Source organism: Streptomyces sp. NPDC001549 (assembly GCF_042894025.1).
In the GTDB taxonomy this organism is placed as follows: Bacteria; Actinomycetota; Actinomycetes; order Streptomycetales; family Streptomycetaceae; genus Streptomyces; species Streptomyces kutzneri.
This window is the reverse complement of sequence record NZ_JBIAVJ010000020.1, coordinates 55392-170734: the sequence shown is the minus strand read 5'-3', so window position 1 is coordinate 170734 and position 115343 is coordinate 55392. Positions and strand designations below refer to the sequence as shown.

The following is a 115343-nucleotide window of genomic DNA, read 5'->3' as shown; positions in this document are numbered from 1 at the left end:
AGAGGGTGTAGCGGCCTTCGGACATGATCTGCAGGCGGGTGTTGGCGGCGGTGACGACTTCTTCGAGGCGGGCTGCCAGGACGTAGGCCTCCAGCTGCATGCGCACCCGGGCGCTGGGTGAGTTGCCGGTGACGAGTTCGGCCAGGTGGCGGGTGGTGAGGTGCGCCTGCTCGAGCGGTTGCAGGCGCTGGATGGCGGCGGCGAGGTCGGCGGTAAGGGCGGTGAGGGCCTGGCTGCGGGTGTGGGCTGCGCTGGCGGCGGAAACGGCCTTGGCATGCTGGTCATCCGCGGCGGCCCTTGCAGCCGTGGCGGCGTCAAGGCCGGCGGAAGGCTGTGCGGCGGCCTGCTGCAGTGCCGGGTTGTCCAGGACTGCGGTGTGCGCGGCACATGCCTCGCGCCACTGAGTGATCTCTTCTTCTATTGCGCACAGGTCTTCGTCGCTGAGCAGGGCCTGCTGGGCGAGTTCCAGGGTGTCGAAGCCCTGGTCCTTGGCGGCGAGGGTGGCCTGGTCGGTGCGGTGCGTGAGGGTCTGGACGACGGCGGCGAGGGTGCGGGAGGCCTCGGCGGTCTCCTTGAGGCGGTCGGCGGTGCGGGTGAGGTCGTCGGCGTGGGCGGCGACCGTGGGATAGGTGCCGCGGGCTGCGGTGAGCTTGGCCGTCAGCTCGGTGTGCTGCTGGGTGAGGGTGTCGTAGTGGGCGTTGCGGGCGGACAGGCCGGCCGTGGCGGTGCTGTGTTGCTGGGTCTGGGCCGTGTGCTCGCCGTCGAGTGCGAGGAGTTCTTCTTGGACGGTGCCCTGGTCTGCAGCGTGGTCCAGGGCGTCGGTCAACTCCGTGGTGAGCGTGGTGTGCTGGGTCTGGAGGTCGGTCAGGGGGGTGTCGCCGGCTTCACCGGCGGCGGTGGCAGCCTGTTCGCGGAGCCCGTGCAGCACGGCCGCGGCGGCTTTCTGGGTGGTCTTGGCCTGCTCGTGGAGGGCTTCCGCGTCCTGCTCGTCCTGGCGTGTGGGCTGCCCGTCCTGGGCAGCGGCGGGCGCCGGGTGGTTACAGGATCCGCAGACCGGGCAGGGCGTGCCGTCGGTGAGGGTGGCGGCGAGTTCGGCGGCCATGCCTTCGGTGCGCCGGCGGCGGATGGTCAGGTAGTTCTGGCCGGTCTGGCTGGTGACCGCTTCTGCATCGGCCAGCTGCTGTTCGGCCTTGGTGGCCTTGGCGCGATGGGTGTCGCGGCGCCTGGCGGCTTCGAGGCGGGTTTTGAGGCCGGCGAGGGCGGTCTGGTGGCGGCGGCTCTGTTCTTCGGCCTGGCGGGCGGCTTCTCGCCGGGCTTCGAGGGTGCCGCGCCGGGCGGGCTCGGCTTCGAGCCAGTCCTGGGCTGTGCGTTGCTGGGTGGCGAAGTCCTGCCGGTCGGCGTCGGTGCGCTCCAGCTCGGTGGTCAGCCGGCGGACGGTGTCTTCTTCGGGGGTGAGGGCGGTCAGGACGGCAGCTTCGGCGCGAAGACGATGCTCGGCGGTTTCCAGCCGGCTGGCGTCAAGGTGCTTGTGTTCGGGCAACAGGCGCTCGCGGGCGCTGCGTTCAACGCTCTGGGCACGGGTGTGGTCGTCTGCGGCGGTGTCCGCGGCGTGCAGCAGCGGTGCTGCCTGTTGGGCGCGGCGGGCCTGGTCGCGGCGCTGGATGAGTGTGTCCTGGTGCGGTGTCTGTTCCTGGAGCAGGTCGAGTCGCTGCCGGGCGCTGGTGTAGGTGGTTTGCTGCTGGTGGAGTTCGCGGGCCGCGGCTTCGAAGGTCTGCTGTCTGACCAGGTTCTCCTTGGCCGTTGTGGCTGCTTGGAGTGTCCTGGCGTGGTCGGTGTGGCTGACGCGGAGGAGATCCTGGGCCCAGGCGCGGGCGGGCTCGGTGAGCGTGTTCGGGTCGTCGGGGGCGGGCGCCGTGTACTCGGTTTCCAGGTCGGGTCCGGCGGCCTGGTGGATACGTTCGGCTAGGCGCAGCACGTCGGCGCGGGCGGCGTTTCGGTTCTTCTCGGTGGTGCGGCTGTGGTCGTTCAGCCAGCGCTCGATGAAGGAGAAGCGACCGGTGCGGAAGAGCTTGCCGAGGAGTTCTCGTCGGCCGTGGGCGTCGGCGTGGAGGAATTTGGTGAATTCGTTCTGCGGCAGCAGGACGACCTGGCAGAACTGCTCCCGGCTCATGCCCAGCAGGTCAGTGACCTCGACGGCTGCCTCTTGGTGGGACTTACTGGAAGGTTCCCAGCGGCCCTGGCCGTCGGCGTCGACGGCCCATTCGCTGAGCCGGGTTTCTGCTTTCTGGGAGGTCTCGCCTTCACCGGATCGCTTGGGGCGCATCTGGGCAGGGATCCGGTCGATGCGCAGGCGGCGTCCTGCAAGAGTGGCCTCGAGGGTGACTTCGGTCAGGAGGCCGGCGGGAGCGTGGTGGCTGCGCAGCAGCAGGTCGCGGTCGCCCGGTGGTTTGCCGTAGAGAGCGAAACAGATGGCCGCGAAGATGGTGCTCTTGCCCGCTCCGGTGTCGCCGTGCAGGAGGAACAGGCCGTCGGTGGAAAGTGCGTCGAAGTCGATGGTGTGGGTGCTGGCGAAGGATCCGAATGCCTGCAGGCGCAGGGTGTGCAAGCGCATGTCAGACGGTTTCCTTCTGCTGCTCGTTCAGGCGGGAGGCTTCGACGGCCTGCTGCAGCAGAGCATGTTCGTCCGGTGTGGGGTCGGTTCCGCGCATGCTGCTGATGAAATCGCTGGCGATGTCGAGGTCGCCGCGGCCCCGGATGCGCTGACTGTAAGTGGGGGTGTTCGTGGCCTGGGAGGGGATGAAGGCGGGCTTGTGCTTGAGGCTGGCGGTGTGGGGGAAGCGGCGGCGCAGGCGGGCCATGGCCTCGAAGGGCAGGGCCGTGTCGGTGAGGGTGACCTCGAGCCAGGCATCCTTCAGCGGCTCGTGGTCGGGATTGGTCAGGAGGTCTTCCATGAAGCCGGACACACGTTCCAGGCGGAGAGGCACAGGGCAGGGCTGGCGGGTGAGGGCGGGAACGGCATTGGGGGTGAGGTCGACCAGGGTGGTCGACTTGGTGTGGCGGGCTTCGGAGAAGGAGTAGGCCAGCGGGGAGCCGCTGTAGTGGATGCGGTCGGTGACGCGCTGGGGGCCGTGGAGGTGGCCCAGGGCCACGTAGTCGATCCCGTCGAAGACGTCGGCGCCTACGTGGGCGACACCGCCCACGGCGATTTCGCGTTCGCTGGTGGACTCTTCGCTCTGATCGCGTTCCTCGGGCTGTCCGGTGCCGGAGGTGACGAAGGCGTGCGCGAGGACCACTGACCGGGTACCGGGCAACTGGTGGTTGGTGAGGTCGGCGTGGATGCGGTCCAGGGCTGCGGTCAGTACTGCGCGGTGGGAGACGGCTTCGGCTTCCAGGCGGTCGCGGACCATTGACGGCTCGAGGTAGGGGATGCCGTACACGGCGACGGGGCCGTCGGCGTCTTCGAGGACGACCGGGATGTCGCAGGTGTCCGGGTCGGTCCGCAAGTGGATCCCGGCACGGGCGAGAAGGCCGGATCCGACGCCGAGGCGGTGCGCGGAGTCGTGGTTTCCGCTGATCATGATGATCGGCACATCGAGGTCGGCGAGTTGGTGCAGAGCGCGGTTGAACAGGCGCACGGCATCCAGGCTGGGAATGGCTCTGTCGTAGATGTCGCCTGCCACAAGGATCGCGTCGACGTCCTCCGCCTGGGCGGTGTCGACCAGGTGGTCGAGGAAGGCACCCTGGGCGGGGATCAGGTCTTCTGTGTGGAACCGGCGGCCCAGGTGCCAGTCCGAAGTGTGCAGAAACCGCATGAGCGCAGACAGTAACCACAGGGAGAGCGGTTACGGGCAGTTTTCCTGATAAACGGGCGTCGTGACGGAAACCGTGACTCGACGCACGGTTCTTCCTGGTTTCCGGAGGCTGTCCGAGCCAGCTGATGTTCAGGACCGTCAAGCGCCGCAGGGGCCGATTCACCCAGTAGGTGAGGGAGAGCCAGCGGAAGCCGACATCGTCAGTTCCCTCCCTGCCGGGAGAGGGTCCGGGCGACGGCCTGGATGTCCTGGTCGCCCTCGATGTGGCAGGCAGCCTTCCTCGGCACCATCTCTCGCGCTCGACCAAGCCAGTCAGACGGCACAATACGAGGTTCTGGGTGCTTGAGATCCCTCCGACACAGCTCAACGCTTCCACCGCCGCGGCGCACACGCCCATGAACCCGGCGGACAGCCTCCTCGCGGTCCCTGGGTCAGAATGTGAGCTCGGCGGCCTCCGCGACCGCCGCGGTCAGCCGTGCCGCCGCCGCCGGACCGGACGCGGTCCTGTTGGCGAGGACAGCGGCTGGTGTGGTCCGAGGTCTGTCGACCGACCGGGGCTCCCGGATCCGGGCGATGACCTGTTCGAATACCGGTGCGTCGTCGGCCTGCCCAGGCGTGATGGCGAATGCGAGCGGCTGGCAGCGGCCGTCGGCCGCGCGATGGATTTTGGTTGTCGGACCGCCGCGGGACCGTCCGAGGGCGTGGTCGGTCGGCTCGCCGGCCGGGGCCCTTTTTGACGGGCCCCGGCAGCGTGCCGATGTGCTCTCACGATCGTGGAATCGACCGCGACGACCCAGTCCAGGTCGCCTTCGGCGTCGGCCTGGGCGAGGAGGGCCGCGAACACCTTCGCCCAGGTGCCGTCGACGGCCCGGACCCGCAGCCGGTTGTGGGCGCCCTTCCACGAGCCGAACTGCTCAGGGAGGTCCGTACACGGCGTGCCGGTGCGGTACTTGAACGCGATCACGTGGATCACCTGCCGGTGATCCCGCCGCCGCCCACCCCGCCGAGGTGCCCGGTCCGGCAGCAACGGCTCGATGCGTGCCCACTGGGCATCAGTCAACGACACACATCAGCCGGCGATCCGATGATCCTCACCATTCACCCGAGTGACTGCTCATGTACCAGGGAATCGATCTGCCGCGCGAGGTCATTCAGCCGCGGCGTGGCATACACGGTCTTGATCGGCAGGCGCAGCCCCAGCTCGGCGCGGACCTGGGCGACCAGCCTGATGGCCAACAGCGAATGGCCGCCGAGCTTGAAGAAGTTATCGTCCGAGCTGATGTGCGGGACGCCCAGAACCTGTGACCAGACTCGCGCGATGAGTTCTTCCATGGGCCCGTCCAGCCGAGTGCTGTCCGGTCGAGTGACTGCAGGATCGGGCAACGGCAGTGCGCCTCGGTCGAGCTTGCCGTTGGCGGTGACGGGGAACGTGCTCACCTGTATGAGGGTCGTCGGCACCATGTATGCCGGAAGCCGTTCCTCCAGATGAGCGCGGAGTGCCGTCTCGTCGACCGCGTTGCCCGCACGGTAGTAGGCGACGAGCCCGGCTCCGCCGGGGAGGTCGTCCCGGTACGTCACGGCGACTCCGTTCAGCCCCGGATGACGGGCCATGACCGATTCGATCTCGTTGAGCTCGATCCGGTGACCGCGAAGTTTGACCTGGCCGTCGGCCCGCCCGAGGTATTCCAACCGGCCGTCGGGCAGGCTCCGGCAACGGTCGCCGGTCCGGTACATCCGCTGCCCGGGCGCCTTCACGTCGGCGACGAACCGGTCCGCCGTGAGGTCGGGGCGTCCGCGATACCCCCGGCCCACCCTTGGGCCCGTCAGGTAGAGCTCCCCCTCCGCACCACCGACGACGGGGCGCAGCCGGTCGTCCAGCAGCCGCGCCCGCAGACCGGGCAGGACGGTTCCTATGTGCGGTCCGTGGGCGGACGTGATCCACCCCGCAGTCGCATCCACCGTGCATTCCGTCGGTCCGTAGAGGTTGACCGCGCGCAGCCGCCCTTCATCGACGAGCGCGGTGATACGACTCCACAGCGCGGGATCGATGGCCTCACCGCCGACCAGCAACGTGAGAGCGGGGTCCTTCCCCCCGGCCTCGCCCGGCGCGGGCGGCCCGAGAATCTCCAGGAGCGGACCGAGATGGGAGGGCGTGATGTCCAGGTCGGTGAGGGCGGTCTTCTCGATCAGCCGAGCGAGGAGAGCGGGGTCCGCGCGGGTCTCGTCGTCAATCAGAACCAGCGTGTCGCCCCGGCACAGACGGACCCACTGCTGGACCGACGCGTCGAAGGAGGGCGAGGCGTTCCAGCCGACCCGGCCCAGGCCCGGACGGGCGATCCCCCACTGCTCCAGTTCGGCCAGCAGTGCGGAGATCGAGCCGCGGGTCACCTCGACACCCTTGGGGCGGCCGGTGGAACCCGAGGTGTAGATGACGTACGCGAGATTCTCCGCCCGGACCGGCACCGGCCGGTAAGGGTCGTCCCCGCGGCTGTCTTCGTCCGGTACGGCTGTCAGCGCGGTGAACGGCACCTGGCGACCGCCGCCGGTCGGCGGTGAGCCGCAGTCGGATGCGACGATCACCAGATCCGCCGCGGCGTCCTCCACGAGATCGCGTTGCCGGTCGGCCGGCAGCCTCGGGTCGACCGGCATGTACGCGGCGCCAGCGGTCAGCGTGCCGATGAGGGCGATGACCAACTCGACGCCCCGCGGCAGATTCAGCGCCACCAGGCTCTCCGCCCCCACGCCGCGATCGGCCAGCCGCGTGGCCACCCGGGCCGCTGCTGCACGCAGAGCCCCGAAGGTCAGGCTCGTGTCGCCGGCCGTCACAGCGGTCCGGTCGGCGGGTACTTCGCTCAGCCGGTCCAGCAGATCCTGCGGTGGTACCGCGGCAGGTGCGGTGTGGTTTCCGTGCACGGCACGTTCCTCCGGTCAGTCGTCGAGAGCCGTCGTCGACGGCTCGGTCACGGGGTGGCAATCCTCGAGCCTGACCGGATCGCCCATGGCCACCACGATCCGGCGGTCGCCGCGGAATGCCTCCCGGCCATGGGCGCACAGGATGTTGTCCACGAGGAGGAGGTCGCCCGGCTGCCATTCCTCCCGGACCGTCACCTCGTCGTACACGGCGGTGAGCGACTCGACGTCCTCCCGGCTCAGGCGGGAGGAATTCCCGAGGAAGGTGTCGAAGGGCAGGCCGTCCTCGCCGTATGTCTCCACGAGGACGTCACGGACCTCCGCGTCCAGCGCCCACTGGCTCCAGAAGGCGAAGTGGTTGAACCACACCTTCTCGCCGGTGACCGGGTGGGAGACGATCGCGGAGCGGCGCTGCTGTGTGCGCAACGAGCCATCGGGCAGCCATTCGTGACCGATCATGTGGGCCTTGCAGTATGCCTCCACCGCCGCCGGGTCCTCGGTGGAGAACGTCTGCTGCCATGGCAGACCGGCAAGTTCCGAGTAGTTGCGCACCAGCAGCCAGCCGGTGGCCTCGAAACCGGCCCGCAGGTGCTCCGGTATCCGGCGCAGCGCCTCGCGCATGTCGCCCACGGTCGTGGCTCCGCCCTCCTCGGGGGCGGTGATGCAGCCGAAAAGAAGGGTGCCGGGGAAGTCCAGTGTGTAGCTGTTTTCGTTGTGCAGCCGGATCGGTTGCATGGCGGGGAGATCGGTGGAGGAGAAGACGCCCTCGCCGAGTTCGGTGCGGGGGGTGGCTTTCTCCTTGTAACCCGCCGACCGGGGTATCAGCACATCGCGCAGGCGCGCGAAGCCTGCGGTGTCGCGGAAACCCAGGCCGCGCAGCATGAGGGCCCCCGACCGCAGCAACTCCTGCCTGATCTGCGTCCGGTGCGCCGCCAGCCAGTCCGCTGCCGCGGTGATGTCACGGCAGGGGGCCGTGCGGACGAGGGGTGTTTTCCCCGGCGCCCGGCGGACGTCGAGGCCGGTGGGCGAGATTCTGATGCGTCCTGGCATCGGACTACCTCCTGAAAATGGGCCGGTCGGGTTCACTCGTGCAGGACAGGCGCCCCGTCGATCACTGCCTGGACGATCGCGATGAACGCATCTGACTGCTGCTGAAAGTAGAAGTGGCCGCCCGGGAGGAATTCCGTCGAGGCGGGCCCGTCGGTCACCTCGGACCACCGCGCGAGTGCCTCGGCCGGCACGATCGGGTCGTCCGCGCCGCCGATGGCGAGGATGGGGCAGTGCAGTCGTGCCGTCTCGTCGGAGAACCGGTACCGGTCGTCAATGGCGAAGTCGGCGCGGATCGCGGGGAGGATGATCTCGCGGAGCTCAGGCTCGTTCAGGATGGCGTGATCGGTTCCCCCACGGGCTTCGATCGCGGCGACCAGTTCGTCGTCCGTGAGTTTCTCCGCGTGCACGGGACTGGGGTTCGGCAGGAACGGTGACCGGCAAGCGGAGGCGATCAGGGCACGCGGAGGCCGTCCCTGCCGGGTGAGTGCCCGGGCGATCTCAAAGGCAACGAGAGAACCCATGCTGTGGCCCAGGATCACCAGATCGTCGGTGTCGTCCGGAAGACAGTGCAGCACCGGCTCGGCCAGCTCGCCGATATCACGCGGCAGGGACTCGCTGAACCGGGCACCGCGTCCCGGGTACTGGCCGATCAGCAGCCGGACGTCGTCGGACAGCGGCTCCCGCCACTGCGCGTAGTTGTGAGCGTTGCCGCCCGCGTGCGGGAGCACCAGGAGCGAGCGGCGGTGGCCGACGACACCGTCGTCCACCGTCCAGACCACGTCGTCGGGGACGAGCGGGGCGCGGTCGTCACGGATGGTCACGGCGTACTCCTCGTGAGGCTCTGTGGACGCTGATCCGTCCAGTGCCGGGTGACGTACGCAAGGCAGGACTCCCTGCTGCTCGGCGGGTGAACGACGTTCCAGCCCGCCGGTACTGCGGCGAAGGCGGGCCACAGGGAATGCTGGTTCTCGGCGTTCACGAGCACTGCGAAGGTGCCGTCCGGGTCATCGAAGGGGCTACTCGACATGGGTCTCTCCAGGGGCTGTCGGGGCCGGGGCGCAGAGGGGCGGAACCGTCGTCCCGCTCAGCTATCGGACGGGGACGAGCCTGAGACGCCCGTCGCTGCTGGGAGTCGTCGCCGTGGAGTCCCGTTCGACGAGGAATTTCGGGCGCATGGGATGTGCGGGAGCATTGGCGACCGCGTTGTACGTGATCAGAAGCAGGGCGCGGCGGTCAGCCGAGAGGTTGTTGGACGAGGAGTGGACGATGCTGGGATGGAACGCGTGGAGCGATCCCGCTCGCCCCGTGATCAGGACCTTCCCGTGCTCGCGGGCGAGCGATTCCGCCCTGGATCCGGTCACCGTGTAGGTAAGGTCGGCCGACACGTGCTGCATCCAGCCGTTCCTGTCGTCCTTGTCCGCCATCGCGGGCAGATCGAGCAGTCCCAGGGTGTGCGATCCGGGGATGACGACAAGGGGCCCGTTGTCCTCGTGCACATCATCCAGGGATACGGCGATGTTGACGGCGTCGGGCCGCGGCATGCCGTCTTCCTCGCTCCAGAAGGCGAAGTCCTGGTGCCACGGCCACGCGGCACCCTCGTGAGCCTGCTTCAGGTTCACCTTGAACTGGTACACGTAGACCGGGCCGCCCAGCAGAGCCTCCGCCAGTGACACCAGTTGCGGATGCCGCACGAGCGCCGCGCAGACGTCGTCGAAGGCATGGCATCCGTGGACGGCGCGGACCGTCTCTCCGTCCTTCTCGTACACGACTTCCGGTCGGCGCCGGCTGCAGATGGAGTCGATGCGCTCGCGGAGCAGACCGATCGTGTCGTCGTCGAAACGGTGGGGTATCTTGCACCAGCCCTCCCGGTCGTAGTCGGATTTCAGATCAGAGACGGCAGGTTCGACTGCAAAAGCCATGAGTGTGCACTCCGTTTGATTCGCTGTTTGGTTCGTGCGTTTCAGCAGGACTTCAGGACTGCGCCGTGGACGACCGGGCGAGAGCGAGGCGGTCGACCTTTCCGCTGGGCGTGCGCGGGAACTCGTCCTCCACCGGCAGGTACACGGACGGGAGCATGTAGTCGGGGAGGCTTTCGGCGAGCACCCGGCGCACCTCCGAGGAGCCGGGACCCGGTGACGTGCTGGGCCGGTAGTAAGCGGCCAGCCGGGTGTCCCCGATGCCCACCGCCTGCACGACGATTGCGGCGTCGGCCACACCGGGGACGGATCGCAACCGGGCCTCCACCTCGCCGAGTTCGACCCGGTACCCCCGGATCTTGACCATGCCGTCCTTGCGCCCGAAGAACTCGATGCTCCCATCAGGAAGGAACCTGGCGACGTCACCCGTTCGGTACAACGTGCCGGTCCGGCCCGGAAGGGGATGCGGGACGAACTTCTCGGCGGTCAGATCGGGGCGTCGCCAGTAGCCGTGGGACACCGGAGGGCCGGAGACGCACAGCTCGCCCGGCACTCCCGCCGGCTGTGGCCGCAGACGGTCGTCGAGGATGTAGACCTGAGCGCCGTTGATGGGAAATCCCACCGTGGGCATGAGTGGCCAGGAGGCGGGATCACCGTCCAGACGCAGGGAACTGACACTGTGCGTCTCCGTCGGACCGTATTGGTTGAACAGCGTGCCACCGTCGAGCCGAGCGAAGAACTCTCGAATCGCGGGGGTGACGTGCAGCTGTTCGCCTGCGGTGATGCACTCCTTCAGGGCGGGTGTCGGCAAGTCCATCGCGGTGGCGTAGGTGGCGATGCTCTGCAGGGCCACGAACGGCAGGAAGATCCGCATCACCTGTTGTTCGGCGATGACCGACAGCAGGGCGTCGTAGTCCGTACGGTCCTCCGCGTCGATGATGACGAGTGTGCCGCCGGTCGACCAGGTGCTGAAGAACTCCAGGTAGGAGGCGTCGAAACTGAGCGCCGAGAACTGCAGAGTGCGGTCGCCCGGGCCGGCCGCCGAGTCCCGGCATTGCCAGTCCACCAGGCCGGCCACCGCGCCGTGCGGCATGGCGACCCCCTTGGGAATGCCGGTGGAGCCGGACGTGTACATGAGATAGGCCAGATCGTCAGGTCCCACAGCGGGTGGTTCCGCCTGCTGTCGGGCAGCCTCTGGGGAGCCCTGCCAGTCCTGCGGCTGGAGAACCCGTCTCGGGCACTGCGCAGCGGTCCTGGAGGGACGGCTGGGTGAGCAGCGTGTGCAGAGCGCTGTCCTGGATCATGTAGGCGAGCCGGTCCGGCGGATAGGCCGGATCCAGCGGCACGTACGGCGCCCCTGACTTCAGCACCGCGAGGACGGCCACGACCATGTCGAGGGAGCGTTCCATCAGGATGCCCACGGCCTGACCGCGGCTGCCGGTCCCGGCGAGGGAGCGGGCAAGGGCGTCCGACGCGGCTCCCAGCTCCTCGTACGTCAGTTGCCGGTCGCGCCAGACGGCGGCCGGAGCCTGCGGCGTCCTGCGACGCTGCGTCTCGAACGCCTCGTGGACGAGGGCGGGAGGTCGCGGGGCGGCGGGAGCCTGAGCCCAGGCGTCGGTCACCAGGGCCAGTTCGTCGGCGGGCAGCATGTCGAGTTCGTCGAGCGGCAGGTCCGGATCCGCCATCGCCGACTCCAGCAGGCGGCAGTACCGGTGCGCGATACGCCGGGCGGTGTCGGGCTCGTACAGGTCCGTGGCGTAGTCGAGGAACCCCCGGAAGCCGTCGGTGTCGGCCGCGAGGTCGAAGCACAGATCGAACTTGGTGGTGCCCGGGTGCACATGAAGACGCTCGGTTGTGACGCCGGGCAGGTCCAGTCCCTCGTCATGGCTGTCGTTGACGGTCACGACCACCTGGAACACGGGGAACCTGCTGCGATCCTCCCCGGTGACGGTCCGCCTCACCAGCTCCGAGAACGGCACGTCCCGGTACCGCATCAGCTCCAGTACCTCATTGCGGGCCGTCGTCACCAGGTCGCGGAAGGGAATGTCGGCGGCCATTCTCACGCGCAGGGGCAACAAGTCGCTGAGGCAACCCACCAGCCCGTCCAGGTCCGCACCGCCGCGCCGCGAGACGGGGGTCCCCAGGACCACGTCGTCGACGCTGCCGTGCCGGTGCACCAGTGCGGTGGCGACGGCGGCGAGGACGGTGAAGGGTGTGGCGCGTGTGGCTCGGGCGAATGCCCGTACCGCCTCGGCCACCTGCGTGGGAACCCGGAACGGGATCCGGCCGCCCCCGTGACCGAGTTCCACCGGGCGAGGACGGTCGGGCCGGACGGTCGAGCTCTCCGGCAGGTCTCGCAGGCGATCGCACCAGTGGCGCAACGCGTCCTCGTCCACGGCGTGTGTCTGCTGCCGGGCCGCGTAGGGGCCGAGTTGCGGCGCCGGCGGCAGAAGGTCCTGCGCGCTTTCGATTCCCCCCGCGCGATGGGCGCGGTAGAAGTGGCTGAACTCCTTGTCCAGGAGGGCGAGGGACCAGTCGTCCATGACGAGGTGGTGGATCAGGAGGGAGACGGCCCACTCCTGCGGTCCGGCCTGCACCAGAGTGGCGCGTATGGGCCCTCGGGTGAGATCCAGCGTTCCGGTCGCCAACTCCCTGAGTTCTTCATCCAGTCCGCCTGGCGGACAGACCACCCGTTCCATGCGGCTGCGTGCCTCGGCGTCGACGATCTGGCGAAGGCCCTCGGGCTCTATGACGAACCGGGTGCGTAACGCCTCATGCCGTGCGACCAGTTGGTCGATGGCCCACTCCACGGCGTCCGGGTCGACGTCACCGCACAGCCGATGCGCCCAGAGCACCGTGTACCTTGAGCGGCCTTCGGTGAAGGCGTCGTTGAGCCAGATTGCCTCCTGTTCACGGGTCACCGGGTATGCCCTCGGGCGCCCGCCCCGCGCGGTGCGGGAGGCGTCTTCGATGTGGCTGGTCACGATCTACTCTCCCTTCGTGCGTTCGGCGGTCGCGGTCGCTGTCGGCCGCGCCGGGCGCGGTCCGGGACGGACAAGGAGGTTCAGAGCTGTGCGGTCGAGCTTTCCGTTCGGGGTGAGAGGGAAGCCGTCGACCACCCGGACCGATGCCGGGAGGAGGTAGTCGGGCAGGAGCCCGGCCAACTGTTCCCTGAGCGCCAGTGGATCGCTCTCCGTTCCTCCGGCGGCGGGCGGGGTGCCGGGGACGCGGGTGTAGAACAGGGCGGTACCGGTGACGGAGCCGTCGGCGGCGGTGATCCCGACGGCCGTGCTGCTGCGGACCCCGGCGACCGACGAGGCGAGGGCTTCGATCTCGGCCGCCTCCACCCGGTGTCCGCGGACCTTCAGCTGCCGGTCGGTGCGGCCATGGAAGTGCAGTGTCCCCGTCTCGTCCAGGTGACCGAGATCGCCGGTGCGATAGGCCCGCACCTGCCGGCTCTCGAGTTCGACGGTGACGAAGCTGCGAGCGGTCAACTCCGGCTCGCCCAGGTATCCGAGCGCGAGCCCTTGCCCCGCGAGGTGTATCTCGCCGGTACGGCCAGGCGGGCACACCTCCCCCTCCGGTCCGACCACGGCCACCGTGGTGAAGGGCACGGGGGTGCCCAGGGGAATACCGGCCTCACGGTCGCAGTCCTGGATGCGCACGGGGTGCGACGTGGCGTGCATGCAGCTTTCCGCAGGGCCGTAGCCATTGGTGAGACCCACGTCGGGGTGACGGCTGAGGAAGGTGCGCACATGGTGCGGGGAGAGGCGTTCGCCTCCCACGAACACCTGTCTCAGGCCGGTGAAGCAGGTCGGGTCCTCGTCGACGAAGAGGTGGAACAGGGTGGTGGTCAGGCGCAGGGTCGTCACGCCGTCCTGGATCAGGCGGCGCAGCGTCCCGGGCAGCAGGTGGTCCCCGTCCACGAGCACGGAGGTGCCGCCGGTCGTCAGCTGGCCGAACAGCTCGTACGCGTACATGTCCCACCACGGCGGCGCCGCCTGGGGCATGACGTGACCAGCGCCGAAGCCGGGAGGGGGGACTTCGCGGAACATCCGGGTCATCGCCCGGTGCGCGAGCACCACACCCTTCGGTACACCGGTCGTCCCCGAGGTGAAGATCACCGCGGCGGGAGCGTCAGCCGTCACCTCGGCGGCGGGTCCGGCGGCCCGAGGCCGGTCTTCGGCCGCCCGGCGCAGATCTCCGAGGCCCACGCTCAGCAGCGGGGCCCGAAGCCCGGCCGGAGAGCCGTCCGCCACGACGAGCGGGTGCCGGTCGCCGAGCAGGTCGAACACGGCCTCCAGCCGCCGGGCGGGCCACCGGGGGTCGACGCCGGCGTACGCCGCGCCCCGTTTGAGGAGCGCGAGTTGGAGGGCGACCAGCTCAGGCGAGCGCGGCAGCAGCAGCGGCACGATGTGCCCCGGTCCCACTCCTCGGTCGGCGAGTGCGGCGGCGTAGGTGTCCGCGGCCCTGTCCAAGGTTCGGTAGGCGATGTGCTCGCCCCGATGGATCAGTGCCGTCGCCGTGGGCCGGACCAGAGCCTGGTGACCCACTGCGGCATGGAGCAGCTCCATAGGATGGGTCGGCTCAGTCATGAGCGGCCTCCTGCCGCGACGACAACCAGGCGACCAGGTCGCGCAGTACGTGGTGTTCAAACACGTCCACCGGCTGCGCAGAGAGGCCGGTCTCCCGTTCGAGACGGATGCACAAGCGCATGGCCTGCAGCGACGTCCCCCCGAAGTCGTAGAAGCTGTCGTCGGGCCCCACCCGGTCGACGTCGAGCACGTCAGCCATCAGCCTGGCCACGGTCGACGCCCCCTCGGTACCGGCCCCGAGGGTCATCGGCCCGCCTGTTCGGCTATGGCCGCGGCCAGTTCCGCCACCGACTTGTGTCGAATGATCAGACGCATCGGCAGTTTGCTCCCCGTTTCCCGGCCGAGTACGACCATGACCTGGACGGCGGTGAGGGAGTTCCCGCCGGGCAGGGAGAAGAAGCGGTCGTCGTCGGTGAAGTCTGTGTGCTGGAGAACCTCTTCCCAGATCTTCCTGATCAGCGGCCGCAACTCGGCGGCCGTGAGGTGATGTGTGTCCTGAGTCTCAGTCATGTGCTGTCGACGTCCTTCGCTTGTCGTTGTCTATGCGGAAGCCAGAGCGCGATCTGGCAACCTGCCGCTGCGCTGATGGAAGAACCACGCCTGTCCGACGCACAGCAAGACGTTGGCGCACGCCAGGGCGGTCCAGAGCCCGGACAGCCCGCCCGCGGCGGCGACCGGGACCGCCACCAGGGCGAGCGCCCCGTAGCACACGGCGAAGACGGCGAGGCTCGGCACCGTGTCCTTGATGGCGATCAACCCGAACCCGAGTACCGCCTGCAGTGCGTCGGTCATGACCACGACGAGGATCAGCGGGATCATCCCGATGACCAGGTCGCGGGGCTTCGGGTCATGGGTGAAGAGCGAGACGGCCGAGGAACGGAACAGGAGGACGATGAGGCCCAGCGTGATCACGGTGATCAGCGCGACCTTCAGCGAGGCAGTCACGCCCCGCCGCACCCCGCCGACGTCGCGTGTCTTCAGGTACGGGGACATCAGTGGGATCGTCGCCTGCCCGATCGCGATGGCGGCGGTGAACATGACGTTCACCAGGGAGACGGAGATGCTGTGCGCGGCCGCGGTGCTGCTGCTCACCCGGGCGGCGGCGAAGGCGAGCACGCCGAGGACGGCGAACTTGATCAGTACGGTCGCGGCGAGCGGCAGCCCGACCGCGGCCAGGGCCAGCAACGCGCGGGCGTGTGGCCGCCCGAGTCCCAGCCGTCTGCCGGCCAGAATCGTCGAGCGTCGCAGAGCGAGGTGCGCGATCGTGGCGCTGATCGTACTGGAGCACAGCATCGCGATCCCGGCGCCCGGCGCCCCCAGACCGTTCCAAGACCCGGCACCGCCCACCAGGACGAGCGAGAGCACGACGGCCGTCGCCGTACCGGTCAGGCCCGCGCGCATCACCAGCCGCGACCGGCCCAGACCGACCAGGGTGGATGTGGCCGAGTTCCCGATGGCGGCCACCAGCACGCTGCAGGCGAGAAGCGCCGGCAGAACCCCGAGCTGTGCAAGGGTGGTGTCGGGAACGCCGGACGCCCGGCCGATGAGTGGTACCGCCGCCACTGCCAGGGCGCCGAGCAGTCCCGTGGCGATGCCCAGCCACATACCGTCGCGTACAACGGGCAGGAGAGCGTCCGGGTCGTCGTCCTTGGCCGCGACGAAGGGCATCACTCCGCGCATGGCGCCGGCGACCGTCGCCGTTGCCGGCGAGTAGACCGCCAGGGTGACGCCGAGAGCGGCGAGCGAAGCCGTGTCGTGCCGGCCGAGCACGGCGGTGTCGACCAGCGCACCGGCCGACGAGGCGATCATGGTCACATAGAGCGGCAGGGCTGCCAGCGCGATGGTCTTGACTGGGTTCTGCAGGGTCTGTTGCGGCATACCGCGGTGTTCCGTTCTCTCCGTCATCCTCGTGCCGTCCTTGCCGAGGACGGTTTCTCGGCAGCTGCATCGACGTCGTGGGCCAGTTGCGCAGCGAATGTCAGAGGGTGTTCGAAAGGATAGAAATGACCGGCCGGCCAGGACCTGAATGTCACAGACCTCTCGGAGTACATACTCCAGGGCAGAATGACGTCCCGCCCCGCCAGGGTGTCGAATTCCCCGAAATAGGCGGCGATCGGTGTACGGCTCACTTTCTCGACGCCCCGGTCGTAGCGGCTCATCATAGTGAGGTCCATCCGGAGAATGTCAACCAGATACTTCATCAATTCTGGCTCTTCGAAAGCCTCCTGCGGCGTCCCGCCGGCCTCACGGAGAAATTCTCTGAGTTGCTCGTCCGATGTCGGACCGTGAAATCTCCCGGAGCGGCCGGCAAGGTGCGGGGCGGGACTCGCGGAGACGGCGAGCAGGGTCGGCGGCCGGCCTCTCAGCTCCAGTTCCCGCGTGAGTTCGTAGGCGACCAGGGCACCCATGCTGTGCCCGAGCACGGCATAGGGGCCTGGACCTTCGCCAAGCACGACGGGCAGCAGTCGGGACGCGGCCTCCTCGACGGTGGCGCACGGCTGCTGTCCCGCCGTGGCGCCCCGTCCGGGCAGTTCGGCGGCCAGTATTCGCCAGTCCTCGGGAAAAGCAGACACCAGGGGAAGATAGCCGGTGGCGGAACCGCCTGCGTGCGGCATGACGAAAAGCGTGAAGCTCTCCTTACGCGATCCGCGTGGCTCGGATCCGGAAATTCTGGTCAGGTTTCTCAGCCTGGGCATTGCCAAGATTGTTTCCCATCCGCACACCGGGTAGGGTGGACGATCGCAGGTTCGTGGCAGGTGAATACATCTCTCGACCGACGGAGGTCGTCTTGAGCAGAATCGCTTTTCTCTTTCCGGGGCAGGGGTCCCAGATGTCGGGAATGGGGCTGGATTTGACCGAGAGGTATCCGGACGTAGTTCGCCCGTACTTCGAAACCGCCGACGAGGTTCTGGGAATAGGCCTGAGCAGTCTCTGCTTCGAGGGCGACGCGGAAGCGCTCCGGGAGACCTCGGTGACCCAGCCGGCCGTCTATGTGGCGAGCCTGGCAGCCGCGGCCGTGCTCCGTGAGAAGGGGATCCGGCCCGCCGTGGTCGCCGGGCACAGCCTGGGCGAGTACACCGCCCTGGTCTGCGCCGGCGTCCTCGACTGGGTCGACGGCCTGAAACTGGTCCGCAAGCGCGGCCAGTTGATGGCGGAGGTCAACCGCCGAACCCCCGGCCGGATGGCCGCTGTCATCGGCCTTCCGGCGCCGCAGGTGAACGACATCTGTGTGGAGGTCTCGCGAGCGCTCGGCGTGGTCGTCGAGGTCGCCAACCACAACTCGGCCCGCCAGAGCGTCGTTTCCGGCGTCGACAGGGGGATCGACGAGGTCTCCCGGCTTGCCCTGCAGGCGGGCGCCGGCCACGTCGCCGATCTCAAGGTCGGTGCCCCCTTCCACTGCTCCCTGATGGATGACATCGCCGCCGAGTTCGGCCTCAGCCTCGAATCGGTGGCCTTCGCCACCCCCGCCGTCCCCGTGGTGGCCAACGTCACCGCCGGCTACGTGCACTCGGGGGCGGAGGCACGCGAACTTCTGCGCCGACAGCTCGCCGCGCCGGTGCGGTGGCAGGAGACCCTGCAGCTGCTGGCCGGGGAAGAGGTCGAGGGCTTCGTCGAGGTGGGCCCCGGACGTACCCTGACCAACCTCAGCCGTGCCGAGCACCCGAACCTGCCGGCCATGACGGCGGGCACTGTCCGGAACATCGAGCAGGCGGTGGAGAAGCTGGGCTCCGTGGCCGTATGAGGAACGGGCGGCGGGCGGCGGCCCCGGCTGCGCCCGCCGCGTCGCCGGGGCACGGTACACATGCCCCGGGAGAAGACGGAAGGTAAAGGTCATGCCGGCACCCCGGTCGGGTCGAGCGCGCCGACGTACTCACCGGGCTCGAAGGCGAGCGCGTACAGGGCCTGCCGGTACAGAGCGAGCAGTCGTGCCTCGCCCGGGCCGCCGCCGTGCCGGAACACCACGCGGAACGCCTGCGGGTTGTCGACCACCGTCAGATGGAGCCGCCGACCGGGAGCCATCAGGTCGGGGCCCACATCGAGCAGCGGCTTCGTACCGAGCAGGACGGGTTCGTCGTCGTCACGGGCGTAGTTGAACACCTCGGGCAGATCCAGGAATCCGACGAGCCCGGGACGCGTCGCGGCCAGATCGGCGTACGGCACCCCGCTGACCGCCAGCACCTGGTCGACAACCTGCCGCGCACCCTCCAGCACCTGCCCCAAGGTCTGCTCCGCGGGCAGCAGCAGGGGCACGGGCACGACGTTGGCGAAGGCGCCGACCGTCTTCTCGAACCGCTGGTGGAAGCGCCCGTCGAGCGGAACCGCCGGACACGCGGACCTGGTGCCCCGCGACCACGACAGCGCCAGCGCGAACGCCGTCAGATGCAGCGTGAACGGCGTCGTACGCTGCTGCGCACAGCGGGTCCGCACCGCCTGCTGGAGCGCCGGGTCCGGCTGCCACTCCGCCCGGTGCTGTTCCACCACCCCGACCGCTGTCGTCTCCTGCCTGGCGGGCAGGGGGGCCAGCAGACGCTGCCACAGCTCCGCCGCACTCGACGCCCGTTGCTTGCCCGGAAGCCGGTTGCGCCAGGTGAGGTAACGCAGGAAGCCGTCGTCCGGTGCTCGGGCGCCGGTCGGCATGGAATAGGCCTCGCCCAGGGCACGGCACAGGTGATCGAGACCGCGGCCGTCGAGGGCCAGCAGATGGACGGTGACCGCGAGCAGGGTACGGCTGTCCGGCAGGTCCAGCGTGGACACCCGGACCAACGGCTCCGAGCGAGGATCGATCGCCGTCTGCTGTCCCTGTTCGTACAGCCAGGCCGCCGCGTCGGCCGGAGTGACCTGCGGGGGCAGTGCGTAGCGGGTCACGGTCGCGGCATCAGGCGCGTCCGCTGCGGCGAGCGCGGTGTCGCTCGCCCCCACGACCCTCGTTCGCAGCGCGGGCTGACACTCCAGCACAGCCGCCACGGCGGCCGTCAGCCGTGCGGCATCGAGCTGTTGCCCTGTGTCGTAGACGGCCGTCTTCTGCCGGTCGGCCCCGGGACGGTCGGCGAGCGCGACGAGACCGGGAGGCAGCGGGATCTCTGCGTCGGCTGCGGGGACCTCCTCGTCCGGATACGAGGCGCCGAGCACCTGCCGGCTCGACACCAGCCGAGCGACGCGCTCGGCGGTACCGCATTGGTAGAAGTCCGTGATGGACAGCCGGACGCCGAAGGCCTCACGAACCGCGTGAATCAGCCGGGTGGCCAGCAGCGAATGTCCACCGGCATCGAGGAAGTCGTCCTGCGCGTCCAGCCCGGGCGCCTCCAGGATCCGGCGGAAGGCGTCCAGAACCCCGGTCAGGATCTCGTCGTGCTCGGACGGCTCGCCGGCGGCGCGGGCCACCGGCGGCTGCGCGCCCGGGGCCGGCAGCCGGGCCGGGTCCACTTTGCCGTTCGCGTTCACCGGCAACTGCTCGACCAGCGTGAACGTCGACGGCACCAGGGCAGCCGGGAGTGCCTCGCGCAGCCGGCCGCGGATCCTGCCGACCACGTCCCCGGACCCTGGCGCGGGAACGAGATAGGCGGCGATGTGCTGATCACCCTCGGTCCCGCGTACCACCAGAGCCACATCCGCCAGCCCGGGGTCCTCCCGCATGACGACTTCGATCTCACCGATCTCCACACGGACACCACGGATCTTGACCTGTTGGTCGGCCCGCCCGAGGAACGCGATGTCCCCCGAGTGCAGTAGTTGCGTCCGGTCCCCACTGCGGTAGGCACGCCGCCCTCCGGGGAGACGGACGAACCGCTCGTCGGTCAGCGTCTGGTCGCCCAGGTAACCCGTCGCCACACAGGGGCCCGAGATGACCAGCTCGCCGACGCTGCCCCAGGGCACGGTCCGGCGTGCGCGGGCCCCGACGATGTCCAGGGTGACGTTCTGCAGCGGCTTTCCGATCGGTGCATACCGGGGCCACTCGCGCGGGGGGACGGGAAAGACGAACGATGTCACGACGTGGGTCTCGGCAGGTCCGTAGTTGTTGATCAGCCGGCAGTCCGGGAGCCGTTCGAAGAAGCCCAGCATGGCTTCGCTGAGACGCAGTTGCTCACCCGTGACAGCGATCTCCCGCAGCGAACTGAAGGCGGCGGGGTCCTGCTCGAAACGTGCGGCCAGCGCCTGCATCAGCGACACCGGAACGATGGCCTTCTCCACCCGATGGCTGAGCACGAACTGGGCGAGCGCATCGTGATCGTGTTTGGTCTCCTCGTCCACGACATGCAGCGAACCGCCGGCGCACAGGGCGGCGAACATCTCGTGGAAAGCGGCGTCGAAACCGAAGGACGCGAACTGCAACCAACGGCGTGCCACCGTGTGGCGCTCGGTCTCCCAGTGGATCAGATTGGTCAGTGCCCGGTGCGGGAAGTGGATCCCCTTGGGCTTCCCCGTGGTACCGCTCGTGTACGTCACGTACGCGCCGCATTCCGGATCGACCCCGTCACCCACGGCCGCTCCGTCCCGCACCGGCAGGTCGGACAAGTCCGGCAGGAGCATGAGCGGCTGCCCGAGCTCCCGCACGAAGACCGCATCCCGCTCGTCGTTGCACAGCGTCAGTACGGGCCTGCAGTGCTCGGCGATGGCGGACAGACGCTGCCGGGGATGGGACAGGTCGTAGGCGACCGCCGTACCGCCTGCGCGCAGCACCCCGAGCAACGCCACGGCCAGCCGCACGCCACGCGGCATGGCCAGGCCCACCCGGGCCCCCGCGCTCACGCCCTGCGAGGCAAGGAGGTCGGCCAGGCCGCCGGACAGGCGCGCCAGTTCCCCGTACGTGAGCGTGTCATGTCCGTCGCTCACCGCCACGTGGTGCGGGTGGCGTGCGGCCTGTTCCGCGAAGACGGCGTGCACGGGAAGGTCGGGCACGTCGACGACCGGCCCGGCCAGCGCGGCCGTCGTACGCTCCACCGCGCCGGCGGGGGCCACGGCGCAGGTGTCCACGGCCGTGTCAGGGGTCTGACACAGCTGGTCGAGGAGGAATCCGAACGACTCCTGCCAGCCGGCCACCGTCGCCCGGGTGAAACGCTCGGTGTCGTGGACGAGACGACCGCCGATCGCTCCCTGGTCGTCGGTCCACCAGTCCAGCGACAGCTCGTAAGGGCTGGTCGCGCGGTCGAAGGGCAGCGGCCGCAGCTGCAGTCCGGCCGGCGGAGCCGGAGCCATGCTGCCGGGGGCGAGCATGTTGAACAGCACCCGGAAGACGGCAGAGTCGTTGCGTTCGTCCTTGTGCGTGCGTTCCAGTTCCCGGGCAAGGACTTCGAACGGCAGGTCTTGATGGTCCATGGCCCGAGCCACCCGCCGTGCCGTGTCCCGCAGCAGGGAGCGGAAGGTCTGATCGTCGGCGATCCTGAACCGGATGGGCAGCGTGTTCACGAAGTTGCCGATCAGGTCGTGCGTCTCGATGCGGTGCCGGCCCGAGATGGGGCAGCCGATCACCAGGTCCTGCTGGTCGCAGATCCTGGACAGCAGCACGGCGAAGGTGCTGAGAACGACCACGAAGGGCGTCGTCGACTCGGCCGCGGCGAGTTCGCGGACCCTGTCGGCGGTCGCCGACGGCAGAGTGAAGACCGACTTCGCCCCTTGGTATCCCCGTTGAGGTCGGCGCGGGCGGTCGCCGGGCAGCTCCAGCGGTGCCGGGAGGCTCGCCATCTCCTGTCGCCAGAAGGAGAGCTGACGGTCCGCTTCGGCCGACTTCAGCCAGCGCGCCTCAGCCTTGGCGTGTGCCACGGCAAGCCCGTGGATCTCCGGCAGGAACGGCTCCTCGCCGCCGGTCCGACGATTGTAGAAGGCGTAGAGGTCGCTCAGCAGGATGCCCGTTGATGTGGCGTCCGCGACCAGGTGATGGAGGACGAAGACGAGCACGTGCCGCTCGGGGCCGGTACGCAGCAGCTGGGCGACGAACAGCGGGGCGCGGTCCGTGGCGATGGTGCTGTCGAGAAGCCCCGCGACAGCCGCCCGCAGAGCCGTCTCGTCCTTGACGTCCACGAGGGGCAGCTCCACCGACACCTCCGGCACGACCACCTGCACCGGACGGCCGGCGGACCTGCGGAACGCCGTGCGCAACGTCTCGTGCCGCGCGACGAGATCCCGTACCGCCTCTCGCATCGCGTCGACGTCCAGCCGCCCGCGCAGATCCGCCAGGACCGGCACGTTGAATGCCTCGGCGGCACCTTGGATCTCGCCCAGGAAGAGGAAGCCCTCCTGCAGCGAGGTGGCGGGTACGTCCCCGTCGTCGGCCTCGGCGGTCTGCGACAGCGGCTGCTGGTCATCCTCGCCCGATATGGAGTCCGCGGCGATCCGGGCCAGTCCGCCGGGGGTCGGGGCCTCCATGAAGGATCCAAGCGGCACGGCGCACTTCCAGCGGGCCCGGGCGAGGGCCACGACCCGCGTCGCGAGGAACGAGTCGCCGCCCAGCGAGAACAGGTCGTCGTCCAGCGACACGCCGGTCGTGCCGAGCGCCTCGGCGAAGATCTCCAGTGCGGTCCGCTCCAGGGCGGCGGCCGCGACGTCGCCCTGCGGCTCGTGCTCCGACGGCCGGACGGTCATGCCGGAGCGACCGGCCTGCACCCAGTAGCGCCGTCGGTCGAAGGGATACCGGGGCAACTCGACGAACCTTCCCGGCCCCGCGACTCGCGCCAGCCGCGCCCTGTCCCGGACGAGTCCCGCCACCCACGCCAGCCCCAGGCACGCCGACAGAGCCTCGTGGCCGACGCCGGCCTCCTTGGGAGGGGTGACGGTGACCGCCTCGGGGAACAGGGCAAGGGCATCCGACAGGTCCGGCCGGTTGGGGATCGGCAGGACGTCGATCACCGCCGGTACCCGAGGGGGCAGCGTCCGCCGTCCCGGCGCCGGGGCTTTGGTACCGGCCACCACCGCGGGGCCGGGTACGCGTCCGGCCGCGCAGACCTCGCTGCCGTCGGTCGTGTACCACGGGATCTCGGCGGGGTGGAGGGTCACGTCGGCGAGGGCCCGGGGGGCTTCGGCACCGTCCGCCAGGCGCCGAAGCACGCCGGGCACGTCTGCGGCGGCGACCACCCCGCATAGTACGGCGGCCGCGATCCGGTGTCCTTCGTCGGCCACGACCGCACCGGGGCGTATCCCGTGCTCGGCCCACACGGCCGCGATCCCCAGGTCCGCCAGCACGGCCAGGGCAGCGGGCGCCGTTTCCCGCGCGCGGGCGTGGGGTTGCCCGCTCAGCCGTTCCACCGCATCGCGGAAGGCCGGCTGCTGTGCGAGCAGCGAGTCGATCGTCTCGGCGGGGAGATGCCCCTGAGTCAGTACGAACGCCGGATTCCGGTCGTAGAGCGCGGCATCGACGGCCTGGACGTCCAGCACCACCGGCTCGTCGTCCCCGCGCCACAACAGCGCCCGCCGCAGCGGGTGGAGGCTACGGCGGCTCGCGAGCGCGGCGGCGACGTCGCGCGCCTCGCCGGCGCCGCATGTGCGGACGCGCGCGAGTAACTGGTCCTGCAGGAGAGTCAAGGAGGCAGCGGACTTCGCCGAAAAGGGCAATGCCTGCGCGACCGCGTGGATCTCATCCTGTCGCGGCGCTGCGGGCGGGGTGGGCGCCTCTTCCACGAGCAGGTGCACGTTGGTGCCGCCGACGCCGAAGGAGCTGACTCCCGCGAGCAGCGGCTCGGGCCCGGCCCAGGGCCGCAGTGTGGTGTTGACCCTGAACGGTGACGTGTCGAAGTCGATGTGCGGGTTGGGCCGTTCACAGCCGAGTGATGGCGGAAGAGTCCGGTGCTGCAGAGCCAGCACCGTCTTGATCAGGCCTGCGATCCCTGACGCCGCATCGAGATGCCCGATGTTCGACTTCACCGAGCCGATCGCGCAGTAGCCGACCCCGTCCGAGGTCTGCCGGAAGGCCTGGGTGAGCGCACTGACCTCGATGGGGTCACCGAGCGGGGTACCGGTGCCATGGGCCTCCACATAGGAGACACGGTCGGCGGTGACACCCGCCAGCTGGTGCACCTCGGCGATCAGTTCCGCCTGTCGCTGCGGGCTCGGCGCGGTGTATCCGCTCTTGTGGGCTCCGTCGTTGTTGATGGCGCTGGCCCGGATGACCGCGAGGATTCTGTCGCCATCCTCCAGGGCGTCCTCCAGCCGGCGCAGCACCACGAGGCCCACGCCGTTGGAGAAGACCGTCCCCCGTGCGTCGGCCGAGAAGGGACGGCAGCAGGCGTCGGGCGAGGAGATCCCGCCCTCCGTATAGCTGTAGCCGATGTCATTGGGGTTGATGGCGGCACCACCGGCGAGGACCGCGTCCGCCTCGTAGTCCAGAAGGGCGCGGCAGGCGTGGTGCACGGCCGCCAGGCTCGACGAGCAGGCGCAGTCCACCGCGAGGGCCGGCCCGGTGAGACCGAGCCGGTATGCGACCTGGGTCGCGGTGTAGCCGCGGTCGTTGCCCATCAGGACCCGATGAAAGCCGAGCGGCTCGACCACCTCGGGGTGCGGCAGGAGATTCTCCAGCAGGTAGTCCGAGATGTTGACGCCGAGGTACACCCCGATCCGGCCGGGTGGAGCGGCCGGGTCCAGGCCCGCGTCCTCCAGCGCGTGCACCGCGGTCTCCAGCAGAAAACGCTGCTGGGGGTCGGTGACCGTGGCTTCCGCCGGAGTCATGCCGAAGTAGTCCGCGTCGAAGAGCGACGGATCGGCGAAGCGCTTGCGTACGGCGATGTGCGAGCCGTTCTCGGATCGTTCGAGCCTGCCCGCCCGCTGCAACTCGTCCCGGGGGACCACCTCACGGGGATCGACGCCGTCCCGCAGGATGTTCCAGAACTCCTCGGCCGAGTCGGCGCCGGGGAAGCGACAAGCCAGCCCGGTCACAGCGATGGCCTGCATGTCGTCGTCGAACCCGTGTCCGGCATCGCTCATGGTGCAAATCCCATCCGGTGAAGAAGAAGGTGAAGTCACGTCGCCTTGCGTGCGAGAACCGGTGTCAGTCCCCGGAGCCGGCTTCGGGTCGTCCGAGGGCGTCCGCCCGGCGCCGCCGCGCCATCTGCTGCATCCTCTGCCGCCGGGTGGTGGCACCGGTCTGTCCGGCGTTGCCTTCATGGGGACCCGTCTGCTCCTGACCCGCTCGCGTCGAGGCGGTCGTGCCGTCGATGTGCGCCGCGTACGCGCGGACGCTCGGGCAGCGGAAGAAGTCCACGATCTGGGCTTGCGGGTGGACAAGCCGGCGCACCTCGGAGAGCAGCCGCGGGACCAGCACGGATGAGCCGCCGACCTGGAAGAAGTCGTCCGCAGGACCGACCCCGTCGTCTCCGAGGACCGAGCGCCACACCGCGAGGAGCCGCCTCTCCAGATCGTGCGCAGGTTCCGCCGACGCCTTGGTGGACCGCTGCAGCGGCACCCGCGGCAGCGCCTTGCGGTCCGTCTTGCCGCTGCTGGTTGTCGGCAGGGCCGTCCGGGCCACGAACACCGAAGGCACCATGGGGCCGGGCAGCCTCTCATCGAGGGTGGCACGCAGCCGTGTCTCGTCGAGTGCCGTGCCTGCGGCGGGCACGTAATGGGCCACCAACGCTTGTCGCTCGCCCTCCTGCTGAAGGACGACGGCGCACTGGGCCACACCCGCGACCGAGTTCACGGCCTGCTCGATGTCCTCCAACTCGATCCGGTAGCCGTGCAGTTTCACCTGGTTGTCCATACGTCCGACCAGTTCGAGCGTCCCGTCCGGGCGCAGCCGGGCCATGTCCCCCGTCCGGTAGACGGGGCCTTCGGTGGCCGGCGCGGGACACGAAGGAAACCGCCGAGCGGTGAGCTCCTGGTTGCCCACATACCCGTGGGCGACTCCCGCGCCACCGATGACCAGTTCGCCGTACATGCCGACAGGCATCGGGTTGAGCTGCTCGTCAGCGATGTGCACGGACGTGTTGGCCAGCGGGCGGCCGACGAGCACCTCGTCGGGGTCTGCGGGCACCTCCCAGCAGGTGGACCATACGGTGGTTTCCGTGGGCCCGTACATGTTGAGCACCTGGGGGATGCCCAGCGCCTTGAGCCGACGCGCCAGCGTGAGGTCGAGGGCCTCGCCACCCACCATGAGTGTGGTCAGGGCGCCCAGGGCCTCCTCGGCCCGGGGCAGGCCGAGGACGGTGCGCAGCAGCGTCGGGGTCGCCTGCAGGGCGGTGACCCCCGAGTCCAGGATGAGTTCGGGGATCGAGGCGGGCGTATCGCCCGAGGTGTGCGGTGCCGCCTGCCGCAACGTCTCCAAGTTCTCCGCCATGACCACGGGGATGCCCCGGGCCAGGGTCCACAGCAGCTCCACCACCGCGATGTCGAAGGTGGCGGCGGTGACGGAGAGCCACACGGTGCCGTCGGCCGGCCGGACCGCCTCGTCCAGCGCGACGAAGAGGTTGGCAAGGTTCGAGTGAGTGATCTCCACACCCTTGGGCTTTCCGGTGGAGCCCGAGGTGAAGATGGTGTAGGCGGACTCGCAGGCCACCGAAGGCGCCGTACCATCGGGTGTGGCGAGCAACTCCTTTGCGTCCAGACGCAGGCTCCGGCCGGCAAGGTGGCGCTCCCGGTAGGTGTCGTCGACGACGAGTGCCACGCAGTCCGCCGTCCCGATCATGCTCTCCAAACGGCTGTCGGGCGCGGTGCCGTCCAGCGGCACGTAGACGAGCCCCGCCGACATGATGCCCAGGAGCGTCATCACCAGCTCCGGTGAGCGGGTCATCAGTACCCCGACCCGCTGCCCGGGCCGCAGACCCCGGGCATGCAGACCGGCCGCCATGGCCCGCGCCCCTCGGGCCACGGTGGCCCGGGTGGTCGAGGTGCCTCGGAACCGGAGAGCGGGCAGCTCCGGCTCCTGGTCGAGGCGGGCCAGGATCTCCTCGTGTACCGGACCGCACGGGACGGGCCGTGCGGTCGCGGCGTTCCATCGCGCGATGCGCGCGGCGCTGTCGTCGTCCATCAGCCCCAGGTCGGCCAGCGGACCGTCCGGAGCCTCGCACATGCGTTCCACCAGCCGCCGATAGGCGGTGACGAGCCGGACGGCGTCGTCCTCGTCGATCTGAGCGGTGCCGTAGGTCAGCAGCCCGCGCAGCTCGCCGTCGACCTCGCGCAGCCGGAACATCAGCTCGTACTGGGCGGAGTAGGTGGGCACGGGATACGGCGCGGACTCCACGCCGGGCAGCTCGAACTCGCTCTCGGGGAAAGTCTGGAAGAGGAAGACCGTCTGGAACACCGGGGCATGGGCGCTGCTGCGCTGTGGTGCCGCGGCCTGCACCACCTGGTCGAAGGGCAGCTCCTGGTGGGCGAACGCCTCGTAGGCTGTCTTCCGGGTCGTGGCCAGGAAGTCCCGCACACTTTGTGTCCCGCTGACGCGGGTCCGCAGGCTGATCGAGTTGAAGAACAGCCCGGGAGTGTTCTCCAGCCCGGGGTGGGGTCGCTGTGCCAGCGGGCTGCCCACCACGATGTCGTCCGTACGCGCCATACGGGACAGCAGCAAGGAGTACGCGGCGACGAGCGCGGTGTACAAGGTCGAGCCTGTCTCGGCGCACAGCGCCTGCACCTTGGTAAGGAAGGCCGCGTCGTAACCGAATTCGAGTCCGGCGGCCCGGTAGCTGGGGACTGCCTCACGCCGCCTGCCCGGGACGAGGCCGACGGGGGCGGGAAGGTCGGCGAGCGTCCGGCGCCAGTACTGCCGCTGCCGCTCGGCGTGCTCGCCGGCCAGCCATCCCTCTTCCCAGGAGGCGTAGTCGGCGTACTGGACGGAGGGATCGTCGAGGCGCGGCGTCCGCCCTTCCACCCTCGCGCGGTACAGCTCCGCGAGCTCGCGTCGGAGGATGTCGGTGGACCAACCGTCGGAGACCACATGATGCTGTGTGACCAGGAAGATCCATGTCCGGGGGCCGGTGCGGACCAGGTCGAAGCGGCTCAGCGGGGCCTTCGACAGGTCGAACCGGGTGGACACGATGGAACGCACCAGGTCCTCGACGTCCTGCGCGTCGGCCTCGTGCTCCAGGAAGGCCGTCGGGCACTCCGGCACGATCGTCTGCTGCAGCCCGCTGTCGCTCTCGGTCAGCGCGGTGCGCAGGATCTCGTGGCGCCGGACGAGGTCGTCGACCGCTGCGTGCAGTGCCGTGACGTCCAGGTCGCCCCGCCATTTCACGGCGAAGTACATGTTGTAGAGCGGCAGGTCGCTGGCGAGCTGTTCGCTGAGCCAGAGCTGCTGCTGGGCACGGGAGGCAGGCAGACGGCCGCCCCGGTCGGCTCGCACCAGGTCCAGGGAGCGGCCCGCCTCTGCGTCCCGGCCACGCTGAAGGAAGCGGATGATGTCTTCCTTGTTCTCCCGGATGGCCTGTTTGAGCTCGTCGGTCAGAGCGTGCGCGGGCCCGGTGACCGACAGCTTGCCGTCCCGGGCACGGATACGGACACCTATCCCGGCCAGCCGTGTGAGGAGTTCCGTCGTCGTCGCGGTCTTCACAGCTCGAACGTCCCCATCGTCTCCGTGTCGTCGGCAGCCGAAAGCTCGGTGTACAGGCGGGCTGAGACAAGCCGTTCCTCGACCAGTCCGGCCATCCCGGCCGGAGTCTCGGCGTCGAGAAGATCCCCCAGGGGCACCCGGACGGCAAACCGCTCCCGCAGCCGGGCAATGATCTGGGCGGCTACCAGCGAGTGCCCTCCCAGGGCGAAGAAGCTCGCGTCCGGGGTCACGTCGTGCACACCCAGTACGGCCTCCCAGATGGCCGTGACCTCGGCCAGTACGTCGGCGTCGTCCGCGGCGAGCGCCGCCGAGGCGACGGCGACGGGCGCGGACTGCTGCCGCACCGGATCGACCACCTCGGGGACAGCCCAGTGCCTCACGGGCTCGAACGGATAGCCGGGCAGTACGGTGGTACGTGCCGCCGGGTCCCGGACGGCGTCCCAGACGAGGTCCGCTCCACGCTCCCAGCAGTGCCCGAGTAGGGCCAGCCAACTGTCCCGGTCGGCAAGCGCCCGCAACACGTCAGGACGGTCCTCGCGGCTCTCCGCGGCGGCGCCGGCCTCCTGCCCGCCTTCCATCACCACCACGTGTGCGACCTCCAGGAAGTCTTCGACGGACGGAACCGAGCCGGCCGGGAACGTCTTTTCCGTGGTCACACACCGCACGGCCGTGCTCAGTGGCGCACGCCGTGCGGCTGCCAGTTCCTTTTCCATCGAAGTCAGTTCCCGGTCGCAGACGCTCAGGTCTCCGCCGTTCAGGACGATGTCCCGCACGCGCTCCAGGCGCACCGCGCACTGCAGGGCCACGTCCCTGTCCAGCGCGCCCGCGGCGGCCGCGGCCGGGAAGATCCCGGATCCCACGGCGACGAGCACGTCCGGCACCACCCCGAGTCCGGTCAGGGTGGTCAACGCGGCGTGGACGAGGAGAAAGGCCCGTTCGCCACCGGAGGAGTTCTCCGGCGCGCCCTCCGGCAGGGGCAGCAGGCCCGGCAGCGAAGGCGCGGCGTTGGCCTTGCCGGTGAGGTCGACGGTCAGCTGGATCCGGCCCTGGGGGACGGGGGCCGTGTCATCCTTGAGCCTCGCCTGGAGCTCCGCGGGTGAGGAGGCGACGTAGGCCCGCCGCAGTTCCCGCGGGGCGCGACCCGCCTGAAGGGTGTGGGCGACATCCGGCCAGGTGCCCGCTGTCAGCCCGGCCAGCACGTCCGCGAGCCGCTCCCGCAGCCGCTGGAAGGCGGCCGGTGTGTGGGCCGAGAGGGGGAAGAGGTACGGCTGCGTCGCCTCGGCACGCGGGTCCGCCGCGGGAGCCGGTGTGTACTGACCCAGTACGACGTGCGCGTTGGTGCCTCCCACGCTCAGCGCGGTCACCGCGGCGCGACGTGGATGGGAGGCGTCCGACCAGGGCCGCCGCTCCCCGTTCACGTACAAGCCGCTTGCGGCGAGGTCGACGGCCGGGTTGAGCCACGTGTGACCGACCGTCGCCGGAATGACGCCCTCCCGGACGGCGAGGATCGCCTTGATGAGGCCTGCCATGCCGGCCGCGCTGTCGAGGTGTCCCACAGAGGACTTGACGGCGCCCACCGCGCAGGGGGCGGTCACGCCGAGCTGTCCGCGGGCCTCCACAAGCGCTGCCAGCTCGATGGGGTCGCCGAGCGGGGTGCCGGTGCCGTGCGCCTCGACGTAGCCGATCGTGCCCGGATCCACCTGCGCTTCACGGAGCGCGGCCAGGATGACGTCCCGCTGGCCGCGCACACTCGGGGCAGCGAAGCTCTGGCGGTCCGCGCCGTCGTTGTTCAGGGCGGTGCCGTGGATGACCGCGTGGATGACGTCCCCGTCCCGGACCGCGTCGTCCAGCCGTCGCAGGACGACGATACCGACGCCGCTGCCGGGTACCGTCCCGTCAGCCGTGCGGTCGAAGGGACGCAGCGCCCCTCCGGGGGACATCACACCGCCGTCGTGCGCCACATAGCCGTGCTCATGGGGAAGCTGCACGGACACCGCACCGGCCAGGGCCACATCGCAGTCATCGGCCAGCAGGCTCCGACGCGCCAGGTGAACGGCGGTGAGCGCGGTCGAACACAGGCTGCTGACGAAGACACTCGGACCGCGCAGATCCAGGTGGTATGAGGCTCGCAGTGGCAGCATGGCCGGCGCGTCGGACATCCCCCGGTGGCTGCTCTCACCGTCGCCGGGGGAGGGCAGGAGGGCGCCGTATCGGTTCTCGCCGCTACCGCAGAACACCCCCACCCGGCGCCCGCTCGCCCGGCCGGCCCAGCCTGCGTGCTCCAGCGCGTGCACCGTCTCCTCAAGGAAGAGGCGGTGCTGCGGGTCCATGACGGCCGCCTCGGCGGGAGAGATACCGAAGTACGCGGCGTCGAAGTGTTCGATCCCGTCCACAGCTCCCGACACGGAGACGTACCGTTCGAGGCCTCGCACACCGTCGGGTACTCCCTTGGCCCGCGCCTCGTCGTCCGTCAGGGGCGTCAGGAAGGACGCGCCGTCCAGCAGGTTGCGCCAGTACGTCTGGACGTCGCGGGCTCCGGGAAAACGGCAGGCCATCCCCACCACCGCGACGGGCTGCCGGTCACGCTGTGCGCTCATGCTCATGCCTGCTCCCGAGGTGTGTGGTGACGAGTGCTCAGCGCGTCGGCGAGGGCCGAGACCGTCTGATACTTGAACAGGTCGGTGATGGGTATGTCGGCGGAGATCTGCTCTCTCATCCTGCGGTGGAGTCTCACCGCTGTGAGCGAGGTGCCGCCCATTTTGAAGAAGCTCAGCGATCGCGGAACCTCGTTCTCCGGCAGCCCGAGCGCCTCGGCCCACAGCTGCGTGAGGTGCTGTTCCAGAGCGAGGCGCTGCCGGCCTTCGGCCGCGGTCTCCTCGCCGTCGGCGGGGACAGGCAGGGCACGCGTGTCGGCCTTGCCCAGGGGGGTGAGGGGAAGACCGTCCAGATGAACAAGGTGATCCGGCAAGCTCTCCGCGGGCAGCCGATTCGCGAGGTACGCGCGGACCTCCTCGGCCGAGGTCCCGGCCGGCGCCACGAAGTAGGCAACCAGTGCATGACGGTGCTCGGGATGCGCCTGCACGACAGCGTCAGTGACCTGGGGATGATCCAGGAGCAGACGGCGGACGGCATGGCCGACGCCCCGCGAACCGCGGACGTCCGACGCCTCGGCGTCGCGCCCGAGCAGTTCGAGCAGGCCGTCCGCTCGAACCCGGGCGAGGTCTCCGGTGCGATAGAGCGACCGCTCCGCACCTTCCTGCAGGCTTCCGGCGAACGGGTCCGCCGGGAACCGCTCGGCCGTCAGCTGATCGCGATTGACGTAACCGGTGGCCACCGGGGCTCCGCCCAGGAGGAGTTCACCGACGAAGCCGGGCGGGAGCAGTTGGCCCCCCGCGCCCACGACCCAGGCCTGGGCGCCGTCGATCGGCCGGCCGATGGGCGGCACCACCCAGGTGGCTTCGTCGCGCGGGGTGCAGACGTGGAAGACGGCGCCACCCGCGGTCTCCGGCGCGCCGTACAGATTGACGACGCGTGCCGAGCTCGTACGGCTGACGGCGTCTACGACGGGCTGATCCAACACTTCACCGTGGACGAAGATCCAGCGCAGTGCATCACAACCGTCGAGGCCACCCGTGGTGAGCACCGCTTTCAGGAGCGTGGGCACGAGCTGCGCAATGGTCACGTCGTACCGACGCAGCTCGCCCGCGAGACCCGCCGAATCCTGACGGGGTGTCGCCGGAGCCACCACCACCGCGGCACCGAGGGTCAGCGGAGCGAGATACTCCCACAGCGAGGCGTACGATGCCGGTGAGGTACTGAAAAGGAAACGGTCCTGTGTCCGGAACCCGAACTGCCTTTGCTTCCAAGCAAGGTTGTTGGCGATCGCACGGTGGGGAACGGCGACCGTCCTGGGCAACCCGCCGTCCCCGTCGACGGTGATCAGATACGCGGGGTCGTTCTCCTCAATGCAAGCCTCTGCGAACCCCTGCCCCGCCACGGACCCGTCCGGCTCGACGCGAACGACAGGAACGCCGCCCGGGAACTGCAGGCCTTCCGTGCTGTCTGCCAACACCGCTGCGACCCGGGCGTCCTTGAGTACGAACGCGCGATGCCGCGCGGGCCGTCCCATGTCCACGTGCAAGCAGGTGAGACCGCTTCGAAGCACAGCCAAGGCGGCAGTGACGAGCGCCGCGGAAGGCAGAAGACACAGGGCGACCGCGCTGCCGGGAGGCAGACCTAAACCGGCCAGGCGCATGGCGAGGCGCCGGCTGTCCTGATCCAACTCCCCATACGTCATCTCCAAGCCGTCGGCCATGACGGCCACGGCTTCGGGCATCGCTTCCGCGCACGCGGCAAAGGCCACCGGCACGAGAGGTGGGGGCGCCACCTCCTCTGCAAAGGAAGGACGTTCCTCTGCTTGCCGGAGGTCGGAATCTGCGACCAGCTGCACCTCCTGGGCGGTGATGTCCTGGCCCGCGAGCATCTGCTCGAGCACCCGCGTCAGAGCGCGTGCCAGGCTTCGGGCCACCGAAGAGGGCCACGGACCTTCCCTGAAGTCCAACCGTCCCGTGACCACCGAGCCACGCACGTGGACCGAGAAGAGCAGATCTGCCTTTCCGTCACGAGGAAGGAGCGGAATCCGCTCGGCGACGACACCGGGCAGGGAGAGCCCGGTGTCGTCCTCCGTGTCGTTGAGGGACATCACCGCGGAGAGGCCGACCGCCACGGACGGACCGTGGTCTCGTCTCAGCGCCTCCCACATCGGCCGCATCGAAGCCCCTTGATGGGCGAGCAGTTCGAGAACGGAGTCCTGGACCTGCTCGACATAGTCACGGAGCTGGAGCTCCCCTCTGCCGGGCGGCCGGAAGGGCAGGAGTTCGGAGAACAGTCCCACGGCGCCCTGGTACATCGACCTTTGCCAGTGGACAGCCGGATAACCGATCAGAAGGTCGTCGCTCCGGTAGAAATGCTGAAGCGCGAGGGAGAACGATGCGAGGAGGACGGAAAACGGTGTGACCGACAGACTGTCGCACCTCTCCACCAGATCCCGAGGCAGCTCGACCGAAACCGAAGATGCACGCAGCGAACGACCAGCCTGGGGAAGAGCATCCCAGGTATCGGGGAATGTCCCGAGTCGCTGTGCGTAATCTCGCCAGAATTCGGAATGCTCACGACCCTCGGCGGACTCGTTGAACTCTGCCTGCGCGGTGGCGTACTCAAAGTAGCCGTCCCGTGGGACGGTGGCCGGCGGGTCGGCCTCTTCCGTCAGGGCGGCCCGATACGACTCCGACAGGTCCGACATGACGAGGGCCACCGACGGGGCATCCACCGCAATGTGATCTAGCACCAGCAGGAGAACCGCTTCGCACGGAGCGGAGCGAAAGAGATGAGCGCGCATCCGTACGGGGGATTCAGTAGCAAACGGGATCGCGGCGGCAGCGGAAATCACGCTTTCCATGCGCTCATCAGGCACGTCTCGCACATCCAGAACGGACTCCGGCGTCTCGTGGACCACCTGATACGGAGGGCCGTCGTGCTCTTGGACGACAGAGGTGCGCAGAACGGGATGGAGGTACAGGAGCCGGCGGATCGCCGAATCCAGGACGGACGCATCCAGACAACCTCTGAGACGATAGGCCACCGGGATGTTGTACGCGTCGCTGCCCGGATGTAGCTGCTGAGCTGCCCAGACGGCCTGCTGCTGCTGTGTGGTGGGCCGGACACGTCCAGCCACAGATAAAGCCATCTCGAACCGACCCCCGTCGTCTTTGAATTACGCGTTAAAATGGCCACCGAACGCCTTGAAGCCCCACGTCAGCCCGAAACACCGGATGGAACGTAATGAAATGACCTGACGGGAAATAGTGAGAGAGTTACAGATAGGCATGCCACACAGGAGTGACGATGTCAGGCGCGCTTACCCTTCCGATCTCGCCTCCGCTTGGGCTTCCATACAGCCGCACCTTTTACATGTGCTTCGCTGCCGAAAATGAATCATGGACCAGAGGGGGACTTCAATTTTTATTATCGGAAGATGGCCGAAAACTATGGCCGAGATACTTAGCTTCACAGTGCACCCATCGGGGCGTACGCCACTCCTCCACACCCTCGCTGCGCCACGCGGGAGGGGGTGACCTCTCGACAACACACACACGAAAGAGTAAAGAGATCACAAAGGATGCACCATCGAGGAGCGAGTTGAGCGTCCGTTTACTGACTTGATAAAGATTGCGATGGATGGAGGAGTTGTACGATTCATGCACTACGTGCGCTATCTGCAGCGACTCCCCCAGACGGACAGCCGCTCTCCGAGGGGTCGAAATCTCGCCACGGCCACAGCGACCGTAATGGCCAAATCGGTCCGGCGGCCCATACGGCACGCCGGCCATAACGAAGGGGTCGCGTACCAAGGAGATCCGCAGGATCACGTGACCGACGGTTGACGAGTGCCCTGCCGCAGTCCGCAGCGTGGACACCGCAGCATCCATGTAGCGGGTGTCGGACAGCGTGAAGGCGTTGAGGACCAGGCCGAGCGCACCAATATGGCCCTCCATGCCCTCCTGAGTGCTGGTAGTGCTGGCCGGCGCGGCCCTGGAAGACCTTCCGGGCGAGGGCGTGGCGGCCTTCTTGGAGGTTGGTATGGGCCTTGATCTGGCGCCGGTAGGGCGGCTCGTCGGCCAAGCGCAGGATGTGCGGGCTCTTGGCGATCCAGCCGTAGTACGCGATGGCCTCGCCGAGCACGGTCGGTCGGCCGTCGCGGAACAGCATGCGGATCACCTCGTAGGCCCGCACCGCGCCGGTGTGGACCGAGCCGGTGATCCACAGCACGTCCTCCCTGTTCCGCTCGATGCGCTCCAGGTCGACCCGGCTGATGCGCCACAGCTTCTGGTCGAGCAGATCCGCCGGCTGTGTCGCGTAGGCGACCCGGCCAGGGGCCGTGCCTCCGAGAGCTGCCGCGGCGAGGGCAAGACTGACGCCAAGGACGCCGCCGTCATCGCCGACCAGGTTCGCACCCGCCGCGACCTGCAACCCTGACGCACCGGCGACGAGACGGTCAGCGGCCTCGAGATCCTGGTGTGGCGGAAGGGTCGCGTGGACGTGGTCGGGATTGGATGCTGTCGACGTGGCGGCGCTGAAGCACAGCTGCGACGGTGGCCGACTCACGGACGAACGCTGGAACGCGACTGGAGGATTTCCCGGGCATTTGAGTGTCAAGCGATCACACGCTGCGTACCATCGCGTCACGCATGTACGTCCACGAGAGACACGAGGATCCCATGAGCACTGGCACCAAAGCCGCCGGAATCCAGGACGACTACGCCCAGCAGATCGCCGGCGACCTCTCGGAGAACCAGACTGCGCAGGAGCAGGTGCGGAGCGAACTCCAGCGGCTGCAGGAGGAACTGCATCAGCTGGAGGACAACAGCCGGGTCCTCCTGAGGATGCAGGAGGCTCTGGGTATCCCCGCTGAGACTGCGTCCTCGCAGGCCGCCAACCGCGGCGCGAAGCGTGCCGCAGTACCCTCCGCGCGGAGCGCCTCCCCGGCAGGGAAGAAGGTCGCAGCCTCCAAGACTGCGGCTCCCGTCAAGGCCCCCCGGGCAAGGAAGTCACCGGTCAAGGCCACTTCAACGGCCAAGGACACGGGACCGTCCTGGCTTGAGCTGATCACCACTGTCTTCGCCGGCCGAACGGAACCGCAGTCGGCCGCCGAAGTCACCGAAAGCATCAGCACCGCACACCCCGAACGCAAGGTGCAGGCAACAGTCATCCGCAACACCCTTGAGCAGGCTGTCTCCCGCGGACTCCTCGAGCGCTCCAAGCAGGGCCGGTCCGTCTATTACATCCGCGCCGCCACCCCCCTGGCAGAGGCTGACTCCGCTACACCCCAGCAAGCCTCGTAGCCGACTCATCGCAAGCCGCACGACATCTGAATCCGTGTCGGAAGAGGCGTCCGAGAGCGGGTTCACCGGGTGGCATCCGCAACGACGTCACGCAGCTGATATGGATGCATCGATGCTGATGCGCCCGGCCCGCGGCCAGCCCTGAGCGCCGGCCCGGTAGTGCTTGCTCACCGGCGTCGCCCAGGACCCCGACCTTTCTGCGCGCGAAGCCGTCCGACTCTGCCACCGCAGGGCGGTCAACCGCGGCCCACCTCGTTCGCGTCTCCAGAAACCGCCGCAGGGAGCGTGCGAGGCTGCGGCGGCCAGGGCCGAGTCCGGAGGAGAGGGCCTCTCGGTCGACCGCCAACGGGCGTCCGCCCGCCGTCGTGCCCTCTTCGGCCGGGTATCGAGCGGGGGGGCAGGCCGACGCTCGTCACCCGTGTGCCGTTCAGCGGGGGAGCCAGGTGCGAATCTCAAGGTGGGTGATGTGGGCATGGGAGTGGATGCGGCCTGTTTCCACGAGCCACTGTTGGACGGCTGCGGTGACGTCCCCGCCTGTAGCGTCCACGCGACGGGCGAAGTCGGCGGCGGCGAACCCGCCGGTGGCGGCGGAACCGTAGGAGCGTTCCTCGCTCTGGTCGGGGCGCTGGATGGTGTCGCGGCGGATGCCGGCTGAGTCGGTGCGGCTGCCGGAGGGGTGCACGTAGTCGGCCTTGTGGAGGCGGACGGTGAAGGCCAGTCGCAGCCCGCGCCGGGCGGCTTCGGCGATGAGTGGACGTAGACGGGTGGAGCCTGAGGCGATGGCCTGGGCGCTGACTCGACCGGTGCCGCTTCCGCTGGGGGTGATCAGTACTGCTTTGCTGCGGACGCGGGCGCGGGTGCCGGCGGCGGTGATTCGGCGGGTGACGTGGGGGGCGGCGAGTGCGGCGAGTGCGGGGATGTCGCTGATGCCGACCTGGACGGCGTCCAGGGCGTGGGTCAGGGCGGGGATGAAGGCTGCGCCTTTGCCTCGCGTGTAGAACTGGGAGACCAGGGACGGGTCGCGGTTGATGATGCGAGCGACATCGCGTTTGGTGAGGCCTGCGGCCTGGAGCTGGTCGGTGAGGCGGGCTGCTTCACCTGCGGGGCGCAAGGCGGCGCGGCGGTGGGGCGGCATCAGGCCTGCTCCCTGTTCCGGGTGAGAGCGGCGCGTCCGGCGTCGCGCAGGGCGAGGAGGTCCTCTTCGGTGCTGGGGGCGGGGATGGGGCCGGTGAGGTGGCCTTTGTTGAGGTAGTCGCCGGGCTGGTTGTGGTGGGGCCAGTTCTGAGGGGCGGTGAGGTAGAGGGCGTCGGTGCGGAAGGCGACGACGCTTCCGGGCGGGGTGTGGAGGGCGCCGACGAAGGTGTTGTCGGCGCGCATGCGTTGGGAGAGCAGGGCGGCTCGGGCTCCGGACCAGATGCCGGCGGCCCACTCGGGGTGGGCGTAGGGGTCGCGGGCGAAGCCGGTGGGGCGTTGCCAGGTGATGTGGTCGTGGTCGAAGGCGATGATTTCGGCGTCGGCGGGGACGTCGCGTTCCATGGTGCGGGGGGTGGTTCCGGTGACCATGCGGGGGCGTTGGGCGAAGGAGCCGATGCCGTACAGGAGGATGGCGCGGACGGCGCGGGAGGCGAGGTGGGCGGCGGTGCGCTGGGCGGGGGCGCCGTGGAGCTGGGCCTGGGCCGCGAGGCGGGACCAGGCTTCTTTGAGTTTCTTCGACCAGTCGTCGAGGGGCTTGCCGTCGTCGAAGAGGAGTCCGTCGAGGATTTCGATCTTCCAGGGCTGGATGGGGTTGGCGAGGGCGGTGTAGATCTCGGGGCCGCCGGCCCAGGTGGTGAACGTGGTGCCGGGGGTGGCGGGGTAGTGCCAGGCGCGGTCGCCGGGGGCGGGGGCCGGCAGGATCCCGACGTGGTTCCAGCCGGTGGGGACGGTGACGCGGACGTGCCAGTGGCCGCAGCCGAAGAGGGCTTTGGTCTGTTCCTTCTCGGACCAGGTGGCGAAGGTGGTCGCGGTGATGCGGCGGGGGGTGCCGACGCCGGACTTCCAGGTGTGTTTGGCGTAGGCGAAGGTGCGGTCGTACTCGACCAGGGCGGACAGCTGCTCGGGGACCCGGGGCGGGGTGATCAGTTCGGTGCGGCCCTGCCCGGCGGTTGCGTGGAGCAGGCCGCGGAGCTCTTCGGACAGGACGGGGTAACCGTCGGCGTACTGGCCGCGTTCGGGGATGGTGCGGGTCCACAGGTCGCGGCCGGTCTGCGAGGGGGATCCCATGATGACGGCGTCGGGCCAGTGGGAGCGCAGGGTGGTCCACAACAGGACGAACGCGTCGCGGACGATGGCGGGCGCGATGTCGGTGGTGTCGAACCACTCCCCCGCGGAGCGGATCTCGACGTGCTGTTCGCCGCTGTCGCGCTGGTAGCGGCCGACGGGGTTGCGGGGGTGGACGAAGTGCCCGGCCAGGCGGTCCTTGCCTCGGCCGGTGTCGGTGCGCCAGCCGGGGGCGGGGGCGTTCAGCCAGGCGGCCACCGCGTCCTTGAGGTAGGGGTGGCGGTCGGCGTCGCGGTGCCAGGGGGCGCCGGCGGTGATGTAGATCCGTTCGACGCCTTCGGGTACGGCGTGGAAGACGGCGGTGAGGATCTCCCCCACCGAGCCGTGGCCGAGAGCGAGTTGGAGGGTGCGGTCGCGGTGGACCAGGGTGCCTGTGGTGGCGTCGAGGAAGACGGTGGAGCGGGCCTGCTGGGTGAAGTTGGGGTGGGTGGAGGCGAGGTTCGGGGTGTGGGTGAACCAGCTGTCGCCCTCGGGGCCTTCGGGGATCGAGGGCAGGGCACGCTCGCGTTCCGTGGGGGCCGGTGTCGGCGCTGGTTCGAGGGCCGGCTGCTGCTCAGGGGCGGTGACGATCCGGGGTGTCAGCGCGGGGGCGAGGGCGCCAGGAGTTTCCTCCTCCTCGGTCTCCTCCGGAGCCTGCGCGGGCGCGGGCGCGGTCACCGGGGCAGGCTGCTCCAGCGCGGTGTGCGCGGGCTCGGCGGCGAGGGTGGCCGGGGCCAACGCCGGAACCAGGGCGACGACCTCGGCCAGACTCAGCCCGGCGGCTGGCGCGATCCGCTCGGCCTTCGCCTTCTCGTACTCGGCCAGCAGGGTGATCTTCTTGTCGCGTTCGGCTTCGAGGCGGGCCAGCGCCGCTTGCGCCTTCTTGATGTCGTCCCGCAGCACACGCAACTCACCTAGAGCAGCGGCGTAGGTCTTGGCGTCCATCACAGTCCCTAGGAAGTACGGGCGTAGGCGATCGCTCCGCCCGAGTGGGAAATCAGGCGGGTGCCGAGCAGCAGTCCGGCGACTTCTCGGGGCTCGACGTCTGTGGCGTGCAGTCGGGTAGTGGGGCGGGCCAGGTCGGTGACATGGCCCGCCAGCACAGCGTCGGGGAAGGCGTGGCGGCCGCCTTCCATGTCCCAGGTGTCCAGTCCGGTGAGGACCGCGACCACGTATCCGGACAGAGTCACTGGCAGCACTCCCCCGGCCGCAACGCTCGCCGCGTCACAGCGCCACCAGCCCCGGAGGGATTTCAGCAGGTCGTCGGCGCTCAGGTGTGCCGCATAGCCGATCCAGTCCCGGTCATCACCTTCGAGGGCGGGCTTGGCCACGTCGACACGGAGCACTGCGATCTCGCGGACCGGCAGCTGATGGAGCGGTGCAAGCCGTCGGTCCCGCAGAGCCTGGACCACCTCCAGTGGCACCATCACGCGGTTACCCCGGCGGGACAGGCCGGGCAGTACGCCAGCCTGGACAAGGCGGCGGAAGGTAGTGGCCGCGCAACCCAGCTCGTCCGCTGCCTGGCCAGTGGTCAGCAGCATCCCTTCACCACCCTTCAACTCCCGTGACACGGCATCGGATGCCAGACGATAACGACTCCTCCCCAAACGATGCAAGCCGACTCCAATATCAGAGTCCGCTTTTACATCGGTGGCGTTGGTCTGGCTGCTGGCGACCGTCGGCGCCTGGGGACCCGTGCTCGGCATGCCGGCAGGTGACCGATGCCAATACCCTTCAAGTGCGGCACAGGGACGGCGTGAATGGACCTGTCCGGGCGCTCCGGCTCGCGGCAGGACAGGTCCACAACCGACTCCGAACCTGGGCTGCCGCACTTGGAAACGCGCCCTGACGCCCCTGCTCACGCAAGCCCGAGGTGCGGCCCAGCCAGGCCTCCTCGACAACGGCATCAAGTGGCGGGCGGTCCCCGCCATCGGACATGACGGACGCAGAGTGGGCGGTCATCCGTCCTCTGCTGCCGGTGCCGGCCTGGCTGGCCTGACCGACGCACGTCGTCGCTACGCGGGGTCGGCCGCGCCGGCCTCCTGTCGTTGACCATTCCCGCCGACCACACCACGCCCTAGACTGCGACCGCTCCAAAACCTGGCGATCATCAGGAGGGCGCGCAAGATGAATCGAGCACTGATCAGCGCATTTGCGGCCGTGACGTTAGTCGTGTCCGGGGGAAGTGCCGCCACCGCTTCCGACGGCGCTCCGCCGCGCACCACGCACGGCCCTTGCCAGTACACACAGACCCCGGACGAGCCGCCCGCGCGTCATGTTCCATTGCCGCCCGACCCACGGCGCACCCCTAGCCGTGGCACGGTTGACATGGCTGTTCCGACCAGCCAGGGTCCGCTCCCGCTGCGTTTGGACCAGGCCAAGGCGCCGTGCACGGTCCAGAGTTTCCTGCACCTGGCACGGCACGGGTTCTACGACCGAACGGTGTGCCACCGTCTGACGGCGTATCCGACGCTGAAGGTCCTACAGTGCGGCGACCCGACCGGTACCGGTGAGGGAGGGCCCGGGTACAAGTACAAGGACGAGCTACCGGTGGATCTGCCACCCGCACCGACCGATCCGACCGGCGCGCGCCGCCTGTACGGGCGCGGCCTGCTGGCGATGGCCAACGCCGGTCCGGACACGAACGGCTCACAGTTCTTCGTCGTCTACGGCGACTCCGCACTACGCCCGAACTACACGGTGTTCGGCACGGTCGGCCCCGACGGCCTGGCAACACTCGGCAAAACCGCCGCCGGAGGAATCGAGCCGGCCGCGGAGGACCCGGCACCGGTCGACGGCACACCCGTGCTGCGGACCGAGCTGCTCCGCGTCCGGCCGTCCTGCCGGCATTATTGGTGAATCCAGCAGCGCTGACCGGGCGCAGCTAACTCTGGCCGTGCCGGTCGGCTCCATAAGGCCGACCGGGGCACAGGGTCGGGCGGGCAGCCTGTGGTCGTGCTGGATACGGCTGCTGCCGTCCTCTGGACGGCTGCGAACGGCAGGCTCGAAAACCCGCTACGCGGGTCCTGGCCGGAACGCATGGGGTGGCGTACCGCGGCGGGGGAGCTGTAGCGCAGAGGTGGACGCGCCCTCTTGGCAAGAGGGGAGGACGCCGGTTCGAATCCGGCCGCTCCCCGCCGTGCAGTACCCACGAAACGGCCGGCGCCGGAACGGATCCCGACACCCGTGGAGACCACGGGTTGGGGGCCCGCCGACCCCCGGGGGCGTAGCGCGCGCCCGGTTCGGGTCATGTGGCCGGTGCGGGGCGGCCCCGGCCGTACTGCGTCCCGCGATCGGGGGACCGGGGCCTGTCCCGCACACTCCCTACCGGCACGGGCCGGGCCGGAGCCTAGCCCTCCGGGGGCCACAGTTCACAGAATTTCGGTCACACGTACGACGCCGGACCTGATCTCGATGTGCGAGGCGCTGGCGGTCGGGTTGGATGCCGGCGACCGGGGCGGTACCGGCGACGTGTGACGGCTGTCGGCCTACCCGCGGTCGACAGCGCCGCGGGGGCTGGGAGCAGCCCGTCCGAGGGTGGCTCCGCAGCAGTCGCTATTGCACCCCTTGACCGAGTATGGCCGGGCGTTGCCGCGCGGGGCGAGGGGTGAGCCCCGCCCGGACAGAGTGCTCTCCCCCGGCCGATCGGGGCGACGCTCCGCAGATGATGGGGGTCCCTGACGGCTTCGTGCACGGGCACGGCGGACGCCCGGTCAGCCCGCCGGCGCGTCCACGTCCTCACACGCACTGCTGGCGGCCGTCTCGGGCGGAGTGGCGATCGCTCCTGCCAGTGCTCCCGCTCCCCCACCAGGCCCCGCTCGGCGGGCTCGGCGTACCAGGCCCAGGCTTCGGTGCCCGTGGTGCCGGCGGTCGATCCGGACTGGATCGCGATCACGTACTGGCGGCCGGGCTCCAGGACCGCGTAGCGGTCCGGGTCCTCCGTGGCGTACCGGCCCGGGGTGCCGCCGTTCTTCACGCCCGGCCACTGCCACTCCCGCACCGACCATCAGCGGATCAGCTGAAAGTGCTGCGGCCCTGGGGCTTGGCCGGGCACCGTAGGGTCCCAGAACGTCATGGCGCGGCCGGCACGGAGGAAACATTGACTACGCCTCGGCGCCGCCCGCGTGCCAGGTGGCCGGCCGGATCTCCAGGGACCGCGGGTACGCGCTGATGCCCGGCTCGCCGTCGGTGCCTGAGCCAGCATGCCGCGGTCGCGTGCCTCCTGGATGACGTGTGGAAGACCTGGACGAAGTGACGGCCCCTTCCTGTCTCCCCCTCCCCGGGGAGGGGGAGACAGGGCGCTGGTTAGAGTGCGGGGCGGACCGTTCAGGTCCGCTCGCGCTCTGGGGGGGTTCGCGTGTCCGAGTACCGTCTCGTCTTCTCCGCCGCACTGGTCACCGCTGGCTGCCTGCTGCTCTCCGCCTGCGGAGGCACCCCCGCACCCGGCGGCGCCGACCGCCCGACGGACGGCACGCGCACCTCCGCCGCGCCCGCCCCCTCGAAGCCGACGCCCACCGCTCCGTTGCCGGCGCCGAGGGCGGCGGGCGAGGTACCGGACACCGCGCGACTGGTGGAACTGGCGCTGCAGCCGGGCGAGACCGCCGGGGTCCGGGAGGACGGGGGCAGCACCCACAGCCTGGACGAGGTCGAGGTGAGGCCGCTGTTGCCTGCCGAACTGACGGCCCCCTGTACCGCCATGTGGGGCCTGCTCCGCCAGCGGGGCGCCCACGCCGCCGTCTCCCAGACCTTCGACACCGAGGAGCCGGGGAGCCCGACGGTCAACTTCCTGTCGTCCTATGCGGGGACCGACGCCGTGACGGTCTTCGGCCGGCTGCGCACGGCACTCGCGGGCTGTCCATCGGTGGAGGAGGACGGCCGCACGGTGACGATCTGGTACGAGGACCTCGACACGGGGGGCTTCCCGGAGGACACCCTGCGCATCCGGATGACCATGACCGATGCGGGCTCCACCGGCCCCGCCGAGGTCATCGACCGCATCGTGACCCGGGTCGGCGTGTGCGTCACCGACCTCTCGGCGACGGGAACGGAACCGTACCCGCGCGTCTCCGAGACGCCCGTCCTGCGCCAGATCGACCGTCTCCGGGCCGCTCAAGGACTCTGAAACCGCGTACGGCCCCGCCCCGACGGCTGGCCGGGTCCCAGGCACCGCCCGGCCGGACCATCGCGCGCCCCGCGGTGCTCCGGCCGTCCACCGCGACCGGGGCCCCGTCCGCCTCCACCAGGCCCCGCACCGCCCGCTTGCTCGCGCGGTACGCGGCGCCGTCCGCCCGGGCCTGCTGTGCCGCCGAGAACGAGGCACGATTCCTGGACTGCTCGCGGACGCGGTCGTGGACGGTCGAAGTAGGCGTCAGCTGATCCGAAGACCGACCGCCAGCGTCAGTTCAAGGACCCGGTGTGGCGATGCGAGATCCGGAAACAGCTCGCGCAGCTGCGACATCCGGTACCGGACCGTCTGGGGATGGACGAACAACGCCGCCGCCACCTCGTCCCGCCTGCCCTGGTGCAGCAGCCACGCTCGCAACGTCTCCTCCAGCCGCCGTGCCGTCGCGACAGGCAAGGTCCGCAACGGTGCGAGGGCTCGGGCACGCAGGTCTGCGAACGCTTCCACGTCGGCGCTCAGCACCAGCTCGGGCAGGTGGTCCTCGGTGTCGCGGATATCGGAGGAGAGGGAGCGCGCGCGTACGGCTCGTGCGTACGAGGCGGACGCACGAGTCCATGGCCGGGCCGGGCCGACCACGGCGGTGCGGTCGGTCAGCTGCCGCAAGAGATGTGACCGGTCGGCATCGGGGACGAGCAGCACACCGGTGGCGTCCGGCAGATCGTCGAGGACGAGAGTGCTCGGGTCGAGCGCGCGGTAGGCAGGCCGGGCCTGGGCGGCGGGCAGCAGGACCGCGGTCAGCGAAACCGGAGGCTGCCACCCGGCCCGTTGAACAGAGGCCAGCAGCACCTCCGGGCTCGCGCCGGTGAGGAGGTCGCGGGCCAGGTGTTCCAGGTGGCGCTCGTGGGCCCTGCCCCGGGCGGCCAGTTCGTCGGCGTGGCCCGCGGCGCTCGCGGCAGAGAGCTCGTCGATGTAGGCGAAGGTCAGCTCGGCGAACTTGGCGACCTCGGCGGCGGGCAGACCTACGGGTACGGCACCCGCTGCCAGGCATCGCCAGGCCACGCGGGCGCCGACGCGGTAGGCGCTGAGCAGGGCGTCCATCGAACGGCCGTCGCGCACCTCGCCGCGGCCCAGCTCGTAGGCTGCGTCACCGGCGTCGCCGCCTGTGGCGTTCCCGCTCGCGAGGTCCAGGTAGTGCCCCAGGGCGGTACGGACGGCTCGGCGGATGGTGGCGCCCATGCGGCCCGAAAGGGCGTTGGCGTAGGGAGGGACCTCGTCGATGATCGCCTGGACGACCTCGTCGGCGGTGGTCTTCAGCGCGGCCCGAAGTGCGGTGACCGTCGTCTCATCCAGGGCCAGTTCGCTGGCCCTCCGGATTGCATGGCTCACGGTTTTGTTCCCTGCGAACAATTCAGCCGATCAGATTTACGTCCTGCGGTCAGGACTTTACCCCTTGAGGCGCAGCAAGCTGGAGTCATGACGAGTGCAGCCCTCCGCAGCAGGGCGTGGAAACTGCTGGAGATGGTCACGACGCCGCTGCTGCCGTCGGACTACCTCGACCTGGTCAGCCCGCTGCGTGCGGGCGCTGACCTGCGTGGGCGCATCGAGGCCGTGCACCCCGAGACGGGTGACGCCGCGACTATCGTGATCAGGCCGGGACGGGGCTGGCGCGGCCACACAGCCGGTCAGTACGTGCGGATCGGGGTCGACGTCGACGGGGTGCGCCTGTGGCGTGCCTACTCCATCACCTCGCCGACAAGCCGCCAGGACGGCCGCGTCACGATCACCGTGAAGGCGGTCCCGGACGGCAAGGTCAGCAACCACCTGGTCCGCAGGGCGAAACCGGGCACGCTGGTCCAGCTCGACCAGCCGACCGGTGACTTCGTGCTGCCGCAGGCCAAGCCCGCCAAGGTGCTCTACCTGACGGCCGGCAGCGGCATCACGCCCGTGATGGGCATGCTGCGCGACATCGAGTTCGACGACGTCGTCATGGTCCACTGCGCGCCACGGCCGCAAGACGTGATCTTCCGCAACGAACTGCACGACCTGGTCGCGGACAAGAAGCTGCGGCTCACCGAGGTGCACACCGATACGGACGGCATGCTCGACATCGCCCGTCTCGACGAACTCGTGCCCGACTGGGCCGAGCGTGAGACCTGGGCCTGCGGGCCCGCGGGCCTGCTGGACGCCGCCGAAGAGCACTGGACCGAGCACGGCGTACAAGAGCGCCTGCACACCGAACGCTTCCGCCCCGGCATCGTCGTCGCCGGCGACGGCGGCGAGGTCACGTTCAGCGCCACCGGCAAGACCGTCGACGCGGACGGCGCCACGCCGTTGCTGGACGTCGGCGAGGAGGCCGGCGTGCTCATGCCCTCCGGGTGCCGCATGGGCATCTGCTTCGGCTGCATCACGCCGCTCAAGGCGGGCGCCGTCCGCGACCTGCGCACCGGCGAGATCACCGAGGCCGAGCCGGGCGTCCTCATCCAGACCTGCGTGTCCGCCGCGGCGGGCCCCTGCGACATCGAACGGTAGGAGCACCTTGACCGCCATCGACCCCACCGCCCACCTGACCGCGGAGCAGATCGAGGAGCTTGGCCGCGAGCTGGACGCGATCCGCGACGAGGTGATCGCCGGCCGCGGCGAGGAAGACGCCGCCTACATCCGTAAGGTCATCTCGGCGCAGCGCAAGCTCGAGCTGGTCAGCAGGGGCGTGCTGCTGTTCTCGATCTTCCCGCCCGCGTGGCTGCTCGGCACCGCCGGTCTGTCCGTGGCGAAGATCATGGACAACATGGAGATCGGCCACAACGTCCTGCACGGCCAGTGGGACTGGATGCGAGACCCGAAGATTCACTCCACCACCTGGGAGTGGGATCACGTCTCGCCGTCCGAGCAGTGGAAGCACTCGCACAACGAGCTGCACCACACGTACACCAACGTGATCGGCAAGGACAACGACCTCGGCTACGGCATCATGCGCGTCGACGAGGACCAGAAGTGGCACCCGTTCCACCTCGGCCAGCCGCTGTGGAACTTCATCAACGCCTGCTTCTTCGAGTACGGCATCGCAGCGTACGACCTGGAGCTCGGCAAGAACCTGCACAAGCGCCGCCGCAAGGACCCGGAGTTCCGCGCGCGGGCCAAGGCCGTGGGCCGCAAGATCCGCAAGCAGGTGCTCAAGGACTACGTGATCCACCCGCTGCTGTCGGGCCCGTCGTTCCTCACCACGCTCGCCGCCACGTTCACCGCGAACCTGGTCCGCAACATCTGGTCCCACTCGGTGATCATGTGCGGGCACTTCCCCGAGGGCGTACAGGTCTTCGAGCGCCGGTCGATCAAGGACGAAACGCGCGGCCAGTGGTACCTGCGCCAGATGATGGGCTCGGCGAACATCAGCGGCAGCAGGGCCATGCACTTCATGACCGGCAACCTGTCGCACCAGATCGAGCACCACCTGTTCCCGGACCTGCCGAGCAACCGGTACGCCGAGGTCGCGGTGAAGGTGCGCGCGCTGTTCGAGAAGTACGAGCTGGAGTACGTCACCGGGCCGCTCCCCAAGCAGGTGTTCTCCGCGTGGCGCAAGGTCTTCCGGCTCTCACTGCCGAACAAGAAGCCCAAGGTCAAAACGCCGGACCGCGAGCAGGAGCTCGTCGCGGCCTGATTCCCGGTATTGGTTCAGATCTTTCGGCCGTACCGGCGGCACCGCCGGTACGGTCAGCCGCGGTGGAACAGGTCTGCGCCTGCCGACCGGTGCCTTCCTTTTGGCGCGGTTCCTTCGCCGCCGGGAGCCTCCCGGCCTTCCTGGCGCCACCCATTCCCCGCGGGCGCGGGGTCGACACTTTCCGAGCTGCTATTTTATCGGCCCGGGTGGCTGTTCTCATTCAGTTGCTTCGCGGCGGAGGAGACCTGCCCGTACAAGTTGACAAGCTTTCATCCGGCGTAGCGGCGTGTCACCACGTTATCCCCCGCCGACCGGAATCCGAGGTCAGTGCAGGAGCTGGGTGACCCCCGGGCCAGGTCCTCGCCTCCCGCAACCGGACACGCCGTCACCGCCGCCCGTGGCAGCTGCTCACGGGTGCACGTCCGGCTCCCCTGGCCGGTGCGGTCTGCTGCCGGTGGGAGCGGGGCCTCGGCCGGGGCCGGCCGGGCGGCCGCTGCAGTGGGGGTGGTGATGGAGCGGGAGCGGGCCGCCGCCGGAGAGACGCGGGGGCCGTCGGGGACCGGGATACCGGGCGGGGCAGGGCGCGCAGAGCCTGGCCGACCATGCGGCCCGCGAGCTCGGAGGACGACCCCCGCTGCCAGGTGATGTTGTCCATCAGCCGGGCCTTCAACCGGTCGCGCAGGCCCTGCTCGACTTCGGGGCTTCGGGCGATGTCGGCCATGCGGGTCGCGAGCAGGGCCAGGCGCGGGTAGCGACCAGGAGGGCCGTGTCCCGCTCGGAGTCCTTCGTGATGGTGACGAGTCGGCTGTTGGCCACCGTGTCGACGCCGAGCTGCTCGAGGGCCGCGGGCCGGTCGGACAGGTCCAGGTCGTTCGGGACGCTCAACCCCTCGGTCAGCGGCCCCACATCGCGCGGGCATCCGCGCTCACCGCCACCAGGGCCGGTCCCGAAGCCTGATCCGGTGGCGGAGCAGCGGCCGGAGCGGGGACCGGGGCCGGGGTGGGCGCCGCCCACGGGTCACCGGTCGTTCCCATGCGCGCGGCCAGCACGTCCCTGTCCGGTACCGCGCGGCCGACGGCGGGTGCAGGAACGTGAGCACGTGCGGGGGCGGTGGCCGCCGCCGGGGCGGGCGCGGCCGCGGGTGCCTGGGCTGCGGCCGCGGTGGTGACGGCGGCGACGACGGCGACGGCCTGATCGACCCCGGCTCCGGCGACGTGCGCGTCCACGAGGATCCGGGAGACGTCGATGCCGCGGGCGTCGAGGCGGCCCATCGCGGCCGCGATGTCCGGCCAGGCCGGGGAGGAGAGGATCGCGTCGCGCACCAGGCCTTCGGGCATCGTCGTCTTGAGGAGGTCGGCCCACCGGTCGGTGCCCTCCGCCTTCGTCCGGGGCCGCGTTCGCGGTGACGGCCTGGTGGACCCCGGAAGTCATCCGGCCCATCTGCGGCGGAACCCCGCCAGGTCGACACCGGCCTGCTGGAGACCGACGAGCCGACAGGCCAACTGCGGCCAGTCCGCGCCCTGCATCAGCACGGCCAGGACGTCGTCGCCGAGGTGGCCGCGCAGCTGCTCCGCCGACCAGCCCGGCACCATCGCCCCGGCGTGGATTGGGCTCAGGAGCAAGGCGCCGGCCCGGATCCCGGTCGTATGGCCATGCGGCTCGTGACGGCGAGCGTGTGGCGGGTGGTGCCGGTGCACGGCGAGATGACGCAGTCGTTTTTGGGCAGGGTGGCAGCCCGGTACGGCATCGAGTTCAGGGAGCTGCTGTCAGCGGTCGCTGAGGTGGGTGGGCTGTCGAATGTCATGGGCCGAGCACGTCCGGACAGCTGCGCTGTGCCGTGTCGCGCCGCATCACCTGGACAAGGCGCTGCCATATTCCGCTCGCCGGTCCGCAAACAGCCGGACGGCAGCTGGGACTACATGCGGGGCTACGGCCAGTCCTTCGAGCGGCTGGCCGATGCCGTCGACCCCGTCGCGAAGGCTGGACCATGCGCGCGGCACGCGTGTGCCTTCTCAGCGCAGGACTTCGACCAGCGCGATCCAGGAGATGACGAGCGCCGTGATGATTGCCACGATCGAACCGGCGGCGAACCATACGATGCCCTGTGGCGAGCCGGTGACAAGGAGCGCGGCACCGACGAGGTATGCGAAGGGCGCCACAAAGCCGATGGCAGACTTACCGAATTTCATCTGGTTGTCGGGGTGGCGGTTCTCGTAGATCCGTCGCGCCGCCTGCACCTGCAAAAGACCTGCGCCGACTGCGAGTGCGGCCATTGACAACCCGTACGACATCGGCGAGACCTCGGGGACAAGCCCCACTGCAGAACCCGAGAGCGCCAGCACGAGGCCGGCGATGCCGCCAGCCAGTCGCGATGTGAGCGACGGCGCTTTGACGACCTCGGCGATGTTGACGCTTGCCGCCACGATCACAAGGCCAGCGAGCGCCCCCGCCGATCCCATCATGGCGACATTGAAGTCATTCCACCCTTCCAGGTATTCCACCACATTTCATACCCTATCGGAATTGATCAGAAATTCGCCCGAAGGCTGCCTGTGTGTGGCGGCCGCCGGAATCCGGCCACGCAATCGACCGCTTCCCGCACCGGCGGCGCGGCAGGCGCAGGCGCAGGCGCGGGTGCGGGGGCGGGTGCCGGTCCGGCAGGAGGTGCACCCCACGGATCGTCTACCGTGCCCATGCGCGCGGCCGGCACGCCCCTGGCCGACACAGCAGCATCTGCGGCGGGCGCCGGAGCGGAGGCCGCGGCGCCCGCACAAAGCAAGGCTCCCCTGGCTCAACCTGCCAGGAACGGCGGCGATACGCCGCGGGCGGCGGGCCGGCGCTGGAGTACTTCGAAGGGCAGCCGGCCGGCCACGCCGCCCGGTCGGTGCCCGGGACCACGACGACCCGCACCAGGGACAGAGCGACTCCCGCCTGCCCCGTCACTGCGACGGTGAAAATCTGCGAACCAGCCCGCCCAGTCGATCATGAACACAAAGTGAAAGGATGTGCGAGATGCTCGTGTACAAGGACGCCCTCGGCTACACCCAGGACGAGCTGTTCAGCGACGCGTGCCCCATCGAAGACCTCCCCGCCCTGTACGCCGTCACCGCGCGGACCATCACCAAGGGCGCCGGGGTGATCGCGGGCCTGGACAGCACCTACGCTTCCGGAACCGGCGATGACACGTCCGGCGACGCCAAGTCCGCCCAGGTCATCAACCTCGTCGACGCCCACCGCCTCCAGGAGACCGGCTACGACAAGAGGGGCTACGCGGAGCACCTGAAGGGCTACCTCAAGGCTGTCGAGTACCGCCTCACCGACCACACCCCGACGCCGTCGACGCCTTCGCCCGCCCCACCCAGAACGGCAACTGGACCTTCATCTTCTGGAGGCACGGCCTCACCACCCAGAAGTACTAGCCCCCCGCCCCGCCACCCACCCAACGGGGCCTGCCCCGCGACACACGACAGCGCGGGCCGCCACCAGAACGCGGCGGCCCGCGCCGGGGCTCCGTTCCTCAGGCCGCGGTGCGGCCCGCCGACTCAGGCGAGGACGTTCACGGCCCTGGCGACGACGAGTCCAAGGATCATGAGGGAGAGGACGGACTGGAGGGTCATGACGCTCTTGGCCCAGGGAGCGAGTGGCATGACGTCGGTGGGGCTCAGCGCGGTGGAATTGGTGAACCCGAGGTAGAGGTAGTCGATGTAGTGGGGGCGCCAGTGCGGGGCGTTCAGTTCGGGGCTGAGATGTTGGGGAAAGGCGAGCGCCGGAGTGGGTGGCATGTGGTGGGCCCGGGCGGCCGGCCCTCCGCTGTCGAGTTCGAAGTACAGCAGGGAGAAGGCGAGAACGGTGGAGGACCAGACGCTGCCGCCGGCCAGCAGGAGGGCATTGGCGGAGTTGGTCTCGTGCCCGCCGTGGATGAGGTCGTCGATCAGCTGGACGGTCGACCAGACGGCGCTGCCCACGAGCACGACGACCAGGGCGATCGCCACCGAGCGCAGGACGGTGGAGCGGCGGCTGATCCGCCCGGGGTCTCCCGAGATCAGCGCCACCAGCAGGAGGCCTTCGGCTAGGGGAAGCGCCCATCGGGGTCCAAGACGCAGGTCGTCGGGCAGAAGCAGGGTGAGGACCGCCGATGCGATGACCGCTGCGGCCATCGGCCAGCGGCTCTCCGTGCGGACAGCAGATCTCGGATGCGGCTCGCGCGGGCTCATACGGTCCGTGTCGGACGGGTTCGGTCCGGTCACGGCCGATTGCTTCCCGGGCCCGGTGGCAGCTCAGATCGCATGTGCCGCCGAGCTCATACGGTGTCGGCGTTGCGGATGCTGCCGGTCGTCCTTGGTGTGGGATTCATGTACCGCTCCTTGCGGGTGAAGGCGTACGGGGCGGCTTGTCCCGACGGCCTCGACGACCGCGCCTGGGACGCTCGCTCGGGATGACACGGCGCCGGACCTCGGATCCACCGTAGACCGGGGTGATCAAGGTCCGCGGCCGACACGCTCTGCATTCACACGCCCGCCGAGCCGCAGGCCGACAGGACACGGCGACGAGCCGCATGATCAGTCGGCGGCTTCGCCTGCTGCAACAGACCAGAGACCCCAGCGTTCTCTTCTACGGCCTTCACCCCATCCCACGCCCCACTCCTGGCAACAAGGCGGACTCTGGGCCGGGGTGCGTGCCGTTAGCTGTCCTGCGCGGTCAGGAGCAGGACCAGGGCCTCGGAGCGGGTGGTCCCGAGCGCGGTGGCCACCGCTTCGGCAGACATCCCGTCGTCGCGCAGCGCGCCGGCGGTCTGCGTGGAGGGCTGGGCCGAGCGGTACCCGCGCCGGCCGCCCCCGCCGGAGCCGACGGGGCAGCGGGATGAAGCGACCGCCGGGACTTGAGGACCTTCCCGCACGGAAGCGGTCCCTTCCCGTGCTGCGCGCACCGCTGCGGCCGGTGCTGACCGCCGCGGGTCTGGTGGCGGACTACTGCACACTGCCCTTGGACGAGGCCCTTCACCACCGCAACGGTGGTCGTGCTGGTCATCGGTCTGCTCGCAGTGTCCGCCCTCGTCGCCTGGCAGACACGTTCGATCACCCGTTCCCGTATCCCCGGCTGAAAGCCATCGAGGCGCTCGCGACCATCTTCCCGCTGTTCATTTCGCTGTTCACGGCAAGCTACTTCCTCATGGAGGGGAGCCAGCCCGGCTTCTTCAGCGAGTCGTTGAGCAGAACGGATGCCCTGTACTTCACGGTGACAGTGCTTTCCACCGTGGGCTTCGGCGACATCACAGCCAAGACCGGGGTGTCCCGATGCGTGGTGATGGTGCAGATGCTGGGGGGCATGGTCCTGGTCGGCGCCGCCGTGCGTGTCATCCTGGGCGCCGTCAGCGCAGGCCTTGGCAGGCGCGCGCAGTCCGCATCCCCCAAGCCGCGACCGGTCCGCCTGCGGCGCAGGACCCGTCGGACGAACCACCGGGCATGGCCTCTGACTCGCCTGAATGAGGGCCGCTCCACCACTTCGGATCGCCGGTGAGCCCGCACGGTGCGTGACTGTGTCACGTGATATCAACGCAGAGTGACGCCGGTGAACCGCCGAGTTTCCGACGGACGTCGATGCCGAGGAGTTGATCCGCATGTCGGCCGAGAGTCCTGCCGGGGTATCAGGGACGCCGTCGCCGGATCCCTTCGCCCAGGTCAGGACCCGCGGCTATATCGGTCTTCTGGTAATGGCCGCGGTGCTCGGAGTGCCGATCTCCGCAGGGGCGTACGGCTTCCTCGCGCTGGTCGATGAGCTTCAGCCCTGGACCTACACCGACCTGCCCAAGGCGCTGGGCTTTCAGGAGACCCCAGCCTGGTGGCCCCTGCCTCTTCTCGCGGTGGCAGGCCTGCTGGTCGCAATGACCATCCGCTACCTTCCGGGGACGGGCGGCCACAAGCCGGCCGAGGGGCTGTCGACGGCAGGTGCGCCGAAGCCGCTCGAGCTCCCCGGGATCCTCCTCGCGGCCGTGGCCACGCTGGGCCTCGGCGCGGTCCTCGGACCCGAGGCGCCGCTCATCATGCTCGGCAGCGGCGTGGCCGTCTGGGTGGTACGCCTGCTCAAGCCGGACGTGCAGCCGCAGGGCGAGGCCGTGGTCGGAGCCGCGGGAAGCTTCGCCGCGGTCAGCACCCTGTTCGGATCGCCCATCACGGGAGCCTTCCTGCTGATGGAGGTGTCGGGCATCGGCGGGCCGATGCTCGGGATCGTGTTGGTGCCGGGCCTGCTCGCCGCCGGCATCGGCTCGCTCGTCTTCGTCGGCCTGGACAACTGGACCGGCCTCGGCACGTACTCCCTTGCGATTCAGGACGTACCGCACGCCAACTCGCCCACAGGTGCCGAGTTCGGCTGGGCACTGGTCATCGGATTCGCGGCGGCCCTCGCGGGCACGGGCATCCGACGGCTCGCCCTGCTGCTGCAGCCGCGGGTCGAACGGCACCGGGTCCCCGCCACCGTGCTGATGGGCCTGGCGATCGCAGGGCTCGCGATCGCCTACGCCGAAGGCTCCGGGAAAGCCGCGACCGAGGTGCTGTACTCGGGGCAGAGCGCTCTGGGCCCGCTGCTCGCGAACAGCGCCGACTACACCGCCGGCACCCTGACGTTGCTTGTCGCCTGCAAGGGGCTGGCCTACTGCGTCTCACTGAGCTCCTTCCGGGGAGGCCCGATCTTCCCGGCGATGTTCCTGGGAGCGGCGGGCGGGATCGCTCTCTCGCATCTCCCATGGCTGTCTTTGACCTCCGCGTTCGCCATGGGCATCGGCGCCATGTCGGTCGCCATGCTCAGGCTCCCGTTGACCTCGGTGCTGCTGGCCACCCTGCTGCTGGGGGCGCAGAGCCTCACCGTCATGCCGCTGGTGATCGTCACGGTCGTGGTCGCCTATGTCGTGACGCTCAGGCTCAGCCCGCCTCCAACCAGCGAACCCGAGACCGGCGCACGGGAAGACTCCCCGTCAGCATGACGCACCGTCAAGTATTCGCACCGCTGGGTCTGGGCGTCCGCCGCCGTCGTTAACTGGCGCCGCCGGCAGGCAGACGTTAACCCTGCCGGGTGACAAAGCTCCGAACGGCTTCGGAGGCGTCCGGCCCGGTGACCGGGAAGTCAATGGCGCCCGTGACGTCGGCGGCCATCGCAGCGTCTTCAATACGCAAGGAAGCCGGATCGATGTCCGCCGGCGACTGGTCCCCGCTCCACAGCCCCAGGTAACCACCGTCAATGAGCACTAGGGTGCCGGACGGGCAACTGATGGCCCCCAGCTCGAACATCTCTTCCATGGCGCGCGAGTCTACGACCACCCGGCAAGCCGTCCGCAGGCGGACGCCTCAGCTGTCGGACAGCCGCTGGGAGCCTGCATTGCGTAGTGCTCTGACCGCAAAGGTTCACCGGGTCCCTGTATCTGGCTCTGTAGCATCAGGGAGCGTTGGTGGTCGCCCACGTACGAAAAATCGCAAGGGCCTCGCTAAGGTTCCCCGGGCCGCACGCGGCGTGGAAAGTCTTCTCAGCGGTCCAGGCCCAGACCCAGTCCTGGGTGCTGCGATTGACGTCCTGGCGGGGGTACTCGCATCCCTCCAGGTCCGTCTCCTCTAGATCGATTTCGACGGTCCAGCCAGGGTTGTCGAGCGTGGCGATCTTCACACCCCACTCGTGCTCCCAGTCGCCGTCGCACTGCTTCGCGTACCAGTCCTGTAGCCAGGCAAGAAGATGCTGCTGCGAATCGCTCATGACAGGAGAGGCTAGTGCTGTGACCGCCTGGCGCGCCGGGTTGGGTGGTCAGGCTGCTGTTCGTAGTGGTTTGCCGCCCCAGCGGATGCCTTTCTCACTGCGATTGCGGGCGCGTTCGCGTCGTTGTGCTGCGAGAACGTCGGGGTGGCGGGCGTTCTTGTTGCGCCAGCGCAGGTAGGCGTGCAGGGCCCGCGTCTGGACGGTGTGGTTGGGGTGGTGGGAGTTGGCGAGGGTGAACTGTCGTAGCGGTCCGAAGTGGGCTTCGATGGGGTTGGCCCAAGAGGCGTATGTAGGGGTGAAGCACAGCTCGACTTTGTTCCGCACCGCCCACTTCTTCATCCGCCAGTTCGTGTGGGCGGAGAGGTTGTCGAGGATCACGTAGATCGGGCCGCCGCCGTCCGGGCGGGCGGGCGGCTCGAATCGTCCTCAAGTCCGCCCAGGTGCGGTCGATGCCCTTGCGGCGGCGGTTGATGCCCACATCTGATCGTCCCCGACTGAGTAGCAGCCGTGGGAGTAGGTGATTCCGTGGGTGCGGCGGTAGGTGGCCGGCAGTCGGCTCGGGCCGGTTCTCCTTGGCCCAGCAGGAACCGGCTGTCGGACGGATACCCAGCGGGCCGAACTCGTCGAAGGCGAACGTGCGGTCGGGCCGTTTGTTGATCGCGTACTCGATCCGGTTCAGCTTGGCGTCGAAGTCCGGTCCGGGGATTCCTTCCAGGTCTTCGTGCGCTGGAAGGTAATGCCTCGGCGGGCCAGTAAGCACCGCAGTGCCTCCCGGCCGATCCGGACGGGCCTGGCTATGTCGCGCCGCAGGTGATCGGCGAGCTTGCGGATGGACCAGCGTACCTCCACCCCTGACTCACGGCCCGACACCGCAGAGTTCCTGTCGGGCCGGCGGACTCGGCGTCCCACCCGGCCGCGCCGAGTCGCCAAGGTGATCAAGAATCTCTGCTGCAGCGCGGTCTACCCGTGCTCACCATGGCCGTTGGGGAAACGGGACCGAGAAAGGGCATATGCTGCGCACGGCAGATACGCCTGCCCGCTCCGAGTCATGGTGGCCCACGTCCACCGTGGCGGCGAAGACAAGGTTCCCCGAATCGCGCTGCACGCCAGGTCATCCAATTGTCCATGGCGGGGTGGACGTGGGACGTCCCGCAAAATGGAGTGCACGATGACCCGGGACCGTCGCCGCAAGGTCGAGGTTCGCGCCCACCAGGCAGCCACCGGAACGCCGTATCTGGTGGCCCGCCGACAGATCACTTCACCCACCTTGGTCGAGGTGATGCAGCAGCACCCACTGCTCAGCCGCTTCGGTATCGGCGTCTACGACCCTCTGCGCAAGACGACCGAGCAGCGCAAGGCCGAGCTCGCCGCCGACCGCGAGCGGTTGGCGGAGGACGAGGCCATGGTGATGGAGACGACCGCGTGGCTGCGGGAGAACATCACGCCGATCAAGACTCCTACCGCCAGCAGCTACTACGTGAAACACGTGATGGAGCGGACGACGCGCACGTACGTCGCCAACGGCGTGTTCATCGCCGCGGCGCTCATCGCTGGCTACCCCTTCAAGTACGAGCAGCCGAATGTGCTGTTCGGCATGAGCCGCCGAGATCTGAAGCGGATGAACTGACCGTCCCAGCAGGGGCCGATCAGCTCCGGCGCTGGACGGCTTCGCTGGCGACGACCTGAACGCCACACCAGAACTCCGGAGAATGACGAAGGGTCGCCACCCGTCGAGGTGGCGACCCTCACCCCCGGGCTGCCGCAGCCGGCCGCGATGTCCCCCGCTCCGCCTCGTCGACGGCCAGGCTCCAGCGGGGCTTCGCCGCGATCCACTCCGCGCCATACCGGCACAGCGCCTCCGTGGACGGCGGCAGCCACTCCGCCGGATCCGGTTCTGACACATCCGGGTCGCGCAGCAGGCCCAGGGCGCATGTGGCCGGGGCGGAGGCGGTGAAGCTGTAGCCCCATTGCCCAGAAACGACTCCCTCCGTGATCTCGGGCTTCGATACTGGCCGGACGTCTATGTGAAGGAGCCGACCGTGACCGACGACGAGCAGCAGCTCGCCGCCCTCCTCAACGGCCTTCCCGGCCACGACGACGCCCGGTTCTGGCGCGGACTGAAGGAAGCCGCAGGCATCTACCGCATACGCTCGACCATGTCCTCCGCCGTTCAGGAGGCCCAGGACGGCGACTTCGAACCGCTCGCCGCGTTCGTCCTCGACGTCTTCAACCGCGACGCCCGCCTCAAGGACATCGCCACGGCCCTCGCCACCCATCTCGGCAGCACCCTGCGCGCCCGTGCCTGGATCACCGACGCCATCGCGGCCGCGGACCGCATCAACCGTGCCCACGTCGAGGACCCCCTCGACGAACTCGCCACGAAGTGGTGAGGGCGCCGACGCGCCGCTGTACGTGACCGTGGCGGCAGCCAGGTCGTCTGGTCCGTGAGGGATTCGATCCGCAGTTCGCTCGGCGCCCTCTGCGGCCCGTCCCCTGCCAGGCGGCCTGTCTGGCCTACTGGGCTGTGCCGAGCCGCGTTCGACGGTCCTGGACGACCTGGTGCCAGCGGGAACGCACGGAATCCGGGTCGTCGCACCAGATCGTGGAAGACGGTGCGGGCAGAGGCAGGCCGGCCATGAAGTGGGCGATTTCGGTGTAGTAGGCGCAGTCACCGGTCCTCGCGAGTTCGCGCAGTCGGCTGATGACGGCGCGGAGCTTGTCCTCCTCGCCTTGGATGGCGTGGTGGAAGGCGAGCTCGAGGACGGCTTCGGCCGCAGTGATGCTGGTGTCGCGGATCTCGGCACGCAGCGCTCGGGCTGCCTCAAGGTCGGGGAGGGCACCCGCATCACGGACGAGCGACGCGATCCTCACCGTGAAGCTCGTGGCGCGGAGGTCGAGGCCGGTGAGGAGCTGTTCGGCAAGGTGGAGTTCGTCGTCCGCGGTGTCGGGTCGGTGAAGGCGAGCACGAGAGCGCGCTGGGCCTGGCTGGTGGCACGTTCTCCGGCGACGCCGTGGTGCTCGGCGTGGTCGCATGCAGCGATGTAGGCGGCGGCCGCGCGGTTCATGTCGCCGTGGGGCCAGAGGATGTCGCCTTCGACGCGGTGTTGGCGGCCGGCCCATCCGAGGGTGCGCGCGGTTTCGTACGCGGTGGGGAAGTCGTCGGCGAGGCGGGCCAGGCCCCGGCGGGCGGCGGGGGCGAGGCGGCCGCCGCCGGCGACGAGCTGCATCCCGTGGCGGGAGGCCGTGGAATCGCCGAGATCGCGGTGGGTCTTGGCGAGGTAGTAAACGCCCATCTGGTGCAGGTCGTCCGGCAGCAGTCCGCTGCTGGTGACGGTGGTAAGCCGGAGGGCGGTGGCGGAGCGGCCTAAGCGGCTCCAGCCGGTCAACACCCAGCCGGAGGCCGCCCAGAGGACCCTGCGCGTCCTGGGGGTCATCACCACCGCTACACCGAAGGTGTTTCGCGGACGCAGATCGCCCGGGAGGCCGGCCTGCCCCAGCTCCACCTCGCTCACGCCATCGAGCACCTGGTCCGCACCCAGCTGGCCAACCCGGTGGCCCCGGGCGTCTACGCCGCAGGCTCCTCCCTCCAGCTCGCCGAGTCCGGACGGACCGCGGGCGCGCTGCTGCGCGAGACGCTCGCATTCCTGCGCGACGAGGTCGGCGCCGCCGTCTACGTCGCCGCGTACACCGACGGCGAGGTCTCCATCATCCAGTACGCCGACAGCCCCACTGCTCCCGCCGCCACCCGTCACCTCGGGCATTCCCTGTGTGGTGATCCCCCGGTACCGCGTGCCGTGGACGACGCTGTCGGCGGAAGGTCGGAGGCACGGACAGGGGGTGAAGAGTTGTTGCGTCAGTCGTTTGTGGGGCGCCAGATTCGGCTCCGGCGTGTCGCGATCTCAGCGCATATGGCGGCGATGATGACACCGCCGACGGCGATACTGAGGGAGCCGACGGCCACGAGCCCGGCGGAGAGTTCACCTCCGTCACCGATGGAGAGCAGCATCTGGCCGAGTAGGTACGTAGCCACTCCGGCGCCTGCTCCCACGACAACGAGAGGAACGGAGAGGTTCCAGAGGGCCACCCTCAGGTAGAAGTTTCTGTCGCTTCGGAACGAGGCCACGGGGCCGAGGCTTCGTGCCTGGTCGTCGAATACGGAGGCTGCACCCACGATTCCCGCGAGGACCAGGGCAAGCAGGCCGATCAGTGCGGCATCCAACACCCACTTGACGTAGTCGCTCCGGGCTTGCGCGCCCAGCATCCCGGACTCCACCGGCACGTCAAGCATGGGGAATCCCAGCGTCCGGTAGGCGGCATCCCAGATTTGATCGGCTCCGATTCCGCCGGAGGTGTTGAAGACCACGAGGGAGATGTTTGCGGGGTCGGTGATGGCTGGGCGTTGGGTGGTGATGCTCACCATGTCCGGTGAGAGGCCGAGCACTGCCAGTGCTGTGCGGGGCGTGGTCTCAACGGTCGATATCGCGTCAGTCAGCTCTGTGACAGCCCTGGGGCAGGTGGTGAGTGCTCCGAAGAATGCCAGTGAGTTGCAGTCGGCGGACAGTACCGTGCGGCCGCCCTCGCGGTAGATGAGGGCTGTGGGATGGTCTGGGAGCTGCTGGCGGAGCTGGTCGAAGCGGGATGGATCACCTGATGCCTTGATCAAGACGGCGTTGCGGTTGTTTACGCCGGCCAAGCGCTTGGCAACGATTTCCGGTCCTTCGAGCTGGCTGGTGACGACTTGGCCCAGGGTGGTGAGGCCTAGCCCCAGGATCATTGCCGCACTGAGTACGGCGAGGACCACGGGTCTGGCGGCGAGCCACCGGCCGGCGATGAGTCCTGCTGCATCGCCTCGACGAAGGGAATGCGAGGCGATCGCCGATCCGAGAGAGCCTGACAGGCGTCCGGCAAGGATGGGGAGGACTGCGAGTACGAGCATGACTCCGAAGAAGAAGACGACCCGTCCCGGACCGTCTGCTCGCCATGTTCCGTACAGGCACAGGGAGGATCCGATTCCGGATAGCACCCATACCGTCCGTCCGGGCGTGGCTCTGGCCTGCTGTGGGCGGGTGGTAGTTCGCTTGGGGGGTATCACGTAGCGCAGCGCGCTGATCCCCAGTACGAGGGTGGCCGCGACAAGAATCAGCAGGGGGGTCCATATGCGCAGTGAGGCCACATCACCAGCCGAGACGGTGTACCCGGTGAAGGGGAGGGCGGTGTCCCACAGGGTCGTGGCCCACGCAGCGGCTGCTGCCAGGAGCGAGCCCGCCAGTACAGGGGCCGCAGCTTCACCGGTGACCACCAGCAGGCGCGCTGCAGATGAAGCTCCCAGAGCCTCGAGCATCGAGATTCGGCGGTCTCTCAGCTCCGCGCCGCCGCGGACCACGACCATGAGAGAGGCAGCGGCCGGCATCACGGTGAACAGCAGGAGGAGTATCCAGAGGTCACCGGAGGAACGTTCGAACTGGTGGCTCACGGTGAAGTAGTCGATGAACTGAGAATTCGGATGCCCGAAGCCCGATATTTCGCCGAAGATTCCTTCGATGGGAGAGCGGGTGTACACCAGCAACTCATTGGGTTCGGTGAGTCCCGTTCGCCCGATGATCCCACCCATCGTGCCGTAGCGGGAGATGAGAGCGCCGGCCGCCTGCTTTGCAGCCTGAGGCGAAAGAAAAGCCTCGCCCTTTTCAGGCCACCTATCAAGGCCTGGCGGCGGACTGGCATCTGGCTGGAGTGGCTCCAGGAAGATGACCGAAATGGCCTGACCATCGGCGTAGTCCGGGCGCTCCAGCCATAGGGCTACCGCTTCTTGGCTCTGCTCGGCCATGACCGGGGAACGGGCGTCCTGTCGTTCTTGACGAGCGGCCAGACTGGCATCCACGGCCAGGAGGCTCCAGGCCACCCACAGTACGAGGAAGGATGCCGCGAACAGTCCGAAGCGGTGAACCAGGGCGGATACGCCGCTCGACATTCCTACCCGGTGACCGAGTCGCAGCATGGCCACGTGCCTGCTCACCTGCGACCCTCCGAGTCCGTAAGCAGGCGCCCTTCGGTGAGTTCAAGCGTCCGGTCGGCGCGGGCGGCAATTTGAGGATTGTGGGTGACCACGATCAGCGCACACTGAAAGCGGGTGGGCAGGCCGAACAGTAGATCAGCGACGACGTCGCCCGTGCGCTGGTCGAGGGAACCAGTGGGTTCGTCCGCCAGAACCACAGAAGGCCTGCCGATGAGTGCGCGGGCGACGGCGACACGCTGACGCTCTCCGCCCGACAGTGATGCGGTGTTCTTGGATGAGGATTCCTGTACGCCGAGTTCATCCAGCAGGCCCTGTGCGTCCGCGTATGCCTTCTTCGCGTTGCCTCCGGCAAGCAGGACCGGTAGTGCGGCATTCTCCAGGGGCGACAGTTCGGGTATCAGCTCACCGAACTGATAGACGGTACCCACGGTGCGCAGTCGCATTGCGGCTCGCTCGCCTGCAGATGCCTGGGAGATGTCGACGCCGGCGATGCGGATGACACCGGACGAGGCGGCGATCAGACCGCTGAGGCAGCAGAGGAGAGTTGTCTTCCCCGAGCCGCTGGGGCCTGTCACCGCCACGGATGACCCGGCAGCAACACTAAGGGAGAGCCCGTTCAGAAGACGGCGATCACCGATGCTGTAGTGCAGGTCTTTCACTTCTACTGCGGCCGTCTTTCGATCGTGCAGGTCGGTTCTCATGCTTCCTCGTTGTCAGCCGGGCCGCGCGGAGCCGGGTGTACCGAACATCCCGGCTCCGCGCGATGAGCATGTGCTGGATCAGGGCCGGTACTTCCAGGGGCCGTAGGGATCGGTTGCCCAGTCACGAATCTGCTGTGAGCGGTGCTTCTTGACCCGGTTGGTGCTGCTGAGATCGAATCCGCCGTTGCAGGTTCCGTTTCCCGCCTGCGCCCATGCCTCGTGTGCGGAGTTGTCGTCCCGCGTGAAGTGGGCCTTCACAGAGTTCCCGTCCTGGTCCATGTCGCACGCCATGGCACCACCCCAGCCGACGCCGGTATGCCAGTCAGTGACGTCATCGCTGAAACTGTTGTAGATGTAGGACCTGTCGGCGTTTGCAACGGGGGCGCTGACCAACCAGCGCGTCGTCTGTACAGCTGGATGATCGTCAGAACCTGTCGTGTCTTGCCAGCTGGTAGGGCTGGCTTGGCCTGAATCCCCTCCGCGCCATCAGCCGTGGGTGGCCACCAACGAGGCCTTTGTCATTCCTCGGAAGCGTGGATCGCCGGTGATCGAACTGTGAAGGGCGGGGGCAACGTCCTGCTATGGCGTAATGAATACCGCTGCACCCGCCACGATCCGGCGGGTCATCGGGCCTATCTGTCCCAGCGACCTGGCCGACCTGCCTCTGGGTCCGCGTTTCAAGTCATTTCTGGAATCGTTTCAGCCACGGTAAACGACGCGCCTATATCGCCGAACCGTGCGCCCTTCTTGTGGTTTGGCAGGCATAACCGGAACGCGCACCCGGCTCGGGCGTACCGCATCTACCACTCGTTTCCGGAGCGCGCGGCGCCTACGCTTCACGATCACAGGGAAGGATGGGCACGCCGCCTCCGCTTCAGGGCAAGTACCCCTACTGCAAGCGCGGCAGCACAGATGCCTGCCGCCAGCCAGGAGGCCGTGCGCTTGACCCTGTCGGCCAGCGTAGGGGCAGGGTCGTGGCAGTCAGGGGCTGCGGGTTCCACCCGCAGTCGGGCCCAGACCTTTGACGGCGTCCCCTTCTCTCGCCAGACCACCGTGTACAGACCCGGCTTCGCGTCGCACCTGATACGGACGACCGCGGAGACCCTCTTCGCTCCGTACATGACCACTGGTCGCGTGAACGCCGACGAGGTCAACGTGACACCTCCGTCGCCGCCCATCCCCAGGCCGTCGGTGGCCGTCATCTCCCCGCCGGCCCGCACCGACCGCACGTCCCATGGGCTCGCGGGCCACTCCACATCCGCAGGCCAGTGCTCCTCCTGGGGCTCGGGCGGCAGCGCGGAGACCCGCCTCGCGCACGCCGCGCGCTCCGTCTCTTCAGCCGGAGCCACCCGGACGCTCCCCCAGAGCCGCGTGACCTCGGAGGGGTTCCGGTCCCCGCCTGATCCGATGCGCACCTCGTAGGACCCGGGCGCCGCGGTGCAGGAGATCGTCATGACTGCGGTGACGTGCGGATCGTTCATCCTCATCCGGCCATCGGCGGTGAACGCTTCGGAGAAGACCCTGTCGCCGTTGCCGGCGGCGTCCTGCAGGCCCACCGAGACGCCGACCCGCTCTCCAGGCCGAACCGACTGGTCGGCGCCACTTTGAAGCGGCAATGGCACATCCGTAAGCGGAGCGGCCTGCACGCCCTCCGCCCCGAGTGACATGAACAGCGGAATCGTCAGGACTGCCGCGCCGATCCATGCCCGTAATCGCTTCATTTGTCGCCTGTCTGGATTCGTTGACGATCTTTCACACCACTGCCTACTCTGCCCTCTTCGTCGAACTGACGCACCAACACACTGCGATGCCAGGCGTCATCACTCAGGAAGCAAGTCATTGAGATCAAAATGGCTGACCGCACTCGCGCTCGGCACCAGCACCGTGCTACTCACCGCCCCCGCTGCCCTGGCGGCGTCGGCCGCTCCCTCTCCGACCGGCACGACACTCCCTTCGCCCTCGGCCTCGTCCTCGTCGTCGCCCCCCACACCCAGCCCTTCAGGCTTACCCCGCTCCACGCCCTCGGCCTCGCAGCTTCCCCTTCCGGCCGCACCATCGGTATCCGCTCCCCCCTCTCCCTCCGCGTCCACCCCCAAATCACCCCCTGCCTCCCCGGCCTCAACCGCGGACGAGCAGTACTGGACAGCTGAGCGGATGGCCCAGGCCAAGCCGATCGACGCCGCCCGCGGCGCCGGGCCCAAAGCTCCATCAGCACCCAACTCGCCGGCCGCTGCACCGCGAGACACACCCCACGCCGCGCACTTCGACGGCCTCCCGATGGTGGGGACGTTCTTCTTCGACGGCACGCCGGTCGGTGGAAACGCCACCTACTGCACCGGCAGCGTCGTGCGTAGCAAGGGAAAGAGTCTGGTGCTTACCGCGGGGCACTGTGCGAACGGCCTGAACGCGGCCAAACACCGTGTCTTCGTGCCGCAGTACCAGTTTCTCAAGATCCCGGCCAACCAGCCGTGGGGACTCTTCGCGGTCGGCGATGTCTATAAGGACAACCGCTACCCCGACACGGGCCAGACGAAGGCTGCCGAGTCGGACCTGGACTTCGCCTTCGTCACCGTCGCCCCCAATGGCAAGGGCGCGGTCGAGGACGTCGTCGGCGCCCTCACTTTCACCACCTCGACGTCGTACGACCACAACGTGACGGTCGTCGGCTACCCGGCCCGCGCCAGCGACAACAGCCAGCACAAGGCCATCCGCTGTGATGTGCCAACCCGTCGGCTGTACGGGTTTCGGCAGATGCAGATGGAGTGCGGCGGCTACTACGGCGGCGTCTCCGGCAGCCCGTGGATCAAGGGATACAACGCGGCTGCCCGCACCGGCCAGGTCGTCGGCAACATCGGCGGATACAACGGCGGCGGCAACGACGCCAACGTCGACTGGATCTCGTACTCGCCGCTCTACGGCAAGGACGCCCAGGACCTCTACAACGACGCCAACAACGGCATCGGACCGAAGAACGTCCATCGCGGCACCTACCAGCCTCCGACGGACGGCCCCGTCCTGCCCGGCAGCGGCGACACCTGGAAGCACGCCAAGCAGATAGCCTCCGGCGACTTCAGCGGGACCGGACACAGCGACCTGCTCGTCATCTGGACCGACGGCGAGGTCACCCTCTATCCCGGCGACGGCAACGGCGGCTTCCGCCCCGAGCGCCAGCTCCTGGCACCCAACGCGGGCTGGAAACCGGCCGCCACCATCACCGCCGGCGACTTCACCGGCTCCAACCAGTTCGACCTCATGGTCCGCTGGGACGACGGCCGGATGACCCTGCACGGCGACGTCGGCTCCCACGGCCTCGACGGGGGAACCGAGATGGCGGCCTCCGGATCCATCTGGAGCCACGCCACCCAAATAGCCGCCGGCCGCTTCAACGCCACCACCTACGTCACCGACCTCATGGTCCGCTGGTCCGACGGCGAACTCAGCCTCTTCACCAACGTGAGCGCCGGCACCATGGGCCAGGAATACAAGCTCAAGGACCCCAACAGCACCTGGAAGGACGCCACCCTTCTCACCGCGGGGCAGTACTCCGGCAACCAGAAATGGGACCTCATGGTCCGCTGGTCCAGCGGCGCGCTCAACAACTACGTCGGCACCACCACCGGCGGCCTCGGCAGCGAGCAGCCCATCCACGGCCCCAACAAGACCTGGACCCACAGCGTGATCATGGCCACCGGTCAGTACACGGGTGACGGACTCACCAACGACCTCATCATCCGATGGTCCGACGGCGAGACCACCATGTACAAGGACACCCGCATGAACAGCCTCGGCACCGAAATCATGATCGCCCCACCCGCTTAAGCAGCCCAGCAGGCGCGTACTTACGCAGGCCGGCCCCGGACGGCCTGCGTACCGTCCTTGGCTCAAAGACGGGACCTGCCCCACTGCGCTTCGGCAGCGGGAACCGGGAAGTACCGGGGGGCGGGGGTGGCAGCTGCGAGGGCGGCCAGGGAACGGGCCGCCAGGTTCTCCCGACCGCCACTTACCACTGCGCGTAGGTGACAAGCTGGTTTGAGACCAAGAGTCGCTGCTTCAGTCACTTTAGAAAACCGCAGGTCAAAAGCCATTGGACCGCACTTCAGCGACTGAAGCGACTCAACTTCGGAACTGCGCGCACGCCACTCCCTCAGCCTTTCGTGGCCCTTGTTCGCCGTCGCTGTATCCCGCTCCCAGCGGCTCGCAGTGCTCATGCTGGCCTCGGTGTCAGGGTCGAGGAGCGAGACTGTGAGGCTGCGGAGGCCGAGGAGCGACCTTGCAGAGTTGAGCCGCTTGCTTGAGTCGCTCATTGAAACCGCAGGTCAGACGGTCGGGGACGCGGTGTAGTCGTGGCGTTGGTAGCCGCGTCTGATGGTCGGCGTGAGAATGACGTGGCTATTCGCCACTCGTGTCAGCACCAGCGCGTCACGGCCTGTCAGTGTCAACTACCAGGTCGCTGGGGCTACACCGCTGACAACCAGCTGGTGCCGCGTGGCGGGGCCGGGGCGCGGGCGCGCCGGGTGGCGAGGTCCGGATGCACGTAGCGGGTGGTGATGCCCTGAGCCCTTCCCCGGCCGGGGTCCGCCCTTCACCCGGGGCCGATCGCCCGCTCGGCGGGGCAGGGGCGGGAACATGACGGAACGGCCTGCGGGGCGTTGGCCCCGCAGACCGTTCTGATCCGCGAACGGATCGTCACCACTCCAAGCCGGAGGGTTGTGTCACCAGCGTTAGTGGAAGCTGGTGTTGTGGCACTGGAAGCTGGCGCTGCTCATGAGCAGCAGGCCGCCTTCCTCCTCGGTGATCTCCAGCTGCTGAAGGTTGAGGATGGACATGGTATTCACCTCCTTTCCGCGTTCATGTGAACCAGCGAGTTACGCGCGGTTCAGTGGAAGCTGGTGTTGTGGCACTGGAAGCTGGCGCTGCTCATGAGCAGCAGGCCGCCTTCCTCCTCGGTGATCTCCAGCTGCTGGAGGTTGAGGATGGACATGGTGTTCACCTCCTTTCCGTCGGTGGAGGTTCCTCCCGGCCGGGCCGGGCGCTGCCGCCGGAGGCAGGGCACGGCTCAGGCGAGGGTGCCGTGGCACGCGTAGCTGATGGCGCTGGCGAGCAGCGCGGCGCCTTCTTCCTCGGCGATCTCCAGCTGCTGCAGGTTGAGGACGGACATGACGGTCACCTCCCTTCTGCGTCGGGGTTTTGCTGGACCGGGACCGGTGCAGCAGGCTTCAGGCGGCGGTGGTCGGTACCGGGCCGCCGAGTAGGGGGAGGAGATGGTCGGTGCGGCGTTGGGCGCCGTCCATCGCCAAGAGCACTCCGGCCGATCCGGTGGCGAGGTCCATCGACAGCCGGACCAGGTGCCTGCCGGGGAAGGCGAGGCCGTCGCCGTGGGGTACGGCGTGCCGCCACAGGTCGTGCCGGTGGCCTTGGAGCGCGGCGTCGTCGTCGGGGCCGTCGCCGACGGCGGACAGGAAGTACAGCAGTCCGGCGCGGCCGTCGAGCAGACCGGGGAAGACGGTGAACTGGCCGCGCGCCGCCAGCCGGATCGAGGCGAGGGCCTCCGCGAGGCCCGGGCCGGTGCGGTGCTTCAAAAAGGCCGCCAGGGCGAGTCCGATGCCGGTGGATCCGGTGCCGAGGTAGAGCACGGACCGCCAGCCGTCGTCGACCTGCAGGGAGCCGTCGACGTCCGCGCACTGAGCGAGGTCGCGGTGCAGTGCCCTCTCGGCGAGGTCGAGGTATCCGGGCTCGCCGGTGCGTTCGTGCAGGCGGACGAGGAACAGCGCGGCTCCGGCCGCTCCGGTGGTGAGGCCCGCGCCGGGGTTCTTGCCGGTTGGGTGGTCGAGTGGGGCTTCGATGCGCTCCGCGACGCGGTCGGCGATGCGGCGGGCATGGTCGAGGTGGCCGCTGTCCCCGCGGCGGGCGTGGAAGCCGAGCGCGGTCAGACCCGTGCCGGGCAGTCCGGTCAGCAGACCGAGGCTCGTCGGTTCGCCGGTGCGGTCGAGGGCCCGGCCCAGGATCTCGGTGGCCTCCTCGTGCCGTCCCAGGAGGTCGAGGACGGTGGCCACCCCGCAGGAGCCGTTGAAGAGGCCGACGGGCGCGCGGTCGGTGTCCCGCAGCGTCGCGGCGGTGAGCCATTCGGTCCACGCGGGGTCGACGGCGTGGCCCGTGGCGTGCAGGGCGTACAGGATGCCTGCCGCGCCGTGGGACAGGTTGGTTCCGCCGCCCTCCCGCGCTCCGTCGGGGTCGTTGGGGAAGAGCCGGTCGTCCCGGTGGGGGGTGGCGCAGGCGGTGAGCGCCGCGACGAGCCCCGCCCGGTTCTCCTCCCAGTCCTTGCCGACCGGTCCGGGGCCGGGTGGTGCCGGTGCGGTGGTCCCGGTGATCGCCGCCATGGTGGCTGCGGCGTCATGGGCGTAGCCGGCCGGAAGGGGGAAGAGTTCGTGCGCCCATCGTGCGAGCTGGCCGGGCTTGGCCGGATCGGGGCCGGACAGCGCTGTCAGCGGGATGAACTGGCCCAGGCGCAGGGCGGCCAGGCTGTAGGTGTCTATGTCGGTGCCCGTGACGTGGGCGGGCGCCGCGAATCCGGGTGCGCCGAGAAGACCGGTGCGTTTCTCGCCGATGGGGTGGGCGGCTTCCAGGTCGATGAAGGTGACGGTGTCGTCGGGGCGCACGATGATGTTGTTCGGGTGGAGATCGCCGAAGACGACCCCGGCCCGGTGGACGGCGGCGGCGGCCGCGGCGACCTTGTCGAGGACCGAGAGCGACCAGCGGGTGTATTCCGTGTACGTCTGCGGTGTCGCCCCGGGCCGCACCAGCGGGAGGCGCAGCACGCCGGCCTTCGCCAGCGCGTCGCCGTCGATGTACTCCTGTACGAGGAAGTCGTGTTCCCAGTGGGTCTCGTAGGCCAGCACACGCGGTACGAGACCGGTCCCGGCCAGCGCGGTGAGCATGCGGTGCTCGTGCCGCAGGCGGGCGACGGCGTCGAGTCCCTGCGCGTCGAGCCCTGCCAGGGGCCGTGCCTCCTTCAGCACGACCAGGTCGCCGCTGCCGGGGTCCTTGGCCAGGTAGACCCCGCCCCCGTTGGAGAAGTGCAGCGGCCGCACGATCTCGTAGGGCAGGTCGACGCGGCTGATCGCGCTGAACCGTTCGATGCGGTCGCGGACGAAGCCGGGCATCGGAGCCCACTGCGGCGGGGTGAACGCCGCGGTCCGCGGATCGGGCACGGGCTTTCCGTCCGGTCGGGCGATGGCCAGGACGGGAATGTCGCCCCCGTCCCGGGCCCACCGCGCGGCGAACGCCCCGTACCGCAGGAACACCGGGCTGCGCTCGCTCCAGCGCAGGTCGGACAGGATGTACGGGCCCTGCTGCCCGTCCAGTGCGTCCGTGAGGGCGTCCAGCAGCGTCTTCAGCTCCGCTTCGTCCGCCGGGTAGACGGCGATGAACTTCCCCGAGGAACCGCGGTGGGCGTACTTGGAGTTGAAGGCCGTCAGCAGCCGGCCGCTGCGCAGGTACTTGAAGGCGACGCGGTGGGCGGTGCAGACGGCGGCGGCCCTGTCCAGGACCTCCTGGGCGGCCGGGACCGCGGCCGATACGTGGATCTTCCAGCCCTGCAGCGGCAGCGGCCGGCCGAAGAACACCCGCACCCATACGTCCGCGTCGTCCTGCACCAGGGTGGCGTCGCCCACCTGCGGCGGCGTCCAGCGTTCGTCCTCGTCCGCCAGGCGCTGCGGCACGTCGAAGAACACCGGGTCGGCCAAGCAGAACGCGTACATCTGTTCCAGGTTCATCGCTTCCCCCTGCCGGAATCCGCTTGTGACCCACCCCGGTCGCGGAGCACGTCTCCGCGAGGCTGCGGGCGGTGCCTCGGCTCACGCCGGTGAGCGGTCCACTCGCCGTCCGCCGGCAGTTCCCGGAGGTGGCGGGTCAGTTCGTCGGTCATGGCCACAACTGTGCGGCGGACCGGTCCTCGTGCGATGAATGGACGGCCATCGCGGCTGATCACAGCCGACGATCATCTGCTCATCACGCGTGGACGGCCACCGGCGACATTCGTTGCAGGCGGCCGCAGGGCCGCACATCACGGAACAAGGGAAGAAGCCCCCATGATCAACTCGCAGCGCCTCCGGCTCGCGCTCGTCGCCCTCGCCGCCTCCGCGGCGGCGCTCACCGCGGTCCCGGCCCAGGCGGCGCCCGCTCCGTCCCAGGCCCGGATCCAGTCCGTGGCGACGGCGCAGGTCGCATCCCTGGTGGACTCGCCGATCTCGCCGATGCGCTGCCGCGACGACGGCCAGGGCTGCCCCCCGGTCAAGGAACCGAAGGACTGCAATAACAACCCCGCCCCGACAAGCCTCAGGCGGATGTCGCAGCACATTTGGGACCGGATGGCAGAACGCAAGATCAGCGAGCAGGAACTGCAGGACGCCGTCAGGATCGGTGCTCGGACTGCCACGTGCCAGGACAACGGGCGTTGGAAGTACGAACTCGGCATGTCCGGCGGCCTCTTGGTGGTCATCGTCAGCTGGGACGGGGCGGGCGTCACCGCCTGGTGGGTGGACCCGAAGTGACGCTACGGTGGCCTGCCCGGACCGCATCCGGGCAGGCCACCGGGCTGCACCCCCCGAACACACCATCAGACCGTTTGGCGCCGTGGAGGAGGCCGGATGCGCGGAGTGAGCCCAGCCGCGCCTGACGGTGACCACACCCCCCTCTTCCGGCTGCTCGGCCCGGTCCGGGTCGGCCCGCCCGGCGGTCCGCAGGTGCGCCCGGGACCGCCGCGACAGCAGGCGGTCCTGGGCGTCCTGCTGCTACGACGGCGCCGCCCGGTCACGGTGGCCGGACTCGTCGCCGCCGTCTGGGGGAACGACGCCCCGGCCAGTGCGGCCGGGAACCTGCGCACCTACGCCTGGGCACTGCGTACCCTGCTCGAACCGGGCCGCGCCCCCGGGGAGCCGGCCCGGATCCTGCTCGGCGACGAGCGCGGATACATGCTGGACACCCCTCCAGAATCGGTCGACGCCTGGCGGTTCGAGCAACAGGTCGAGGCCGCCCGGAAGGTCCGCGAACGGGGCGACACCGCCGCCGAACACGCCCTGCTGGCCGGTGCGCTGGCCCTGTGGACCGGGGAGGCCCTGGCCGGCGTGCCCGGCCCGTTCGCGGAAGAGGAACGCACCCGCCTCGCCGCCCTGCGCACGACCGCCCGCAAGCGGCACATCGTCTGCGCCCTGCGCCTCGGCCTGCACCACACCGTGATCCCTGAACTGTCCATGCTCACGCGGGAGTTCCCGCTCGACGAGGAGCTGCGGGCCCTTCTCATGCGCGCCCTGCACGGCTGCGGCCGACAGGCGGAGGCATTCACCGTGTTCGCCGACACGCACCGCGTCCTGGACGAGGAACTCGGCGTCGCCCCGTGCCCGGAACTGACGGCCCTCAACGCCCGCCTGCTCGCCCACGACCCGCCGCTCCTCGTCCGCCGTCCGCCACCCCGCACCCCTGCGCGGCCACAAACGCGAAGCGCACGGCTCCCGGACGAGGCGGAACGCGCACTCGGCGATGCGATGAGTGCCCTCACCAAGGGAGCGGACCGCGCCGTCGTCCCTGTCCTGGCGATCACCGGGCCCGCCGGGGCAGGCAAGACGGCACTGGCCCGGCGGATCGCGGACAGTGCGGCCGACCGCTTCCCCGACGGCCGGCTCTACGCCGAGCTGCGGACGTGGGGCCCTGGTGAGGCCGGCTCGGGCCCCCTCCTGGGGTACCTTCTCCATGCCCTTGGGATACCGGCGGCCGGGATTCCCGCCGACCCGGACCAGCGGGCCGCGCTGTACCGGTCGGCCCTGGCGGTCCGGCGCGTCCTCGTCGTCCTCGACGGCACCCGCGACGCGGCCCAGGCCGTTCCCCTGCTGCCCGGCACTCCCGGCAGCGCCGTCCTCCTCACCACCCGCTCGCGAGTCCTCCCATTCGAGCTGCCCGCGGCGACGCACATCGAACTCACCGCGCCGCCCGCTGCCGCCCCGCCCTGCCGTGTGGACATCGACGTTCCGGACACCGCCGCTCCGGACACCGCCGCTCCCGGATGCGAGGACCTGCCGCCCGAACTGGCCCGTGCCGCCCGCCGGCTCACCCGTCACGGAACCTTCCCGTCGTCCGTCGACGCCCTCGCCGCCGTCCTGGGCACCGGCCCTGCGGACGCGGCCCGTATTGCCGAGGCCCTGGTGGACGCCCGGGTACTGGACACACCCGCCGCGGGCGCCTACCGCCCGCGGGGCCGCCCCTGAAGCACAGCGGCCGGCTCCCGTCCCGGTTTCGTGACGCGTACCGGAGTTTCGTCACGATCGCCCGCCCGCCGGGTGTGCCGCCACACGGCCCGGACGACCGTTTCCCTTCCCGCGCCCCGAGCGAGCGAGCCTCCCCCGCGCCTCCAGGGCGCACGCGGGGCCGCACGCCGCCTTCCGGACGGCCCACCACCGCGCGAAGCAGCCCCCGGCAACGAGTGACGACCCGATCCGGCGGTGCCCGGACGCCCGTCCCCATGCCTCCTAAAGGTGCATGGCATTCACATGATCCTTTGAGAGTGCGGTCATGCCACCCCCTGCCTGGCAAGGTCGTTCCAAGCCCGGCGGGCCGGTTCCCCCAACCAGCCTGCCGGGCCCTGGCCCCTATGTGGAGGTGACGCGTGCGCACGATCGCCGCAGAGATCCCGACCGGATCGGTTCCGGCCACCCGCCCCGCCCGGGACCGCACGGTTGAACGGACGCCCCGGCCCGGGGAAGGAGCCGACCGTGAACAGCGCTGAGAGCGAACCGTTGTTCTCCGTACTCGGAACGGTCCGAGCCCGGCTGGGCGACGCGCCGCTTCCACTCGGATCGCCGCAGCAGCGGGCGCTGCTCGCGATGCTCCTCCTGCGACGCAACGACGTCGTGGACCTCGACGAGATCGTCGACGGCCTCTGGGGAGAGGAACCGCCGCGCACGGCGGTGGGCACGGTCAGGTCACACGTGTACCGGCTCCGGCGCCCGCTTGGCTCCAGGATCACGACACACGGCCAGGGATACCTCCTGCACACCGCCCCGGGCACACTGGACCTCGACGTGTTCGACCAACTGGTCGCCAAAGCCCGCGCGTGCGCCGCCGCACAGGAGGCCGGCGAGGCAGCCGAACGGCTGGCCCGGGCGCTCGACCTGTGGCGCGGGGCCCCGCTGGCCGGACTCCCCGGCCCGCACGCCGCGATCCACCGCGAGCGCTTGGCGGAGCTGCGGCTGTCGGTGCTGCTGGAGCGCATCGAACTCGACCTGCACTTGGGGCACCACGCCCGCCTTGTCCCCGAACTGACCAGGCTCTGCGCGGAACACCCCCTCCACGGAAGGCTGCGGGAACTGGCCGGGATCGCACTGGCCCGCAGCGGCCGCAATGCCCGGACGGCACAGGGCGAGCAGGGCAACCAGAACCAGAAGGCCGGGCAGGACCAGCAGGACACCCGCCCACACCGGATCCCCGCCCCGACGGCCGCTGCCGACGCACCCGCCGAAACCGGCGAGCCACCCGTTCGCCCCGACGGCGGTGAACTCCCAAGACCGGCCCAGCTCCCCTTCCCGCCGGACAACCTCATCGGCCGCACCGAGGCGGTACAGGACCTCCTGGACACGCTGACGAACCCGCGACCCGAATCCCTCGTCATCGCCACGGTCACCGGCACCGCAGGTGTCGGCAAGAGCGCGCTGACCGTCCACGTCGCCCAGCGCCTGCGGGACCGGTTTCCGGACGGGCAGCTGTACGCCGGCCTGCGCGGCACCTCCGCCGACCCCGCGAACCCCGGCACGGTACTGGCCGGCTTCCTCCAGGCGCTCGGCTTACCTGAGCCGGCGATCCCGGACGGAGCGCAGGAGAAGGCCGCCCTCTTCCGTACGACGGTGGCCGGCCGCCAGATCCTGGTGGTCCTGGACGACGCCCGGGATACCGCCCAAGTCGAGGCACTCCTCCCGGGCTCGCCGACCTGCGCCGTGCTCGTCACCGGCCGGGCCGCACTGGAGGGGCTCCAGGCCGTACACCGCGTCCGCCTGGAACCCCTGGCCGCCCGGGAGGCGCTGGCCGTGCTCGACGCCACCGCAGGCCCGCGGCGGATCGCCGCCGAGCCCGTACAGGCGGCGGCCATCGCCGAGCGGTGCGGCGGACTGCCCCTGGCCTTGCGCCTGGCCGGCGCGCGGCTCGCTACCCGCCCCTCGTGGTCCCTGTCCGACTTCGTCCGCCTGCTCGACGGGTGTCACCCCGCCTTTCCAGCGCTTCCCCCGTTCTCCGTGTTCCCCGCGTCGGCCGGATCCCAGGACGGCATCACGGCGTGCGTCCGGCCCAGCTACGACCTGCTCGACGGCGAAGAAGCCCGCCTGTTCCGGTTGCTGGCGCTTCGCGGCCGGGGCGCCACGGACGTCGCGGGGGCAGCCGCCCTCGGCGGACTGTCACCGACGCGCACCGGGCAGTTCCTGGAACGGATGACCGGACTCGGTCTGCTGGAGTCGCCCCAACCCGGGGTCTACCGCCATTACGCGCTGCTGAGGACATTCGCAGCCGAGGTCTCCCGCGCCGACGACCGGCCCGATGAACGGGTAGCGGCCCTCGTCCGCTTCCTCGACCAGCTGCTCGCCGACGCCCGCGCCGTCCACGCCGCCGAACGCCCGGGGCACCACGTCCCAGGCATGCTGCCCCCAGACGGCCACCCCGGCCGCCTCGACAGCCGGCAGCGCCTGCTCGACCCCGAACACGACGGTGCGCTCACCGTCGCCGCGCAAATCCTGGAAACCGTGCCGTCGGCCGTCGCCGCGGCCGCCGATCTCGCGCTCGCCGTCGAGCCTCTCCTGGAGGGCTCGCACCTGTGGGCCCATTCCCTCGACCCGCTCGGCACGATCCTGCGGGCCGCCCAGGACCAGGGGCACCTGCGTGCGGCGGGCCGCGCCGGCTACGTGCTCGCAAGCGCATTCACCCAGCTGGGACGGCTGGACGAGGCCGGCCGGATGCTGGACACCGCCGAACACGCGGCGCGGGCCGTGGGGGACGACGCGGTGCACACCGCGATCCTCAACCGCCGGGCCCACCTGTGCCAGTACCGGGCGCACTGGCGGCGGGCCGACGCCCTGCACCGGGAGGCCGTCGCCGCTGGCGATGCCTGCGGCAGCGACTGGGCCGGCCGCAACGCCCGTGCGAGCAGCGTCAGCACACTGCTGCGCCTCAGCAGGCGCGACGAGGCCGCCGAGATCAGCCGGACCACCCTCGCGTCGGCCGTCGATGCGGGCGACCGGGGCGGCGAGGCGTACGCGCTCTACAACCTGGGACTCACCGCCCGTCATCTCGGCCGCCCCGACGAGGCAGTGGCCCGGCACCAGCAGAGCGCCGAGTTGGGCGCGCGGTACGGCTCCCCGGTGATGGAGGCGATGAACCTCATATCGGAGACAGCCGCCCAACTGGCCGGGAACCGCCCGTCGGACGCCGTGGACTGCGGCGAGCGCGCGGTCGCTGCAGCCCGCCGGCTCGGCTGGCACGCCGCCGAGGCCCGGGCCCGCCGGCTCCTGGAAACGGCCCTGGCGGCGGCCGACGACTGCAAGCCGGTCAAGCCGGTCAAGCCGCAGCCACAGCAGTCCAAAGATCCGCTCGCCTCGCCCGCCCGCCCCCGGCACCCGCACCATCCCCCATCGGCAGCCCCGTCGGCTTGCTGAAGCTCCAGAACGCCGGATAGCGGCCCACCCCGGGCCGCCCCTCCCACCGGCAACCCACCCGTCCCCGCGCGCATCGCCTCCGTGTCACCGCACGACACCGCCCCGCACGGATTCCCGTACGGGGCGACACGCTCTGGGCACCTGGGGGATCCGCCAGGGCCGGTACCGATGATCGATCGGATCGGTACGCCGTCCATGGCGCCGCACGAGGGACCGGACGCTCTTCGACGCGTCCGTATGACGACCGGGTCGGGCCCACAGCCACCCAACCGGCAGCGGATGGAGTCCGCTGCCCCCGCACCCGGTCTCCCGGGCGGCTAGGGGAGCGGCTTGCCGGGACACCAGGCGTCGCCCCAGGCCGTCGTCACGATGCACTGTTTGTTGTCGTGGCCACCGCCCTGCGGGGGTGTGACGGTCGTTCCGTGCACGGCAGCGGAGGCCGTAGCGGCGCCGCCCCACAACATTCCGATGCCCAGCACGACCGCGGACAGCGTCCGCACCACGATTGCGCACATGGTGTCAATTCCCCTCGCTTCGGCGACATTCCGGCGACGGCGGGGCGGTGCTCCTGGTCGGGGAGCCGTTCCTGCCGTGGTCATCACCCTGCCAGTCGATTGACGGCGCACACATCCCCGATGGGGGATCATGATCCTGCCAGGCACGTTTAGGAGGTATGCCAGATGGAGACGGACAGGGAATCCGCCCCGGCAGCCACAGTGCCCGGCCTCGACAGCGCGGCGGTCATGCTCTACCGGTGGGCGGTCGTCCACGAACGCCTGACCCCTGCGACCCTCGCGCGGGCTGCGGCCGATACCGGGATCAGCCCGCAGGCATGCCTCTCCGCGGTGAAGGCCCTCACCGACTCCTGCCTCTTCACGGAACTGGCCGACGACGGCGCGGAGCAGGGGCAGGCCGGCTGGCAGCCGGTCAGCCCCCAGACCGCCACTGCGCAGCTGCTGTCGGACCGGGACACCGCCCTGCGCGCACAGGAGGAGGCGCTGCGGGAACAGCGCCGGCACATCCAGCTCCAGCGCGACGGGCTGGCGGCGCTGACGCCGGTCTACCTCCAGGCCCGCCGCCACGCCTTTCCCCAGGGCACGATCGACCACGTGCCGGACAAGCTGGCGGTCCGCTCGCTGCTGTCGGACGTGATCGACTCGTGCCGCGGCGAGGTACTGGTCTCCAAGCACGGCGGGGCGTTCTCGCCCGCGGCGTTGCGGGAAGCGTTGCCGCGCGACCTGGCGCTGCTCGGGCGGGGCATCCGGATGCGGAGCCTGTACCAGCACGCGACGCGGTTCGACCAGGCCACACGGCTGCACGCGGAGCAGCTCATCGGAGCGGGCGCCGAGATCCGGACGCTGCCGGAGGTACTGCCGCAGATGATCATCGTGGACGGGACGCTGGCCCTGTTGCCGGCCCGGTCGGGCGGTGCGCTGCTCATCCGGGAGCCGGACCTGCTGGCCTATTTGCTGGACGTCTTCGAGCGGGACTGGGAGAACGCCGCGCCGTTCGCGACGGGACCTCAGGCCGCGCACGACGTGTCCAAGACGATGAAGCAGAGCATTCTCGTGCTGCTGGCCAAGGGGCTCAAGGACGAGTCCATCGCGCGGCGGCTGGGCATTTCCCTGCGCACCTGCCGCCGCCACGTCTCCGAACTCCTGGAGGGACTCGGCGCGCACAGTCGTTTCCAGGCGGGCGTCATCGCCGAGCGCCAAGGCCTGACCGCCCACCCGGACCGGCCCGCGCCCGGCGCCGCCGCGCCCGATGCCGCCGGGTTCGGGGAGGCGACGGGCTGTCCCGGCTGCGGCGGTCCGGTGGCCGCCCCCGCCGCCGGCCCGCGCCGGCCGGGCGGCCGTCCGCCCCGCCACTGCTCGCCCCGCTGCCGCTCCCGCGCCTACCGGGCACGGCTGAAGGGACAGGCGGCCGGAACGGAAAATGCCGCGCTGGACGGTACGGGCGTCACGAAACCCATTGGCCTCGTCACGTAATCGCTTCTGCCACCGCGCTGCTCATCGGCGACCCGACGAGTCTCACGGTGACGGCGCACTCGTGGTTGTGGCTCGTTGCCACCGGGCTTCGGCGCTCATGACCGCCGTCCATGCCGTGCAAGGCGTCCGGCCGCTCCGCGCCCAAGGAGTCCGGCCGCAGCGCCGGGTGCGGGCGCGTACGGGGCGGCGGGTGTGTGGTCGGGCTGGGCGCTCATCGGCTCCTCCTGCGGCAGGTGCTGCCGGCCACGGTAGAACGACGTGGCCTCGGCCGTGGAGCTTCGGGCAGACGCGAGGGTGCGGAGCGGTCTCTGACGCGGCGGTCCAGCCACTCCGGCGACGAGGTTCGTCGGGGTGCCTTCTACGGAACCCAGCCGGACGGCCTGACCTGGCTCGCGCGGTACGGCCTGGCAGGCACTGTGTTCGCTGCCACCGCCGCGAGGTTCCGGTGGTCGGTGGTCGGCAGCGGGTTCGGCCAGGGTGTCGTGGTCGACTTCGGCACGGTGCCGGTCTCCAAGCAGGACATCATCCGCGACGACGTGATGATCGCGTGGGCGCCCGACGGCGTCGGCGTGGTCGACATCCGGGTCACCAACAATCTGGGCACCTCCCCGGCCGTCCCGCGCGGCCAGTTCGCCTACGGCGGCCCCGCCTCCGTGGTGGTCACCGGCATCAGCCCGGACAGCGGCCGGGCCGGCGACCAAGTCCAGGTCAACGGCCTCTACTTCGGCTCGGACGCCCAGGTCTACTTCGGGGACCACCTCGCCGAGCTCGTCGAGTACGCCCCCCAGCAGCTGCTCGTCAAGGCGCCCACGGTAACCATCGGCATCGGCAAGCCCGCGACCGTCAACGTCACCGTCCTCTCGAACGGCTACTCGTCCCCCGCGAGCCCGGCGGACGAGTTCACCTACTCGGAGTGGCACCAGAACTGAACCGGTTCCTTACCCGAAGGCGTTATCCGCGGGATCGCCTCACGGTGAGCGGCAGCAACTGCCTCGGGATTGATCGAACCCACCGCCTCCACATGGAGTTGCGGGAGAAGTGCCATGGGGCCGCCTCCTGGAGTGATGCCTTCGAGTCGGCCTGCCCATCATCTGCCGGATGCCGGCGGCCAGGGCGAGGAGTCCCGGCCCGCTGCGGGCGAACACTCCGGCGTCTGTGCTGGTTCGCTGCGGCGGGAACGCCGAGAGCTCGACTCCGGCCTGCTGCAACCCGACGGTCCGGCGGGGCCGACTGCGCCCGGTCCGCGCCCTGCACGCTGCATGGCCAGGACGTCGCCGCCGAAGGCCGCCTGCCCGGCCATGCCTCCGCCGGCCCGCGTCGCCGGGTGCAGATCTTCCGACTACTCCGGAGGTTTGCGCGCTGCCGCCACGATCCTCTCCAGCGCCGAGGCGTGCCGCTGGAATGCCTGGCGCCCGTACGGGGTGAGGCGGAGGTGGGTGTGCCGTCCCGTGCGGTTCCGTGTTTTCCGGACCTCGACATACCCGGCGTCTGCCAACGCGGCGACCTGCTTGGACAGGGCCGAGTCGCTGGTGCCCACCGCATCCCGGACGAATCCGAACTCCACCCAGTCGGCAGGAGCCAGGAGTGCGACCACCGAGAGTCGCGCCGGGACATGCAGGAACTCGTCGAAGTCCGGATCCATCAGGCGTGGCCGTTCCTGCGGACGATGGTCCCGACGACCGGGCGCAGCGCGTACGAGCCGGCCACGGCCGTAAGGGCGGTGACAGCTGCGGCGATCGTGTGCCGTGCCGGCAGGCCGAGGAAGTAGGCGGCGATGGCGGCCGTCCAGAAGAGCACGAGAAGGAGCACCCCCATCGCCGCGTAGAACAGCATCTCCGGGCCGGCGGTCTTGCGGCGGACCGCGGCCCTGCGCTGGTACACGAACAGCCCTCCCAGGGTCAGGCCGTTCCCTGCCAGGACCGCGGCGGTGTTCCAGGGGCTCGGCAGATCGAAGGACGAGCACACAGCGAACAGGCCCAGCGCCGAAATGATCAGGTAGCGGCGGGAGTGGGCGTGGCGCATGTACTCGTCAAGCGTCTGCTCCTGACGGTGATGTATGGCGTCGAGGGCGGTCTGGGCGTCGTAAGCGGTCATAGGTCGCGTCCCTGGTCATCAGTCTTCCGAGTGCTTTCCCATAAGGAAAGTACCACCTTCTTTCCATGCAGGAAAGAAGGTGGCGGGAGCAGGCCGCCGCCGGTGCGGCCTGGCTTCGTGCCCCGGAAGACCCTCGGCGCGCGGGCGGCCGTGCCGGCCGTCGTAGGCCGACCAGTGCGTCGACGGCACGTGAGGACCGCTCCCGGCATCGAACATGCGGACACGGAGTGCGGTGGACGGATTGCCTGTCCCCCACGATCCTGCCGGCGGAGCTTTCGGCCTTCCACGACAGCCACCGGCTGAACGTGGCGTGTGGCTCTCGTGCGCGGCTCTGGCTGCAGGAGCCCGGTTTCGCCTGCAGAAGGCAGTCCGGGATATTCGAACGGTCCTGGCTTGATGACGCCGGACAGACCTCAGGCCTAAGGTGTGCCGGTGATCTTCAAGAGGAAGCGGAAGGCTTCGGGCCTCGACGCCGCTGTGTCCGAACTGGAAGAGGCGGTTGCCGCTCGCGATGGCGACCGCACCGGGCGTGCCTTCGCCGCCATGATGAACGGTGTGCAGTCGGCGTCGGACCCTGAACGTGTTCCGGCAGGGCCCCGGCTGGCGGCGCTGCTCCCCGTCTTCCCGCCCACCGGTCCGCGGCCGATGCTCGCGATGGCGGCCGGCTTCTGCGTCGAGCGCGGGGCCGATCCCGTGGCCTGCGCCGGACCGATCCTCGACAGCGTCCACCGGGACCTGCTCGACGCCCTCGAGTTCGCCCGCCGCTGGACCGCCGCCGGCGAAGCCGAGGACGAACTGCCGGAGCCGGACGAGAAGATCATTGACGACGCCCTGCTGGCCCGCCTGGGCGGCGACGTGCACGAGGCCACTCGGCTGACGCTGGCCTGGTGCGCGGTCGAAGAGTGGCAGCCGCCCGCGCTGGCCGTGCTGTGCCGCAGCGCCGAGGTGCGCCGCCGGCACGCATCCGCGATCCTTCCCACCTGCCGCGACCTGGCGGCCCTGGAACGGCACGACCTCAAGTGCCTGGCCTACGCGCTGGCGGTTCTGGACGACGAGCCCCTCGTAGTGCTGCACAGGCCCACCGGGACCGGGTTCGAGATACGCATCGGCGGCATCGGGGACAACTTCCAGTTGCACACACTCCTCGCCCACATCCTCGTCGGCGGCGGCTACATCCCCGGCACCGGCCCTTCAGCAGAGAGCGTCCGCCTGGCCACGGACCCCGAGCCCGCCCACGGACGTACCCAGGCCATCGCGACCGGGGCCTTCGAACTCCTCGCCCCGGACGGCGAGCGGATCTGGAACGAGGGGCTGCCCGACGACATCCCCGTGGTGGAGGGACGCCGCCTGCTCGTGCTCGACGAACCGGCATACCGGCGCAGCTGGAACGCAGACCGGTTCTTCCCACACCTCCCGGGCACAGCCGAGCTGACTCGCGCCCTGACCGCAGACGAGACACGGACCTGGCTCGCCCGCACATCACCCAGAAACCTAATCCGCCGGCCTTCCTGACCCGACGGACCGGACCGTCACCACTCCGGGCGACCACCCTGACCGTGGCGGCCGACTACCTGGGCCGGCGGCCGGCGGCCGGCGGCCGGCGGCCGGCGGCCGGCGGCCGGCCCAGGTAGTCACGGAAACGTTGGTGACCCGCCGAGCAGGTCCCAGGCTCCCCCTGCTCTGCCGCTCTCGGCTCTCGCCTGCATTTCCCCACACGGCAATCGCGGTTGACGCGCCGCGGCGCGCACCGGTCTGCCGGGCCGATGACCGACCTGCACATCCAAGCGGTGGACGACTTGCCGACCGGTCACCGGCGGGTGTTGAGGAAGCCGATGACGGTCGCACCCCACCAGCCGAGCTGCGAGACCAGGACGGTCGAGACGGCGCGCAGGAGCAGCAGTCGGGGCGCGGCGCCGCCGGTTGCGCTGCAGAGGGCGGACAGCCGTGGCTGGAGAGTCCAGGCGTGCAGGCCGTTGAGGGCGACGAGGAGCACGAGTGCGAGCTTGACCTGGGTGAGCGGGGAGGCCGGGTCGGGGTGGAGCAGGACGCCGCTGGCGACGAGGCCGGCCAGGCCGAGCCAGATCGGCAGGTGAACGGCGTCGGCCGTGCGGAGGACTTCCGGCAGGGAGCGTCGGCCCATCAGCCACTGCAGGCCCAGCCAGTCGGCGGTCAGGACCCCGCCGAACCCCACGACCAGGGAGAGCAGGTGCACGAAGAGCGCGACGGTGTGGAGTCGGGCGTCGGCCTGGACGTGGGTCGCGGTCCAGACGGCAGCGGCCCAGACGCCACACAGGCCTGCCGCGGCGGCAGAAAGCAGCACCCCTCTGGGGATCAGCGGAACGGCGGGCGACACCCATGGACCGGGGAGCGGAGCCGCCGAGGAGTCGTGCGCCGGCGCGGGGCGGGCCATTGCGGAGGCGGTCACTGCCATTGGTCCTTAAAGCTGTTGAGGCGCGGCATGGCCGGCCCCCGCAGGCCGATCGTGAGCGGGTGCAACTCGAGTCCGCAAAGTGAGACTTAGGTGAGCCTTCCCTTTGTAAGGATGGCCTAAATAAGCCACAGAGGGCTTGATTCGGTCAAGTGGCGTGATCTATTCGTTGCGCGGCGCTCAGCTTGCGCGTGTGCCCCGGCCAGACGCCAAGGCGCGGCCGTTCCCTGCCCGGGGCGGGGGTTGTCTCAGCCGGCCCGCTCGAAGGCGAGGTTCACGTTCGGGCAGCCGGCCGCGTACCCCGGCAGCGCCTCCCGCTCGGCCCGGTCCGCCGCCAGACCCCACCGGTGCTTGGTCGCCACCCACTCACCGATGTACCGGCAGTGCACCGCCGGAGCCGGCATCCAGGGCGCCATCAGCCGGCTCGCGGCCACGTTGAAGACACCGCAGACGATGAAGAACCGGGAGAACGGCCGCTCCGTGCCCAAGAGCCCCGACCAGCCGGGGGGGGTGGGCTGGCCGGGGCCTGACGCCGCCACGTTCGGCTGCCCCGGGCCGTCGACCAGCTCGTCGAGGCCGCCGAATACGCGCCCGACGCGCAGCGGGCCGAAATCCAGGCGGACGCCGTCTGCTACGCCCGTGCCGTACGGCTCCAGGAGTGGCCCGCCATGGCCGACGGCACCGGCTCGCCGGCTCCCAGCGTCTGGTCCACCGACTTCCGCCGGGTCTTCCGTGAACTGGAGGGCAAGCCGGTCTTCGGCATGCTGGTGGCCGCGGACAACAAGCGCTCGGAGGAACGCGAGGAGCGCCTCACCCAGGCCACCGCGAGCATCCCCAGCGCGATCCTCTGGTTCCTGCTGGCGACACTGGTCATCACCGTGATGGCCCTGGGCGTCTGCCTGCCCCGCCGCAACAACCGCGGGCAGCTCATCACCCTCACCATCATCACCGCGCTCCTCACCACAACCCTGTGCATCATCCGCGACGTCGACCGCCCCTTCGGCGGCATCATCAACGTCCGGCCCACCGCCATCGCCGAGGCCGAACGTCAGGCCACCGCGATTTCCTCACCCACCACACGGCCGCCGACCTGCCCTGCGACGCCCAGGGCAACCGCCGGACCACATGACACACCGACAGCCACCGTCCGCAGAACAGGCCCTCCAGCTGAGCGGATGGCCTATGTGGTCGCTGGCCGATCAGGGCCTGGGGGCTTGTAGGTGTCTGGAGCCCTGGCAGACGGCCGCCCCTCCTCTGCCCAGGCAACTCGACTGATCCGTAACAGTTGTGATGGGGCACCAGACCTTCCGCTTTCCTTGATCACCCCCGTGCTCCAATGTGCGGGCGGGATAGGGGACCCGCGGAGGAATGAGGGGGAGGCGGGGGATCACGGAGCAAGCGGGACGGGTCGCGGTCTGGCTGGCGATCGCACTCGTGGGGCTGATGGCGGGGGTGATGTCGGCCATGGAGGTGAGCGGGGCGCTGGAGCGGGAGCGGGAGTACCGGGCTTCCCCGGTCTGCGCCTCCGTGCCGGTGACGGCGTCGGCATGTGTGTGGGAGCAGGCGTTCACGGTGCGCGAGAGCGCCACCAACGAGAGCGCCGCCAGCGAGGGCGACGACGGGAAGAAGCCGGCTGCGACGTTGCTGCCCCCGAACGGCAAACCATGGAACGCGGCGTTCCGTAACACCGGTCCGGTGTTGTCGCGGATGCGGCCGGGTGACCCGGTTGTCGGCGTGGTCTGACACGGGGGCATCGTCGAGGTGCGGGATGCCGGCGGGCTGCGGCAGCAGACGACGCTCGGCCCGGTGGGGTGGCCGGCGGACCGGCTGGGGGCGCTCTCGCCCTCATCCCGTTCGGTCTGATCGCCCTCGTCGGCTCGCTGTGGGCCATCGTGAGGCGCCACGACCGGCGGCACCGACGCGCGGCAGGCATGGTGCGCCGGCACGGCGCCGCCCTGGGTGTCACCGCCATTCTGACGCTGTGGGCGCAGTAGAACAACGACTGGCCTCTGGGGGTGATCTGGGCGATCTGGGCGATCTGGGGGCCGCTCGCACTGATCCTCCTCGCCACGATGGTGGCCTCCGCCGTCGAAGACGGTGTGGGCTTCTCTGTGAGGGGTCAGCCGATGCGGACGGTGATCTCGGGGAGGGGTATGTCGGAAAGGTTCAGCTGGAGCCCGGTCAGGGTCAGGTAGGTCTGTGAGTCGGTCAAGGCGGAGGTGGTGGACGGCGCCAGGGTCTTCCCGCGCGTGCTCACCAGCAGGTGCCAGCCCCCGCGCTTGTAGCTGCGGGAGGCGTCGGGGCGGTCGCCGTTCGGGTTCAGCGTCCAGCCCTGGCGCTCCAGGTCGGCGCAGATCGTGTTCATCTCCGACTGTGCGGCGGTTTTCTCGCGGACGGTCATCCAGCCCGTCATGTTCGAGTTGGCGCCGGCCGCGCCGGTCGGGCGGCCCTGCGCCGGGTCGAGGCCCGCCGAGCTGACCGCGGTCCGGATCACCTCGTCCACGGCGTCCCGTGTGAGGGGCGGTGACGTGGACTCCGGTGTGGGCGCCGTCGTGGAGGGGGGCGGCGTGGGTGCGGGCGCGCCCAGGTGGATGCGGCCGTCGTCGTCTATCTGGATGTGGTCCGGCAGGGCAACGGCGGCCAGACTCACGATCAGGGTCGCGGCCAGCCCGATCCACACCCTCTGCAACAGCGCGTTCAACGTGGAGCTCCCCCCGAGTGATCAATTCAGACGGAGTCTCACACATACTGCTCGGCGCCCGGCAGCCTTTGATCGCGGGGCAATCACGTGCCGTGGGTCGACCAAGGCAGGCAAGGCCTTCTACGACGAGGGCATCAAGGGCGCCCCGGCGGTTTTCGCTGAACGACCCCGCCAAGGACAGCTCGTCGGAGAGGCACGACACAGTGCCGCTGGTCGCCACTCACCCGGAGGAGACGGCCGAGCAGGCCCTGGCCGACACCTTGGCCGCGCTGGAGAAGACCGGCGGGAAGTTGGCGCCGACGAGGACAAGCGCGGGCGCGCGTTGTCGTGCGTCGAAGCCGAGGGCGAAGCCTGCGACGACGCGCGGGACCCCGCCGTCCTCCTCGCGCTCGTCCTCCTCGCGCTCGTCCTGCTCTCGCTCCTCGCAGCAGCTGTGGTGCGTGCCGTTACCCGTCCTGGGCGGTCAGGAGCAGGACCAGGGCCCTGGAGCGGGTGATGCCGAGCGCGGTGGCCACCACTTCGGCCGGCATACCGTCGTCGCGCAGCGCGCCCGCGGTCTCCCGGCCCACCCGGGCGGCGATCCGCTCCAGCACACCGGCGGCGCGCAGCGCGGCCAGCGGTACGTCCGCGGCCGTGGCGGTCAGCTGCCCGGCGATCTCGGCCAGGAGCGCGGCCAGCCGTTCGGGCAGCGGTACGGCCGCGTCGCGGACGACGGACAGGTGCGCTGTCCAGTCCGCGAGCGGTCCGGTGAGGTCGACGTCGGCTTCGTAGAGGGGCCGGTCGCCGATCGTGTCCCAGTCCAGGAAGTACTGAGCCGCGCTGCGCCATCCACATGCGCACGCCGCCCGGAGTGCGTCGGCGCGGGGGCGGCGGGCCCGGCCGTCGTAGGCCGACCAGTGCGTGGTCGACGGCACGTCCGACCCGCTCCCGACATCGAAGTACACCGGCCGCGGCTCGCTCCCGCCGACCAGGGCACCCGCCGCGCCCGCGTGCGCGTCCCCGAAATCCACCGTCCACCAGTCCCACTCCACCAGCACACCACCCTCCCCCACGCTCCTGCCGACAGACCCGCCGGATCCCGTCCGCGACCCTGCCCCGTCCACCCACCCGCCCACACCCCGACGGCCCCAACAACCAGCGCGGTTGGATACCGGGCCCCGCAACACGGCGCTGCTGGAGGGCGAGTGGGCTGGCCGGGGGCATGCGGGGAGGAGCCGCAAGGGCGGACCGCGCACGGGCCGGTAAAGAGCGGGCGTGTCCCATCCCCGCCCGCCACACCCCCGCGATCCCCAGGACCCACGTCGCTGCCGAGGTCGGGGCTCACGGTGCCGTTGCCGCCGGTTCCACCATCCCCGCCGAAGTCGTCCCTGCGCCTACGAACACGGAAGCGTGGCCGTAACCGCTTCAGGAATCCCGTCCCCCGTCTTCGTCGTCGGACTGACGCGGTCCGGCCGACGCGCCGTCAGGCCCACACCCACTGCCGCGTGTCGGCCGACTCCCCGGATATCGCGTGATACGTGAGTTGTACAAGGAGTGGCCCTTACGGGGGATTCGCCCCGCCCACCGATGCAACACGGTGGACAGGCACACCATCTCCGAAAGAGGGGACACCGCACGTATGAAACGCCTCGCACCGCTGTTAGCCACCGCCGGACTCATCGCAACCGCCCTGTCCCAGCTGCCCGTTCCCCCGGCATCCGCCGCCCAGCCCACCCCCGAGTACATGAGCCAGAAACCCGCCTGGCACCGCTGCAGCGCAGACAAACCGGCGACCTACGAATGCGCGACCCTCAAGGTCCCGCTCGACTACAAGCGCCCCCAAGGCCCCACGATCGACCTCGCGATATCCCGGGTGAAGAGCGAGAACCCGGCCAAGCGGCACGGCGTCATGCTCCTCAACCCGGGCGGACCCGGCACCACCGGACTCTACCGGCCGATGCGGATGAGCACGGAGATGCCCAAGGAGGTACGGGACCGGTACGACCTCATCGGCTTCGACCCGCGCGGCGTCGGGGCCAGCAGCCCGGTCACCTGCGGGCTGAACCAGACCGAGACGGGCATCGGCGGGGCGTACCGGCCCGAGCGCTTCTCCTCGGACGTGGCGTGGGCGCGCAACGTCGCGGACAAGTGCCGTGAGAAGGCTGGTGACGTGCTCCCGTACATCACCACCCGCAACACGGCCCGCGACATGGACGTGATCCGCGCCGCGCTGGGCGAGCGCAGGATCTCGTACCTGGGCTACTCGTACGGGACCTACCTCGGCGCGGTGTATTCCCAGATGTTCCCGCAGCGGACGGACCGCTTCGTGCTGGACAGCGGAGTGGACCCGCACAGCATCTGGCGCGGCATGTACCAGGTGTGGGCGACCAGCTCCGGGCCGGCCTTCGAGCGGTGGACGCACTGGGCGGCGGAGCGCTCGGCCGAATACGGCCTCGGCGCGACCCCCGGGGCGGTGTCCGACACGTTCTGGGCGCTGGTGGCGCGCGCCGACCGGGAACCGATCGACTACTTCGGGCAGAAGATCACGGGTGACGACATCCGGGACCCGGGAGTGTTCTACTCCCCGGTTGAGGCCTCGATCATCACGAGGTCCCTCAAAGCCGCCGCCGAGCGGACACCCCTGCCGGCGGACGCCGGGGTGCCGGACGTGAAGAGGCTCCTCGCCGGCGGCCGGGAGGCCACCAGGCCGGATACCGACACGGCGGCCGCCCCAGCGCCGGGCAACGGGCCCGACCCGGCGGCCGCCCCCGGTGACAACGCCACCGCCGTCTACTGGTCCGTGGTGTGCGGGGACACGGATAACTGGCCGCGCGACCCCGAGCAGTACGCGCGGGACGCGGTCCAGGACAAGGTGAAGTACCCGCTGTACGGGGACTTCGCGTCGAACATCAAGCCCTGCGCCTTCTGGCAGCGGCCGTTGGAGGCCGCGACGCCCATGACGCACCAGGCGAAGGTGCTGACCGTGCAGAACGAGTGGGATCCGATGACCCCGCTCAGCAGCGGTCAGGGCCTGCACCGCGCTCTGAAGGGCTCGCGGATGGTGCTGGCGAAGGGCGGGCAGGGCCACGGCGTGTACCTCACCGACCCCACCTCCTGCGCCAACGGGCCCGTCAACACCTACCTCACCACGGGCCGGCTCCCCGCGAGGGACGTGACCTGTCAGAGTCCGCCACGCGACCAGGAGCCGAAGGGGTCGCCGGCGCCGTGAACCCTGCCGTCGTCCTGGATGCCTGACGAGGGGACGAGGGGACGAGGGGACACAAGCCGCTCGCCGGTCACCTCATTGGCCGACTGCTCCTTGATCACACTGGACGGAGCGGTGTCCGCGTTGACTTCCGCGACCAGCTCGAAGAACCAGCATCGGGTCGAGGGATTCGCGGCTGCCCCAGGGGACGGTGAATCGTACGCCGGTCCGGGGATGTCGGGGCCGGCCTGGGCGGGGTGGTCGGCGAGATCGCGGACGGCGTTCGGTTCAGGGGCGTTGCGGCCCTCGGGGCCCGGTACAAGACGGGCACGGGGCCTGGCGCCGGTGGGCGGTGTCTTTCGCGTGCGATGCGGATGGGTCGATCCGGACGGCCGGCCCGGGCCGAGGGCCATGCGGACGCGGGTGACCGTGAGGACCGCCACAGAGCCGGGCAGCAGCGTCCACGCGGTCGGCCGCGCAGCCCGGCCGATGGGCCGCCGTAGCGCCGTGGTGGTGGGCGGTCCGGCCCGCGCCGCTCAGCGCGAGGCCGGCAGGGTGAACGCGCGTGAGCGCGGCCGACCGGGGAGGAAGCCGGGGCCGCGCTCACGTGTCACACGGGGAAACGGCAAGGCTCCCCGGTGCGCTGCTGGGGCTGGATCAGGCGTTGACGCAGGTGTTGCCGAAGGACGGGTTGAGCAGAGCGATGACGTTGACGGTGTTGCCGCAGACGTTGACGGGAACGTGGACCGGGACCTGGATGACGTTCCCTGAGGCGACACCCGGCGAGCCGATGGCCGCACCGTGGGCACCGGCGTCGGCGGAAGCCATGCCCGCCGCGCCGAGGAGGACGGCTCCGGTCGCGGTGATGACGGCCGTGGTCTTCTTCACTGGGGTCTCCTTCAGGTGTGCGTCGAAACGGTGCTCTGAGCGGGCGCCGGCCGTGGGCCGGGCAGGCAGGCAGGCCCACGCCGGGCGCTCGTCCCCTCCAACCCCCCAGCCGGGTGCATGGACACGGTGGTCGACCCGTTCGGGTGCCACACATACAACGGGACGCGAAGGCCGGACCCGAGAGCCTTCCGCCCCCAGGGCAGTGCTCCGGCAGGAGGCCCTTGGCCATCGGCAGCGGTCGGGAATGCGCGGCCGCGTACACCTTCAGCTGCTCCGGAGCGCGGGCCACGACCTCTTCGGAAACACCCTGGCCGCAGCTCATCACCGCAACGGTCCACCGGCCGGCGCGCAGGTCGGCGAACCACTGCTCCATAGGCCCGTCTTACAGAAATCCTCCGGCTGTCAGCCGAGTGCCGCCGTTATCCTCCCCGGGACGTGATCGACAGAGAGACGGTGAGGATGACCGAGGGCGTTCCGACGACAGCCCAGGCGGGAAGGACGGATCAGTCCTCCAGCAGCTTGTCGCGCACCGGAATCCAGGCCAGGGCGGACCGGATGCCCTCTTCCACGGACAGCTTCGGCATCCACCCCAGCAGCTCGGCCGCCCGGTCGCTCCTGGTGTAGCCGCCGGCGACGTCACCGGGGCGGGGCTCGGTGTCGACGGTGGCCAGAGGGGTGCTGACGACGTTGTTGAACGCCGCGCACAGCTCCCGGACGGTGGTACCGGAGCCGGTGCCCAGGTTGATCGCGATCGAGCGCTTCGACTCCGTGAGGATGGAGTCGAAGCGCTCGATCGCCGCCACGTGGGCGGCGGCGAGGTCCCAGACGTGCACGTAGTCCCGGATGCCCGTGCCGTCGCGCGTCGGGTAGTTCGTACCGGTGACCGGGAACGGGCGACCTTCCTGGTGCGCCTGGATGAGCACGCCCAGGGCGTGGCTGGGACGCTTCAGCTGCAGGCCCGTACGCAGCTCCGGGTCGGCCCCGACCGGGTTGAAGTACCGCAGCGACAGCACCCGCGGCCCGGCCACGGCGATGTCGGCGAACATGCCCTCACACACCGCCTTGGTCCGCGCGTAGGGGCTCTGCGGCGCCAGCGGCGAGTCCTCGTTGACGGGCGAGCCGTCCTCGGCCTGGTAGATGGAGGCCGAGGAGCTGAAGATGATGCGGTCGCAGCCGTTGCGGTGCAGGTGGCTGACGAAGGACAAGCTCTTGCTGACGTTCGCCTCGTAGTAGCCGGTCGGGTCCGCGACGGACTCGGGCACCACAATGAGTGCCGCGCAGTGCACCACGGCGGAGATATCCGGCTGTTCCGAGAAGATCCGGTCGATCAGCGCGCCGTCCGCGATGTCGCCCTCGTAGAAGGTGCGGCCCTCGGTGAACTCTCTGCGGCCCCGGACCAAGTTGTCGAGGACCACGGGGGTCATGCCCGCATCCAGGCAGGCCGAGGCGACAGTACTGCCGATGTAGCCGGCTCCCCCGGCGATGAGGACGGTTGTCACGATGATCTCTTCCCGGTCGCTGAAACCTCACTGGCCAACCGGCACCAAGGCTATCGGCATACCAGGCGGGGCATCGCGGAACCCTCCCCGCGCCGTTCCGCCTTGAGCCGAAGCACGCTGGTTGTCACCATCGGCATCCGCTGAACTGCGGCTTCAGTCCGGCGAGGCACGGTGGTAGTCACCTGCGGCCGCCGTGCGAGCGATGGCCCGCCCGGCGCAAGGAGATCGCGGGGCGGCGGTGGTAGCCCATCGCGTACATTCGGCGGCCGCTTCGCTCGTGCCGGGCGCGGTCGCCCGTGCTGCCATCTGGCTCTGTCGGAGCGGCCAATGGGGCCACGGCCGTATGGCCGCCCGGGACAGGGCGTGTGATGTGCGGGACGGGTGGGCACGATCAGGACCGGCCGCGCACCGCGGTCCGTGCGGCACGTCGACAAGGGACACCGATGGCGACAGGCATTGTGAAGTGGTTCAACTCGGAGAAGGGGTTCGGGTTCATCCAGCAGGACGACGGCGGACCCGACGTGTTCGTCCACTTCTCCGCCATCCAGACCACCGGCTTCAAGGAACTCGCCGAAGGCGCCAAGGCCGAGTACGACGTCACCCAGGGCCCCAAGGGACCACAGGCCGAGCACGTCGTGCCCATCGGCTGACGGGCCCCGTACACGCCCACCCACGACGGGAGCCTTCTGCCCGAGGCCCGGCAGGGGGCTCCCACGTGCTCGCACATCGCGCGAGCCACCGAGCCGAGAGCCGCTACGCCCCTCCCTGGCCACTCCGGTCAGGCCCCGGGCCCGGTCCGGCCTCGCGGGCAGCGTGCCGCTGGGCTTCCTCCGAGGGCCGCACCAGCAGCCCCGCCGGGCCCGCGTCCGGGTGCGGTCAGGTGCGGCGGGCTTCGATGACTGCCTCGGGTGAGGAAGACCGCAAGACGCCGGCGGCGGGCACGCTGCTGCTGCCCGTGCAGACGCTCGCGGCGATGACGGAGTGCCGGCCCGCGGCGATGCCGGGCCCGAGGGTGATCATGCTGCCCAGCGCCCAGGGCTGCAGCAGCCAGGCCGGCCCGGCGGCCGTGGCCAGTGAGGCGCCGTTCACGCGGGCTGTCCGGTGCGGCTGGGTCCGGGCCACGCGGGAACGGCACGCCGCCGCATTGTCTGGGAGCCGCGCCGCGTCTTCGACACGGGCGAGCCAGCGCCTCCACGACTGGCACACGCGAAGGACATAGCGTGCGCATATGGGTGCAATGTGCAGTTCCTTGGCTGTGAGCGGGGGGCCGGTCCGAGTGGCCGCAGCTGATGCGGCCGGCCGGGGCGGGGTGTGTGCCGGTCGGGGCACCGCGGGCCGACGGGTGGGCGCATGCTGAAGAAGGCCGTGGTCGCCCTGGGGATCGTTCTGGTTCTGCAGAGCTTTTTCGCGCTCTGCCTGGTCAGTGCGCTGCAGCTGCTCGTCCTGCGCAACACCCCGTTCGGGGTGACCGGGGCGTCCCCGGTGGTGAACGCGGTGGCCTCGAAGGTGTCACTGGATACCCGCAGCTATGCGGACGAGTCCGCGGTGATGGCGGCGATCGGCCAGAGCAAGCTGTACGGCGCCTACCTGCCCGGCCAGGCGAGCGACACCCTGGTCGTGGTCCCCGCCAAGAGCTTCTTCGGCCGGGTGGAGCTGGAAGCCGCGTTCGAGGACGCGTCCAGGAAGCTCGACAGGCCCCTGACGGTGAAGACCGTCAAGCCGCTGCCGGAGTACGACCGCCTCGGCGGCGTCTCCGGGCTGCTGCTGATCCCGCTGCTCATCGGCGGCTACCTGGCGGCCGTCCTGCTGCTCAAGGCGACCAGGACGGCGGCGGCCCCCTGGCACGTGGCGATGCTCGTCGGCTACTCGACGGTGGGCGCCCTGCTGACGGACCTGATCGCCGGGCCGGGGATCGGCGCCTACTCCAGCAGCCATTTCTGGCCGCTCCTGCCGTGCTTCATCCTGATCGCCGCCTCGGTCAGCCTGGCGGCCGCCGCCTTCCAGCGTCTCCTGGGACCTGTGGGCACGCTCGCGGTCGCGGTCCTGTTCATCATCGTGGGCGGCTCCGCGGCCGGCGGCGTCGGTATCACCCTCCTGCCCGTCTACTGGCAGCACATCGGCGCCGTCTTCCCGCCCCAGCACGCCATCACCCTGGTGCGCAACGTCATCTACTTCAACGGGAACAACATCACCGCACCGCTGATCGTCCTGGGCCTGTATGCGCTGGGTGGTGGCATCGTGATCGGCTACCTGGGACGGTGGCGGCCGGTCAGAAGGGTCGGCAAGGCGGCACCCGCCGACGCGTCCGGCACGCCCCGCGTGGCCGATGCCCCGGGCGCGCGGGCCGCGGGCCCGAAGACCGCGGTGCGGGTGCTCGTCGCGCTGGCGATCGCCGCGGTCATGCAGTGTCTGTTCACCGTCAACTACATGAGCTCGGCCCACGAACCCGTCGCGACCGACATGCCGTTCGGCACGGTCGGCTCCCCTCCGCTCCTGACCGCGGCCCAGAAGAACCTCTCCCTGAAGGTCAGCCGGTATTCCAGCGAGCAGGCGGCGAAGGACGCGATCGACCGGGCCGAGATCTACGGAGCCCTCATCCCGGGGCAGGCATCGGACACCCTGCTCGTCGTGCCCACCCTCAGCGACGTCGCCCCCCTCGACCTGGCGGCGAACTTCGAGATCGCAGCGAAGAAGCTCGGGCGGCCGCTCAGCGTCCAGCAGTACGCGCCGCACCCACTGGCGAAGAAGGACCCCTTCGGCCTCGTGGTGTCCCTGATGCTGGTCCCGCTGCTGGTCGGCGGCTACATGGCCTCGACCATGCTCAGAACCGTCACCGGCAGCGCGACCGGACGCCGGCGCCTGACCGCCCTCCTCGGCTTCTCCGTCCTGGCCGGGCTCGCGGTCAGCCTCATCGTCGGCCCCTGGCTCCAGGGCTATCCCTTGGAGAAGTTCTGGATCGTCTGGCCGATCCTCTCGCTGATCGTCGCCGTCGTCGCCCTCGTCGCCGCCGTCCTGCAAAAGCTCCTCGGCGCCGCCGGAACACTCGTGACCGTCATCGTCGTCATGCTCTTCGGCAACCCCTCCTCCGGAGGGGCCAACGGCGTCCCCTACCTCCCCGGGTTCTGGCGCGACATCGGCCCGTTCCTGCCGCCCCGCAACGCCTACATCCTGCTCCGCAACACGGTCTACTTCGACGGCCACGGCACCACACAGGCCCTCACCGTCCTCCTCGCCTACCTGGCCGTCCCGGCGATCGCCCTTGCCCTCCTCGACCGGTTCCGCACCCCCGAGATCCCCGTGACCCGCGAAACCGAAGCCGAAGCGACCGCGCTGACCGTCCCCGTCGGCGGCCTGCCGTAGTCCTGCAGACCAGAGCTGACGACCACACCCGTCTCGTCGTCCAGCCCCGGACAACGAGACGGCAGCCGGTCCGCTCCCATGGGACCGGGGGTGCAGGTGACGGTGTTCCCGCCGCACCCGGCCGCGATGTCGAACAGCCGGTCCCGCGCGTCCTGGTCGACGGCAAGCTGCCGGCGCTGCTTGGCCGCGGTCCGCTCCGAGGCGTGGCGGCACAGGGCGCCAGAGGGCGGCAGAGGGCGGCAGAGGGCGGCAGCAGCCGCTCGAACGGACACGGCGGTTGCGGTCGCCGGGCCCGTGACCGCAACCGCCGTGTCCTGCCCCGGGAGTCTCAGCCGGCCCGCTCGAAGGCGAGGTTCGCGTTGAGGAACATCTGGGCCGACAGCACCCAGCGGCGAATTTGATCTTGCTTCTCCTGCTCGGTTCCCGGGGAGAGTCCGGCGGGTCGGCAGGGGCAGAGTGCGGGCGGGCCGTGTCGCCGCGCCTGGCGTGGTGAACGGGAGGGTGCGCCGGGCCGGCACCCTGCTCCGGGTGGGTGGGTCTTGCGATGCCAGCGGGTGATGGTTGCGGACAAAGGTCGGTTGCGTCCGAAATTCGGCTAATAACACCGAGTCCTGTGCACCGAGTGAAGAGGTTGTGCCGACCGTGTTGAAGACCGCATTCCGGATCGCTTCCGCCACCGTCCTGGCCACCGTCTCGTTGGGGTTCGGCTCACCCGCCGGCGCCGCGGCGGACCCGTACCCAGGTACCCCGCAGCAGATCCGCGACACCGGCCCCTGCGGCCCGACCGGCGCCTACCGCGCGTCGGAGTGGACGCAGACCACCACGGACCCCGAGATCCGGCCGGAGGTGGACCTCGCCGCGGTGCGGGAGGCCTGGTACTGGCGGCACGACGGGAACACGCTGTGGCGGGGTGACACGCGGGACCCTCAAACGATCTTCGCCAGCGGCTTCGCCCCGCGGGGCACGGACCTCACCCCGCTGGCGCAGTGGATCATCGGGGGCTCCGGGCAGCAGAACGCCGCGCACGTGAGCACCAGTTGTGAGCGGTGGGTGGCGCAGGAGTTCGCCACGGGGGGCGGGAACGACGGCTGGGTCTACGCGATCCAGGCTCCCGGCGGGATCGACGTCAATGCCACCGCGCGGCAGACCGGCATCCAGTCGCCCTACCTGTGGAACAAGGAGATCGACTTCCCCGGCGGCATCGAAGGCAGGTTCATCGAGGGGGCCTGCCAGTACCACTTCGTCGGCCACGACCCGCAGACGAACGACAGGATCTACCGGAACCTCGGCTGCGTGACGAACAGCAACTTCCACCCGACCCCGAGCAAGCACAAGGAAAAGGAGCCGGCCGGCGCGCCGCATTGATCTGATCGCCGGCGGGAGCGGTTGCCGCACCGGCCGTTCGCCGTGACGCGCAGCGCCAGGTGGTGACGAGGTGAAGACCCTCGGCCGCCTGGCGCTGCGCGTTGCCGGGCAGCGGCCGCGCGTGGGCCGCCCGGCCCTCACCGCAGTGATGCCGGGGCGGGAAGGGAGCGGACGTGAGGCACAGGTGCACCCGAACCGCACGGCCTCTGCCGCAGCCGGCGGACCACCGCCCCGCGACGTGAACAGCCCCGGGTCAGGAGCCCGGGCCGCGTCGTTGTACGGGGCACTGCGCAGCAGATCGACGGTGAGAACGCCGCCCCCGGCGGGTGTTGGGGCGGCCCGGTGGCGCTGCTGCCCCCAGAGCGCTCTGGGCACCGGGGCTCACCCGCGCACGCCATATCGGCGCGGGCCGGCCGCGCCCCTGACCGCCACCCGCACCGGTCGAAGCTCGGCCCCGGAAACTGGTCCTGACACCTGACACCTGACACCTGGCACCTGGCACTGCCACCGCCACGAACGGCGGCGCCCGTCCCCCCGGCGACAGCGGAGCGAACACGTCGCCGAGGGGCTGCCAGTGGCGCCGTGTTGCGGCATCGGGTCGCGGTCACCCGTCCTGGCCGGGACGGTCTTCCTGTCGTGCCAGAACGGTGGTGGCCCAGCCGTGTTCCAGCAGGGCGAACAGGTCGCGCATGGTCCGGGCCGGGTCTTTGCTTGCGCGGGCGATGCCGGGGGCTTCCATGGCGAAGCGTGCCAGGCCGGTGACGGCGGGGGCGTCCGGGGCAAGCCCGGTGGCATCGGCGAGGGTGGCGGCCAGTGCCTCCTCGTGGCGCGACCACATGCGCCGGGCGTAATCGCGGAGCGCGGGGGTGGATTCGACGAGGACGAAAGTGGGGTCGTCGGTCCGCACAGCGGTCCGGGTGGACACGAGGTAGTCGCGCAGGGCGTGCAGCACGGACTGCCCGGGGGCTCGGTCGCGGACGGCCGCGACCAGGGCGCTCTCGACGTCCGCGTCCAGGTCGAAGACGAGGGCTTCCTTGCCGGAGAAGTGCTTGAAGAGTGTGCTCAGTGAGACGTCGGCCGCCTCCGCCACCTCGCGTACACCGACGTTGTCGAAGCCGTGTTCGGTGAACAGCCGCAGTGCTGCATCCGCCAGTGCCTGCCTGGTCTGGGCCTTCTTGCGCTCGCGGCGCCCTGTCGTCGTCTCGGCCATGCCCTCACCTTACCCGCTTGAGGGGATTCGATCGTAAAGGCACTCGGATAGAAAATCGGAGCGGTTGCACTTTTGGAGCGACTATGTTTTTGTTGGCGGCGAGCCTGACCGGCACTCGGATGCCGGACCCGGGGCGCGTTCCCGCACCGGAACGATTGCCGCCATGCCCGAAGTCGGCCTGCCGGAGGCGCTGAAGGAGAACCTGCGCTGCACACCGGCCGCCTCGCCCCATTCCAGGAAGGCACCGCAAGACACCTGCACTCTCTTGACCCGCAGAACGGAGCGTCACCCCTTATGTCCACCATCCCTCGCATCGCGATCGTCGGTGCCGGCCCCGGCGGCCTGGTCTGCGCGCGCGTCCTGCAGCAGCACGGCGTGCCGGTCACGGTCTTCGAGCATGAGCCCGACCCCAACTCCCGCTCGCAGGGCGGCACTCTCGACATCCACGAAGACACCGGCCAGGTCGCCCTTCGCGCGGCCGGACTGTTCGGCCAGTTCCTCGCCCTGTCCCGGCCCGAGAGCCAGGAGTGGCGCCTGCACGATCGCCACGCGACCCTGATACGCCACGACCAGGCCGGCGAGGACGATCTGAGCAGCCCCGAAATCGACCGCGGCCAGCTGCGCGCGCTCCTGCTGGACGCCCTCGCCCCCCGCACGGTCCGCTGGGGCCACTCCGTAAGGGCCGTCACCCCGCTGCCCCACGGCACCGCCCGCCTGCACCACCACGACCGCACCGCCGAGGACTTCGACCTGGTCATCGGCGCCGACGGCGCCTGGTCCCGGGTACGCCCCGCGCTCTCCGACGCCCAACCCTCCTACGCCGGTGTCACCATGGTGGAAGCCCACTTCGACGACGTCGACCACCGTCACCCCGGCATCGCCCACCTGGTCGGCCGCGGCACCATGTCGGCCAAGGCGGGCCGCCGCAGCCTGGTGCTCCAGCGCAACAGCAACGGACACGTCCGCGCCTACATCACCTTCCGCGGCCCCCAGGACTGGCATGCCGGCCTCGACCTCGCCGACACCGAAGCCGTACGCGCCCGCCTCCTCGCCCAGTACCAGGGCTGGGACGAGAGCCTGCTGGACATCCTGCGCGGCAACGAGGGCGGCTTCATCAACCGGCCCATGTTCGTCCTACCCGTTCCCCACACCTGGCAGCGCGTCCCCGGCATCACCCTGCTCGGCGACGCGGCCCACCTGATGCCGCCCGTCGGCGTCGGCGCCAACCTCGCCCTGCTCGACGGCGCCGAACTCGCCCAAGCCGTCATCGGCCATCCCACCATCGACGAGGCCCTCGACGCCTACGAAAGCGTCATGCTGCCCCGCGCCATCGACAACGCCAAGACCGCCCAGCACATGCTCACCACCCTCATGCCCGACACCGACACCGACACCGACTCCGGCGAAGCCCTCTTCCCCGACGCCGCTTGGCCGGCCGGCGCCCTCCCCGACTCGGCCCCCGCTCATACCAGTTGAGTCCGGCCGACCATGCCCGTCCGCCGACGCCCGCCGACGGGACAGTCCACCGGATGACCCGCGTAGCGGCTACACGTGTGGCTCATCGTGCGCTCGCCTCGATGCCGTCTGCCTCGAAGAGTTGCGACATCCTCGCCGATCGAAATGCTCAGCCGCCAAGTGAAGCGCTCAGTCACAGCAGTTCAGGACGGCGGCGAGCGCGGTGTTCATGGCGTCGCGGACCGCCTCGAAGCGGGTGACGGCTTCTGCCTCCAGCCGGTCGGCGCTGACCATGGCGAGCGCCGCGGTCGAGGCGGGCGTGGGAGAGCCATCCGACGACGGCGTCGCCCTGGTCGACGCCGACGACGAGCCCGCCCAGGGCCCCGTCTGCCGGCGGGGACGTGCCAAAGCCGGCGGTCTCCGGGTCGGAACGGATCCGGTCCGCCAGACCGCCGGGGCCGGTCGGCACCGTCCCGGCTTCCCTTTTCCCGGTTGTGCCGACGCACTGCAGGTGTCACCAGCGGCAGCTGTCGACCCGCGGTTTCGCGCTGGTGAGGCGCCGTGGCTGTCACCGGACCGGCACGCTACTCGTCACCGGCCACGGGATCCGCGGAGCAACTGCCGCCGGACACACCGCGGAAGGCGCCGGAGGACACCTTCGCCGAGACGGTCGAACACCGGGACGACGCATCCGCTGTACTCCTGAAGGGTGACGCAGGGCCTTTCCGGCCCTCTGCCGCACGTTGGCAGGGAAGGGATTCGCCTGGCCCAAAAGATCAGCGGCGACCCGCGTGGGCGCCGCACGTCAGAAGGGGAGCCGGCCATGGCACCCGTACCGAACGGCCTCTACATGATCTCCCGTCCCCCCGAGCAGCTGCTCACGCTGCTGGACGGGGCATCGGAACCCAAGACACCCGTTGTCCTGCTGCCGCCCACCGGCAACCCCGGCGAGCAGGAATGGCAGCTGGAGAGAGTCAGCAACGGCAACTACACGATCCGCAATCTCCGCAGCGAAACCTATGTCTCCTACGACGGCGACCCGGAGATGAACAAGCCGGTCGTCGGATACCCCGAGCCCCGCGAGTGGGCGCTCTACCAGAGCGACCAGCCGCACACCTTCCACGTCGTCGTCCCCGGAGGCCCCGTCGACGGCGAGGAGCTGGCCCTGGACCTCAGCCTGCTGAGGATCTTCCCTCCCCGTATCGCCCTGAGGCCACTCGACGTCAGCAACCGACGCCAGGCGTGGACCTTCCAGTTCATGGAGTAGAGGCGTGAACCGGGTGCCCGGGTCGGCAGCCGACCCGGGCACCGCCCCGAAGACGCAGCCCTGCCCACAACTGTCGTGCTTCGGCTCAGTGGCCGGGGGTTTCGACGCACATGCATATCAAGAACGCGGTGTCCTGCCGCCAACCGACCAGTCCGAGCCCGTCACCGGTGCAGACACCACTCGGTGGTCAGTGGCCGGGACGGGAACGGGGTACTCATCGGCGGTCCGGAGCCCGGAAGTGAGTACGCGTACTCCCGTGCGGGACAGCGGTCCACCGGCAGGCTGCGGTCATGCGAACGGTCTCCCTCCCGCGGCCCCTGATGGCGGCCGTGCTCGGCGCCCTGGCCCTCTCCGCCTGCGGCGTGCCGAACGCGGACACCGACTCCACCGGGTGTCCTACAGCAGGGCGATCGAACTCGCCCGGTCGTTCATCGCGTCCCCGACGTACGAGGCCGACTGCTGGTACTCCTGGTGGACACCGGAGGTGTTGGGTGCATCCCACAACTCCAGCCAGCAAGACAGCGCGGTCAGCGAGCTGACGGAGTTGTTCCAGGTGCCTTCGAGGTTGATCTGGGCGTCCCGGCCGTTGCCGCTCTGACAGCCGCTGCCGCCGGTTAAGACCAGGGCGGAGCCGCCGTAATTCGAGTCCGTGTAAATGACGCCGAGCTGCACGGCCTCCGCCCCAGTGGTGCCCGAGGAGCCCTTGAGACGGTCAGCCAGCTCCTGGTCGATGTGCCTCGCCGACAGCGGCGCGTCGGCGATCCGTCCGTTGGTGGAGGCGGTGACGGCCTCACGGAACGTGCCGTAGCACTGCATGCTGCCTGAATCGACGTTGAGCACGCAGTTCCTCGGAGCGGGCGCTGCGTTCGCGGTGGCGGCGGCCGTGCCCAAGGCCAGGATGGTGGTAGCTGCGGCAATGGCGATACGTGACGTACGGGCAAACATGGGTCGCTCCTGTCTCGTGGACGTTCTACCGGCAGCGAGGATGCTTCCGCCTTCGTCCCGCATGAGCCAGGGGCACATTCGGCCAGGGTCGGTGTATGTGACATGCGTTGCTGCGAGTCAGTGGGCGATGCGTCGCGCTATGTACGCTTCATGACCTGCCGTGACACGTTGAGCAGGTCGTCGGCAGCAGCCTGAAGGAGGGGCCGGAGAACCGGCGCGAACTGTTCGAAACCGCAGCTGCCAGACCTGTTCGTGAAGCGCGAGGCTGAGGCCGTGGCACCGGCCGGACTGCGCGACCGCGTCACCGCCACCGTACGGACCCTGGCCACCCGCTACGAGGGTTGAGCCTGGGCGGAGGGTTCTCCCGACCGGGCGCCGGCGGCCCGCACCCTCGCAACCCATCCGGGACCCGCACGCGCCCGGCCCGTCTGTGGCGGTGCCGCCGACCGGCGGCCACGCGGTGTGTCCCTCGACCGCGGCCGGCTCCGGCGCTGTTGAATCGGGGTATGACCAAGCGCGACGACTCAGCTCTGTTCGGTAACCGGTTCCTGACGGTGCCCGCTCCTTCGGAGACCTTCCCCGAGGAAGGCATGGCCGCGACGGACGCGATGAGGCTCGTGGATGTGGATCTCGCCATGGAGGGCGACCCGCAGCGCAACCTCGCCACGTTCGTCACCACGTGGATGGAGCCGGAGGCGCAACGGCTGATCGCCGAGAACCTTCACCGCAATTTCATCGACCATGCGGAGTACCCCATTTCCGCCGAGATCGAGCAGCGCTGCGTGCGCATGCTCGCCGACCTCTTCCACGCACCGGGCAGGACGACCGGATGCCGGACCCAGGGCTCATCCGAGGCGATCATGCTCGGCGCGCTGTCGTTGAAGTGGAAATGGCGCGAGCGCCGCCAGGCAGCCGGCCTGTCGACCGACCGGCCCAACCTGGTTTTCGGGGGTGACGTCCACGTCGTGTGGGAGAAGTTCTGCCGCTACTTCGACGTCGAACCGCGGATCGTACCGCTCGCCGAGGACAAGTACACGATCGGCCCGGAGGACGTGGAGCCCCACCTCGACGAGAACACGATCGGCGTCGTCGCCGTCCTCGGCACCACGTTCACCGGCCACAAGGACGATGTCGTCGGGATCGACAAGCTCCTGCGGGACGTTCGCAAAAAGCGGGACCTCGACATTCCGATCCATGTCGACGGTGCCAGTGGCGCATTCGTGTGGCCCTTCCTCTACCCGGACTCGAAATGGGACTTCCGGCTCGAGCAGGTCCGTTCGATCAACGTCTCGGGACACAAATACGGACTGGTCTACCCCGGCATCGGATGGCTGGTCTTCCGCGAGGAGGCCGACCTCGCCAAGGACCTCGTCTTCTACGAGAACTACCTGGGCAAGACCGACGCGACGTTCACGCTGAACTTCTCCACCGGTGCGTCGATGGTCCTCGCGCAGTACTACAACTTCGTGCGGCTCGGCCGCCAGGGCTACACCTACGTCATGAAGGCGATGCAGGAGAACGCCCGCGCACTGGCGGACAACCTGCGCGGCAGCGGCCGCTTCGAAGTGATCGGGAGCGACCTCGAGCAGCTGCCGCTGGTCGCTTTCCGTCTCGCCGGCAAGCACGCCTACGACGAGTCCGACATCGCCTGGCAGCTCTCGGCCGAGCGGGGCTGGATGGTGCCGGCCTACACCCTCCCGCCCAACGCGGAACGGGTGAAGATCCTGCGCGCCCTGGTCAAGGAGACCCTGAGCCGCGAACAGGTCGACCGCCTGACCCAGGACATCGCCGACGCATGTCGCACCCTGGACGACAAGGGCGCGACCCACAGCATTGAGCGGACCCAGGTCAAGCGCGGCACCGGCTACTGACGCACTGTAACGGAGCGGTCTTTCGAGCGGCCGGCAATCGGCGACCCGTGAAGCGGTCACGGGATCAGGAGGCGGTCAACGCGTTGACGAGCTGGGCGAACTCGGTACGCTGCCGGTCGGTCAGTGTGGCGTAGAGCGGCGCCTGCATCTCGTCGGTGAGTTGCTCGGCACGTTGCAGTCGGGGGACCTGTGCCGCGGCAACGGGGGGCGGCTCTTGCCAGCCGTAGTGGGTTGCCTGTTCGACACCGAGGTTGATGACCATGGCCTCTTGGCCGCTCAGCCCGGACAGGCGCACCGCGGCCAGATGGCAGGCGCCACGATGTTCCCGTAGTACGTGTATGCGCTGCATGGCCGCGCCCACCGGGTCGTTGCCGGGGCAGGGTTGCGCGCGCCAGCCGGCGAACAGGGGAAGGGCGTCGGCGCCGGCACCGGCGATCAGCTGCTGTGCCAGGTGATTGAAGTGCTCCACGTCGGCGTCGCCGGGGATACGGGCGCGCCCCCACGTCCGGACGGCCTGCGCATAGCAGGCGGCGGCCTCGTCCGCCGGCATCACGGGCCGTCCCGCCAGCCAGCCCGCGGTAACGAGGTGGGGGCCGAGGAAGCCCTGTACCGCTTGGATGACCGAGACCGGTGCCTCGCCGAGCACCCCGAACCGTCCGCGGCAGTAGAAGCCGCGCCCCGGGGCGAACCCGGCACTCAGACCGACGGCGGCCGTGGCCTCGTCGGACATGAACTCGTCACCGAAATCGTGGAGGGGCCGGGCAACCGCGGAGATGCAGTCGAGGATTTCCATGCGCTGAAGGTCGCCCACGCCGACTCGGTAGGTCAAGGGGGTGTTTTCTGATGGGACCCTTTAGTTAACCTATCGAGTCATGCTGGATATCCGCCGTCTGCACATGCTCAAGACCGTCGCCGCCCGCGGCTCGATTACCGCGGCCGCCCAGTCACTGGCACTGTCCGCCGGTGCCGTGTCCCAGCAGCTGTCCGCGCTGCAGCACGACGTGGGAGTCGACCTGCTGCGCCCCGACGGGCGAACCGTGGCACTGACGGAGGCGGGCCAGGTGCTCCTCGAACACGCCGACCGGATCTTCGCCGCCGTGGAGGAAGCCGAATGCGCCATCGCAGCGTCCAAGGGCACGGTCGGTGCCACCGCAACGCTCGCCGCATTGCCCTCTACCGTCGCCAGGATCGTGGCCCCCGCGCTCACCGCACTGGGCTCACACCACCCGCAGCTCACCGTGACGTGCCTCGTCACCGACCAGGCGCAACTGCGGGAACTCACACTCGGCACCGTCGATGTCGTACTGGGACAGCGCTATCACCACCTACCCGACGCGACACCCCGGGGCGTCGAGGTCTCACCGCTGCTCGACGATCCCCTGCTCGTCGTCACCGCGGCCGCCGACCGAGCCGACGAGCGGCCCGTCGCCCTGCGCGACCTGGCCACCCACAGCCTCGCCGTACCACCGCCGGCCACGGCCTGCGGACAGGCCATCCTGCGCGCCTGCCAGCAGGCCGGCTTCACACCCGCGCCCCGCTACATCACCGCCGACATCGCCGCCCAGCTCACCCTCGCACGGGCCGGCCTCGCCACCGCGCTCGTCCCCCGAACGGCCATCGACCCGACCACACCAGGAATCCGCACGACACCCATCGAGGACCACCCGATCCAGCGCCTCCTGTTCGCCGCGACCCGGCACACCGAGACCGCGAACCCGACAACCACGGCCGTCATCGCAGCGCTGCTCGCGGCCGCGCGGCAGGATCGCACCACCCGCCACCCGCCGGCCTAGGACAAGGCCGTCGAGCCGGTGCGAACGCTTCAACCTGAGTCGCTCTTCGGAGCGGCCGGTGCCGGCTGGGTGAGGGTGGACAGACCGGGTCCGGGTGCGGTCGGTCGAGCGCTGCCGCACGGGAGAGCGGAAAACCCGCCGAAGGCGGTCACCGGCCGGATCGACGCAGCCGTGCGCGCACGCCGGCAGGCTGCCGTGCGCGGGCGCCGCCGCGAACAGGCCGCCACCAGCACCGGCATCACGGTCGAGACGCGGGCCCGGTTCGGCTGCACCGCGCCCGTGGGCACCACCGGCGACGGCCGCATGCGGCGCCTCACCGTCCGCCTTCCCCCGGCAGCGACCGCAGAAGTCGCCCCGCCTGCCGCCAGCCGGCCCGACCCGCGTCAGAAGGCGACGGGGACCCTCAGGCCGAGCGCGACGTCCGCCCGGCGGCACCCCGCGCGGACGGCAGCCGGCTCGGCCCGCGCATCCGTCCCATGACCTTCGCGGGGCACGCCAAGGGCCGGGGCGTCGACAGGGTTCACCGGCGCCCCGGCGGGGGGAAGGGCGGGGGTCAGCCGGTGGCGGCGGCCAGGATGCGGGGGGCGGTCGCGTGGGCGGTGGGGGCCCAGCTGAGTACGGTGGAGCCCACCGACATGCCGCCGCCGAAGCCGGACAGGAGCACCACGTCGTCCTCGGCGAGCAGGCCGCGGCGGTGGATCTCGTCGAGGGTGATGGCGATGGACGCGGCGCCGGTGTTGCCGTACCGGGCGAGCTCCAGGTGGAGGGCGGCGTTGTCCAGGCCGAGCGCCGGCCATACCTCGCCGATCATGACGGCGTTGGCCTGGTGCGGGACGAAGTGGTCGACGGAGCCCGCCGGCAGCCCGGTTCGGGCCAGCAGCTCCGCGACGGCTCCGGGCAGGTTCTCCTGGACGAACGCGCGCACGCCGCGGCCGTCCATGCGGAAGTGGTGCGCGCCCTCCTCCAGGGTCCGCGCGGAGGCCGGGCGCCGGCTGCCGCCGGCCGGGACGCCGATCAGCTCGTGCTGGTCGCCCCGGGTCAGCAGGCTGGTGCCGAGCAGGCCGTGGCCGGAGGGCGAGGGGCCGAGGACGGCGGCGCCCGCTCCGTCGCCGAAGAGGATGGCCGTCCTGCGGTCGGTGTGGTCCAGGATCCGTGAGTAGATGTCCGCGCCGATGACCAGGCCGTGGACGTCGCCGGGCTCGGCGCGCAGGAGGCGTTCGGTGACCGTCAGCCCGCAGACGAAGCCGCTGCAGACGGAGTTGACGTCGAAGGCGGCGGCGTTGACGGCGCCGAGCAGGTGCTGGACCACCGCGGCGGTGGCCGGCTGGGGCTGGTCGGGGGTGGAGGTGGCGACCACGATGTACGAGAGGTCGTGCGGGCGGATGCCCGCCTGTTCCAGGGCCCGGCGGCCGGCGTGGGCGGCGAGGTCGGAGGTGGCCTCGTGCGGGGCGGCCCGGCGGCGTTCGCGGATGCCCGTCTTGCGCACGATCCACTCGTCGGTCACTCCGGTGGCGCCGGCCACCTCGTCGTTGCCGACGACCTGCTCGGGCAGGTAGGAGCCGGTGGCCAGGACTGCGATCGGGTTCTTCGTTTCGCGGGGTCCGTTCGTCACGTTCTCATCTCCTGAGGTCGGGGCTCGGCGGCCGCTCGTGTGCCGGGCAGCCGCTCCCATCCGGCCAGCTGCGCGTGCGCGGCGAGTACGGGGTCGGAGCCGACGACCACCGGGCGGCCGACGGAGCGGAGCAGGTCGAGGTCGCTGCTGTGGTCCCCGTAGGCCGAGCAGTGCGCGAGGTCGAGGCCGCGGACGGCGGCGACGGCGTGGGCGGTGCGGCCCTTGGCCGCGCCGATCAGCGGGGTGACCACCTCGCCGGTCAGGACGCCGCCCCGGATGACGGGCCGGGTGCCGAAGGCCCAGTCGGCGCCGAGGTGTTCGGTGATCGGGTCCAGGCAGGCGAAGAAGGATCCGGAGACCAGGACGGTCAGGTCGCCGCGCCGGCGGTGTGCGGCGAAGCGGGCGGTGGGGCCGGGGATGAAGGGCGCGCCGGCCAGTTCGTGGGCGAACCAGGCCCGGCCGGACGCCGCCAGGGCTGCCGCGTTCTCCCCGGCGTAGAGGCGGTAGTACCGGCGGTTGACCTCGGCGCGCGGGACGCCGTGGGCTGCGGCACGGTGCAGGGTGCCGGTGAGGCGTTCGTAGGTGCCGGGGGCCGCTCCCCGGCGTTCCAGGTGGAACGCCAGGAAGCGGAACATGCTCTTGAAGCCGATGAGCGTCTCGTCGACGTCGAAGAAGGCGGCGGTGGTCATCGCGGGTTCCGGACCCGGGCGAGGTTGAGCGTGAGCAGGCACAGGCTTTCGCCGTCCTGGTGGGCCTCGACACGTACCGGCACGCGGTCGGTGTCCGGGGTGTTCTCGTCGCCGAGCTCCACGATCCCGCCCTGGGTGTAGTAGACGGCGGGTTCGGCCGGGCGGCCGGTGTCGCGGTGTCCGCCGACGACTGCGGTGAGGGTGGCCGGGCTGTCCAGTTCGCCGAAGCGGCTGAAGGTCACCGCGAGGTCGGTCGGGTAGGTGCGGGACGGCGACATGCCGCGCACGTCGAGGGCTCCGTAGAGGGCGATCTGGCGGGCGGCCTCGGCGATGACCATGCCGGGCAGGTGGTCCTGCGGGTGGTCGAACATGCTGGGGTGGCTGCCGGGGGTGCGGATCCCGGCAGTCAGGGTGTCTCCGGCGGCCTCGATGCCGGTGAGGACGACGTTGTCGGCGTTGGCCCGGCCCACGCGGTACGGCTCGACCGGTGCGCCGGTGGCGCTGCCCGGCCCCGGGTGGTCGGCGGAGGAGGGCAGCGGTCTCTGGTCGCGGTTGCGCAGCCGCAGCGCGACGTACGACTCGGGGGACTTGAAGCGCAGGCCGATGCCGGCGCGGCCGATGCTGGCGTCGCCGACGCGCAGGTCCACGTCGTAGTCGAGGCCGTTCGTGCGGCCTTCGCGGACGTAGCGGTTTCTGGTGGTGACGTGCAGGGTCAGCTGGCAGGGGGAGGCGCCGACGGCTATCCGGTCGGGGCGGGAGAGGTGGACCCGCAGGTGGGTGAGGATGAACTTGTCCGTCCGGGGCACTGCGAAGTAGGCGTGGGCGCCGGCCAGTGCGGCCTGCCGGCAGGCCTCGAGCAGCAGGACCGGGTCGTAGACGTTGGGGTTCAGCAGGTGGTCGCCGTAGTAGGCGTGGGAGCGCGGCAGCTGGGCCGCGGCGACGTACGAGGTTCCGCCGAGGGGCTGGAGGTCGGTGAGGAAGACTTCGCCGAGCGAGTCCCGGTGGACCAGTGTGCGGTCGACGGTACGGCTGTAGCTCAGCTCAAGTGCGGCGAGGTCCTGTTCCAGCGGTGAGGGTGCGGTGGTCACGTGCGGAACCTGCTTTCTCGGGTGGTGTGCTGCTTCTGCTGGTGCTTGTTCGTCGTCCGGGTGGTCAGCGGCGCTCCAGGAGCACTCCTGTCCAGGTGAAACCGGCTCCCGCGCCGAGCAGGACGATCCGGTCGCCCGCGGCGAAGGTGTGGTGGCGTTCGAGGTGGTCGAGGCCGGCGATCTGGTCGCCGCTGCCGAGGTGGCCGACGGTGGCGCCGAAGTCCCACAGGGATTTCGCGGCGCCGCCCGGGAACTCGGGGAAGTAGTTCTCCTGGAGCAGGGGCAGGCCCAGGTTGGGGTAGACGACGTGGCGCAGTGCGGGGTCCGTGCCGGAGGGCAGGAGGGCCCGGCGGATCTCGCGGACGGCTCGGCGGGTGGCCTCGCGCAGGCTGTCGGTGCCGTGGGCGGCGAGGTAGCGCTTCTTGGCGGCGCGGACGTCGTGTTCGGCGCCGAACAGGGCGCGTGTCTCGGGGGCCGGCTCGTCGAGGCGGTGCAGTCCTTCGAGTTCCGGGTCGCTGACGCTGTGGATGGTCAGGACGTGCCAGCCGGTGGCCTCGGGGGCAGGGGTGCCGGCGGTCAGGACGGCGGCGGCGGCTCCGTCGCCGTAGACGATGCCGTAGTCGGCGGTGAAGCGGTCGAAGCCGGAGGCGGCGAAGCGGTCGGTGGCGACGATGAGGGCGTTGTGCCGGCCGCTGCCGGAGAGGAGGCCGGCGGCGAGGTCGAGGACGAGGAGCTGTGCGTTGCAGCCCTGGCTGACGGTGAAGGGCAGGGCGCGGGTGGCGCCGAGCCGGGACTGGAGCCAGGAGGCCGGGGACCACAGGCGCTGGTGGCCGTGGCGGTGGATGGCGGTGACCGCGATGAGGTCGATCTCCTGCGGTTTGGTCCCGGCGGCGGCCAGGGCGCGCTCGGCGGCGACGAGGGCCATGTCGCCGGGGTAGAGGGTCTCTTCGGCGGCGATGGTGCGGTAGCCGGTGGCGCGGATGCGCTCGGCGTCGGAGTCGGGGTGGCGGGCGGCCTCGGTGCTCAGGTCGAGGCGCTGCTCGGGGAGGTAGCTGCCGGTGCCGGCGATGCTGAGGCCGGTCGGGGGGCGGGGCGGGGCTGTGGTCATGCCGCCTCCTTCTCGGTTTCGGCGGTGGCACCGGTGGTGGCGTCCGCGGGGACGGTCCGGGCGACGTGGCCGTCGGGGCGTACGAGGACTGCGGCGGCGCCGGCCGGGAGCCAGGCGCGCTGTGCCGGGGAGAGTTCCGCGGTGTGGGTGAGCGGGGGCAGGAGGGTGTCGTCGGGCCGGGCGCCGGGCAGGTGCAGCCAGGTGTGGCGGCCGGGTTCGGGGCGGTGGCGGGGGACGCGGGCGCCGGGCTGCAGCCGGTGGCTGCTGCGGGGTGGCAGGACGGGGTGCCCGGGGGTGGTGTCGGTGGGTGCGGTGGTGGCGGGGGTGGCGGGCGCGGGGGTCGGGCGGTAGTGGAGGTAGAGCTGGCTCCAGGCTTCCGCGTATCCGGTCAGCGTCTCCTGTACGGAGTTCCGTGCCGCCTGTGTGGTGGCCCGGCGCATGGCGTCGAGTAGTCCGAGGACGCTGGTGGAGCGGGCGGTTTCGGCGGCTGCGGCGCGGCGTTCGCGGTCGTAGTCGGCGAGGAGGGGGGCCTTGGAGCCGCCGAGGAGGGCGGCGAAGCGCCAGGCCAGGGCCCAGGCGTCGGCGAAGCCGGTGTTCATGGCCTGGCCGCCGGCGGGTGCGTTGAGGTGGGCGGCGTCTCCGGCCAGGACGGTCCGGCCGCAGGTGAAGCGCTCGGCGAGCCGTTCGTGGACCTGGTAGTGGGCGATGCGGTCGACGCGTTGGAACCGCAGGGCGGGGCCGAAGCCCAGGGTGTCGACGGTTTCCTGGAAGTGCCGGGTGCTCAGTTCGCTGTCGCGGTCGATCGATTCGGCCGAGACGGGTCCGGCGATGCGTACGGTGCCGTGCGGCAGCGGCAGCAGGGAGACCGCGCCGGCCGGGCCGATGTACATGGCGGAGGCGTGCGGTTCGGGGGGAAGCAGCGGGGCGCCCTCGGCGAGGAGGTAGCTCATGGGGTAGGTGGTGCCGGGGAAGCCGATGCCCAGGGCGGTGCGGACCGCGCTGCTCGCGCCGTCGGCTCCTACGAGGTGGCGGGCGGTGATCGTGTGGGGGGTGCCGTCGGTGACGGTCTCGGCGGTGACGCCGTGCTCGTCCTCCTGGTGGCGGGTGTAGCGCAGGCCGCGGAGCAGTCGGCCGCCGGCGGTGGTGAACCGGTCGGCGAGTACTGCTTCGACGTCGGGCTGCGGGACGTTGACGTAGTAGGGGAAGGCGGTGTCGAGCCGGCTGAAGTCCACGGTGAACATGGCCTGGTGGCGGGTGTGGAAGTCGATGCGGGTGTGGCGTACGCCCTTGTCCTCGACGGCGGTGCGCAGGCCCAGGCTGTCCAGGATCTCGAGTCCGGCCGCGTGCACCATGACCGCGCGGGTGCGGGGGTCGATGCCGTCGCGCTGTTCGATGACGGTGCACTGGATGCCGTGGTGGCGCAGGAGGCAGCCGAGCATCAGTCCGGTGGGGCCGGCGCCGACGACCAGGATGTCGGTGGTGTGGTGGTCGCTCGCCCGGGCGCGCGGGGTGTTCCGGTTCATCGGTTCGTCGCTTTCTCTGCGTACGGGCGTGGCCGTCGCCGGGGGCACGGGCGGGGGTGGGTCCGGCCCCCGGCGACGGTCGTTCGGTGCCGGCCGGGGGCGGTCAGTGCCGTCCGGCGGTGCGGCGGTTGCGGAGGAAGAGCGCGACCAGCAGGGCGGCGGCGATGAGGATGAGGCCGTTGACGAGGATCGCGAGGTTGATGCCGGACAGGGTCGCGGTCTTGACCGGCTCGCTGGACAGGCTCCGGATCTGGGCGGTGGCGATGGCGCTCATGATCGGGATGCCGATCGTGATGCTGACCTGCTGGGTCAGTGTGGTGATGCCGGTGGCCAGGCCCTGCTGCTCGTTGGGCAGGCCCGAGGTGGCGGTGACCATGAAGCCGACGATGGCGGCGACGTGGGCGTAGCTGCTGAGGAAGGCCAGGCCCAGGACTCCGTAGAGCCAGCCGCGGGCGTCACCGGCGAAGTACAGTGCGCCGACGGTGATGCCCTGGATGAGCAGGCCGGCGACGAGCACGGCCCGGCTGCTGCCGAGGACGCCGATCCAGCGGGGGGCGGTGACGCCTCCGAGGAAGGCGCCGACGCCGAGGACGCCGAAGGTCAGGCCGGTGGCGATGGCCGAGTAGCCCAGGACTTCCTGCAGGTAGAGGGTGAGCAGGAAGATCATGGCGGTGAAGCCGATGAAGGTGGCGGCGCCGCCGATGTTGCCCCAGGTGACGCTGCGGCGGCCGAGGATGCGCAGGGGTGCGAGCGGCTCGCTGGCGTTGAGCTCCACGAAGCCGAAGACGACGAGGAGGACGACGCCGACGGCGAGGGAGATCAGGGTGGTGGGGTCGCCCCAGCCGTACTGGCCTGCGGCGGAGATGCCGTACACGAGGGCGATGAGGCCGGCGCTGACGGAGACGGCGCCGGGGATGTCCAGCTTGCCGCCGTGTGAGCGGGAGCCCTTGAGCAGCAGGGGGGTGACGACGATCAGGAGGATGCCGATGGGGATGTTGATGAAGAAGCCCCAGCGCCAGCTCAGGGTGTCGGTGAGCAGGCCTCCCAGGATGGCACCGCAGGTGAAGCCGGCGGAGAGCATCGCTCCGTTGAGTCCGAGTGCGCGGTCGCGCAGCGGTCCTTCGGGGAAGGAGGTGATGAGCAGGGCGAGGCCTGCGGGGGTGACCATGGCGGTCGCGAGACCTTGCGCGACTCGGGCGGCGAGCAGGGGGCCTGCGGCGTCGACGAGTCCGCCTGCCAGGGAGGAGAGGGTCAGCAGGACGAGGCCGGCGAGGAAGACCTTGCGGGCCCCGACGAGGTCGGCGACCCGGCCGAAGAGCAGGCTGAACCCGGCGGCGCTGAGCGCGAAGGCCGTGGCGATCCACTGCAGGTTCTCCGTGGCGAAGCCGAGCTCGCGGCCGATGACCGGAACGGCCACGTTCATGATGGAGAAGTCCACCGCCAGGGTGAACTGCGCGCCGAGCAGCAGGAGCAGGATGAGCGTCTGCCGCTTCGTCATCCGCTCCGGTGCGGGGGCCGGGCCCGGCGAATGATCTGCCCGAGTCTCCTCGGGGCTGTTGACCGTTGACATGAGAGACCTTTCGCTTCCTGCCGGTTGGGGTGCTCCGAGCATCTGCGCGGTGTGGGGGGCTAGCCAGTACCCGCTGTTTCATAGGGCTGCGGTGGGTACCACTGGCTGGGTCTGTCTCATGCGGCCCGGGCGTGAATACGTTTCGGGGCATGACGAATTCCACACGCTCCGTAGTCGAGGACTTCTTCGGCCGGCTCGGTGCCGGCGAGGCCGACCGGGCCCTCGAACTGCTGGCGGAGCCCCTCGACTGGTTCACTCCCGGTGACACCGCGCTGATTCCGTGGATGGGACGGCGTACCACCCGCGGCGAGGTCGCGGACTTCTTCAAGCAGGCGGGCGAGAACCTCACGCCGGAGGAGTTCGCCGTCGAGCGGATCCTGGCCGAGGACGGCACCGCCGTGGCTCTGGGCCGTTTCCGCTACCGGGTGAACGCCACCGGCAAGGCGTTCACTTCGGAGTTCGCGGTCGAACTGCACGTGTCCGGCGGGCTGATCACCCGCTACCGCATGCACGAGGACAGCTACGCCATCTCCCTGGCCTTCCTCTGAGCCGTCCGGCCCACTTCGATCCGGCTTCGGACGGCGAGCGCGAAAGAGGCTTCGATGACCACCCGGTACCCCACTGAAGAAGAGACCGGCGCGGACGCCGCGCGGCCGGATGCCTACGACGTCCTGGTCGTAGGTGCCGGCCCGACCGGCCTGACCGCGGCCTGTGAACTGCTGCGCCGGGGGGTCCGCGTCAGAATCGTGGACGCGGCCCCCGGCCCCAGCGTCCATTCCAAGGCGATGCTGGTGTGGCCGCGCACCCTGGACATCCTGGAGGACCTCGGGCTCTCCGGGGGTGTCGGCCAGGTCGCGGTCAAGCTGCGGCAGATGACCTACTACTCGGAGAAGAAGCCGGTCACCCGCATGCGGATGGCCGACGACATGGCTCCCTACTGCCTGCCCCAGCGGCTCACGGAGGAGGTGCTGACCGAGGGTCTGCACCGGCTCGGCGGCCGTGTGGAGCGGGGGGTGCGGCTGGTGTCGCTGCAGGACGTGGACTTCAGCGGGGCGATACGCGAGGACCGGCCGGTCACCGCGGTGCTGGAGCACGCCGGCGGGGGCGTCGAGCGGGTCACCGTGCCCTGGGTGATCGGCGCGGACGGCGCGACGAGTGCGGTGCGCCGCCAGCTCGGCATCGCCTACGAGGGCGCCACGTACGAGAACCGTTTCCTGATCACGGACGCGAGGGTGGCCGGCGACCCGCTGGAGCCCGACGAGATCCACTACTACCAGTCACGGATGGGTGTCCTGGCGATCGTGCCGCAGCCGTTCGGACTGTTCCGTTTCTTCACCAACGCTCCTGCGGACATGGCGGACGGGACGCTGGCCGACATGCAGCGGCTGGTCGACCTGCGCGGGCCCGGCGGGCTGCGGCTGACCGAACCGGACTGGGTGACCACCTTCCGGGTGCACCGCCGCCGTGCCGCCTCCTTCCAGCTGAGCCGGGTCTTCCTGGCCGGGGACGCCGCGCACGCGCACAGTCCGATGGGCGGGCAGGGTCTGAACACCGGGATCCAGGACGCCCAGAACATCGCCTGGAAGCTGGCCTCGGTGGTGCGTGGCGAGGCGCGGCCCGGGCTGCTGGAGAGTTACACGCCGGAGCGGGCGGCGGTGGCCGATGCCGTCGTGCGCGACACCGACCTGCAGACCCGGGCTGCGATGTGGACCAGGGGCAGCCAGGTCACCCTGCGGGACACGGCGATGCGGGCCCTGGACCGTACGGGGGTCCTGGACCGCTTCTACGTGCCGGTCGCCGCGGGCCGGCGCTGGGTCTACGGCCCGGTCGCGGACGGGCCGCGGCGTACGAGGCCCGTGCACTGGTGCTCGGCCCGGGCGGGTCTGCGCCGGCACGCCCGGGAGGGTGCGGCCCTGCCGCGGCAGCTGGCCGTGGCGCTGGGGGTGGCCGGGCCGGCTGCCGATCCGGTCCGGCTGCACCTGGTGGTGCTGCCGGGCGAGAAGGACCCGGACCGCGGCCTGGCGGATGCGGTGCGCCGGCTGGCCGGGCCGTGGGCCGGCCAGGTGCGGGTGGTGGACACCGCGGCTCTGCCCGGGCGTGGCCCGGCGGTGTCGGCCGCCCGTGAACTGCGCTGCCGGCACGCCGGTTTCCACCTGGTGCGGCCGGACGGGCACATCGCCTTGCACGGGCACCGCGAGGAGCTGCGCGAGCTGTACGACACCCTCGACCGCCTTCTGGTCCCCGGGGCGGGTTCCGCCCCGGAGGCCGGTCTTTCACCGACCGTTGAACTCCCGCTGGAGGAAGAAGACATGTACCAGACCGCCGGATCCGTTCCCTTCGCCCACACCGTGGGTTCCGGCCCGCACAAGGTGATCGTGCTGCACTCCCTCTTCGGCGGGCACCAGTCGTTCTCGCCGCTGTGGCCGTACCTGGACGGGTCGCGTTTCACGTATGCGTTCATGGACGCCCGGGGCTTCGGGCGCAGCCTGGACGTGGCCGGTACGTACACGACGGACGAGATCGCCTCGGACGTGCTGACCCTGGCCGATGACATGGGCTGGCAGGAGTTCTCGCTGGTCGGGCATTCGCTGGGCGGGCAGCCGATCCAGCAGGTGCTGCTCAAGGCCCCGCAGCGGGTGAGGCGGATCGTGGGGCTGAGCCCGGTCCCCGCGGGTGGCATGCCGATCCCGGACTCCGACTTCCCGTTGTTCGCGGAGGCCGCGCACAAGGTCGAGAACCGTCGCATCGTCATCGATCTGACGACCGGGAACCGGCTGTCCCCGCACTGGGTGACGGCTTTCGCAGAGTCCTCGATGAAGGAGGTCGGGCCGGTCGCTTTCCGCAGCTACCTGGATTCCTTCCGTACCACCGATTTCGCCGACCGGGTGAGCGGCGCTCAGGTGCCGGCTCTGGTGGTGGTCGGTGAGCACGACCCGGCGGTGACGGCGGAGTCGATGCAGGAGACGTGGATGAAGCACTATCCGAACGGGCAGCTGGCGGTGGTCGGGAACGCCGGTCACTACCCGATGGTGGAGACGCCGGTGGCGCTGGCCACCCTGCTGGAGGAGTTCCTCTCCCAATAGTCCTGGCTGCCCCTCCCCCGTCCCCCGTGGGCGGGGCGCCGAGGAGGCGGAGGCGGATGTCCGGTGACTCTCCTGTCGGTTGCCCGGGCGTCCGCCTTCTGTCTGTCCGGGACCGGTTCACGGGCCGGTGTGAGAGAGGGGGGACGAGGGTGAGCGGGAAGAGGGGGGAGCGATGTCCAAGGTGATGGCGGCGCCCGTGCCGGTGCGCGGGCCGGGGACGGGTCTGGTGGCGGTGGTGGCCGGGCACGAGCTGACGGCATTCGTCAGCGCGGCCCTGGAGTCGGCGGGTGCCCGCCCGGCCGACGCGGACCTGACGGCCGAGGTGCTGGTGGCCGCCGATCTCGCGGGGGCGGCCCGGCACGGTGTGGTCCGGCTGCTCCCGTATGTGCAGGGGCTGCTGGGCGGGACGATCAACGGTGCCGCCCGGCCGGAGATCGTACGCCGGTACGGGGACGTCACCGTGATCGACGCGCATCACGGGCTGGGCCAGCCCGCGCTGGCCTTCGCCGTGGACCATGCGGTGGAGCGGGCGCGGGTGCACGGTTCGTCCGTGGTCTCGGTGCAGCATTCACGCCATGTCGGCATCACGGCCTGGTATTCGGGGCGGGCGGCGCGGGGCGGTGCCTTCGGTGTCATCACCACGCGTGCGGCGCGGTCGGGAGGGGGTGCGGGGGCGCTGCGGGAAGGGGCGGTAACAAGCCAGTTCCTGATGTGTCTGAGCCGAACCGCTGCGGGTGCCGCGCGGCCCCTTGTATTGGTCCCGCCGGCC

General features: G+C 70.1%; 90 protein-coding genes, 1 tRNA gene and 5 pseudogenes (2 of these 96 cut by a window edge). 34 read left to right on the top strand and 62 right to left on the bottom strand.

Features of this window, described 5'->3' with window-relative positions; all coding sequences use genetic code 11:
* The 15 genes from ACFY04_RS29000 to ACFY04_RS28930 all read right to left on the bottom strand — a co-directional run.
* A protein-coding gene (locus tag ACFY04_RS29000) for an AAA family ATPase (protein ID WP_389121120.1) crosses the window boundary here: on the bottom strand, positions 1-2611 show its 5' portion. It extends 398 nt beyond the left edge of the window; the window shows 2611 of its 3009 coding nt (coding positions 1-2611); the start codon lies at positions 2609-2611; the stop codon falls past the left edge of the window.
* Between the two features lies 1 nt (position 2612).
* A complete protein-coding gene (locus tag ACFY04_RS28995; RefSeq protein ID WP_389121117.1) occupies positions 2613-3812 on the bottom strand; it encodes an exonuclease SbcCD subunit D in 1200 nt (399 codons plus the stop codon).
* 469 nt (positions 3813-4281) lie between these two features.
* Entirely contained in the window at positions 4282-4878 is a 597-nt protein-coding gene (locus ACFY04_RS28990) for a transposase (RefSeq protein WP_389121114.1), read from the bottom strand.
* Positions 4879-4910: 32 nt separating this feature from the next.
* Positions 4911-6725, bottom strand: a complete 1815-nt coding sequence (locus ACFY04_RS28985) for an amino acid adenylation domain-containing protein (protein WP_389121112.1) — start codon at positions 6723-6725, stop codon at positions 4911-4913.
* A 15-nt stretch (positions 6726-6740) separates the two neighbouring features.
* Entirely contained in the window at positions 6741-7772 is a 1032-nt protein-coding gene (locus ACFY04_RS28980) for a TauD/TfdA family dioxygenase (RefSeq protein ID WP_389121110.1), read from the bottom strand.
* Positions 7773-7804: 32 nt separating this feature from the next.
* Positions 7805-8593 carry a thioesterase II family protein gene (locus tag ACFY04_RS28975; RefSeq protein ID WP_389121107.1) on the bottom strand — a complete coding sequence of 263 codons (789 nt, stop codon included), beginning with the start codon at positions 8591-8593 and terminating at the stop codon, positions 7805-7807.
* Positions 8590-8799 carry an MbtH family protein gene (locus tag ACFY04_RS28970; RefSeq protein WP_389121106.1) on the bottom strand — a complete coding sequence of 70 codons (210 nt, stop codon included), beginning with the start codon at positions 8797-8799 and terminating at the stop codon, positions 8590-8592. Before ACFY04_RS28970 ends, ACFY04_RS28975 begins: the two co-directional genes overlap by 4 nt.
* Before the next feature lie 61 nt (positions 8800-8860).
* A complete protein-coding gene (locus tag ACFY04_RS28965; protein WP_389121104.1) occupies positions 8861-9691 on the bottom strand; it encodes a phytanoyl-CoA dioxygenase family protein in 831 nt (276 codons plus the stop codon).
* Positions 9692-9743: 52 nt separating this feature from the next.
* Positions 9744-10850, bottom strand: coding sequence for an AMP-binding protein (locus ACFY04_RS28960; protein WP_389121101.1), 1107 nt, complete (start codon positions 10848-10850; stop codon positions 9744-9746).
* Positions 10840-12672, bottom strand: coding sequence for a condensation domain-containing protein (locus ACFY04_RS28955; protein WP_389121099.1), 1833 nt, complete (start codon positions 12670-12672; stop codon positions 10840-10842). The genes ACFY04_RS28960 and ACFY04_RS28955 overlap by 11 nt, the downstream gene beginning before the upstream one ends.
* Before the next feature lie 3 nt (positions 12673-12675).
* Positions 12676-14241 carry an amino acid adenylation domain-containing protein gene (locus ACFY04_RS28950; RefSeq protein WP_389121097.1) on the bottom strand — a complete coding sequence of 522 codons (1566 nt, stop codon included), beginning with the start codon at positions 14239-14241 and terminating at the stop codon, positions 12676-12678.
* Positions 14242-14275: 34 nt separating this feature from the next.
* Positions 14276-14530: a phosphopantetheine-binding protein gene (locus ACFY04_RS28945; protein WP_389121094.1), complete on the bottom strand. Its 255-nt coding sequence runs from the start codon at positions 14528-14530 to the stop codon at positions 14276-14278.
* Positions 14527-14793, bottom strand: a complete 267-nt coding sequence (locus tag ACFY04_RS28940; RefSeq protein ID WP_389121091.1) for an acyl carrier protein — start codon at positions 14791-14793, stop codon at positions 14527-14529. Before ACFY04_RS28940 ends, ACFY04_RS28945 begins: the two co-directional genes overlap by 4 nt.
* Positions 14794-14823: 30 nt before the next feature.
* Positions 14824-16188: an MATE family efflux transporter gene (locus ACFY04_RS28935; protein ID WP_389121088.1), complete on the bottom strand. Its 1365-nt coding sequence runs from the start codon at positions 16186-16188 to the stop codon at positions 14824-14826.
* Positions 16185-16979 carry a thioesterase II family protein gene (locus ACFY04_RS28930; protein ID WP_389121086.1) on the bottom strand — a complete coding sequence of 265 codons (795 nt, stop codon included), beginning with the start codon at positions 16977-16979 and terminating at the stop codon, positions 16185-16187. Before ACFY04_RS28930 ends, ACFY04_RS28935 begins: the two co-directional genes overlap by 4 nt.
* A gap of 35 nt (positions 16980-17014) precedes the next feature.
* Between ACFY04_RS28930 and fabD the strand changes: the two genes are divergently transcribed.
* Entirely contained in the window at positions 17015-18025 is a 1011-nt protein-coding gene (fabD, locus tag ACFY04_RS28925) for an ACP S-malonyltransferase (protein WP_389121083.1), read from the top strand.
* Between the two features lie 89 nt (positions 18026-18114).
* Here the strand turns inward: fabD and ACFY04_RS28920 are convergent, their stop codons facing one another.
* From ACFY04_RS28920 to ACFY04_RS28900, 5 genes and pseudogenes are all read right to left on the bottom strand, one after another.
* The gene (locus ACFY04_RS28920) at positions 18115-25191 is read right to left on the bottom strand and encodes an amino acid adenylation domain-containing protein (RefSeq protein WP_389121082.1); all 7077 of its coding nucleotides are present in this window, start codon (positions 25189-25191) and stop codon (positions 18115-18117) included.
* A 64-nt stretch (positions 25192-25255) separates the two neighbouring features.
* Positions 25256-28744 carry an amino acid adenylation domain-containing protein gene (locus ACFY04_RS28915; protein ID WP_389121080.1) on the bottom strand — a complete coding sequence of 1163 codons (3489 nt, stop codon included), beginning with the start codon at positions 28742-28744 and terminating at the stop codon, positions 25256-25258.
* Positions 28741-31341 (bottom strand): beta-ketoacyl synthase N-terminal-like domain-containing protein, encoded by a 2601-nt coding sequence (locus tag ACFY04_RS28910; protein ID WP_389121077.1) that lies wholly within the window; start codon positions 31339-31341, stop codon positions 28741-28743. The genes ACFY04_RS28915 and ACFY04_RS28910 overlap by 4 nt, the downstream gene beginning before the upstream one ends.
* A 2-nt stretch (positions 31342-31343) precedes the next feature.
* Positions 31344-34490, bottom strand: a complete 3147-nt coding sequence (locus tag ACFY04_RS28905) for an AMP-binding protein (protein ID WP_389121076.1) — start codon at positions 34488-34490, stop codon at positions 31344-31346.
* 715 nt (positions 34491-35205) lie between these two features.
* Positions 35206-35665 (bottom strand): annotated as a pseudogene (locus ACFY04_RS28900) (Tn3 family transposase); the annotation flags it as partial.
* Between the two features lie 21 nt (positions 35666-35686).
* Here ACFY04_RS28900 and ACFY04_RS28895 point away from each other — a divergent pair.
* Positions 35687-35776, top strand: a pseudogene (locus tag ACFY04_RS28895) (transposase); the annotation flags it as partial.
* A 215-nt stretch (positions 35777-35991) separates the two neighbouring features.
* On the top strand, positions 35992-36645 hold the full coding sequence (locus ACFY04_RS28890; RefSeq protein ID WP_389121074.1) for a hypothetical protein: 654 nt from the start codon (positions 35992-35994) through the stop codon (positions 36643-36645).
* A 427-nt stretch (positions 36646-37072) separates the two neighbouring features.
* On the opposite strand, the gene ACFY04_RS28885 is transcribed toward ACFY04_RS28890, so the two are convergent.
* The 3 genes from ACFY04_RS28885 to ACFY04_RS28875 are packed head-to-tail and all read right to left on the bottom strand — an operon-like array spanning position 37073 to position 40484.
* Positions 37073-37780, bottom strand: a complete 708-nt coding sequence (locus ACFY04_RS28885; RefSeq protein ID WP_389121071.1) for a helix-turn-helix domain containing protein — start codon at positions 37778-37780, stop codon at positions 37073-37075.
* Positions 37780-39888 carry a hypothetical protein gene (locus ACFY04_RS28880; RefSeq protein ID WP_389121069.1) on the bottom strand — a complete coding sequence of 703 codons (2109 nt, stop codon included), beginning with the start codon at positions 39886-39888 and terminating at the stop codon, positions 37780-37782. Before ACFY04_RS28880 ends, ACFY04_RS28885 begins: the two co-directional genes overlap by 1 nt.
* Positions 39889-39896: 8 nt before the next feature.
* Entirely contained in the window at positions 39897-40484 is a 588-nt protein-coding gene (locus ACFY04_RS28875) for a helix-turn-helix domain-containing protein (protein WP_389121067.1), read from the bottom strand.
* A gap of 787 nt (positions 40485-41271) precedes the next feature.
* Between ACFY04_RS28875 and ACFY04_RS28870 the strand changes: the two genes are divergently transcribed.
* The 3 genes from ACFY04_RS28870 to ACFY04_RS28860 all read left to right on the top strand — a co-directional run bounded on the left by ACFY04_RS28870 (position 41272) and on the right by ACFY04_RS28860 (position 44065).
* Positions 41272-41802, top strand: coding sequence for a peptidylprolyl isomerase (locus ACFY04_RS28870; RefSeq protein WP_389121064.1), 531 nt, complete (start codon positions 41272-41274; stop codon positions 41800-41802).
* Positions 41803-42003: 201 nt separating this feature from the next.
* Positions 42004-42080 (top strand) — tRNA-Ala (locus ACFY04_RS28865).
* A 1220-nt stretch (positions 42081-43300) separates the two neighbouring features.
* On the top strand, positions 43301-44065 hold the full coding sequence (locus ACFY04_RS28860; protein WP_389121061.1) for a hypothetical protein: 765 nt from the start codon (positions 43301-43303) through the stop codon (positions 44063-44065).
* A gap of 246 nt (positions 44066-44311) precedes the next feature.
* Here the strand turns inward: ACFY04_RS28860 and ACFY04_RS28855 are convergent, their stop codons facing one another.
* The gene (locus tag ACFY04_RS28855; RefSeq protein WP_389121058.1) at positions 44312-45451 is read right to left on the bottom strand and encodes a PucR family transcriptional regulator; all 1140 of its coding nucleotides are present in this window, start codon (positions 45449-45451) and stop codon (positions 44312-44314) included.
* An 87-nt stretch (positions 45452-45538) separates the two neighbouring features.
* On the opposite strand from ACFY04_RS28855, the gene ACFY04_RS28850 reads away from it, so the two are divergent.
* On the top strand, positions 45539-46594 hold the full coding sequence (locus ACFY04_RS28850) for a ferredoxin reductase (RefSeq protein ID WP_389121057.1): 1056 nt from the start codon (positions 45539-45541) through the stop codon (positions 46592-46594).
* Positions 46595-46601: 7 nt separating this feature from the next.
* Complete coding sequence (locus tag ACFY04_RS28845; protein WP_389121055.1) at positions 46602-47720, top strand: fatty acid desaturase family protein; 1119 nt, start codon at positions 46602-46604, stop codon at positions 47718-47720.
* 666 nt (positions 47721-48386) lie between these two features.
* On the opposite strand, the gene ACFY04_RS28840 is transcribed toward ACFY04_RS28845, so the two are convergent.
* The 4 genes from ACFY04_RS28840 to ACFY04_RS28825 form a co-directional block, all read right to left on the bottom strand.
* Positions 48387-48626 (bottom strand): hypothetical protein, encoded by a 240-nt coding sequence (locus ACFY04_RS28840; RefSeq protein ID WP_389121053.1) that lies wholly within the window; start codon positions 48624-48626, stop codon positions 48387-48389.
* Positions 48614-49057, bottom strand: coding sequence for a hypothetical protein (locus ACFY04_RS28835; protein WP_389121051.1), 444 nt, complete (start codon positions 49055-49057; stop codon positions 48614-48616). Before ACFY04_RS28835 ends, ACFY04_RS28840 begins: the two co-directional genes overlap by 13 nt.
* A gap of 90 nt (positions 49058-49147) precedes the next feature.
* Entirely contained in the window at positions 49148-49342 is a 195-nt protein-coding gene (locus ACFY04_RS28830; RefSeq protein ID WP_389121050.1) for a hypothetical protein, read from the bottom strand.
* A gap of 390 nt (positions 49343-49732) precedes the next feature.
* Positions 49733-50224, bottom strand: a complete 492-nt coding sequence (locus ACFY04_RS28825) for a hypothetical protein (protein ID WP_389121049.1) — start codon at positions 50222-50224, stop codon at positions 49733-49735.
* 499 nt (positions 50225-50723) lie between these two features.
* On the opposite strand from ACFY04_RS28825, the pseudogene ACFY04_RS28820 reads away from it, so the two are divergent.
* A pseudogene (locus ACFY04_RS28820) lies at positions 50724-51038 on the top strand (hypothetical protein); the annotation flags it as partial.
* 224 nt (positions 51039-51262) lie between these two features.
* On the opposite strand, the gene ACFY04_RS28815 reads toward ACFY04_RS28820, so the two are convergent.
* The gene (locus tag ACFY04_RS28815; protein ID WP_389121048.1) at positions 51263-51877 is read right to left on the bottom strand and encodes a hypothetical protein; all 615 of its coding nucleotides are present in this window, start codon (positions 51875-51877) and stop codon (positions 51263-51265) included.
* Positions 51878-52401: 524 nt separating this feature from the next.
* Positions 52402-52617 (bottom strand): hypothetical protein, encoded by a 216-nt coding sequence (locus ACFY04_RS28810; protein WP_389121046.1) that lies wholly within the window; start codon positions 52615-52617, stop codon positions 52402-52404.
* 17 nt (positions 52618-52634) lie between these two features.
* Between ACFY04_RS28810 and ACFY04_RS28805 the strand changes: the two genes are divergently transcribed.
* Positions 52635-53237, top strand: a complete 603-nt coding sequence (locus ACFY04_RS28805) for a potassium channel family protein (RefSeq protein WP_389121045.1) — start codon at positions 52635-52637, stop codon at positions 53235-53237.
* A gap of 100 nt (positions 53238-53337) precedes the next feature.
* The gene (locus ACFY04_RS28800) at positions 53338-54696 is read left to right on the top strand and encodes a chloride channel protein (protein WP_389121042.1); all 1359 of its coding nucleotides are present in this window, start codon (positions 53338-53340) and stop codon (positions 54694-54696) included.
* A 76-nt stretch (positions 54697-54772) separates the two neighbouring features.
* On the opposite strand, the gene ACFY04_RS28795 is transcribed toward ACFY04_RS28800, so the two are convergent.
* The 3 genes and pseudogenes from ACFY04_RS28795 to ACFY04_RS28785 form a co-directional block, all read right to left on the bottom strand.
* Positions 54773-55009, bottom strand: a complete 237-nt coding sequence (locus ACFY04_RS28795) for a hypothetical protein (RefSeq protein ID WP_389121040.1) — start codon at positions 55007-55009, stop codon at positions 54773-54775.
* Positions 55010-55145: 136 nt separating this feature from the next.
* On the bottom strand, positions 55146-55457 hold the full coding sequence (locus ACFY04_RS28790) for an immunity 53 family protein (protein ID WP_389121037.1): 312 nt from the start codon (positions 55455-55457) through the stop codon (positions 55146-55148).
* Between the two features lie 48 nt (positions 55458-55505).
* Positions 55506-56297, bottom strand: a pseudogene (locus ACFY04_RS28785) (IS630 family transposase); the annotation flags it as partial.
* 328 nt (positions 56298-56625) lie between these two features.
* Here ACFY04_RS28785 and ACFY04_RS28780 point away from each other — a divergent pair.
* Positions 56626-57084 carry a hypothetical protein gene (locus ACFY04_RS28780; RefSeq protein ID WP_389121035.1) on the top strand — a complete coding sequence of 153 codons (459 nt, stop codon included), beginning with the start codon at positions 56626-56628 and terminating at the stop codon, positions 57082-57084.
* A gap of 412 nt (positions 57085-57496) precedes the next feature.
* Positions 57497-57847: a hypothetical protein gene (locus tag ACFY04_RS28775; RefSeq protein ID WP_389121033.1), complete on the top strand. Its 351-nt coding sequence runs from the start codon at positions 57497-57499 to the stop codon at positions 57845-57847.
* Between the two features lie 124 nt (positions 57848-57971).
* Here the strand turns inward: ACFY04_RS28775 and ACFY04_RS28770 are convergent, their stop codons facing one another.
* The 6 genes from ACFY04_RS28770 to ACFY04_RS28745 all read right to left on the bottom strand — a co-directional run bounded on the left by ACFY04_RS28770 (position 57972) and on the right by ACFY04_RS28745 (position 63892).
* On the bottom strand, positions 57972-58328 hold the full coding sequence (locus ACFY04_RS28770) for a hypothetical protein (protein WP_389121030.1): 357 nt from the start codon (positions 58326-58328) through the stop codon (positions 57972-57974).
* Positions 58325-59218, bottom strand: a complete 894-nt coding sequence (locus ACFY04_RS28765) for a hypothetical protein (RefSeq protein WP_389121028.1) — start codon at positions 59216-59218, stop codon at positions 58325-58327. The genes ACFY04_RS28770 and ACFY04_RS28765 overlap by 4 nt, the downstream gene beginning before the upstream one ends.
* A gap of 92 nt (positions 59219-59310) precedes the next feature.
* Positions 59311-61281 (bottom strand): hypothetical protein, encoded by a 1971-nt coding sequence (locus ACFY04_RS28760; RefSeq protein ID WP_389121026.1) that lies wholly within the window; start codon positions 61279-61281, stop codon positions 59311-59313.
* 185 nt (positions 61282-61466) lie between these two features.
* Positions 61467-62171 (bottom strand): ABC transporter ATP-binding protein, encoded by a 705-nt coding sequence (locus ACFY04_RS28755; protein ID WP_389121024.1) that lies wholly within the window; start codon positions 62169-62171, stop codon positions 61467-61469.
* 78 nt (positions 62172-62249) lie between these two features.
* A complete protein-coding gene (locus ACFY04_RS28750; protein ID WP_389121022.1) occupies positions 62250-62564 on the bottom strand; it encodes a hypothetical protein in 315 nt (104 codons plus the stop codon).
* A 449-nt stretch (positions 62565-63013) separates the two neighbouring features.
* Entirely contained in the window at positions 63014-63892 is an 879-nt protein-coding gene (locus ACFY04_RS28745) for a hypothetical protein (RefSeq protein WP_389121152.1), read from the bottom strand.
* Here ACFY04_RS28745 and ACFY04_RS28740 point away from each other — a divergent pair.
* Complete coding sequence (locus ACFY04_RS28740; RefSeq protein WP_389121020.1) at positions 63837-65990, top strand: trypsin-like serine peptidase; 2154 nt, start codon at positions 63837-63839, stop codon at positions 65988-65990. The genes ACFY04_RS28745 and ACFY04_RS28740 overlap by 56 nt on opposite strands.
* 902 nt (positions 65991-66892) lie before the next feature.
* On the opposite strand, the gene ACFY04_RS28735 is transcribed toward ACFY04_RS28740, so the two are convergent.
* The 4 genes from ACFY04_RS28735 to lanKC form a co-directional block, all read right to left on the bottom strand.
* Complete coding sequence (locus tag ACFY04_RS28735; RefSeq protein ID WP_327380615.1) at positions 66893-66997, bottom strand: class III lanthipeptide; 105 nt, start codon at positions 66995-66997, stop codon at positions 66893-66895.
* 50 nt (positions 66998-67047) lie between these two features.
* Entirely contained in the window at positions 67048-67152 is a 105-nt protein-coding gene (locus ACFY04_RS28730; RefSeq protein WP_327380615.1) for a class III lanthipeptide, read from the bottom strand.
* A gap of 75 nt (positions 67153-67227) precedes the next feature.
* The gene (locus ACFY04_RS28725; RefSeq protein WP_327380617.1) at positions 67228-67329 is read right to left on the bottom strand and encodes a class III lanthipeptide; all 102 of its coding nucleotides are present in this window, start codon (positions 67327-67329) and stop codon (positions 67228-67230) included.
* A gap of 58 nt (positions 67330-67387) precedes the next feature.
* Entirely contained in the window at positions 67388-69943 is a 2556-nt protein-coding gene (gene lanKC / locus ACFY04_RS28720) for a class III lanthionine synthetase LanKC (RefSeq protein WP_389121018.1), read from the bottom strand.
* Between the two features lie 315 nt (positions 69944-70258).
* Between lanKC and ACFY04_RS28715 the strand changes: the two genes are divergently transcribed.
* The 3 genes from ACFY04_RS28715 to ACFY04_RS28705 all read left to right on the top strand — a co-directional run bounded on the left by ACFY04_RS28715 (position 70259) and on the right by ACFY04_RS28705 (position 75853).
* The gene (locus ACFY04_RS28715) at positions 70259-70720 is read left to right on the top strand and encodes a hypothetical protein (protein WP_389121016.1); all 462 of its coding nucleotides are present in this window, start codon (positions 70259-70261) and stop codon (positions 70718-70720) included.
* A gap of 96 nt (positions 70721-70816) precedes the next feature.
* Positions 70817-72427, top strand: coding sequence for a BTAD domain-containing putative transcriptional regulator (locus ACFY04_RS28710; protein ID WP_389121014.1), 1611 nt, complete (start codon positions 70817-70819; stop codon positions 72425-72427).
* Between the two features lie 504 nt (positions 72428-72931).
* Positions 72932-75853 (top strand): BTAD domain-containing putative transcriptional regulator, encoded by a 2922-nt coding sequence (locus tag ACFY04_RS28705; RefSeq protein ID WP_389121013.1) that lies wholly within the window; start codon positions 72932-72934, stop codon positions 75851-75853.
* 317 nt (positions 75854-76170) lie between these two features.
* Here ACFY04_RS28705 and ACFY04_RS28700 read toward each other — a convergent pair whose 3' ends face one another.
* The gene (locus ACFY04_RS28700) at positions 76171-76368 is read right to left on the bottom strand and encodes a hypothetical protein (protein WP_389121011.1); all 198 of its coding nucleotides are present in this window, start codon (positions 76366-76368) and stop codon (positions 76171-76173) included.
* 165 nt (positions 76369-76533) lie between these two features.
* On the opposite strand from ACFY04_RS28700, the gene ACFY04_RS28695 reads away from it, so the two are divergent.
* Together ACFY04_RS28695 and ACFY04_RS28690 are read left to right on the top strand one after the other, a co-directional pair.
* The gene (locus ACFY04_RS28695; RefSeq protein WP_389121010.1) at positions 76534-77841 is read left to right on the top strand and encodes a LuxR C-terminal-related transcriptional regulator; all 1308 of its coding nucleotides are present in this window, start codon (positions 76534-76536) and stop codon (positions 77839-77841) included.
* 416 nt (positions 77842-78257) lie between these two features.
* Positions 78258-78770, top strand: a complete 513-nt coding sequence (locus ACFY04_RS28690; protein ID WP_389121008.1) for an IPT/TIG domain-containing protein — start codon at positions 78258-78260, stop codon at positions 78768-78770.
* A gap of 410 nt (positions 78771-79180) precedes the next feature.
* Here ACFY04_RS28690 and ACFY04_RS28685 read toward each other — a convergent pair whose 3' ends face one another.
* Both ACFY04_RS28685 and ACFY04_RS28680 read right to left on the bottom strand, forming a co-directional pair.
* Positions 79181-79483, bottom strand: coding sequence for a winged helix-turn-helix domain-containing protein (locus ACFY04_RS28685; protein ID WP_389121006.1), 303 nt, complete (start codon positions 79481-79483; stop codon positions 79181-79183).
* Complete coding sequence (locus ACFY04_RS28680; RefSeq protein ID WP_389121003.1) at positions 79483-79935, bottom strand: hypothetical protein; 453 nt, start codon at positions 79933-79935, stop codon at positions 79483-79485. The genes ACFY04_RS28685 and ACFY04_RS28680 overlap by 1 nt, the downstream gene beginning before the upstream one ends.
* Before the next feature lie 432 nt (positions 79936-80367).
* Between ACFY04_RS28680 and ACFY04_RS28675 the strand changes: the two genes are divergently transcribed.
* Positions 80368-81447, top strand: a complete 1080-nt coding sequence (locus ACFY04_RS28675; protein ID WP_389121000.1) for a hypothetical protein — start codon at positions 80368-80370, stop codon at positions 81445-81447.
* A 295-nt stretch (positions 81448-81742) separates the two neighbouring features.
* On the opposite strand, the gene ACFY04_RS28670 is transcribed toward ACFY04_RS28675, so the two are convergent.
* The gene (locus tag ACFY04_RS28670; protein ID WP_389120997.1) at positions 81743-82360 is read right to left on the bottom strand and encodes a hypothetical protein; all 618 of its coding nucleotides are present in this window, start codon (positions 82358-82360) and stop codon (positions 81743-81745) included.
* 251 nt (positions 82361-82611) lie between these two features.
* A complete protein-coding gene (locus ACFY04_RS28665; RefSeq protein ID WP_389120995.1) occupies positions 82612-82851 on the bottom strand; it encodes a hypothetical protein in 240 nt (79 codons plus the stop codon).
* Between the two features lie 180 nt (positions 82852-83031).
* Here ACFY04_RS28665 and ACFY04_RS28660 point away from each other — a divergent pair, with 180 nt between their 5' ends.
* Both ACFY04_RS28660 and ACFY04_RS28655 read left to right on the top strand, forming a co-directional pair.
* The gene (locus ACFY04_RS28660; RefSeq protein ID WP_389120994.1) at positions 83032-83583 is read left to right on the top strand and encodes a hypothetical protein; all 552 of its coding nucleotides are present in this window, start codon (positions 83032-83034) and stop codon (positions 83581-83583) included.
* 148 nt (positions 83584-83731) lie between these two features.
* A complete protein-coding gene (locus ACFY04_RS28655) occupies positions 83732-84106 on the top strand; it encodes a hypothetical protein (RefSeq protein WP_389120992.1) in 375 nt (124 codons plus the stop codon).
* A 376-nt stretch (positions 84107-84482) separates the two neighbouring features.
* On the opposite strand, the gene ACFY04_RS28650 is transcribed toward ACFY04_RS28655, so the two are convergent.
* Both ACFY04_RS28650 and ACFY04_RS28645 read right to left on the bottom strand, forming a co-directional pair.
* Positions 84483-85064, bottom strand: coding sequence for a hypothetical protein (locus ACFY04_RS28650; protein ID WP_389120990.1), 582 nt, complete (start codon positions 85062-85064; stop codon positions 84483-84485).
* Positions 85065-85510: 446 nt separating this feature from the next.
* On the bottom strand, positions 85511-86101 hold the full coding sequence (locus ACFY04_RS28645; protein WP_389120989.1) for a hypothetical protein: 591 nt from the start codon (positions 86099-86101) through the stop codon (positions 85511-85513).
* A gap of 581 nt (positions 86102-86682) precedes the next feature.
* Here ACFY04_RS28645 and ACFY04_RS28640 point away from each other — a divergent pair.
* Positions 86683-88272, top strand: coding sequence for an alpha/beta hydrolase (locus ACFY04_RS28640; protein WP_389120987.1), 1590 nt, complete (start codon positions 86683-86685; stop codon positions 88270-88272).
* 633 nt (positions 88273-88905) lie between these two features.
* On the opposite strand, the gene ACFY04_RS28635 is transcribed toward ACFY04_RS28640, so the two are convergent.
* Together ACFY04_RS28635 and galE are read right to left on the bottom strand one after the other, a co-directional pair.
* A complete protein-coding gene (locus tag ACFY04_RS28635) occupies positions 88906-89076 on the bottom strand; it encodes a chaplin (protein ID WP_389121147.1) in 171 nt (56 codons plus the stop codon).
* A 563-nt stretch (positions 89077-89639) separates the two neighbouring features.
* Entirely contained in the window at positions 89640-90635 is a 996-nt protein-coding gene (gene galE / locus ACFY04_RS28630; RefSeq protein WP_389120984.1) for a UDP-glucose 4-epimerase GalE, read from the bottom strand.
* A gap of 443 nt (positions 90636-91078) precedes the next feature.
* Between galE and ACFY04_RS28625 the strand changes: the two genes are divergently transcribed.
* A complete protein-coding gene (locus ACFY04_RS28625) occupies positions 91079-91285 on the top strand; it encodes a cold-shock protein (RefSeq protein ID WP_389120982.1) in 207 nt (68 codons plus the stop codon).
* Between the two features lie 226 nt (positions 91286-91511).
* Here ACFY04_RS28625 and ACFY04_RS28620 read toward each other — a convergent pair whose 3' ends face one another.
* Positions 91512-91757, bottom strand: coding sequence for a hypothetical protein (locus tag ACFY04_RS28620; RefSeq protein WP_389120981.1), 246 nt, complete (start codon positions 91755-91757; stop codon positions 91512-91514).
* A 228-nt stretch (positions 91758-91985) separates the two neighbouring features.
* Between ACFY04_RS28620 and ACFY04_RS28615 the strand changes: the two genes are divergently transcribed.
* Both ACFY04_RS28615 and ACFY04_RS28610 read left to right on the top strand, forming a co-directional pair.
* Positions 91986-93995, top strand: coding sequence for a hypothetical protein (locus ACFY04_RS28615; protein ID WP_389120980.1), 2010 nt, complete (start codon positions 91986-91988; stop codon positions 93993-93995).
* Between the two features lie 642 nt (positions 93996-94637).
* Positions 94638-95360 carry a hypothetical protein gene (locus ACFY04_RS28610; RefSeq protein ID WP_389120977.1) on the top strand — a complete coding sequence of 241 codons (723 nt, stop codon included), beginning with the start codon at positions 94638-94640 and terminating at the stop codon, positions 95358-95360.
* 604 nt (positions 95361-95964) lie between these two features.
* On the opposite strand, the gene ACFY04_RS28605 is transcribed toward ACFY04_RS28610, so the two are convergent.
* Complete coding sequence (locus ACFY04_RS28605; protein ID WP_389120974.1) at positions 95965-96570, bottom strand: TetR/AcrR family transcriptional regulator; 606 nt, start codon at positions 96568-96570, stop codon at positions 95965-95967.
* A 294-nt stretch (positions 96571-96864) separates the two neighbouring features.
* Between ACFY04_RS28605 and ACFY04_RS28600 the strand changes: the two genes are divergently transcribed.
* Positions 96865-98046, top strand: a complete 1182-nt coding sequence (locus tag ACFY04_RS28600) for an FAD-dependent oxidoreductase (protein ID WP_389120973.1) — start codon at positions 96865-96867, stop codon at positions 98044-98046.
* An 802-nt stretch (positions 98047-98848) separates the two neighbouring features.
* Complete coding sequence (locus ACFY04_RS28595) at positions 98849-99292, top strand: hypothetical protein (protein ID WP_389120970.1); 444 nt, start codon at positions 98849-98851, stop codon at positions 99290-99292.
* A gap of 396 nt (positions 99293-99688) precedes the next feature.
* Here ACFY04_RS28595 and ACFY04_RS28590 read toward each other — a convergent pair whose 3' ends face one another.
* Complete coding sequence (locus tag ACFY04_RS28590; RefSeq protein WP_389120968.1) at positions 99689-100237, bottom strand: hypothetical protein; 549 nt, start codon at positions 100235-100237, stop codon at positions 99689-99691.
* A 506-nt stretch (positions 100238-100743) separates the two neighbouring features.
* Between ACFY04_RS28590 and ACFY04_RS28585 the strand changes: the two genes are divergently transcribed.
* Positions 100744-102108: a glutamate decarboxylase gene (locus tag ACFY04_RS28585; RefSeq protein ID WP_389120966.1), complete on the top strand. Its 1365-nt coding sequence runs from the start codon at positions 100744-100746 to the stop codon at positions 102106-102108.
* Positions 102109-102172: 64 nt separating this feature from the next.
* Here the strand turns inward: ACFY04_RS28585 and ACFY04_RS28580 are convergent, their stop codons facing one another.
* Positions 102173-102901, bottom strand: coding sequence for a hypothetical protein (locus ACFY04_RS28580; protein ID WP_389120963.1), 729 nt, complete (start codon positions 102899-102901; stop codon positions 102173-102175).
* A gap of 79 nt (positions 102902-102980) precedes the next feature.
* Here ACFY04_RS28580 and ACFY04_RS28575 point away from each other — a divergent pair, with 79 nt between their 5' ends.
* Together ACFY04_RS28575 and tpg are read left to right on the top strand one after the other, a co-directional pair.
* Positions 102981-103901: a LysR substrate-binding domain-containing protein gene (locus ACFY04_RS28575; RefSeq protein ID WP_389120960.1), complete on the top strand. Its 921-nt coding sequence runs from the start codon at positions 102981-102983 to the stop codon at positions 103899-103901.
* An 88-nt stretch (positions 103902-103989) separates the two neighbouring features.
* Positions 103990-104234: pseudogene (gene tpg, locus ACFY04_RS28570) on the top strand (telomere-protecting terminal protein Tpg); the annotation flags it as partial.
* Between the two features lie 220 nt (positions 104235-104454).
* On the opposite strand, the gene ACFY04_RS28565 reads toward tpg, so the two are convergent.
* From ACFY04_RS28565 to ACFY04_RS28540, 6 genes are all read right to left on the bottom strand, one after another.
* Complete coding sequence (locus ACFY04_RS28565; protein ID WP_389120958.1) at positions 104455-105513, bottom strand: 3-oxoacyl-ACP synthase III family protein; 1059 nt, start codon at positions 105511-105513, stop codon at positions 104455-104457.
* Positions 105510-106202, bottom strand: a complete 693-nt coding sequence (locus ACFY04_RS28560) for an HAD family hydrolase (RefSeq protein WP_389120955.1) — start codon at positions 106200-106202, stop codon at positions 105510-105512. The genes ACFY04_RS28565 and ACFY04_RS28560 overlap by 4 nt, the downstream gene beginning before the upstream one ends.
* Positions 106199-107290, bottom strand: coding sequence for a ScbA/BarX family gamma-butyrolactone biosynthesis protein (locus tag ACFY04_RS28555; protein ID WP_389120952.1), 1092 nt, complete (start codon positions 107288-107290; stop codon positions 106199-106201). The genes ACFY04_RS28560 and ACFY04_RS28555 overlap by 4 nt, the downstream gene beginning before the upstream one ends.
* A 64-nt stretch (positions 107291-107354) precedes the next feature.
* Positions 107355-108398, bottom strand: a complete 1044-nt coding sequence (locus tag ACFY04_RS28550; RefSeq protein ID WP_389120950.1) for a ketoacyl-ACP synthase III family protein — start codon at positions 108396-108398, stop codon at positions 107355-107357.
* Positions 108395-109921, bottom strand: a complete 1527-nt coding sequence (locus tag ACFY04_RS28545; RefSeq protein ID WP_389120948.1) for an FAD-dependent oxidoreductase — start codon at positions 109919-109921, stop codon at positions 108395-108397. Before ACFY04_RS28545 ends, ACFY04_RS28550 begins: the two co-directional genes overlap by 4 nt.
* Positions 109922-110024: 103 nt before the next feature.
* Entirely contained in the window at positions 110025-111419 is a 1395-nt protein-coding gene (locus tag ACFY04_RS28540; protein ID WP_389120946.1) for an MFS transporter, read from the bottom strand.
* A gap of 221 nt (positions 111420-111640) precedes the next feature.
* Between ACFY04_RS28540 and ACFY04_RS28535 the strand changes: the two genes are divergently transcribed.
* From ACFY04_RS28535 to ACFY04_RS28525, 3 genes are all read left to right on the top strand, one after another.
* Positions 111641-112039: a nuclear transport factor 2 family protein gene (locus ACFY04_RS28535; RefSeq protein WP_389120944.1), complete on the top strand. Its 399-nt coding sequence runs from the start codon at positions 111641-111643 to the stop codon at positions 112037-112039.
* Between the two features lie 54 nt (positions 112040-112093).
* Entirely contained in the window at positions 112094-114574 is a 2481-nt protein-coding gene (locus ACFY04_RS28530; RefSeq protein WP_389120942.1) for an alpha/beta fold hydrolase, read from the top strand.
* 172 nt (positions 114575-114746) lie between these two features.
* Positions 114747-115343 carry the 5' portion of an Ldh family oxidoreductase gene (locus ACFY04_RS28525; RefSeq protein ID WP_389120941.1) on the top strand. Its footprint extends 138 nt past the window's final position, so 597 of the gene's 735 nt are visible here — the first part of the coding sequence; the start codon lies at positions 114747-114749; its stop codon lies beyond the right edge, outside the window.

What these genes read in the sequence shown, in the direction of transcription:
- ACFY04_RS28970 (WP_389121106.1), bottom strand. Translation starts at nt 8,799, where the DNA reads ATGTCGAGTAGCCCCTTCGATGACCCGGACGGCACCTTCGCAGTGCTC.
- ACFY04_RS28920 (WP_389121082.1), bottom strand. Translation starts at nt 25,191, where the DNA reads ATGAGCGATGCCGGACACGGGTTCGACGACGACATGCAGGCCATCGCT.
- ACFY04_RS28580 (WP_389120963.1), bottom strand. Translation starts at nt 102,901, where the DNA reads ATGGAAATCCTCGACTGCATCTCCGCGGTTGCCCGGCCCCTCCACGAT.
- ACFY04_RS28560 (WP_389120955.1), bottom strand. Translation starts at nt 106,202, where the DNA reads ATGACCACCGCCGCCTTCTTCGACGTCGACGAGACGCTCATCGGCTTC.
- ACFY04_RS28740 (WP_389121020.1), top strand. Translation starts at nt 63,837, where the DNA reads ATGAACAGCGGAATCGTCAGGACTGCCGCGCCGATCCATGCCCGTAAT.
- ACFY04_RS28965 (WP_389121104.1), bottom strand. Translation starts at nt 9,691, where the DNA reads ATGGCTTTTGCAGTCGAACCTGCCGTCTCTGATCTGAAATCCGACTAC.
- ACFY04_RS28780 (WP_389121035.1), top strand. Translation starts at nt 56,626, where the DNA reads ATGACCCGGGACCGTCGCCGCAAGGTCGAGGTTCGCGCCCACCAGGCA.
- ACFY04_RS28870 (WP_389121064.1), top strand. Translation starts at nt 41,272, where the DNA reads ATGGCTGTTCCGACCAGCCAGGGTCCGCTCCCGCTGCGTTTGGACCAG.
- ACFY04_RS28685 (WP_389121006.1), bottom strand. Translation starts at nt 79,483, where the DNA reads ATGGATCCGGACTTCGACGAGTTCCTGCATGTCCCGGCGCGACTCTCG.
- ACFY04_RS28885 (WP_389121071.1), bottom strand. Translation starts at nt 37,780, where the DNA reads ATGCCGCCCCACCGCCGCGCCGCCTTGCGCCCCGCAGGTGAAGCAGCC.
- ACFY04_RS28615 (WP_389120980.1), top strand. Translation starts at nt 91,986, where the DNA reads ATGCTGAAGAAGGCCGTGGTCGCCCTGGGGATCGTTCTGGTTCTGCAG.
- ACFY04_RS28935 (WP_389121088.1), bottom strand. Translation starts at nt 16,188, where the DNA reads ATGACGGAGAGAACGGAACACCGCGGTATGCCGCAACAGACCCTGCAG.
- ACFY04_RS28930 (WP_389121086.1), bottom strand. Translation starts at nt 16,979, where the DNA reads ATGCCCAGGCTGAGAAACCTGACCAGAATTTCCGGATCCGAGCCACGC.
- ACFY04_RS28530 (WP_389120942.1), top strand. Translation starts at nt 112,094, where the DNA reads ATGACCACCCGGTACCCCACTGAAGAAGAGACCGGCGCGGACGCCGCG.
- ACFY04_RS28745 (WP_389121152.1), bottom strand. Translation starts at nt 63,892, where the DNA reads ATGAAGCGATTACGGGCATGGATCGGCGCGGCAGTCCTGACGATTCCG.
- ACFY04_RS28680 (WP_389121003.1), bottom strand. Translation starts at nt 79,935, where the DNA reads ATGACCGCTTACGACGCCCAGACCGCCCTCGACGCCATACATCACCGT.
- ACFY04_RS28550 (WP_389120950.1), bottom strand. Translation starts at nt 108,398, where the DNA reads ATGACCACAGCCCCGCCCCGCCCCCCGACCGGCCTCAGCATCGCCGGC.
- ACFY04_RS28755 (WP_389121024.1), bottom strand. Translation starts at nt 62,171, where the DNA reads ATGAGAACCGACCTGCACGATCGAAAGACGGCCGCAGTAGAAGTGAAA.
- ACFY04_RS28875 (WP_389121067.1), bottom strand. Translation starts at nt 40,484, where the DNA reads ATGCTGCTGACCACTGGCCAGGCAGCGGACGAGCTGGGTTGCGCGGCC.
- ACFY04_RS28980 (WP_389121110.1), bottom strand. Translation starts at nt 7,772, where the DNA reads ATGCCAGGACGCATCAGAATCTCGCCCACCGGCCTCGACGTCCGCCGG.
- ACFY04_RS28725 (WP_327380617.1), bottom strand. Translation starts at nt 67,329, where the DNA reads ATGTCCGTCCTCAACCTGCAGCAGCTGGAGATCGCCGAGGAAGAAGGC.
- ACFY04_RS28905 (WP_389121076.1), bottom strand. Translation starts at nt 34,490, where the DNA reads ATGGCTTTATCTGTGGCTGGACGTGTCCGGCCCACCACACAGCAGCAG.
- ACFY04_RS28800 (WP_389121042.1), top strand. Translation starts at nt 53,338, where the DNA reads ATGTCGGCCGAGAGTCCTGCCGGGGTATCAGGGACGCCGTCGCCGGAT.
- ACFY04_RS28635 (WP_389121147.1), bottom strand. Translation starts at nt 89,076, where the DNA reads ATGGCTTCCGCCGACGCCGGTGCCCACGGTGCGGCCATCGGCTCGCCG.
- ACFY04_RS28540 (WP_389120946.1), bottom strand. Translation starts at nt 111,419, where the DNA reads ATGACGAAGCGGCAGACGCTCATCCTGCTCCTGCTGCTCGGCGCGCAG.
- ACFY04_RS28815 (WP_389121048.1), bottom strand. Translation starts at nt 51,877, where the DNA reads ATGGCCGCAGCGGTCATCGCATCGGCGGTCCTCACCCTGCTTCTGCCC.
- ACFY04_RS28880 (WP_389121069.1), bottom strand. Translation starts at nt 39,888, where the DNA reads ATGGACGCCAAGACCTACGCCGCTGCTCTAGGTGAGTTGCGTGTGCTG.
- ACFY04_RS28655 (WP_389120992.1), top strand. Translation starts at nt 83,732, where the DNA reads ATGAGGGGGAGGCGGGGGATCACGGAGCAAGCGGGACGGGTCGCGGTC.
- ACFY04_RS28760 (WP_389121026.1), bottom strand. Translation starts at nt 61,281, where the DNA reads ATGGCCGAGCAGAGCCAAGAAGCGGTAGCCCTATGGCTGGAGCGCCCG.
- ACFY04_RS28940 (WP_389121091.1), bottom strand. Translation starts at nt 14,793, where the DNA reads ATGACTGAGACTCAGGACACACATCACCTCACGGCCGCCGAGTTGCGG.
- ACFY04_RS28730 (WP_327380615.1), bottom strand. Translation starts at nt 67,152, where the DNA reads ATGTCCATCCTCAACCTCCAGCAGCTGGAGATCACCGAGGAGGAAGGC.
- ACFY04_RS28545 (WP_389120948.1), bottom strand. Translation starts at nt 109,921, where the DNA reads ATGAACCGGAACACCCCGCGCGCCCGGGCGAGCGACCACCACACCACC.
- ACFY04_RS28585 (WP_389120966.1), top strand. Translation starts at nt 100,744, where the DNA reads ATGACCAAGCGCGACGACTCAGCTCTGTTCGGTAACCGGTTCCTGACG.
- ACFY04_RS28535 (WP_389120944.1), top strand. Translation starts at nt 111,641, where the DNA reads ATGACGAATTCCACACGCTCCGTAGTCGAGGACTTCTTCGGCCGGCTC.
- ACFY04_RS28910 (WP_389121077.1), bottom strand. Translation starts at nt 31,341, where the DNA reads ATGAGCGCACAGCGTGACCGGCAGCCCGTCGCGGTGGTGGGGATGGCC.
- ACFY04_RS28735 (WP_327380615.1), bottom strand. Translation starts at nt 66,997, where the DNA reads ATGTCCATCCTCAACCTTCAGCAGCTGGAGATCACCGAGGAGGAAGGC.
- ACFY04_RS28640 (WP_389120987.1), top strand. Translation starts at nt 86,683, where the DNA reads ATGAAACGCCTCGCACCGCTGTTAGCCACCGCCGGACTCATCGCAACC.
- ACFY04_RS28660 (WP_389120994.1), top strand. Translation starts at nt 83,032, where the DNA reads ATGGCCGACGGCACCGGCTCGCCGGCTCCCAGCGTCTGGTCCACCGAC.
- ACFY04_RS28710 (WP_389121014.1), top strand. Translation starts at nt 70,817, where the DNA reads ATGCGCGGAGTGAGCCCAGCCGCGCCTGACGGTGACCACACCCCCCTC.
- lanKC (WP_389121018.1), bottom strand. Translation starts at nt 69,943, where the DNA reads ATGAACCTGGAACAGATGTACGCGTTCTGCTTGGCCGACCCGGTGTTC.
- ACFY04_RS28795 (WP_389121040.1), bottom strand. Translation starts at nt 55,009, where the DNA reads ATGGAAGAGATGTTCGAGCTGGGGGCCATCAGTTGCCCGTCCGGCACC.
- ACFY04_RS28625 (WP_389120982.1), top strand. Translation starts at nt 91,079, where the DNA reads ATGGCGACAGGCATTGTGAAGTGGTTCAACTCGGAGAAGGGGTTCGGG.
- ACFY04_RS28715 (WP_389121016.1), top strand. Translation starts at nt 70,259, where the DNA reads ATGATCAACTCGCAGCGCCTCCGGCTCGCGCTCGTCGCCCTCGCCGCC.
- ACFY04_RS28600 (WP_389120973.1), top strand. Translation starts at nt 96,865, where the DNA reads ATGTCCACCATCCCTCGCATCGCGATCGTCGGTGCCGGCCCCGGCGGC.
- ACFY04_RS28590 (WP_389120968.1), bottom strand. Translation starts at nt 100,237, where the DNA reads ATGTTTGCCCGTACGTCACGTATCGCCATTGCCGCAGCTACCACCATC.
- ACFY04_RS28695 (WP_389121010.1), top strand. Translation starts at nt 76,534, where the DNA reads ATGGAGACGGACAGGGAATCCGCCCCGGCAGCCACAGTGCCCGGCCTC.
- ACFY04_RS28575 (WP_389120960.1), top strand. Translation starts at nt 102,981, where the DNA reads ATGCTGGATATCCGCCGTCTGCACATGCTCAAGACCGTCGCCGCCCGC.
- ACFY04_RS28945 (WP_389121094.1), bottom strand. Translation starts at nt 14,530, where the DNA reads ATGACCCTCGGGGCCGGTACCGAGGGGGCGTCGACCGTGGCCAGGCTG.
- ACFY04_RS28605 (WP_389120974.1), bottom strand. Translation starts at nt 96,570, where the DNA reads ATGGCCGAGACGACGACAGGGCGCCGCGAGCGCAAGAAGGCCCAGACC.
- ACFY04_RS28700 (WP_389121011.1), bottom strand. Translation starts at nt 76,368, where the DNA reads ATGTGCGCAATCGTGGTGCGGACGCTGTCCGCGGTCGTGCTGGGCATC.
- ACFY04_RS28595 (WP_389120970.1), top strand. Translation starts at nt 98,849, where the DNA reads ATGGCACCCGTACCGAACGGCCTCTACATGATCTCCCGTCCCCCCGAG.
- ACFY04_RS28765 (WP_389121028.1), bottom strand. Translation starts at nt 59,218, where the DNA reads ATGCCCGAGGTGACGGGTGGCGGCGGGAGCAGTGGGGCTGTCGGCGTA.
- ACFY04_RS28790 (WP_389121037.1), bottom strand. Translation starts at nt 55,457, where the DNA reads ATGAGCGATTCGCAGCAGCATCTTCTTGCCTGGCTACAGGACTGGTAC.
- ACFY04_RS28995 (WP_389121117.1), bottom strand. Translation starts at nt 3,812, where the DNA reads ATGCGGTTTCTGCACACTTCGGACTGGCACCTGGGCCGCCGGTTCCAC.
- ACFY04_RS28850 (WP_389121057.1), top strand. Translation starts at nt 45,539, where the DNA reads ATGACGAGTGCAGCCCTCCGCAGCAGGGCGTGGAAACTGCTGGAGATG.
- ACFY04_RS28835 (WP_389121051.1), bottom strand. Translation starts at nt 49,057, where the DNA reads ATGCCCGAAGGCCTGGTGCGCGACGCGATCCTCTCCTCCCCGGCCTGG.
- ACFY04_RS28890 (WP_389121074.1), top strand. Translation starts at nt 35,992, where the DNA reads ATGTACGTCCACGAGAGACACGAGGATCCCATGAGCACTGGCACCAAA.